This window comes from Amycolatopsis sp. NPDC051371, from assembly GCF_040682155.1.
GTDB lineage: Bacteria > Actinomycetota > Actinomycetes > Mycobacteriales > Pseudonocardiaceae > Amycolatopsis.
Genome location: NZ_JBFBAG010000010.1, coordinates 111,019 through 219,072 on the forward strand (window position 1 = coordinate 111,019; position 108,054 = coordinate 219,072).

111 protein-coding genes and 1 pseudogene (1 of these 112 only partly in view) are annotated in these 108,054 nt (G+C 70.3%); 70 read left to right on the forward strand and 42 right to left on the reverse strand.

The genetic code is table 11. The features are described 5' to 3' along the window. On the reverse strand, window positions 1-506 hold the 5' portion of the coding sequence (locus tag AB0M59_RS15230) for a LysR family transcriptional regulator (protein ID WP_364614527.1). The gene continues 427 nt to the left of window position 1, outside the view; 506 of the gene's 933 nt are visible here — the first part of the coding sequence; its start codon is at window positions 504-506; its stop codon lies off the left edge, out of view. Window positions 507-625: 119 nt separating this feature from the next. Here AB0M59_RS15230 and AB0M59_RS15235 point away from each other — a divergent pair, with 119 nt between their 5' ends. Genes AB0M59_RS15235 through AB0M59_RS15250 form a run of 4 tightly spaced genes read left to right on the forward strand, consistent with a single transcriptional unit; the run spans window position 626 to window position 3,978 of the window. Continuing rightward, the gene (locus tag AB0M59_RS15235) at window positions 626-1,348 is read left to right on the forward strand and encodes an SDR family oxidoreductase (RefSeq protein WP_364614530.1); all 723 of its coding nucleotides are present in this window, start codon (window positions 626-628) and stop codon (window positions 1,346-1,348) included. Between the two features lie 43 nt (window positions 1,349-1,391). After that, window positions 1,392-2,348 (forward strand): NAD-dependent epimerase/dehydratase family protein, encoded by a 957-nt coding sequence (locus AB0M59_RS15240; RefSeq protein ID WP_364614533.1) that lies wholly within the window; start codon window positions 1,392-1,394, stop codon window positions 2,346-2,348. Further along, window positions 2,345-2,980: an NAD(P)-binding domain-containing protein gene (locus tag AB0M59_RS15245; RefSeq protein ID WP_364614536.1), complete on the forward strand. Its 636-nt coding sequence runs from the start codon at window positions 2,345-2,347 to the stop codon at window positions 2,978-2,980. Before AB0M59_RS15240 ends, AB0M59_RS15245 begins: the two co-directional genes overlap by 4 nt. A gap of 23 nt (window positions 2,981-3,003) precedes the next feature. Next, window positions 3,004-3,978 (forward strand): LLM class F420-dependent oxidoreductase, encoded by a 975-nt coding sequence (locus AB0M59_RS15250; protein ID WP_364614539.1) that lies wholly within the window; start codon window positions 3,004-3,006, stop codon window positions 3,976-3,978. 27 nt (window positions 3,979-4,005) lie between these two features. On the opposite strand, the gene AB0M59_RS15255 is transcribed toward AB0M59_RS15250, so the two are convergent. Continuing rightward, entirely contained in the window at window positions 4,006-4,527 is a 522-nt protein-coding gene (locus AB0M59_RS15255) for a DinB family protein (RefSeq protein WP_364614541.1), read from the reverse strand. A 169-nt stretch (window positions 4,528-4,696) separates the two neighbouring features. Between AB0M59_RS15255 and AB0M59_RS15260 the strand changes: the two genes are divergently transcribed. Further along, on the forward strand, window positions 4,697-5,998 hold the full coding sequence (locus tag AB0M59_RS15260; protein ID WP_364614544.1) for a DUF3592 domain-containing protein: 1,302 nt from the start codon (window positions 4,697-4,699) through the stop codon (window positions 5,996-5,998). A gap of 184 nt (window positions 5,999-6,182) precedes the next feature. On the opposite strand, the gene AB0M59_RS15265 is transcribed toward AB0M59_RS15260, so the two are convergent. After that, the gene (locus tag AB0M59_RS15265) at window positions 6,183-6,593 is read right to left on the reverse strand and encodes an Lsr2 family protein (RefSeq protein WP_364614547.1); all 411 of its coding nucleotides are present in this window, start codon (window positions 6,591-6,593) and stop codon (window positions 6,183-6,185) included. A gap of 284 nt (window positions 6,594-6,877) precedes the next feature. Here AB0M59_RS15265 and AB0M59_RS15270 point away from each other — a divergent pair, with 284 nt between their 5' ends. Continuing rightward, window positions 6,878-7,060, forward strand: coding sequence for a hypothetical protein (locus tag AB0M59_RS15270; RefSeq protein WP_364614550.1), 183 nt, complete (start codon window positions 6,878-6,880; stop codon window positions 7,058-7,060). 96 nt (window positions 7,061-7,156) lie between these two features. Here the strand turns inward: AB0M59_RS15270 and AB0M59_RS15275 are convergent. The 6 genes and pseudogenes from AB0M59_RS15275 to AB0M59_RS15300 all read right to left on the reverse strand — a co-directional run. Next, a pseudogene (locus AB0M59_RS15275) lies at window positions 7,157-7,566 on the reverse strand (LuxR C-terminal-related transcriptional regulator); the annotation flags it as partial. Between the two features lie 41 nt (window positions 7,567-7,607). Then, window positions 7,608-8,441 carry a class II fructose-bisphosphate aldolase gene (locus AB0M59_RS15280; RefSeq protein ID WP_364614553.1) on the reverse strand — a complete coding sequence of 278 codons (834 nt, stop codon included), beginning with the start codon at window positions 8,439-8,441 and terminating at the stop codon, window positions 7,608-7,610. Continuing rightward, window positions 8,438-9,391, reverse strand: a complete 954-nt coding sequence (locus tag AB0M59_RS15285) for a hexose kinase (RefSeq protein ID WP_364614556.1) — start codon at window positions 9,389-9,391, stop codon at window positions 8,438-8,440. Before AB0M59_RS15285 ends, AB0M59_RS15280 begins: the two co-directional genes overlap by 4 nt. Further along, window positions 9,388-10,347: a DMT family transporter gene (locus AB0M59_RS15290; RefSeq protein ID WP_364614559.1), complete on the reverse strand. Its 960-nt coding sequence runs from the start codon at window positions 10,345-10,347 to the stop codon at window positions 9,388-9,390. The genes AB0M59_RS15285 and AB0M59_RS15290 overlap by 4 nt, the downstream gene beginning before the upstream one ends. 16 nt (window positions 10,348-10,363) lie before the next feature. Continuing rightward, window positions 10,364-11,320 (reverse strand): BadF/BadG/BcrA/BcrD ATPase family protein, encoded by a 957-nt coding sequence (locus AB0M59_RS15295; protein WP_364614562.1) that lies wholly within the window; start codon window positions 11,318-11,320, stop codon window positions 10,364-10,366. Continuing rightward, the gene (locus tag AB0M59_RS15300; protein ID WP_364614565.1) at window positions 11,317-12,456 is read right to left on the reverse strand and encodes an SIS domain-containing protein; all 1,140 of its coding nucleotides are present in this window, start codon (window positions 12,454-12,456) and stop codon (window positions 11,317-11,319) included. The genes AB0M59_RS15295 and AB0M59_RS15300 overlap by 4 nt, the downstream gene beginning before the upstream one ends. Window positions 12,457-12,839: 383 nt before the next feature. Here AB0M59_RS15300 and AB0M59_RS15305 point away from each other — a divergent pair, with 383 nt between their 5' ends. Further along, on the forward strand, window positions 12,840-13,691 hold the full coding sequence (locus tag AB0M59_RS15305; RefSeq protein WP_364614568.1) for a DeoR/GlpR family DNA-binding transcription regulator: 852 nt from the start codon (window positions 12,840-12,842) through the stop codon (window positions 13,689-13,691). 273 nt (window positions 13,692-13,964) lie between these two features. Further along, window positions 13,965-14,747, forward strand: coding sequence for an endo alpha-1,4 polygalactosaminidase (locus AB0M59_RS15310; RefSeq protein ID WP_364614571.1), 783 nt, complete (start codon window positions 13,965-13,967; stop codon window positions 14,745-14,747). A gap of 63 nt (window positions 14,748-14,810) precedes the next feature. Here AB0M59_RS15310 and AB0M59_RS15315 read toward each other — a convergent pair whose 3' ends face one another. Together AB0M59_RS15315 and AB0M59_RS15320 are read right to left on the reverse strand one after the other, a co-directional pair. Continuing rightward, window positions 14,811-15,722: an NADP-dependent oxidoreductase gene (locus AB0M59_RS15315; RefSeq protein WP_364614574.1), complete on the reverse strand. Its 912-nt coding sequence runs from the start codon at window positions 15,720-15,722 to the stop codon at window positions 14,811-14,813. A gap of 12 nt (window positions 15,723-15,734) precedes the next feature. Next, window positions 15,735-17,192 (reverse strand): DHA2 family efflux MFS transporter permease subunit, encoded by a 1,458-nt coding sequence (locus AB0M59_RS15320; RefSeq protein WP_364614577.1) that lies wholly within the window; start codon window positions 17,190-17,192, stop codon window positions 15,735-15,737. A gap of 92 nt (window positions 17,193-17,284) precedes the next feature. On the opposite strand from AB0M59_RS15320, the gene AB0M59_RS15325 reads away from it, so the two are divergent. Further along, complete coding sequence (locus AB0M59_RS15325) at window positions 17,285-17,995, forward strand: TetR family transcriptional regulator (RefSeq protein WP_364614580.1); 711 nt, start codon at window positions 17,285-17,287, stop codon at window positions 17,993-17,995. 411 nt (window positions 17,996-18,406) lie between these two features. Further along, window positions 18,407-19,195, forward strand: coding sequence for a transporter substrate-binding domain-containing protein (locus AB0M59_RS15330; RefSeq protein ID WP_364614583.1), 789 nt, complete (start codon window positions 18,407-18,409; stop codon window positions 19,193-19,195). Window positions 19,196-19,233: 38 nt separating this feature from the next. Here the strand turns inward: AB0M59_RS15330 and AB0M59_RS15335 are convergent, their stop codons facing one another. Then, window positions 19,234-20,913 (reverse strand): AMP-binding protein, encoded by a 1,680-nt coding sequence (locus AB0M59_RS15335; RefSeq protein ID WP_364614585.1) that lies wholly within the window; start codon window positions 20,911-20,913, stop codon window positions 19,234-19,236. A 71-nt stretch (window positions 20,914-20,984) separates the two neighbouring features. After that, a complete protein-coding gene (locus AB0M59_RS15340) occupies window positions 20,985-21,605 on the reverse strand; it encodes a TetR/AcrR family transcriptional regulator (protein ID WP_364614588.1) in 621 nt (206 codons plus the stop codon). Window positions 21,606-21,674: 69 nt separating this feature from the next. Here AB0M59_RS15340 and AB0M59_RS15345 point away from each other — a divergent pair, with 69 nt between their 5' ends. From AB0M59_RS15345 to AB0M59_RS15375, 7 genes are read left to right on the forward strand one after another with little or no spacing between them, the layout of a single operon-like run. Continuing rightward, the gene (locus tag AB0M59_RS15345) at window positions 21,675-22,826 is read left to right on the forward strand and encodes an acyl-CoA dehydrogenase family protein (protein WP_364614591.1); all 1,152 of its coding nucleotides are present in this window, start codon (window positions 21,675-21,677) and stop codon (window positions 22,824-22,826) included. An 8-nt stretch (window positions 22,827-22,834) separates the two neighbouring features. Beyond that, window positions 22,835-24,391, forward strand: coding sequence for an AMP-binding protein (locus AB0M59_RS15350; RefSeq protein ID WP_364614594.1), 1,557 nt, complete (start codon window positions 22,835-22,837; stop codon window positions 24,389-24,391). After that, a complete protein-coding gene (locus AB0M59_RS15355; protein ID WP_364614597.1) occupies window positions 24,388-25,986 on the forward strand; it encodes a carboxyl transferase domain-containing protein in 1,599 nt (532 codons plus the stop codon). The genes AB0M59_RS15350 and AB0M59_RS15355 overlap by 4 nt, the downstream gene beginning before the upstream one ends. Window positions 25,987-25,991: 5 nt before the next feature. Beyond that, complete coding sequence (locus AB0M59_RS15360; protein ID WP_364614600.1) at window positions 25,992-27,947, forward strand: biotin carboxylase N-terminal domain-containing protein; 1,956 nt, start codon at window positions 25,992-25,994, stop codon at window positions 27,945-27,947. Then, window positions 27,944-28,690 (forward strand): enoyl-CoA hydratase-related protein, encoded by a 747-nt coding sequence (locus tag AB0M59_RS15365; protein WP_364614602.1) that lies wholly within the window; start codon window positions 27,944-27,946, stop codon window positions 28,688-28,690. The genes AB0M59_RS15360 and AB0M59_RS15365 overlap by 4 nt, the downstream gene beginning before the upstream one ends. Window position 28,691: 1 nt before the next feature. Next, window positions 28,692-29,483 carry a TIGR03084 family metal-binding protein gene (locus tag AB0M59_RS15370; protein ID WP_364614604.1) on the forward strand — a complete coding sequence of 264 codons (792 nt, stop codon included), beginning with the start codon at window positions 28,692-28,694 and terminating at the stop codon, window positions 29,481-29,483. Then, window positions 29,480-31,225 carry an acyclic terpene utilization AtuA family protein gene (locus AB0M59_RS15375; RefSeq protein ID WP_364614606.1) on the forward strand — a complete coding sequence of 582 codons (1,746 nt, stop codon included), beginning with the start codon at window positions 29,480-29,482 and terminating at the stop codon, window positions 31,223-31,225. The genes AB0M59_RS15370 and AB0M59_RS15375 overlap by 4 nt, the downstream gene beginning before the upstream one ends. Window positions 31,226-31,229: 4 nt before the next feature. Here AB0M59_RS15375 and AB0M59_RS15380 read toward each other — a convergent pair whose 3' ends face one another. Continuing rightward, on the reverse strand, window positions 31,230-33,023 hold the full coding sequence (locus AB0M59_RS15380; protein WP_364614608.1) for a helix-turn-helix domain-containing protein: 1,794 nt from the start codon (window positions 33,021-33,023) through the stop codon (window positions 31,230-31,232). A 186-nt stretch (window positions 33,024-33,209) separates the two neighbouring features. Here AB0M59_RS15380 and AB0M59_RS15385 point away from each other — a divergent pair, with 186 nt between their 5' ends. The 8 genes from AB0M59_RS15385 (at window position 33,210) to groL (ending at window position 41,993) form a co-directional block, all read left to right on the forward strand. Next, window positions 33,210-34,847 carry a methane monooxygenase gene (locus AB0M59_RS15385; protein ID WP_364614610.1) on the forward strand — a complete coding sequence of 546 codons (1,638 nt, stop codon included), beginning with the start codon at window positions 33,210-33,212 and terminating at the stop codon, window positions 34,845-34,847. Between the two features lie 69 nt (window positions 34,848-34,916). Then, window positions 34,917-35,966 (forward strand): FAD-binding oxidoreductase, encoded by a 1,050-nt coding sequence (locus tag AB0M59_RS15390; RefSeq protein ID WP_364614612.1) that lies wholly within the window; start codon window positions 34,917-34,919, stop codon window positions 35,964-35,966. Between the two features lie 13 nt (window positions 35,967-35,979). Continuing rightward, the gene (locus AB0M59_RS15395; protein WP_364614615.1) at window positions 35,980-37,083 is read left to right on the forward strand and encodes an aromatic/alkene monooxygenase hydroxylase subunit beta; all 1,104 of its coding nucleotides are present in this window, start codon (window positions 35,980-35,982) and stop codon (window positions 37,081-37,083) included. Next, the gene (mimD, locus tag AB0M59_RS15400; protein ID WP_364614618.1) at window positions 37,080-37,430 is read left to right on the forward strand and encodes a propane 2-monooxygenase effector subunit MimD; all 351 of its coding nucleotides are present in this window, start codon (window positions 37,080-37,082) and stop codon (window positions 37,428-37,430) included. The genes AB0M59_RS15395 and mimD overlap by 4 nt, the downstream gene beginning before the upstream one ends. Before the next feature lie 98 nt (window positions 37,431-37,528). Further along, a complete protein-coding gene (locus tag AB0M59_RS15405) occupies window positions 37,529-38,563 on the forward strand; it encodes an amidohydrolase family protein (RefSeq protein WP_364614621.1) in 1,035 nt (344 codons plus the stop codon). Next, window positions 38,560-39,285 carry an iron-sulfur cluster assembly protein gene (locus AB0M59_RS15410; protein WP_364614624.1) on the forward strand — a complete coding sequence of 242 codons (726 nt, stop codon included), beginning with the start codon at window positions 38,560-38,562 and terminating at the stop codon, window positions 39,283-39,285. Before AB0M59_RS15405 ends, AB0M59_RS15410 begins: the two co-directional genes overlap by 4 nt. Continuing rightward, window positions 39,282-40,307, forward strand: a complete 1,026-nt coding sequence (locus AB0M59_RS15415) for an NAD(P)-dependent alcohol dehydrogenase (RefSeq protein WP_364614627.1) — start codon at window positions 39,282-39,284, stop codon at window positions 40,305-40,307. Before AB0M59_RS15410 ends, AB0M59_RS15415 begins: the two co-directional genes overlap by 4 nt. Window positions 40,308-40,343: 36 nt before the next feature. Next, window positions 40,344-41,993 carry a chaperonin GroEL gene (groL, locus tag AB0M59_RS15420; RefSeq protein WP_364614630.1) on the forward strand — a complete coding sequence of 550 codons (1,650 nt, stop codon included), beginning with the start codon at window positions 40,344-40,346 and terminating at the stop codon, window positions 41,991-41,993. Window positions 41,994-42,107: 114 nt separating this feature from the next. Here the strand turns inward: groL and AB0M59_RS15425 are convergent, their stop codons facing one another. The 6 genes from AB0M59_RS15425 to AB0M59_RS15450 form a co-directional block, all read right to left on the reverse strand. Continuing rightward, window positions 42,108-42,602 carry an enoyl-CoA hydratase-related protein gene (locus AB0M59_RS15425; RefSeq protein WP_364614633.1) on the reverse strand — a complete coding sequence of 165 codons (495 nt, stop codon included), beginning with the start codon at window positions 42,600-42,602 and terminating at the stop codon, window positions 42,108-42,110. Between the two features lie 79 nt (window positions 42,603-42,681). Next, window positions 42,682-43,200, reverse strand: coding sequence for a hypothetical protein (locus tag AB0M59_RS15430; RefSeq protein ID WP_364614635.1), 519 nt, complete (start codon window positions 43,198-43,200; stop codon window positions 42,682-42,684). A 112-nt stretch (window positions 43,201-43,312) separates the two neighbouring features. Beyond that, window positions 43,313-43,735 (reverse strand): FMN-binding protein, encoded by a 423-nt coding sequence (locus AB0M59_RS15435; RefSeq protein ID WP_364614638.1) that lies wholly within the window; start codon window positions 43,733-43,735, stop codon window positions 43,313-43,315. A 13-nt stretch (window positions 43,736-43,748) separates the two neighbouring features. Then, window positions 43,749-45,131 carry a ferredoxin reductase family protein gene (locus AB0M59_RS15440; RefSeq protein ID WP_364614641.1) on the reverse strand — a complete coding sequence of 461 codons (1,383 nt, stop codon included), beginning with the start codon at window positions 45,129-45,131 and terminating at the stop codon, window positions 43,749-43,751. A 49-nt stretch (window positions 45,132-45,180) separates the two neighbouring features. Next, complete coding sequence (locus tag AB0M59_RS15445; protein WP_364614644.1) at window positions 45,181-46,560, reverse strand: HAMP domain-containing sensor histidine kinase; 1,380 nt, start codon at window positions 46,558-46,560, stop codon at window positions 45,181-45,183. Next, the gene (locus AB0M59_RS15450) at window positions 46,557-47,249 is read right to left on the reverse strand and encodes a response regulator transcription factor (RefSeq protein ID WP_364614647.1); all 693 of its coding nucleotides are present in this window, start codon (window positions 47,247-47,249) and stop codon (window positions 46,557-46,559) included. Before AB0M59_RS15450 ends, AB0M59_RS15445 begins: the two co-directional genes overlap by 4 nt. 184 nt (window positions 47,250-47,433) lie before the next feature. On the opposite strand from AB0M59_RS15450, the gene AB0M59_RS15455 reads away from it, so the two are divergent. Next, window positions 47,434-47,793 (forward strand): group 1 truncated hemoglobin, encoded by a 360-nt coding sequence (locus tag AB0M59_RS15455; protein ID WP_364614650.1) that lies wholly within the window; start codon window positions 47,434-47,436, stop codon window positions 47,791-47,793. A 112-nt stretch (window positions 47,794-47,905) separates the two neighbouring features. Here the strand turns inward: AB0M59_RS15455 and AB0M59_RS15460 are convergent, their stop codons facing one another. After that, the gene (locus AB0M59_RS15460) at window positions 47,906-48,043 is read right to left on the reverse strand and encodes a hypothetical protein (protein ID WP_364614851.1); all 138 of its coding nucleotides are present in this window, start codon (window positions 48,041-48,043) and stop codon (window positions 47,906-47,908) included. Between the two features lie 21 nt (window positions 48,044-48,064). Here AB0M59_RS15460 and AB0M59_RS15465 point away from each other — a divergent pair, with 21 nt between their 5' ends. The 3 genes from AB0M59_RS15465 to AB0M59_RS15475 all read left to right on the forward strand — a co-directional run bounded on the left by AB0M59_RS15465 (window position 48,065) and on the right by AB0M59_RS15475 (window position 51,611). Further along, window positions 48,065-48,553, forward strand: a complete 489-nt coding sequence (locus AB0M59_RS15465; RefSeq protein ID WP_364614653.1) for a helix-turn-helix domain-containing protein — start codon at window positions 48,065-48,067, stop codon at window positions 48,551-48,553. Between the two features lie 282 nt (window positions 48,554-48,835). Then, complete coding sequence (locus AB0M59_RS15470) at window positions 48,836-50,110, forward strand: MFS transporter (RefSeq protein ID WP_364614656.1); 1,275 nt, start codon at window positions 48,836-48,838, stop codon at window positions 50,108-50,110. Between the two features lie 271 nt (window positions 50,111-50,381). Continuing rightward, a complete protein-coding gene (locus AB0M59_RS15475) occupies window positions 50,382-51,611 on the forward strand; it encodes an FAD-dependent monooxygenase (protein ID WP_364614659.1) in 1,230 nt (409 codons plus the stop codon). Between the two features lie 44 nt (window positions 51,612-51,655). Here AB0M59_RS15475 and AB0M59_RS15480 read toward each other — a convergent pair whose 3' ends face one another. The 3 genes from AB0M59_RS15480 to AB0M59_RS15490 all read right to left on the reverse strand — a co-directional run bounded on the left by AB0M59_RS15480 (window position 51,656) and on the right by AB0M59_RS15490 (window position 54,357). Then, window positions 51,656-52,021, reverse strand: coding sequence for a hypothetical protein (locus AB0M59_RS15480; RefSeq protein ID WP_364614662.1), 366 nt, complete (start codon window positions 52,019-52,021; stop codon window positions 51,656-51,658). A gap of 117 nt (window positions 52,022-52,138) precedes the next feature. Continuing rightward, on the reverse strand, window positions 52,139-53,680 hold the full coding sequence (locus AB0M59_RS15485; protein WP_364614665.1) for an MFS transporter: 1,542 nt from the start codon (window positions 53,678-53,680) through the stop codon (window positions 52,139-52,141). After that, window positions 53,677-54,357 (reverse strand): LppX_LprAFG lipoprotein, encoded by a 681-nt coding sequence (locus AB0M59_RS15490; protein ID WP_364614668.1) that lies wholly within the window; start codon window positions 54,355-54,357, stop codon window positions 53,677-53,679. Before AB0M59_RS15490 ends, AB0M59_RS15485 begins: the two co-directional genes overlap by 4 nt. A 70-nt stretch (window positions 54,358-54,427) precedes the next feature. Between AB0M59_RS15490 and AB0M59_RS15495 the strand changes: the two genes are divergently transcribed. The 4 genes from AB0M59_RS15495 to AB0M59_RS15510 all read left to right on the forward strand — a co-directional run bounded on the left by AB0M59_RS15495 (window position 54,428) and on the right by AB0M59_RS15510 (window position 56,984). Then, window positions 54,428-54,622, forward strand: coding sequence for an Imm7 family immunity protein (locus tag AB0M59_RS15495; RefSeq protein ID WP_364614671.1), 195 nt, complete (start codon window positions 54,428-54,430; stop codon window positions 54,620-54,622). A 145-nt stretch (window positions 54,623-54,767) separates the two neighbouring features. Next, a complete protein-coding gene (locus AB0M59_RS15500) occupies window positions 54,768-55,283 on the forward strand; it encodes a hypothetical protein (protein ID WP_364614674.1) in 516 nt (171 codons plus the stop codon). A gap of 279 nt (window positions 55,284-55,562) precedes the next feature. Next, a complete protein-coding gene (locus AB0M59_RS15505; protein ID WP_364614677.1) occupies window positions 55,563-56,099 on the forward strand; it encodes a GNAT family N-acetyltransferase in 537 nt (178 codons plus the stop codon). Between the two features lie 411 nt (window positions 56,100-56,510). Next, window positions 56,511-56,984 (forward strand): GNAT family N-acetyltransferase, encoded by a 474-nt coding sequence (locus AB0M59_RS15510; protein WP_364614680.1) that lies wholly within the window; start codon window positions 56,511-56,513, stop codon window positions 56,982-56,984. On the opposite strand, the gene AB0M59_RS15515 is transcribed toward AB0M59_RS15510, so the two are convergent. Next, window positions 56,981-57,883 carry a hypothetical protein gene (locus AB0M59_RS15515; protein WP_364614683.1) on the reverse strand — a complete coding sequence of 301 codons (903 nt, stop codon included), beginning with the start codon at window positions 57,881-57,883 and terminating at the stop codon, window positions 56,981-56,983. The genes AB0M59_RS15510 and AB0M59_RS15515 overlap by 4 nt on opposite strands. Window positions 57,884-57,901: 18 nt before the next feature. Here AB0M59_RS15515 and AB0M59_RS15520 point away from each other — a divergent pair, with 18 nt between their 5' ends. Next, window positions 57,902-58,444: a hypothetical protein gene (locus AB0M59_RS15520; protein WP_364614685.1), complete on the forward strand. Its 543-nt coding sequence runs from the start codon at window positions 57,902-57,904 to the stop codon at window positions 58,442-58,444. 118 nt (window positions 58,445-58,562) lie between these two features. Here AB0M59_RS15520 and AB0M59_RS15525 read toward each other — a convergent pair whose 3' ends face one another. Beyond that, on the reverse strand, window positions 58,563-59,015 hold the full coding sequence (locus tag AB0M59_RS15525; protein WP_364614688.1) for a nuclear transport factor 2 family protein: 453 nt from the start codon (window positions 59,013-59,015) through the stop codon (window positions 58,563-58,565). 110 nt (window positions 59,016-59,125) lie between these two features. Here AB0M59_RS15525 and AB0M59_RS15530 point away from each other — a divergent pair, with 110 nt between their 5' ends. Both AB0M59_RS15530 and AB0M59_RS15535 read left to right on the forward strand, forming a co-directional pair. Further along, window positions 59,126-59,776, forward strand: coding sequence for a TetR/AcrR family transcriptional regulator (locus AB0M59_RS15530; RefSeq protein WP_364614691.1), 651 nt, complete (start codon window positions 59,126-59,128; stop codon window positions 59,774-59,776). A gap of 172 nt (window positions 59,777-59,948) precedes the next feature. Beyond that, window positions 59,949-60,908 carry an alpha/beta hydrolase gene (locus tag AB0M59_RS15535; RefSeq protein ID WP_364614694.1) on the forward strand — a complete coding sequence of 320 codons (960 nt, stop codon included), beginning with the start codon at window positions 59,949-59,951 and terminating at the stop codon, window positions 60,906-60,908. A 276-nt stretch (window positions 60,909-61,184) separates the two neighbouring features. Here the strand turns inward: AB0M59_RS15535 and AB0M59_RS15540 are convergent, their stop codons facing one another. The 3 genes from AB0M59_RS15540 to AB0M59_RS15550 form a co-directional block, all read right to left on the reverse strand. Beyond that, window positions 61,185-62,357: a CU044_5270 family protein gene (locus AB0M59_RS15540; RefSeq protein WP_364614697.1), complete on the reverse strand. Its 1,173-nt coding sequence runs from the start codon at window positions 62,355-62,357 to the stop codon at window positions 61,185-61,187. After that, window positions 62,350-62,958, reverse strand: coding sequence for a sigma-70 family RNA polymerase sigma factor (locus AB0M59_RS15545; RefSeq protein ID WP_364614700.1), 609 nt, complete (start codon window positions 62,956-62,958; stop codon window positions 62,350-62,352). The genes AB0M59_RS15540 and AB0M59_RS15545 overlap by 8 nt, the downstream gene beginning before the upstream one ends. Before the next feature lie 765 nt (window positions 62,959-63,723). Continuing rightward, a complete protein-coding gene (locus AB0M59_RS15550; RefSeq protein ID WP_364614703.1) occupies window positions 63,724-64,554 on the reverse strand; it encodes a helix-turn-helix domain-containing protein in 831 nt (276 codons plus the stop codon). A gap of 265 nt (window positions 64,555-64,819) precedes the next feature. Here AB0M59_RS15550 and AB0M59_RS15555 point away from each other — a divergent pair, with 265 nt between their 5' ends. The 10 genes from AB0M59_RS15555 to AB0M59_RS15600 all read left to right on the forward strand — a co-directional run bounded on the left by AB0M59_RS15555 (window position 64,820) and on the right by AB0M59_RS15600 (window position 74,450). Further along, window positions 64,820-65,566 carry a methyltransferase domain-containing protein gene (locus tag AB0M59_RS15555; RefSeq protein ID WP_364614706.1) on the forward strand — a complete coding sequence of 249 codons (747 nt, stop codon included), beginning with the start codon at window positions 64,820-64,822 and terminating at the stop codon, window positions 65,564-65,566. 127 nt (window positions 65,567-65,693) lie between these two features. Then, window positions 65,694-66,278, forward strand: a complete 585-nt coding sequence (locus tag AB0M59_RS15560; RefSeq protein WP_364614709.1) for an isoprenylcysteine carboxylmethyltransferase family protein — start codon at window positions 65,694-65,696, stop codon at window positions 66,276-66,278. Between the two features lie 328 nt (window positions 66,279-66,606). Next, window positions 66,607-67,230 carry a hypothetical protein gene (locus AB0M59_RS15565; protein ID WP_364614712.1) on the forward strand — a complete coding sequence of 208 codons (624 nt, stop codon included), beginning with the start codon at window positions 66,607-66,609 and terminating at the stop codon, window positions 67,228-67,230. Window positions 67,231-67,443: 213 nt separating this feature from the next. Then, on the forward strand, window positions 67,444-68,292 hold the full coding sequence (locus tag AB0M59_RS15570; protein ID WP_364614715.1) for a hypothetical protein: 849 nt from the start codon (window positions 67,444-67,446) through the stop codon (window positions 68,290-68,292). Between the two features lie 88 nt (window positions 68,293-68,380). After that, window positions 68,381-68,683 carry a hypothetical protein gene (locus AB0M59_RS15575; protein ID WP_364614718.1) on the forward strand — a complete coding sequence of 101 codons (303 nt, stop codon included), beginning with the start codon at window positions 68,381-68,383 and terminating at the stop codon, window positions 68,681-68,683. A 264-nt stretch (window positions 68,684-68,947) separates the two neighbouring features. Beyond that, window positions 68,948-70,087 (forward strand): zinc-dependent alcohol dehydrogenase, encoded by a 1,140-nt coding sequence (locus AB0M59_RS15580; RefSeq protein ID WP_364614845.1) that lies wholly within the window; start codon window positions 68,948-68,950, stop codon window positions 70,085-70,087. Window positions 70,088-70,101: 14 nt separating this feature from the next. Further along, the gene (locus AB0M59_RS15585; RefSeq protein ID WP_364614721.1) at window positions 70,102-70,701 is read left to right on the forward strand and encodes a hypothetical protein; all 600 of its coding nucleotides are present in this window, start codon (window positions 70,102-70,104) and stop codon (window positions 70,699-70,701) included. Further along, entirely contained in the window at window positions 70,698-72,341 is a 1,644-nt protein-coding gene (locus AB0M59_RS15590; protein WP_364614724.1) for a RecQ family ATP-dependent DNA helicase, read from the forward strand. Before AB0M59_RS15585 ends, AB0M59_RS15590 begins: the two co-directional genes overlap by 4 nt. A 156-nt stretch (window positions 72,342-72,497) precedes the next feature. Then, a complete protein-coding gene (locus AB0M59_RS15595; RefSeq protein WP_364614726.1) occupies window positions 72,498-73,223 on the forward strand; it encodes an alpha/beta hydrolase in 726 nt (241 codons plus the stop codon). 21 nt (window positions 73,224-73,244) lie between these two features. Beyond that, a complete protein-coding gene (locus AB0M59_RS15600; protein WP_364614729.1) occupies window positions 73,245-74,450 on the forward strand; it encodes a helix-turn-helix domain-containing protein in 1,206 nt (401 codons plus the stop codon). A gap of 37 nt (window positions 74,451-74,487) precedes the next feature. On the opposite strand, the gene AB0M59_RS15605 is transcribed toward AB0M59_RS15600, so the two are convergent. The 3 genes from AB0M59_RS15605 to AB0M59_RS15615 are packed head-to-tail and all read right to left on the reverse strand — an operon-like array spanning window position 74,488 to window position 77,333. After that, window positions 74,488-75,255: an ATP-binding cassette domain-containing protein gene (locus tag AB0M59_RS15605; RefSeq protein WP_364614732.1), complete on the reverse strand. Its 768-nt coding sequence runs from the start codon at window positions 75,253-75,255 to the stop codon at window positions 74,488-74,490. Beyond that, window positions 75,252-76,226 carry an ABC transporter permease gene (locus AB0M59_RS15610; protein ID WP_364614735.1) on the reverse strand — a complete coding sequence of 325 codons (975 nt, stop codon included), beginning with the start codon at window positions 76,224-76,226 and terminating at the stop codon, window positions 75,252-75,254. The genes AB0M59_RS15605 and AB0M59_RS15610 overlap by 4 nt, the downstream gene beginning before the upstream one ends. 9 nt (window positions 76,227-76,235) lie before the next feature. Then, window positions 76,236-77,333 carry a sugar ABC transporter substrate-binding protein gene (locus AB0M59_RS15615; RefSeq protein WP_364614738.1) on the reverse strand — a complete coding sequence of 366 codons (1,098 nt, stop codon included), beginning with the start codon at window positions 77,331-77,333 and terminating at the stop codon, window positions 76,236-76,238. Window positions 77,334-77,491: 158 nt separating this feature from the next. Between AB0M59_RS15615 and AB0M59_RS15620 the strand changes: the two genes are divergently transcribed. From AB0M59_RS15620 to AB0M59_RS15635, 4 genes are read left to right on the forward strand one after another with little or no spacing between them, the layout of a single operon-like run. Continuing rightward, window positions 77,492-78,844: an enolase C-terminal domain-like protein gene (locus AB0M59_RS15620; RefSeq protein WP_364614741.1), complete on the forward strand. Its 1,353-nt coding sequence runs from the start codon at window positions 77,492-77,494 to the stop codon at window positions 78,842-78,844. 39 nt (window positions 78,845-78,883) lie between these two features. After that, window positions 78,884-79,939 (forward strand): sugar ABC transporter substrate-binding protein, encoded by a 1,056-nt coding sequence (locus AB0M59_RS15625; protein WP_364614744.1) that lies wholly within the window; start codon window positions 78,884-78,886, stop codon window positions 79,937-79,939. 29 nt (window positions 79,940-79,968) lie between these two features. After that, window positions 79,969-81,471, forward strand: coding sequence for a sugar ABC transporter ATP-binding protein (locus AB0M59_RS15630; RefSeq protein WP_364614747.1), 1,503 nt, complete (start codon window positions 79,969-79,971; stop codon window positions 81,469-81,471). Further along, on the forward strand, window positions 81,461-82,486 hold the full coding sequence (locus AB0M59_RS15635) for an ABC transporter permease (RefSeq protein ID WP_364614750.1): 1,026 nt from the start codon (window positions 81,461-81,463) through the stop codon (window positions 82,484-82,486). Before AB0M59_RS15630 ends, AB0M59_RS15635 begins: the two co-directional genes overlap by 11 nt. A gap of 11 nt (window positions 82,487-82,497) precedes the next feature. Here AB0M59_RS15635 and AB0M59_RS15640 read toward each other — a convergent pair whose 3' ends face one another. After that, window positions 82,498-83,205, reverse strand: coding sequence for a FadR/GntR family transcriptional regulator (locus tag AB0M59_RS15640; RefSeq protein ID WP_364614753.1), 708 nt, complete (start codon window positions 83,203-83,205; stop codon window positions 82,498-82,500). Between the two features lie 265 nt (window positions 83,206-83,470). Here AB0M59_RS15640 and AB0M59_RS15645 point away from each other — a divergent pair, with 265 nt between their 5' ends. The 11 genes from AB0M59_RS15645 (at window position 83,471) to AB0M59_RS15695 (ending at window position 93,479) form a co-directional block, all read left to right on the forward strand. Beyond that, the gene (locus AB0M59_RS15645; RefSeq protein ID WP_364614756.1) at window positions 83,471-84,406 is read left to right on the forward strand and encodes a hypothetical protein; all 936 of its coding nucleotides are present in this window, start codon (window positions 83,471-83,473) and stop codon (window positions 84,404-84,406) included. Continuing rightward, the gene (locus AB0M59_RS15650) at window positions 84,391-85,179 is read left to right on the forward strand and encodes an ABC transporter ATP-binding protein (protein ID WP_364614759.1); all 789 of its coding nucleotides are present in this window, start codon (window positions 84,391-84,393) and stop codon (window positions 85,177-85,179) included. Before AB0M59_RS15645 ends, AB0M59_RS15650 begins: the two co-directional genes overlap by 16 nt. Beyond that, on the forward strand, window positions 85,154-86,023 hold the full coding sequence (locus AB0M59_RS15655; RefSeq protein ID WP_364614762.1) for an ABC transporter permease: 870 nt from the start codon (window positions 85,154-85,156) through the stop codon (window positions 86,021-86,023). Before AB0M59_RS15650 ends, AB0M59_RS15655 begins: the two co-directional genes overlap by 26 nt. A gap of 22 nt (window positions 86,024-86,045) precedes the next feature. Further along, window positions 86,046-87,149 (forward strand): ABC transporter substrate-binding protein, encoded by a 1,104-nt coding sequence (locus AB0M59_RS15660; RefSeq protein WP_364614765.1) that lies wholly within the window; start codon window positions 86,046-86,048, stop codon window positions 87,147-87,149. Then, entirely contained in the window at window positions 87,146-88,324 is a 1,179-nt protein-coding gene (locus tag AB0M59_RS15665) for a CoA transferase (protein WP_364614768.1), read from the forward strand. Before AB0M59_RS15660 ends, AB0M59_RS15665 begins: the two co-directional genes overlap by 4 nt. Before the next feature lie 51 nt (window positions 88,325-88,375). Continuing rightward, window positions 88,376-89,002 (forward strand): TetR/AcrR family transcriptional regulator, encoded by a 627-nt coding sequence (locus AB0M59_RS15670; protein ID WP_364614771.1) that lies wholly within the window; start codon window positions 88,376-88,378, stop codon window positions 89,000-89,002. Between the two features lie 352 nt (window positions 89,003-89,354). Beyond that, window positions 89,355-90,782, forward strand: a complete 1,428-nt coding sequence (locus AB0M59_RS15675; RefSeq protein WP_364614774.1) for an ATP-binding protein — start codon at window positions 89,355-89,357, stop codon at window positions 90,780-90,782. A 76-nt stretch (window positions 90,783-90,858) separates the two neighbouring features. Then, window positions 90,859-91,278 (forward strand): roadblock/LC7 domain-containing protein, encoded by a 420-nt coding sequence (locus tag AB0M59_RS15680; protein WP_285479241.1) that lies wholly within the window; start codon window positions 90,859-90,861, stop codon window positions 91,276-91,278. Then, the gene (locus tag AB0M59_RS15685; protein ID WP_364614777.1) at window positions 91,275-91,634 is read left to right on the forward strand and encodes a DUF742 domain-containing protein; all 360 of its coding nucleotides are present in this window, start codon (window positions 91,275-91,277) and stop codon (window positions 91,632-91,634) included. The genes AB0M59_RS15680 and AB0M59_RS15685 overlap by 4 nt, the downstream gene beginning before the upstream one ends. Further along, the gene (locus tag AB0M59_RS15690; protein ID WP_364614848.1) at window positions 91,627-92,223 is read left to right on the forward strand and encodes an ATP/GTP-binding protein; all 597 of its coding nucleotides are present in this window, start codon (window positions 91,627-91,629) and stop codon (window positions 92,221-92,223) included. The genes AB0M59_RS15685 and AB0M59_RS15690 overlap by 8 nt, the downstream gene beginning before the upstream one ends. Beyond that, complete coding sequence (locus AB0M59_RS15695; RefSeq protein ID WP_364614780.1) at window positions 92,220-93,479, forward strand: cytochrome P450; 1,260 nt, start codon at window positions 92,220-92,222, stop codon at window positions 93,477-93,479. Before AB0M59_RS15690 ends, AB0M59_RS15695 begins: the two co-directional genes overlap by 4 nt. 79 nt (window positions 93,480-93,558) lie before the next feature. Here the strand turns inward: AB0M59_RS15695 and AB0M59_RS15700 are convergent, their stop codons facing one another. From AB0M59_RS15700 to AB0M59_RS15720, 5 genes are all read right to left on the reverse strand, one after another. Further along, on the reverse strand, window positions 93,559-94,773 hold the full coding sequence (locus AB0M59_RS15700) for a cytochrome P450 (RefSeq protein WP_364614783.1): 1,215 nt from the start codon (window positions 94,771-94,773) through the stop codon (window positions 93,559-93,561). Next, the gene (locus AB0M59_RS15705) at window positions 94,770-95,162 is read right to left on the reverse strand and encodes a hypothetical protein (protein ID WP_364614786.1); all 393 of its coding nucleotides are present in this window, start codon (window positions 95,160-95,162) and stop codon (window positions 94,770-94,772) included. The genes AB0M59_RS15700 and AB0M59_RS15705 overlap by 4 nt, the downstream gene beginning before the upstream one ends. Next, the gene (locus AB0M59_RS15710; protein WP_364614789.1) at window positions 95,159-96,487 is read right to left on the reverse strand and encodes an erythromycin esterase family protein; all 1,329 of its coding nucleotides are present in this window, start codon (window positions 96,485-96,487) and stop codon (window positions 95,159-95,161) included. The genes AB0M59_RS15705 and AB0M59_RS15710 overlap by 4 nt, the downstream gene beginning before the upstream one ends. After that, window positions 96,488-97,282 carry a MerR family transcriptional regulator gene (locus tag AB0M59_RS15715; protein ID WP_364614792.1) on the reverse strand — a complete coding sequence of 265 codons (795 nt, stop codon included), beginning with the start codon at window positions 97,280-97,282 and terminating at the stop codon, window positions 96,488-96,490. Between the two features lie 74 nt (window positions 97,283-97,356). Beyond that, a complete protein-coding gene (locus tag AB0M59_RS15720) occupies window positions 97,357-98,214 on the reverse strand; it encodes a TIGR03620 family F420-dependent LLM class oxidoreductase (RefSeq protein ID WP_364614795.1) in 858 nt (285 codons plus the stop codon). Between the two features lie 90 nt (window positions 98,215-98,304). On the opposite strand from AB0M59_RS15720, the gene AB0M59_RS15725 reads away from it, so the two are divergent. Next, entirely contained in the window at window positions 98,305-99,141 is an 837-nt protein-coding gene (locus AB0M59_RS15725; RefSeq protein ID WP_364614798.1) for a LysR family transcriptional regulator, read from the forward strand. Window positions 99,142-99,180: 39 nt separating this feature from the next. On the opposite strand, the gene AB0M59_RS15730 is transcribed toward AB0M59_RS15725, so the two are convergent. Continuing rightward, window positions 99,181-100,146, reverse strand: a complete 966-nt coding sequence (locus tag AB0M59_RS15730; protein WP_364614801.1) for an NAD(P)-dependent alcohol dehydrogenase — start codon at window positions 100,144-100,146, stop codon at window positions 99,181-99,183. An 85-nt stretch (window positions 100,147-100,231) separates the two neighbouring features. Here AB0M59_RS15730 and AB0M59_RS15735 point away from each other — a divergent pair, with 85 nt between their 5' ends. Then, a complete protein-coding gene (locus AB0M59_RS15735) occupies window positions 100,232-100,885 on the forward strand; it encodes a helix-turn-helix domain-containing protein (protein WP_364614804.1) in 654 nt (217 codons plus the stop codon). Window positions 100,886-100,910: 25 nt separating this feature from the next. On the opposite strand, the gene AB0M59_RS15740 is transcribed toward AB0M59_RS15735, so the two are convergent. Continuing rightward, window positions 100,911-101,660 carry an SDR family oxidoreductase gene (locus AB0M59_RS15740; RefSeq protein ID WP_364614807.1) on the reverse strand — a complete coding sequence of 250 codons (750 nt, stop codon included), beginning with the start codon at window positions 101,658-101,660 and terminating at the stop codon, window positions 100,911-100,913. Window positions 101,661-101,751: 91 nt separating this feature from the next. Between AB0M59_RS15740 and AB0M59_RS15745 the strand changes: the two genes are divergently transcribed. From AB0M59_RS15745 to AB0M59_RS15760, 4 genes are read left to right on the forward strand one after another with little or no spacing between them, the layout of a single operon-like run. Then, the gene (locus AB0M59_RS15745; protein ID WP_364614810.1) at window positions 101,752-102,357 is read left to right on the forward strand and encodes a TetR/AcrR family transcriptional regulator; all 606 of its coding nucleotides are present in this window, start codon (window positions 101,752-101,754) and stop codon (window positions 102,355-102,357) included. 46 nt (window positions 102,358-102,403) lie between these two features. Continuing rightward, entirely contained in the window at window positions 102,404-102,757 is a 354-nt protein-coding gene (locus AB0M59_RS15750; RefSeq protein ID WP_364614812.1) for a Rid family hydrolase, read from the forward strand. Next, window positions 102,750-103,394, forward strand: coding sequence for a PAS domain-containing protein (locus AB0M59_RS15755; protein ID WP_364614815.1), 645 nt, complete (start codon window positions 102,750-102,752; stop codon window positions 103,392-103,394). Before AB0M59_RS15750 ends, AB0M59_RS15755 begins: the two co-directional genes overlap by 8 nt. Continuing rightward, the gene (locus AB0M59_RS15760; RefSeq protein ID WP_364614818.1) at window positions 103,391-104,350 is read left to right on the forward strand and encodes a pyridoxal-phosphate dependent enzyme; all 960 of its coding nucleotides are present in this window, start codon (window positions 103,391-103,393) and stop codon (window positions 104,348-104,350) included. Before AB0M59_RS15755 ends, AB0M59_RS15760 begins: the two co-directional genes overlap by 4 nt. A gap of 7 nt (window positions 104,351-104,357) precedes the next feature. Here AB0M59_RS15760 and AB0M59_RS15765 read toward each other — a convergent pair whose 3' ends face one another. After that, window positions 104,358-104,894, reverse strand: coding sequence for a TetR family transcriptional regulator (locus AB0M59_RS15765; protein WP_364614821.1), 537 nt, complete (start codon window positions 104,892-104,894; stop codon window positions 104,358-104,360). 72 nt (window positions 104,895-104,966) lie between these two features. Here AB0M59_RS15765 and AB0M59_RS15770 point away from each other — a divergent pair, with 72 nt between their 5' ends. Beyond that, window positions 104,967-106,001 carry an aldo/keto reductase gene (locus tag AB0M59_RS15770; RefSeq protein WP_364614824.1) on the forward strand — a complete coding sequence of 345 codons (1,035 nt, stop codon included), beginning with the start codon at window positions 104,967-104,969 and terminating at the stop codon, window positions 105,999-106,001. A gap of 33 nt (window positions 106,002-106,034) precedes the next feature. Next, window positions 106,035-106,385 (forward strand): VOC family protein, encoded by a 351-nt coding sequence (locus tag AB0M59_RS15775; protein ID WP_364614827.1) that lies wholly within the window; start codon window positions 106,035-106,037, stop codon window positions 106,383-106,385. A gap of 179 nt (window positions 106,386-106,564) precedes the next feature. Here the strand turns inward: AB0M59_RS15775 and AB0M59_RS15780 are convergent, their stop codons facing one another. Beyond that, window positions 106,565-107,530, reverse strand: a complete 966-nt coding sequence (locus AB0M59_RS15780) for an oxidoreductase (RefSeq protein WP_364614830.1) — start codon at window positions 107,528-107,530, stop codon at window positions 106,565-106,567. 82 nt (window positions 107,531-107,612) lie between these two features. Between AB0M59_RS15780 and AB0M59_RS15785 the strand changes: the two genes are divergently transcribed. Further along, window positions 107,613-107,927: an Ohr family peroxiredoxin gene (locus AB0M59_RS15785; protein WP_364614833.1), complete on the forward strand. Its 315-nt coding sequence runs from the start codon at window positions 107,613-107,615 to the stop codon at window positions 107,925-107,927. Window positions 107,928-108,054 lie beyond the last annotated feature (127 nt).

Consider the following 108,054-nt stretch of genomic DNA (forward strand, 5'->3'; position numbering starts at 1 on the left):
GCCACGACGATCTCCTCCTCGGCGACCGTGGTCGTCTCGAACCCGGCGTCGCCGGGGTCGGAGAACAGCAGGAGATCGGCCTCGCCCGCCTCCAGCATGGCGAAGCTCCGTTCCAGGTCCGCGCTCTCGTGGAGGGAGAGCGTGACGTCGGGGCGGTCGAGGCTCCAGCGGGCCAGCACCGGTGCCAGCAAAGGCACCGTGAGGCTCTGCGCGTACACCACCCGGATGGTGCCGCCGACGCCCTGCCCGACGGCGCGGGCCAGCCGGATGGCGTCGTCCGCGGCCGCCACGGCCCGGTGCGCTTCGGGCAGCGCCGCACGCCCGGCCGCGGTGAGGCGGACCCCGCGGCGGTCGCGGATCAGAAGTGCGGTCCCGGCTTCCCGTTCGAGAGCGGCCAGCTGATGGGAGATCGCGGGCTGCGAAAGATGGAGGTGCCGGGCGGCGCGGGTCACCGACCCCAGATCGGCGGCGACGATCAGGCACTCGAGCGCTCTCAAGCTGGGCATAAGAAAAAGTTATCATAACTCGAATTTATATCGATCCTAAGACGGGAATCGCTGTTCCGCGACCGAGGTTGGACACGCAGACACACCGCGCGTCCCGCGCCCCACCGGAGGAGCATCCGATGACGTATTCGTTGAAGGACAAGGCTGTCCTGCTCGTGGGAGGCGGTTCGGACATCGCCGCCGCCTTGGCCGCCGACCTGCTCGAGGAGGGGGCGCGGGTCACGCTCGCGGGCCGGGACCTCGAAAAGACCGCCATCGCGGCGAAGGCCGTCGGGGACACCGTCGAGGCCACCGCCCTCGACCTCGCGGACGAGGGCTCGATCCAGGCGGCCGCGGGTCGGTTCGCGGACGGGATCGACCACCTCGTCAGTGTCGCCGCGGCGCGGGCCAACGGGCCGATCGGCTCGTTGGAACGCGGTGCGCTGCTCGCGGCCTTCGACGCCAAGGTCGTCGGCCCGATCCTGCTGGCCGAACACTTCGCCCCCTTGATCGCGGAGAGCGGCTCGCTGCTGTTCTTCTCCGGCCTGGCCGCTTGGCGGCCGGCTCCGGGAGGCGTCGTGATGGCGACCACCAACGGCAGCGTGAGCACGCTCGCGGCCGCCCTCGCGGTGGAGCTGGCACCCACTCGTGTCAACGTCATCGCGCCCGGCGTGATCACCACGAGTGCCTGGGACACCACGGTTCCCGACAAGCAACAGCTGTTCCGGCGCGTCGCCGCCTCCGTACCGGCACGCCGGGTCGGGGAGCCGTCCGACGTCTCGGCCGCCGCCCTCGCCGTGCTGGCCAACCCGTTCATCACCGGCGAGACCCTCCACGTCGACGGCGGCGGGCGCTGGGCCTGACCCCGGCGACCGGTACCGCCCCCCGACAGGAAAGAGAACCACCATGGCAACCGCGTTCGTCACCGGCGGCTCGGGTTTCATCGGCAACGCCCTGATCCGCCGTCTCGTCGCCGACGGCCACACGGTCTCGGCACTGGCACGCAGCGACGTCTCGGCGCGTGCCGTCGAAGACGCCGGCGCCCGGGCAGTCCGCGGCGAGCTGCTCGAACCGGAAAGCTGGACCGCTTCCGTCGACGCCTGCGACGTGGTCTTCCACCTCGCCGCGGAAACCGATGTCGCGGCGGACCCGGAGCAGCACCAGCGCGTGACGGTGGATGGCACCCGGGCCGCCCTCGAAGGCGCACGCCGCCTCGGGGCCGCGCATTTCGTCCACTGTGGATCAGAGGCGGCGCTGCTGGCCGGCCCGCCGCTGATCGACGTCGACGAGACCGCGCCGCTGCGGCCGGACTCACCGGCGGCCTACAGCGCGGCGAAGGCCCAGTCCGAACAGCTCGTGGCCGCCGCCTCCGACGAGCAGCTCGCGACCGTGGTCATCCGGCCCAGGTTCGTGTGGGGCCCGGGAAGCAACTTGATCGACGCGATCGTGCGAGCCGCGCGGAACGGCACGTTCGCCTGGATCGAAGGCAGCCGGTTCCCCACCGACGTGACCTACATCGACAACGTCGTCGAAGGCCTGGTCCTCGGCTGGCAGCGCGGGCGGCCTGGCGAGGCCTACTTCATCACTGATCGCGAGCCGGTCGAGATGCGCTCGTTCCTCGAAAAGCAGTTCCAGCTCTACAAAGTCGATCTCCGGATCCCGGACTTGGATCTCGAAACGGCCCGCGCGAACGTGCCGCCGCCGCTGTTCTGGTTCTTCTCCCAGCAGTGCACCCTGAAAACCGGCAAAGCGGTGGAAGAACTCGGCTACCGCCCGGTGATCACCCGCGACCAGGCGCTCGCCACCGTCGCCGCGGCCTGGCTCACCTTCAACCCCGACTGCGGAAAGCAGGAAACACCATGAGCAGCATCAGCATCATCGGTCTCGGAAGCATGGCCCGCGCACTGGGGGGCCTCGCGCTCAAGGGCGGCAACACCGTGGAAGTCATCGGCCGCGACGTGGCCAAAGCCGCCGAACTGGCCCGGGAACTCGGCAGCGGCGCCACGACGGGGACGCTCGGTGCCGTCCCGGCCGGGGACATCGTCATCCTCGCCGTGTCCTACAGCGGCTCCGCGCAGATCGTCAGCCAGTACGGGAATGCCTTGGCGGGCAAGGTGATCGTCGACATCACCAACCCCTTCGCGCCCGGCTTCACCGGACTCGTCAGCCCGGACGGCAGCTCCGCCACCCAGGAGATCGCCGAGGTCGCCCCCGCGGACGCGCCCGTCGTCAAGGCGTTCAACACTCTCTTCGCCACTGTCCTGACCGCCGGTCCGGCGGACGGGCGACCGCTGGACGTGTTCATCGCGGGCGACGACGCGCGGGCCAAGGCGGCCGTGTCGGCGTTCGCCGAGAGCATCGGGCTGCGCCCGTTCGACGCCGGCCCGCTGGACATGGCGCGCCGGCTGGAGGAAGCGGGCCTGCTGATGATGGGCCTGGGCAGGCACGGTGTGCAGCACTACGACTTCTCCCTCGGCGTCACCATCCTTCACTGAAACGCGGCAACGGAACGGAAACCATGAAGATCGGACTGGCTCTTCCGCACCTGGGAGAGCAGGCAACCACTGAGAACATCCGGGAATTCGCGCTGTCCGCCGAGCGGAACGGCTGGGATTCCCTCTGGACCCTCGACCGGACGCTCTACCCCGTCAACCCGAAAACGCCGTACCCGGGCAGGCCCGACGGCAAGCTCGCGCCGGAGACGAAACGGATCTTCGAGCATCTGACCGTCCTGACCTACGTGGCCGCCGTCACCGACCGGATCCGGCTCGGGCTCAGCGTGCTCATCCTGCCCTTCCACAACCCCGTGCTGCTGGGGCGCCGGGTCGCGACCCTGGACCAGTTGTCCCACGGGCGGGTGATGCTGGGTGTCGGGCTCGGCTGGTCGGTCGACGAGTTCGTAGCCGCCGGGGCGCCGTTTCACGAACGCGGCAAGGTGACCGAAGAAACCGTCCGGGCGCTGCGGGCGGTCTGGGGTCCCGATCCGGTCGAGTTCTCCGGGAAATACCACACCATCCCGGCGTCGATCATCGGTCCCAAACCCGTCCAGGACCCACTGCCGATCGTGATGGGCGGGTTCACGCCGAAGGCGCTGGACCGCGTGGGCCGGCTGGCCGACGGATTCACCGCCGCCGCCGTCCCGCTCGACAACCTCCTCGAGATGATCGGTCTCGTCGGGCTCGCGGCCGAAAGCAACGGCCGAACCGGCTTGCCCACCGTCGTCCGCGCCAACGTCGAACTCGCCCCGGGCGACGCGGACCTGCCGGACGGTGGACGCCAATTCGCCACCGGCAGCTGGAACCAGATCTCATCGGATATCCACCGGCTCGCGGCGGCGGGCGTCGAAGAGGTCTTCTTCGACCTGAATTCCGTACCGGGAGCCGAAAACCTGCGGACCCAGCTGGATCTCGCGAGCCGGCTGTACGAAATCTGCCAAGACGCGATCGCCGAAGCGAAATCCTGGTCGCCATCGCGTCACCCGGTCGGCGATTGAGTCACTTTCGCGGCCACGTGGCGGTGTTCAGTCGCAGCCGGGAAGGGTCAGCTGGCGGCGGTGGAAGTCGTAGTGCCGGGTGGGGAAGCGGTAGACGTCAGCCAGGGTCATGTGGTCCTGGAAGAACGGGTCCCAGCGGGTCGGGTAGTGCATTCCGCGGGCCAGGCTGGTGTCGGTTTCCCCGTCGAGGCGGCGGTGCAGGGCCGCGGTGGTGCGGTCGAACAGGGTCAGCATCCAGCGCCGCGGGAGGACGCTGCCGCCGAGCCAGGAGCCGGCGAAGTTCACCACGTCGAACGGCTTGGTTCCGGCGTTGAGCAGTTTCGCGTAGCGGCGGCTGGCCGCGTCCGGGAGCCGTCCGAACAGGCGGACGAGGTTCAGCAGTGCGCGGATGATCAGGTAGCCGAGCAGCATGTGGAACAGCAGTTGCCGGTTGGTCCAGCGGGTCCCGTCACTGGGCCGGCGGAGGGCGTCCGCGTCCGCCCGGGCGAGGAGTTCGTGGAAGTCCTGGCGCGCTCGCTCGAGTTCGTCGTGAACGGCTTGCTTGTCCACCCGTCCAGTGTGCGCCCCGCGGTGAACGGGCGTGTCGAATGCCGCGGATTCGATACCTCACCCGGTGGGCATTGCCCCCTTGCACGCTTGGCGAGCCCGGTCGGTTGCCTCCTTCCGGTGTCTGCTTGATCGCAGGTCACGGCGGGTTTTCCGGGTCTACGCTGAGGCGATGACGCTGGGGATGGACCGGGATGCGACGAAGCACCGCCGGTGGCAGAACACCTTTCTGGCCGGAGCGATCGTCTTCGGCTTGGCCGCGCTCGGTGACGCGGCGGGGACGGCCTACGCGCTGACCGCGCCCGGATATGTCTTCGAGGGCGGCGAGCTCGCGGGCGAGATCATGGTCTTCGTTCTGGCCGCCGCACTGATGCTCGGCTGCGTCGCCCTCGGGCGGCGGCACGACCGGCGGCGCGCCGCGCTGGTCGCCGAGCACGAGCACTGGCTGCCGGCGCTGACCGAACGCAACGGCGAGGGACAGGTCGACCTCGACGCCGAGACCGCCCGGTTGCGGCCGTTGTGGCTGCGCTCCGTGGGCTTCGTGCTCGTGTGGATGGCCGTGCTCGCGGGGGTCGTCGCGGGATTCGCCGTGATGAGCGCGTCGGCCGACCGCCTGCTGAAGACCGGTGCGCGCGTGACCGGCGAGGTGCTCGGCGTCCACAAGCACAGCCGGGGCGAGGACACGATCCACGTCGCGTATCCGGTGGGCTACGGCGATCTCCGGTTCGCCGACATCGTCTGGGATTCCGGCCGGCCGTACACCAAGGGGCAGCAGATCACGGTCATCTACGACAAGGCCGACCCCGATCGGGTGCGCACGCCGGACGAAACCAACGACGACCAGACCTGGACGTGGGTTCTGGTGGCCGGGACGATCGCCGGGGTGAGCGGGCTCGTGCTTTCGGTCATCGCCGCGGTGAACTGGCGGCGCCGCCACCGCGCGGTCTTCGGCACCGGCTGGCGGATCGCGTCGGTGACCGTCGTGCCGGACTACCCGGTCCGAAAGGGCAGGCACCTGCCGGACATCGAGGTCGACTACCGCGACGGCACCCGGATCACGCTGCGCGCGGCCACGTCGTCACACGGCTCGGTGCCGATGAAGCACCAGCCGAACCGGCGGGCCTGGATCGGCGGCACCGACCGGGACATGGTGGTCCTCTTCCCGCACGGACGTTGGCGCAAGCCGCCCTACGCGGTCCCGGCCTACGCGCTGACCACGCGGACCGGCGCGAAGGCGGCGGCGGCGCCCATCCCGGAAGATCCGGAGCAGACGGCGTTCGTGAAACGCAAGTTGCGCCGATTCCTGATCGCGATGGCGGCCTGGTACGCCGTGCTGATCGCGGCCGTGGTCGTGCTGGTGGAGCTGGACCTGGTGTGGCCCTTGTTCTTCGTCGGGCTGGTGGGCTCGCTCGCGCCCGTCCCGCTCGCGCAGATCTACTTCACCCGGATACGGGCGGCGCTGGAGGAGAAATGACCACCCGGGCGGCAGTCGCGAGGGTGGGAGGGCCATTCTCGGTCCACAGTGGACCACGGTGGCGTCCCCGGACGTCGAGATCCGGTGTGTGCGGGGAGAAGTGGCCGTCGGCGACGAGGGTGACGTTTCCTCGTCGCCGACGGAATGACCGCGGTGATCTCTCCCCGGTGATCAGCCGTCGTCGTCACTTGCCGGCGGCGGCGACCTTCTTGCGCGGGGCGCGCTTGCGCGGCGCCTTCACGGGTGCTTCCGCTTCGGCGACCTGGGCCTGCTCGTAGGCGGTGATCACCTCGGAGGAGAGCCGTCCTCGCTCCGACACGTCATAGCCGTTGGCGTTGGCCCACGCCCGGATCTGCTGGTTGCGTTCGCGGTCGGACGCAGTGGTGGTCGACTGGCCGGTCGCGACGCGGACCTTGCGGCCGCCGGTGCGGCGGCCGGCGCTGATGAAGCGGGCGAGTTCGTCGCGCAGGGCGGCGGCGTTGTCGTCGGAAAGGTCGATCTCGTAGGTGACGCCGTCGAGGGAAAACGGGATCGTGTGGGCGGCGGGGCTGCCGTCGATGTCGTCGAGCATCTCGACGAGGACCTTCTGGGCCATTCCTGCTCCTTGGCGCGGTATATACCAGTACGTGAGCGCACCGATTCCGCGCTCCTCTGTGGAGTGTATACACAACCCTCGCGGGACGGAAATTTCTCCTCGTTGTCGGCAGCTCGAATCAAATAGGTCGCCGCCGCGCGTGCCTGAGATGAATCGGGATCCGCGGGAGGAGAAGCCACCGCGAAGCCGGAAAAGACGCCAGGCGGCAACGCGGATCTGCAAGTTGCAGGTCCCGCCGGCCGTTTTGCCTGTCTGTCGGGACGATCCGTTGCATTGACTGGCCCATGCGCTCGGCGACGCAGATCGATCGAGCACCTGGTACCGGTTTCGGTTCTGGGCTGTTCGGAGCAGTACCGGAGTTCGCGACCGGCCTGTTCGGTGAATTCCTGTCGATCGCGCGTACCGCCGGCTCAGCGGACGGTGACGAAATCGGTGCCGCCGGTGATGAACAACTTCGCGACGGATGAACCGGTTTTCGCTGTTCAGGTGCTGATTCGTGGTGTGCCGGAAATTCCGGGGCGGGCGCGGGCACACTTGCGGAGTGTGATCTGGTGCGGGCGGGACTATCGGGATGTCGCCCCACCGGTCTCGACCGGCCTCTCCAAGTACGCGAGGACAGCGAGGCCGCGGCGATGGTGGTTTTCGGAAAGCCCCAGCCCGAGCTTGGTGAAGACGGCGGCGATGTGTTTGCTGACGGCCTTCTCCGTGACGAACAGCCGGGCGGGGATCGCGGCGTTGGAGCGGCCCTCGGCCATCAGCGCGAGGACCTCGTGCTCGCGCCCGCGCAGCTCCAGGAGCACGGGGTCGGTGGCGCGATGAGCAGGTAGCCCACCGCTCCCGCGTGGTCCGACAGCGGTTCCCGGGCGTAGAGCTGCTCGACGTACTGCGAGAGCACCACGACGGGCAGGCCCGGAATCCGCTTCCGGACGGCGATCGCGGCCCGCAGGCCCTCGTCGGTGAAGGTCGGGGGCACTCCCGTCATCTCCCCGCCCCCGGCCGGCTGATCCCGGATCGTCACGTACCCCGGAGGAGGCACAAGAGCCGGGCCACCTCGTCACGGACCTGGTCGCGCCCGGGGGCCAGGTAGCGGCGGGGATCGGTGAGGTCGGCCCGTTCGGCCAGCGTCGCGCGGACCGACCCGGTGAGCACCTGGTTCAGCCGGGTGCCGATGTTCACCTTCGCGATGCCGTTGGCCACCGCTCGCCGGATGCCGTCGTCGGGGACTCCCGAGGAACCGTGCAGGACCAGCGGAACGGGGACCGCCTCCGCCAGGGCGCCGATGAGCTCGTCGTCGAGCACGGCGTCGCGGCCGGCCATGGCGTGCGAGGAGCCGACGGCGACGGCGAGCGAGTCGACGCCGGTCGCGGCGACGAACCCGGCGGCCTCGTCCGGATCGGTGCGCACGCCCGGTGCGTGCGCACCGTCCTTGCCGCCGATCTCCCCGAGTTCGGCCTCCACCCAGCAGCCGGCGGCGTGACACTGCTCGGTCACTTCCCGTGTGCCGGCGACGTTGGCTTCGTAGCTCAGGGTCGCGGCGTCGAACATGATCGACCGGATCCCGAGGGCGAGCCCCTCGTCGACCAGGCGCCGGTCTTCGATGTGGTCGAGGTGGACCAGGACCGGCACCGACGCGCCGGCCGCGAGGCGCAGGCACGCGACGGCGAACGGTTCGAGCGAGCCGTGGTACCGGATCGCGTTCTGGGAGATCTGCAGGATGACGGGAAGGGCCGCCTTCTCCGCGCCGGCCACGATGGCCTCCGCGTGTTCCAGCAGGATCGCGTTGAACGCGCCGACGGCTCGCGGTTCGTCTCGCGTCCGGGCGAAGACGGTCGGGGCGTCCGCGTTCATTCGGTCTCCTTCACGGTGACTGCGCCGAGCCAGCCGGCTCTGGCTTCGACGTCGATTTCGCCGGCGACCGGTTCCCGCACGCCGGCCGACGAGGTCGCGACCACGTCCGCGAGGGCGGCCGGCCAGTCCACTTCGGACACCGAGCCGGCGGCCGCGAGGTGCCGGGCCAGTGCCGCGGCGGCGGCGTCCCCGGCGCCGGTGGGGTTTCCCGTGACCACTTCCACCGGCCGTGCGCTCCAGGCACCCGCCGGCGTCACGGCGAGCACGCCGTCCTCGCCCACGGTGGCCACGACCGCCGCGGCACCGCCGGCGACCAGCCGGCGACCGGCGGCCGCGACGTCCCGACCGGACCGGGGGAGTGTTCCGAGCAACTGGGCGAGTTCGTCGCGGTTGGGCATGAGCACGGCGCCGGCCGTCGCGACCGCGCGCAGCGCCGCGCCGGAGACGTCGGCGATGACCGGGACGCCGTACCCGGCGCACACCGCGACCAGCCGGGCGGGGACCTCGGCGGCGAGCCCGGGCGGGACGCTGCCCGAGATGACGACCGCGCCGGCACCGGCGTCCAGTTCGCCGCGGAGGACGGCCGTGATCTCGGCCTCGGCACCGGTCGCCACCTCGGTGCCCGCTTCCTGGAGGTTCGTCGTCGTGCCGTCGTCGGTGACCACGGCGACGGTCCGGCGGACCGCTGCGCACGCGGGCACCAGCCGGTGGGGGAGACCGAGTTCTTCCAGGCCGGCCCGGAACTCGTCCGGTTGCGCGAGTCCGGCCAACGCGAGCACCAGGCTGTCGCCGCCGAGCCGCCGCACGACCGAGGCGACGTTCACCCCCTTCCCGCCGGCGCGCGTCCGCACATCCGTGACGGGAATCGTCGTACCCGATTCGAGGGCGGGGATCCGGTAGGTGACGTCGATGGCCGGGTTCAGCGTGACCGTCAGGATGCGCGCGGTCACGACACCGAACCCGGCGGATCGGCGGTGACCGGGGTGACGGCGGGGGCCTCGCCGGTCTTCTCCGAGCTGTAGACCATGAGCGAGGACCCCACGAGCGCCAGGACGATCCCGCCGATCTGGAAGCCGGTCGGCAGGGTCTGGAAGACGATCAGCGACAGCACGATGGTCAGGACCGGCGCCAGCGCGTTCGTGACCGGGGCGACGATCGAGGCCTTGCCCCGGCTCATGGCCATCACGAGGAAGAGCGCGCCGACCGCGTTGAGCAGCTGGGTGATCGCGGTCAGCGCGGGCGCCTGCCAGGGGAACGACAGCGGCAGGCCGCCCATCATGACGAGCGCGACCGGGATCAGCAGCAGGCCGCTGACGGTCATCCAGCCGAACGTCGTCGCGTCGTTGACCCCGACGACCGCGGCCTTGCGCATGAAGTACGCCTGCACGCCCCACGCGACGCACACCAGGATCGCCAGCAGCAGGTACGGGCCGGTGGCTTCTTCGGTGTCCCCGGAGGAGATCGAGAACAGGACGATGGACACGAGGGCGAGGCCGACGCCGATCCAGCTCAGCGCGCTGAGCCGTTCGCGCAGGGCACCGAACGCCATCAGGACCGTGATCGCCGGCGACAGCGCGACGATGGGGAAGATGATGTAGGCCGGGCCGATGGTCAGCGCCTTGAACAGCACCAGCTGCCCGCCGGCCCCGGTCAGCCCGATCAGCAGCCCGTACACCGCGGCGATCGGGCGGCGGTCGATCTTCCGCCCGCGCAGCGAGAAGTAGGCGGGGATGAGCATCGTGACCGACCAGATCACGTAGACCATCGGGTCGGGGTACTTGTAGAGCGACGTCGGGAGGCTGGAGAAAGCGCCCCAGACACCCCAGAACAGCACCAGCAGGCCGGCGTAGGGGATCCAGGCGGAGCGACGGTGGACGGGGCCGGCGGGCGGATTCGGTGTCGTCATGGCAAACCTCTCGAGGTCAGCGGCCGGGAACCCGGTCGGGGGCGAAGGTGTGGCCGGAGAGCCGGGCGGCGTAGACGGCCGCGCCGACGTGCGGGGGCAGCAGCGGCTCGCGGAGGTCGTAGTCGCGCGGGCCGCGCGCGAGCGCCTCGCGGAAGGCGTCCAGCACGTGCGGGATGCCGAACATGCCGCCGGAGTAGGAGACGGGCACGGTCTCGGCAGCCCCGAAACCGAGCGCACCGGCCCCGACGTCGACGTGCAGCGCGAGTTCCCGGCCGGCCTCGCGCAGGATCTCCATGGCCAGGGGGTCGCCCGCGTCGGCGGCGCGGGTGACGACCTTGCTCAGGCCGGCGATCTTCCCGCGGTCCCCGTGCCACTGGTTGACGACGACGTCGATGGCGTCGAGATCGGTGGCCAGGCCGAGCTCGGCGCGCATCTCGTCGGCGAGGACACCGGCCGGCTCGCGCCCATCGCTCATCCGGCTGAACGCGGCGAGTCCCTTGACCGCCACCCAGTACCCCGAGCCCTCGTCGCCGAAGAGCTCGCTCCAGCCACCGGCCCGCCACCGGCGTCCCCGGTTCTCGCCGTAGGCGATCGAGCCGGTCCCGGCCACGACGTTGATCCCGTCGGCACCGCCGAGTGACGCGGCCCAGCCGCAGATCATGTCGTTGCCGCACGCGTAGCCGACCGCCCCCAGGATCCGGCCGGGCAGCTCGTCGAGCACGGGGACGTCGGCGCTGATCTCGCCGTAGCAAGGGATTCCGAAGAAGGCGTACGACAGCCGGGTGGGCGAAACGCCCGCGGTGGCGCAGACTTCGTCGATTCCCTGGCGCAGCAACGGCTCGACGATGTCGATACCCTGCATGAGGTAGTAGATGCTGGCCGTGCGCGCTTCGGCGAGCACGGCTCCGTGCGCGTCGATGAGGCAGAACGCCGTCTTGGTGCCGCCGCCGTCCACTCCGAGGAACATGGTCATACCTCCGCCGATGGTGCGAAATCGTGGATGACGACGCCCTGCACGACGCGGTTCACCTCGCCGCCGGGGAAGGGGTTGTCGGGTTCGAGTCCCCTGGCGACCGAACACGCGAGGGCGATCGCCTGCGCCGGGATGACGGCGACCACCGCCCGCAGGGCGTCCGGCCAGCCGGCCGTGCCGGGCATCGGCCAGCCGCGGGCACCGCCCGGCGCCTCGTCCGCGACGCCGACGGCGATCACCCGGTCCGGGCCGAGGGACCGCACGAGCTCGCGGGTGATGTCCTCGTCGTAGCTCTTGGTGTAGGGGTCTGCCGAGTGGAAGACGACGGCGGTGGTCCGCGCGTCCAGAATGGATTTGGGGCCGTGGCGGAACCCCAGTGACGAATCGCTCACCGCGACGACCGCGCCCGCGGTCAGCTCGAGGCACTTGAGCGCGGCCTCCATCGCCAGTCCCTTCAAGGCACCGGAGCCCAGGTAGACCAGGCGGGCCGGCTCGGCCGCGGCGACCTCGGCGGCCCGGCTCGCCGCGGTGTCCAGCACGACCGACGCCGCGCGCGCCGCGGCCTCGACGTCGACCTCGGGGCCCAGGCTCAGCAGGGCGGCCAGGACCATGCCCGTGAAGGACGAGGTCATGGCGAAACCCCGGTCGTTGAGTTCCGAGGGAAGCGTCAGCACGACCGCGTTCTTGGCGTCCGACCAGCGGCGGGCGAGTTCGCCCGACGCGTTGCACGTGATGACGAGGTGGTGCGCGGCCGGCGCCAGCCGGTCCACGAGGTCGGCCGCCGCGACCGACTCGGGGCTGTTGCCGCTGCGGGCGAACGACACCAGGAGCTGGGGCCGGTCGCCGGCGACCACCGAGCGCGGATCGGCGACGATGTCGGTCGTCGCGATCGCCTCGACCTGCCGGCCGAGGTGCCGGCTGAGGTCCGGCGCCACGACCTGACCGACGAACGCCGAGGTGCCCGCGCCGGTCAGGACGATCCTGGTCCGCGGGTCCGCCAGTGCTTCACCGAGAAGCCGGTCGACGTCGGAACGGGCGTGCGCCACAACCCGGGCCACCCGGCGCCAGGCTTCGGGCTGCTGCCGGATTTCGACTGCGGTGCGGCTGGTGCCCCACTGCTTCTCTTCCACTGCCACGAACTTCACCTTTTCGGTCTCCGACGACTCCCACGGCTCGAGGTGCCGGGGGACGGGCGGTACTGGGTCATCGATGCGCAGAGAGCGCTTTCGCCGGCTGAGTTCCTGCGGCGCCAGGTTGTCCGGGGTCCCGCTGACCGGCGGATATCCCTTTCCTACGCGTCCGCGCGATCGCCAGGCAAGAGCTGCCGCGCAAACGAGCATCGCGGATGTTCGTTTCCCGATCGAGCGCGTCAGGAGGGGACGCCGGCGCGTTACGCCGCACCGATCGCATCATCGCGGACCATGATCGTCCTGTGTGGACGTGGAGACGTCACCATGCGTGACGAGAACGAACATGGGCGATGCGCGCATTTGCGCGAAATGCCAGTACCGTGAGAACCATGAGCACTCCCACCGCTGCCGCCGCGGAGAAGCGCCGTCCCGGCCGTCTCGCCCGTCCCGAGCGCATGGCGCAGATCCTGCACGAGCTCAGCCAGTCGGGTTCGCTGCACGTCGGCGACCTGTCCCGCCGGTTCGGGGTGTCCGAGGCGACGCTGCGCCGGGACCTCACCTCGCTGGAGGAGCAGCGGCTGCTCACCCGGACCCACGGCGGTGCCCTGGCCCAGGACGTGGACTACGAACTGCCGGTCCGTTACCGGGAATCCCGGTCGCGAGAGGCGAAACGGGCGATCGCGCGCGAGGCGGTCCGCCGGCTTCCGGCGGAGCCGCACGTGATCGGGCTGACCGGTGGCTCGACCACGGCGGCGCTGGCGAAAGAACTGCCCCAGCGCGCGGACCTCACCGTCGTCACCAACGCGTTGAACACGGCCATGGACCTCGTGCTGCGCCCGCGGGTCAAGCTGGTGGTGGTCGGTGGCGTCTCACGGCCGCGCTCCTACGAGCTGGTCGGGCCGTGGGCGGAGCAGGTCCTGGCGTCCATCAACATCGGCACGGCGTTCATCGGGGTCGACGGCATCGACGCGGCGGGTGGGCTCACCACGCACGACGAGAACGAGGCGCGGACCAACCGGGCGATGCTCTGCCGGGCGCAGCGGGTGGTCGTCGTGGCCGACGGCAGCAAGCCGGGCCGGCGCACCCTGGCGCGGATCGCGGACGTCGGCGAAATCCACGAGCTCATCACGGATTCGACGGCCGACCAGGAAGCGGTCGCCGCGATCCGCGCGGCCGGGGTGCGGGTGACGGTGGTCGACGGCCTTTCGGGGAGAACGGCCGGGCCGGGAAGCCGGTCGTGAGTGGGAAACCGGGTTAGAACCCGGTTTCCCACTCACGACCGGTTGCGGCAGACCGCCCTCCCGAAAACGAACATCGCGCGTGCGCGATTGTTTGACGGTTTCCGACCGGCCGCTTATGTTGCACGGGTCACAGTCCAGCCGGACGCCGAGCCCGCGTCGATCGGGCGGCAGTCGCCGGTGGTCCGTTCCCGCATGCCGTTCCGCTGGGGAATCGGTGTGCCTGATCCTGTGGAGTCCTGAGTGAAGAAACTCTCGCACGATCGTAAATCCCGGATGGCGACCGCTCTCACGGCCGCGGCCCTGGCGGCGTCCGGGTTGGTGGCGGTGGCGGGTACGGCTTCGGCGGCGGTGACGCTGCCACCGCCCGCCGCGGCGTGGGACTACCAGATCGGCGGGGCGTACCCGCCGCCCTCCGGCGTCAAGATCGTGAGCCGCGACAACTCGGCCTCGGCGGCGAGCGGGCTGTACAACATCTGTTACATCAACGCCTTCCAGATCAACCCGGGTCTCGACGGCGAGTGGAGCAGCGATCTGCTCCTGCGGGACGCCAACGGCAACAAGGTCATCGACCCGGACTGGAAGGAGACCCTGCTCGACATCCGCACCGCGGACAAGCGCACCCGGGTCGCCGCGAAGATCGACGGGATCATCGACAGCTGTGCGGCCAAGGGGTTCCAGGCCATCGAGCCGGACAACTACGACAGCTATTCGCGGTCGAAGAACCTGATCACCACGACTCAGGCCCAGGACTACATCAAGCTGCTGTCGAGTCACGCCCACACGAAGGGGCTGGCCATCGCCCAGAAGAACACCCCGGAGCTGGCCGGCAACCGCGGCGCGAACGGACTGGACTTCGCGGTGGCGGAAGAGTGCGGCCAGTACACCGAGTGCGACGCGTACACCGGTCCGTTCGGGAACCGGGTCATCGACGTCGAGTACACGAACTCCGGTCTGAGCAAGGCGTGTGCCTCGTGGAAGGGCACGATCAGCATCGTCCGGCGTGACGTGGACGTGGTCCCCGCCGGGGAAAGCGGCTACGTCCGCCGCACCTGCTGATCGCCGGTGCCGCTGCTCCGTCTCGAGCGAGGCGGAGCAGTGGCACCCGCCAGGAGTCCCAGTTCACCGGACGACCAGGACCAGCCGCCCGCGCACGTGACCGGTTTCGCTGACGCGGTGGGCTTCGGCGATGTCGGCCAGGGGGAAGGTCCGCTCGACCGGCAGCCAGAACCTGCCGGCTTCGATCAGCTCGCCGATCCCGGCCAGCGCGTGGAAGGCGTGGCCGTCGGCGAACCCGTTGCTGAAGTGCACGCCGTGCTGCTCGGCGCCGGCGAAGTCGGCGAGGGTGATCACGTTCTTCGCATCACCTGTGAGGCCGATGAGCTCGGGCAGGATTCCGTTGCCGGCCACGTCGAGCGCGACGTCGACACCGCCGGGGGACAGGGCGCGCACCCGGTCGGCCATGCCGTCCCCGTAGGTCACCGGTTCCGCGCCCAGCAGGGTCAGGTAACCGCTGTTGCGGGCACTGGCGGCGCCGATCACCCGCGCGCCGCGGGCGACGGCGAGCTGGACGGCGGTGCTGCCGATCCCGCCGGAGGCACCGTTGAGGAACAGGGTGGTTCCGGTGGTGACGTGGAGCTGGTCGAGGCCGCGGGTGGCGGTTTCGAGGGCGACGGGGAGGCCGGCGGCGTCGACGAACCCGAGCGACGGCGGGATGGTCGCCCGGAAACTCAGCAGCGCGTATTCGGCGGCGGCGGCTTGGTCGTCGGAGATGCCGAACACGCGGTCGCCGACCACGACGTCGGTGACGCCTTCGCCGATCTCGTCGACGATGCCGGCGACGTCGGCACCCGTCGTTTGGGGCAGGGCGGCGCCGAAGCTGAGTTCGCCTCGGCGCATTTTCGGGTCGCTGGCGCTGATCCCGGCCGCCCGGACCTGGATCCGGACCTGGCCGGGGGCGGGGTGCGGGTCGGGCAGGGCGGTGATTTCGAGGACCTCGGGGCCGCCGTACCGCTTGAACTGCACTGCTTTCATGGCGGTCGTCTCCTAATGGGTGAGAACGGGTTCGGGGTTGACGGGAAGTGCGCCGCTGCGGAAGAGGCCGGCGGACAGCACGGCGCCGGCGAGGAACAGCGCGGCCGCGATCCAGAACACGAAGTGGTAGCCCGCGAAGGTCTCTTGCGCGACGGTGGCGGGGTCGTTCGCCGTCGCGGCGTGGGCGGTGAGGTAGTGCGCCGTCGCGGTGGCGCCGAGGGAGCTGAACACGGCCAGCCCGATCGAACCGCCGACCTGCTGGGTGATGGTGGCCATCGCGGACGCCACCCCGGTCTCGTGCGGTAGCACGCCGCTGGTCGCGGCGTTCTGGCCCGGTCCGAAGACCATCCCCAGGCCCAGGCCAATGACGAGCAGGGCCGGCAGCACGCCCCCGGCGTAGGTCGAGTCCGCGTCGATGCCGGTCAGCAGGACCATGCCGGCCGCGGCGAGGAGACTGCCGGCCGGGACGATCGGGCGTGGCCCGATGCGCGGCAGCAGCACCGCGCCGGAGAACACCGCGCCCACCATCACCAGGACGACCATGGGAAGGAACGCCAAGCCGCTCTCAACCGGCGTGAAGTGCAGGGTTTCGGCCAGGTAGAACGTGACGAACAGGAATACCGCGAAGCCGCCGGTGCCCGAGATCCCGATCGTCAGGTAGGACGCACCCCGGTCCCGGTCCAGGACCACCGACAACGGCAGCAGCGGGTCACGGACACGACGTTCGACCAGGACGAACGCGACGACGAGAAGCACGCCGGACACCGCCGGGCCCAGTGCCCGGAAGTCCGCCCAGCCGACGGACGCGGCGTTGCCGAGGCCGTAGACGATCCCGAACAGGCCGAGCAGGGCGAGGACGGTGCCCGCGAAGTCCGGCCGGGTCCGCTCCGGGCGGGGCCGGTCGACCAGGAAGACCAGCGCGCCCGCGATCGCGATCACCGCGATGACGACGTTGACGTACAGGCACCACCGCCACGACAGGTTTTGCGTGAGCACGCCACCCAGCAGGAGCCCCAGCGCGCCGCCGGCGCCGGAGATCGCCCCGAACACGCCGAACGCGCGGCCGCGCTCGGCCGCGTCGTCGGCGAACGTCACCGACACCATCGACAGCGCGGCCGGGGCGAGCACGGCGGCGAACGCGCCTTGCGCGATCCGGGCGATCAGCAGCAGCCCGAACCCTCCCGCGGCTCCGCCGAGGGCCGAGGCGGCCGCGAACCCGATCATGCCGATGACGAACAGGCGTTTCCGGCCGTAGAGGTCACAAAGCCGGCCGCCGAGGAGCAGGAGGCTGCCGAAGGCGAGTGCGTAGCCCGTCACCACCCATTGGCGGCTGTCGTCGGAGAACGCCAGATCGCGTTGCGCGGTGGGCAGGGCGATGTTGACGATCGTCGAGTCCAGGATGACCGTCAGCTGGGCCAGGCTGAGGACGACGAGCGCGAGCCACCGGTTCGGGCCGGCTTCGGAGTGCATGGGGGACCTTCGATCGTTCGCGAGCTTGACTTATCGCTGTTATATTAACTTATCACCGGTAAGTCAAGTGTTGACGGGTAAGGTGCTCGACCATGAACGACGAAGAGCCGCGGACCGGAGCGGGACCGGCCGGCAGTTCCGACGTCCTCTGGCTTCGCGACGCGGCACCGCGACCGCCGAGGCGGAACACACCGCTCACCCTGGAGCGGATCATCACCGCCGCGATCGCCGAACTCGACGCGGTCGGGGTGGAACGGCTGACGATGCGCAAGCTCGCCGAACGGCTCGAGGTGACCTCCACCGCGCTCTACTGGCACGTCGCGACCAAGGAAGACCTGCTCGACCTCGCGCTCGACCACGTCGTCGGGGAGGTGCCGGTGCCCGCGCCCGGACCGGAACCCCGGGTGGGGCTCCGGACGTTGCTCGTCGGCTGGCGCGCCGCGATGCTCGCTCATCCGTGGTCACCCGCTCTGCTCGGCCGCCCGCTGCTGGGGCCCAACGTGCTGGCGCGTACCGAGTTCATCCAGGCGATGCTCGTCCGGTCCGGGCTGTCCGGGCTGGAGCTCGCGGCCGCCACCCGGACGCTCGCGGGCTTCGTCCTCGGGGCGGCGATGGCGGACGCGACCTGGCGCCGGCTGGACGACCCGGCCGCGATCGCCAAGGTCCGCGCGCACATCCTCGACTCCGCGGAGCGCTACCCCACGCTCAGCACGTCGGGGTTCGTCGATGCCGGGTGGCCGGACGACGAACTGTTCGTCTTCGGCCTCGACCGGGTGCTCGACCGGTTCCTCCCCGCGAGCTGACGTCGGCTGGCACCGCGTCAGACTTCAAATTGTGCAGTTTCTCCTACGGTCGACTGTCAAGTAGTTGACTTTCCGGCTGCAGGTCGGGCGCCATCAGCAGTCCCCTGGGGAATGCGTTGCTCAGCTCGACGACGATGCCGCGCCGGCAACGGGACGAGCGGGTTGAACAAGGCGACATGTTGTGCAACGATCGCCGACGCATTCGCAACCTATCGTGCGCGGAGTCCCGCACTCTTGCCGCGGTCCCGGGTTGAAAGCCGACCTCAGGCAAGGAATACGTCTATGCGATCCCCCCTTCGTCGACGAAGCCGAAGCATGTTCCTCGCGGCCGCTGCCATCGGCCTGTCAGCCACCGGATGCACGGTGGGAAGCCGCTCGCCGAGTCTGGCGACCGAGACGAACCTCGCGGTGGTGCAGTCCTTGCACGACGCGCTGCCGCAAGCGATCAAGGACGCCGGGGTGATCAAGTTCGCCGGTGACTCCCATCCGCCTTACCGCACGGTCGCCCAAGACGGGGTCACGGTCACCGGGATCGACGCCGACTTCCAGGCCGCGATCGGCCAGGTGCTCGGCGTCCGGACCGAGACCGTCGTCGTGGCCGGTCTCCCGGCCGCGCTGCAGGGCATGCTGAGCAACCGGTACGACGCGTTCAACGGCCCGGTCAAGGCCACCGCCGAGCGCGAGAAGCAGTTCGACACGATCACCTGGATGACGACCCGCACCGCGTACGTGGTCCCCGTCGAGTCGACAGCCGGGATCACCAAACCCGAAGATCTCTGCGGCAAGCGCATCGCGGTGGTGACCGCCAGCGTCGTGGAGGACCAGCTGAACAAACTGTCCCGCTTCTGCACGGAGAACAAGCACCCGGCAACGAAGACCGTCGGCCTCGACGACACCAACGGCACGTTGCTGGCAACCCGTTCCGGGCGCGCGGACGCCGCGGGGATGACCGAGGCCGCGGCGATCGACGTGACGCAGCGGCAAGGCGCGTACAAGTACGTCACCCAGACCGAAGCGCAAGGGGCCACGAAGGACGATCTGGCGTTGTACGTCCCCAAATCCTCGAAGCTGGGCCCGGTGCTGCACGAGGTGTTCCAAGAGCTTTTCCGCGACGGCGAGTACGTCGGGATCATGTCGAGATGGGGGCTCAACCAAGTCTCGGTGCCCGAGCCGATCCTGAACGCGGCCACGCGGGGATGAGGCACGTGACCGGCCGGGCCTGACGAGTGCGGTCCCGGCTAGCGGTACAAGTCCGCGTGCCGGGCGCGCAACTTGTACTTGAGGATCTTGCCGCCGACGGTTTCGGGGAGCGCGTCGGCGAAGACGACCGCCTTCGGGGTCTCGTAGCCGGCCAGGTGCTCGCGGCAGAACGCGATCAGCTCCGCCGCCGTCGTCTCGATGCCGGGGCGACGGACGACGACGGCGGTGACCGCTTCGCCCCAGTGTTCGTGCGACAGCCCGATCACGGCCGCGCGCAGCACCGCGGAATGCTGCTGCAGCACCGCTTCCACCCGCATGCTGGAGACGTTCTCCCCGCCCGTCTTCACGATGTCCTTGTAGCGGTCGACCATCACGCGCAGGCCGTCGTCGTCGACCACCGCCGAGTCGCCGGAGTGGAACCACCCGTCGCGGAACGCTTCCCGGGTCGCGGCGGCGTCGCGGTAGTAGCCCGCGGTCATGACCGGTGACCGGTAGACGGCTTCGCCCGGCGTGCCGCGGACCGGCTCGCCGAGTTCGTCGACGACGTCGGAGGCGAGCAGCCCGCTCGGCACGCCGACGTAGTTCATCGCGGGCGCCGTGCGGGCGTGGACCTCGGGCCACGCGCTCGGCCAGAACCGGTGGCAGGCGATGGCTTCGGTCTGGCCGAAGATCCCGATCGCGACGAACCCCGGCGCCGTCCGGGCTTCCAGACGCCCCATGAGTGCGGGGGACAGGGCGCCCCAGCCGTAGACGAGCGCCGTCAGCGAGGTCAGGTCCAGGTCCGGGTTCGCGTCGAACTCGTCGGCCAGCGCGGCCACGAACTGGGGCGAGCCGGCCCAGACCGCGGTGGCGCCGGACCGGGCGAGCGCGGCGGCGACCGGGCCGGGAACGGGACGGCGGCCGAGGGTGAGCGTGCCGCCGGCGAAGAACGTCGAATACGTGAACAGCGCGTCGCCGACGTGGTAGATCATCGGCAGGAACGTGCAGACCCGCAGGTCGGCCTCGTGGCGCAGGCCGCGGGTGAGCGACAGCGCGAAGTTCAGCCCCGCCAGGTGGACGTAGCTGTGCGACAGCATCACGCCCTTCGGCAGCGCGGTGGTGCCGGAGGTGAACAGCAGCTGGAAGATGTCGTCGCCGTGGATCTCGACGTCCGGCTCGGTGGCCGGGTGCCCGTCGAGGAACTCGCCGAAGGACGGGCTGCCCGCGACCGGGCCGCCGCCGACCGTGATGGTGGCGCCGACGCGCAGGCCTGCGACGCCGTCCAGTCGCGGCCACAGCTCGGCGTCGACGATCGCGAGCGACGGCTCGGTGAGCCGGACGAGGTGCGCGAGGACGTCGGGGGCGAGGCCGGGGTTCAGCGGGACGGCGACCATGCCCGCCTTGGCGATCCCGATCTTGGCGAGGAACGCCTCGACGGTGTTCTCGCAGAAGAGCAGCACGCGGTCGCCGGGTGCCAGGCCGGCCGCGGCGAGTGCGTGGGCGAGCTGGTTGGCGGCTTCGTCGGCTTGGCGGTAGGTGACCGTCGCGAACCGGTCTTCACCGTGGGCGCCGTCGGCCGAGGCGATGGCGACCTGGTCCGGGCGGCTCCAGGTGAGGCGTTCGAAGACGTCGCCGATCGACGTCCGTTCCCAGCGGTGCACGGCGCGGCGGCCGCGCAGCGTCTCGACGTCGATCAGGGCAGTGGTGTGCTCGGTCGCGGTGTGGTCGGTCGCGGTCATGCCGGTGCTCCTTCGCCGTCGCTGCCGTCGACCAGCATGCCGTGACCCAGGTCACCGACGCAAGAAGATAGTTATTCGGAATTCACTGACGTCGCCGGTGTCCGCGGCACCCCCAGGCACGCGTGCGCCATCTCGTCGAGCAGTTCGGCGAGCCGCTCGGGCGCGAGCCCGCTGCGGAAGAAGAGCGTGGACTGCACGGCGCCGATCGCGGCGTGCACGGCGAGCCGGAGCTCGCCGTCGGCGAGGTCGGGCCGCAGTGGCGCGAGCACGTGGACCCAGTCCTCGAGGTAGTGGCGCTGCAGCCGTCGCAGCCGCCGTCGCGCGTCTTCGGGGAGGTTGTGGATCTCGCGGTGGTAGACCGCGAGCACGGTGCGGTCCTCGATGGCCACCCGGACGTGGTCCCTGATCAGGCCGGACAAGGTGGCCCGGTCGTCCGGGCCGGCGGCGAGGATCGCCGCGGCGCCGTCCTGCAGGCGGGCCATCACGCGGTCGAGCAGGGCGACCAGGATGGCGTCCTTGTTCTCGAAGTGCCGGTAGACGCCGGAGCCGACGATGCCCGCCTCCGCGCCGATGTCGGACATGCCGATCGCGTGGAACCCGCGCCGCGCGGTGAGCTCGGCGGCCGCGGTCAGGATCCGCTCCCGGCGGTCGGGATCGCGCCTGCGGCGGGTGGCCGGAGAGGGTGCCGTCATCTTGTCATCCTCGCAGACGAGGGCTACGGTGCGCTATTAGTGAATAGAAAATCACTAAGGAGCGTCGGAGTGGACGTGCTCGAAAGCGATGAGACCCGTGATCTCCGGGCTGCGGTGGGCGCCATCGCCGCTCCCTTCGGCGGCCGCTACTACGTCGAGCACGCCCGCGAAGGCCGGGAATGCACCGAGCTGTGGCACGCGCTGGGCGACGCGGGGTTCATCGGCGTCAACATCCCCGAGGAGTACGGCGGGGGCGGCCGCGGCCTGGCCGAGCTGACCATCGTGATCGAGGAGAGCGCGGCGAAGGGTGCGCCGATCCTGCTCCTGCTGGTCACCGAGGCCATCTCGGCGGAGGTGATCACCGAGTTCGGTACGCCGGAGCAGCGCAAGGAGTGGCTGCCGGGCCTGGCGAGCGGCCGCGCGAAGGTCGTCTTCGCCATCACCGAGCCCGACGCCGGCTCCAACACCCACAGGCTGGCCACCACCGCCCGCCGCGACGGCGACGAGTGGGTGCTCGACGGCGAGAAGTACTACATCTCCGGCGTCGACACCGCCGACGCGCTGCTGCTGGTCGCGCGCACCGGCCGCGATCCCGACGGCAGCGCCCGGCTGTCGCTGTTCCTGATGCCCACCGACGCGCCCGGGCTCACGGTCACCCCGCTGCCGGTGGACGTCATGCTGCCGGAGAAGCAGTTCACCCTGCACCTCGACGGCGTCCGGCTGCCCGCCACGGCACTCGTCGGAGAAGAGGGCGAAGGCTTCCGGCAGGTCTTCCACGGCCTCAACCCCGAACGCATCACCGGCGCCGCGCTCTGCGTCGGCATCGCGCGCTACGCCCTCGACGTCGCGGCGCGCTACGCCCGGGAGCGGGTGGTCTGGGACCGCCCGATCGGGGCGCACCAAGGGGTTTCGCACGCGCTGGCCAAGGCGAAGATCGAAACCGAGCTGGCCGCCCTGATGACGCACCGCGCGGCCGCCCTGCACGACCGCGGGCTCCCTGCGGGCGAGGCGTCGAACATGGCCAAGTACGCCGCCGCCGAAGCCGCGCTGGCCGCGGTCGACGCCGCGATCCAGACCCACGGCGGCAACGGCGTCTCGGCGGACTTCGGGCTGCTGCCGTACTGGGGGCTGGCCCGGTTGCTGCGGATCGCCCCGGTGAACCGCGAAATGATCCTCAACTTCGTCGCCCAGCACAGCCTCGGGCTGCCCCGGTCCTACTAGGAGGACTGATGACGGACCACAACCTCGTCCACCGGGTCAACGTCGGCGATGCCCTCACGCGCGTCGCGTTCTCCCGCCCGGAGGCCCTCGCCGTGGTCGACGGCGACCGCCGCTGGACCTACGGCGAGTTCGACCGGTGGGTCAACCGGTTCGCGCACGGCCTGACCGCACGCGGCTACTCGACCGGTGACGTCCTCGCGCTGGCCTCGGCCAACAGCGCCGAATTCCTCGCCGTCTACTACGCCTGCGCGAAACTCGGGCTCGTGTGCGTGCCGATCAACCTGGGCTGGCGCGCCGACGAAGTCGCTTACGTGCTCGGGCATTCGCAAGCTCGCGGCATCGTCGTGGAACGCCAGCTCTTCGGGGTCATCGCACCCGCGGTGCCCGAGGCGGCCGACGTGATCCTCGCGCCCGGCACCGGCGGTGACGCTGCCGGGCTCGACTTCGACGACGTGCTGTCCGACAACACGACGTCACCCGAGGTGGTCGTCGAGGACCGCGCCCCACTGTCCTACCTGTACACCTCCGGGACCACGGCGTCGCCGAAGGGCGTGGTCGGCACGCACCTGGCGATCCACCTGGAGTCGATGTCGGCCGCGCTGGACTCCGGCTGGCGCGCCGACGACCGGTTCATCGCCATGATGCCGATGTTCCACACCGCGCAGCTGAACGCCTTCTGCACCCCCGCGGTCGTCGTCGGTGCCACGATCTTCGTGCACCGCGGCTTCGACCCGGGGCGATTTCTCGCCACGATCGAACGCGAGCGGATCACCCAGGTCTTCGGCCTGCCGATGATGTACCGCGCCGCGCTGGAGCACCCGTCGTTCGGCGACCGCGACCTGTCGTCGTTGCGACGCGCGGTCTACGCGATGGCGCCGATGCCCGAAGCGCAGATCAAAGCCTGCCTCGACGGCTTCCGCTGCGACTTCGCGCTGCTGTTCGGCCAGACCGAGATGAGCCCGATCACGACGCTGTTCCGGCCCGAGCACCAGCTCTCGCACATCGGCGCGGTCGGCACGCCGCTCACCGGCGTCCAGGTCGGGATCATGGACCCGGACGGGAATCTGCTGCCGCGCGGTGACCAGGGTGAGATCGTCTATCGGGCGCCGTCGGCCATGCAGGAGTACCTGCACAACCCCGAGGCGACGGCCGAGGCGTTCCGGCACGGCTGGTTCCACTCCGGCGACGTCGGCCGGTTCGGGCCGGACGGCGTGCTGTGGTTCGCCGACCGCTCCAAGGACGTCATCAAGACCGGCGGCGAAAACGTCGCCTCGATCGAGGTCGAGCGGGCGGTCTACGACACCGAGCCGAACGTCGCCGAGGTCGTGGTCGTCGGGCTGCCGCACGAACGGTGGACCGAAGCCATCACGGCGGTGGTCGTGCCGAAACCGGGGGAGCGGATCGACGCCGACGACCTGCGCCTGCGGCTCAAGGACCGCCTGGATGGTTACAAGGTCCCGAAGGCGGTGATCGTCACTGACGAGCTGCCTCGGACGTCCACCGGGAAGATCCAGAAGAACGTGGTCCGGGAGAAGCATTCCGGGCATTACGGGGGAGCGGAATGACGGTCTTGAAGTCCCTGCTCGACGTCTCCGGCGAGAGCTACGCGACCAACCGCAAGGCGCAGCTGGAAGCCCTGGAACGGCTGGAAGAGCAGCTGGAGCTGGCCGTCGCCGGCGGCGGTGAGCGCTACGTCCAGCGGCACCGCGACCGGGGGAAGCTCCCGGTCCGCGAACGCCTGGAACTGCTGCTCGACCCGGACAGCCCGTTCCTGGAACTGTCCGCGCTCGCCGCGTGGGGCACCGACTTCACGGTCGGCGCGTCGGTGCTCACCGGCATCGGCGTGGTGTCCGATGTGGAGTGTGTCGTCATCGGCCACGACCCGACCGTGCGCGGCGGGGCGATGAACCCGTACTCACTGCGGAAGACGTTGCGAGCGCTGGAGATCGCCCGCGTCAACCGGCTGCCGGTGATCAACCTCGTCGAGTCCGGCGGGGCCGACCTGCCGACCCAGGCCGACCTGTTCGTCCCCGCCGGGCGGATCTTCCACGAGCTGACCGAGCTGTCGTCGATGGGCGTCCCGACCCTCGCGATCGTGTTCGGCAACTCCACCGCGGGCGGCGCGTACGTGCCCGGCATGTGCGACTACGCGGTGCTCGTCGACCGGCAGGCCAAGGTCTTCCTCGGCGGCCCGCCGCTGGTCAAGATGGCCACCGGGGAAGAGGCCGACGACGAGTCGCTCGGCGGCGCGGACATGCACTCCCGCGTCTCCGGCCTCTCCGACTACTTCGCGGTCGACGAGTACGACGCCATCCGGCTGGGCCGGCGGGTCATCTCCCGGATCAACTGGCGCAAGCTCGGCCCGGCCCCCAGCCGGAACCCCGAGCCGCCGCGCTACGACCCCGAGGAGATCCTCGGGATCGTGCCGCCGGACACCAAGGTGCCCTTCGACCCGCGCGAGATCCTCGCCCGCACCGTCGACGGCTCCGACTTCGACGAGTACAAGCCGCTCTACGGCACCTCGCTCGTCACGGGCTGGGCGAGCATCCACGGTTATCCGGTCGGTGTGCTCGCGAACCACCGCGGCGTGCTGTTCAGCGAGGAGGCCAAGAAGGCCAGTGAGTTCATCCTGCTCGCCAACCAGACCGACGTGCCCCTGGTGTTCCTGCAGAACACCACCGGCTACATGGTCGGCACGCAGTACGAGCAGGGCGGGATCATCAAGGACGGCGCCAAGATGATCAACGCCGTCACCAACAGCACGGTGCCGCACCTGACGGTCAACATGGCCTCGTCGTTCGGCGCCGGCAACTACGGCATGTCCGGCCGCGCCTACGACCCGCGGCTGATGTTCGCCTGGCCGGGCGCGAAGCTCGCGGTGATGGGCGCGCCCCAGCTCGCCGGGGTGATGTCGATCGTCGGGCGTGCGTCAGCGACCTCGCAGGGGCGCGAGTTCGACGAAGAAGCCGACCGGAAGCGCACCGCGGCGATCGAGAGCCAGATCGAAAGCGAGTCGCACGCGTTCGCCGTCACCGCGCGGCTCTACGACGACGGCATCGTCGACCCCCGCGACACCCGCGACGTGCTGGGGATGTCGCTGTCCGCCGTCCACTCCAACCGCGTCGAGGGCCGGCGCGGCTTCGGCGTCTTCCGGATGTGAGGACGATGATCACGAAACTCCTGGTCGCCAACCGCGGGGAGATCGCCGCGCGGGTCATGCGCACCGCGCACGACCTCGGCATCGCGACCGTCGCCGTGTACTCCGACCCGGACGCCGGCGCGCCCTTCACCCGGCTCGCCGACGAAGCCGTCCGGCTGCCCGGCGCCGCACCGTCCGAGACGTACCTGCGCGGCGACCTCGTCATCGCCGCGGCCCGGGCCACCGGCGCCGACGCGGTCCACCCCGGGTACGGGTTCCTGTCGGAGAACGCCGGGTTCGCCCGCGACTGCGCCGCGGCCGGGCTGACGTTCGTCGGGCCGTCCCCGGCGGCCATCGCCTCGATGGGCTCGAAGATCGAAGCCAAGGCGCTGATGGACGAAGCCGGGGTCCCGGTGCTGCCGGGAGCGACCGTCACCGACGACACCGACCTCGCCGCAGTGGCCGCGTCCATCGGCTTCCCGGTGCTGGTCAAGGCCGCTTTCGGCGGCGGCGGCCGGGGCATGCGCGTGGTCCACGACTCCGCCGGGCTCGAGGAGGCCGTCACGGGTGCCCGCCGTGAAGCCGCGTCGGCGTTCGGCGACGGAACGGTGTTCCTCGAACGGTTCGTCGTCGACCCGCGGCACGTCGAGGTCCAGATCCTCGGTGACTCCCGTGGCGAGGTGGTGCACCTCTTCGAGCGGGAGTGCTCGATCCAGCGGCGCTACCAGAAGATCGTCGAAGAGAGCCCGTCTCCGGCGGTCGACGGTGCCCTGCGCGCCGAACTCGGTGCCGCTGCTGTCGCCGCCGGGAAGGCCATCGGCTACACCGGCGCCGGCACCGTCGAGTTCGTCCTGGACCGCGACAACCGGTTCTTCTTCCTGGAGGTCAACACGCGCCTGCAGGTGGAGCACCCGGTGACCGAGCTGGTCACCGGCCTGGACCTGGTCGAACTGCAGCTGCGGGTCGCGGAGGGGGAGCCGCTGCCGCCCGAGGTCGCCGGCGCCCGGATCGACGGGCACGCGATCGAGGTCCGGCTCTACGCCGAGGACGTCCCGGCCGGTTTCCTGCCCGCCACCGGGACGCTGCACCGGTTCCGCGTCCCCGAACTGCGTGGCGTCCGCGTCGACTCCGGCGTCGTCGACGGCTCGGTGGTCGGCCCGCACTACGACCCGATGCTCGCCAAGGTCATCGCCCACGGCCGCACCCGCCGCGATGCGGCGCGCACCCTGGCCCGCGCGTTGCGGCACGCCGAGCTGCACGGCGTCACGACGAACCGCGACCTCCTCGTCGGCATCCTGGGCGAGGCCGAGTTCCTGGCCGGCCGCACCGACACGGGATACCTGACCCGGCACGACCCCGTCGCGCTGGGCGCTTCCGAAGGGGGTGGCGCCCGGCAGGCCGCCGCTGCGGCGCTGGCCCGGCAGGCCCGCCACCGCCGGGACGCCCGGGTCGTGCCCGAGATGCCGTCGGGCTGGCGCAACGTCGGCGGGGTGCCCCAGCGGGTCGGCTACCTCAGTGGCGGCGAGACCCTGGACGTCGCCTATTCGGTCCGCCGGTCCGGTCTCCGGCTCACCGTCAACGGCACCCCGCTCGGCGGCTCGGTCCGGCTGGTCTCCGCGGCACCCGAGCTCGTGGAGCTGGAGATCGACGGCGTCCACCGTGCCTACCGGGTGCACACCCGGGCCGGTAGCTCCTATGTGGACGGTCCGGACGGGTCGGCGGCGCTGACCGAAGTCCCGCGTTTCGCGGATCCTGACGCCGCCGCGGCCGCTGGGTCACTGCTGGCCGCGATGCCCGGCGCGGTGGTTCGGGTCCTCGTCGACGCCGGGGACAGCGTCGTGGCCGGGCAGGCGCTCGTGGTCCTGGAGGCGATGAAGATGGAGCACACCGTCCTCGCTCCGATCGATGGGTCGGTCGCCGAACTGCGGGTGCGCGAGGGCGACCAGGTCGACGCCGGGCACGTCCTGGCGGTGGTGTCGTGAGCGTTTCCTACGCGGTGGGCAACGGCGTCGCCTGGCTGACGATCGACCGCCCCGAAGCGCGCAACGCACTGTCCGAAGAGGTCCGAGACGGCTTGTGGGCGGGTACCCGGCGGTTCGTCGCCGACGACTCGGCCGCGGTGCTCGTGCTGACCGGGGCCGGGGACAAGGCGTTCTGCGCCGGCGGTGACCTCAAGGAGATGGCCGAGACGGCCCTCGAAGTCCCGCCGCCGGACTTCCTGCCGCAGTTCGGCCGGAACATCGACGTGCCCAAACCCACGATCGCCGCCGTCAACGGGGTCGCGTACGCCGGCGGGTTCCTGCTGGCACAGCAGTGCGACCTCGTCGTCGCGGCCGAGCACGCCCGGTTCGCGGTGAGCGAGGTGAAGGTGGGCCGGGGCGCGCCTTGGGCGGCGCCGCTGTCCTGGCTGGTGCCGCCGCGGATCGCCCTGGAGATCCTGCTCACCGGCGACCCGCTGGACGCGCACCGGGCCCGCGAGGTCGGGCTGGTCAACGACGTCGTGCCCCTGGCCGAGCTGCGGTCCCGCACCCAGGCGCTGGCCGAGCGGATCGCGGCCAACGCGCCGCTTTCGGTGCGCGCGGCCAAGGAGACCGCCTACCTGTCCCGCGCCGATGCCTACGAGCGGGCCGAGGAGATCTGGGCGCCGGTGTACCGCTCGCGCGACGCGCAGGAAGGCCCGGCGGCCTTCCGCGAGAAGCGCACGCCCGTGTGGGAAGGACGCTGACATGGCCGTCTCCCCGGACGCGCTCCTCGACGACCTGCTCGCCGAGGCCGCCGACATCGAAGCGATGATCGGCCCGCTGGACGACACCGGGATCGCCCGGCCCACGCCCGCCGCCGGGTGGACGATCCGCGACCAGGTCACGCATCTCGCCTTCTTCGACGAAGCCGCGACGCGGGCCGCGGTCGACCCCGACGGCTTCCGGCAGGCGGCCGCGGCGCTGGTGGCCGGCGGCATGGACTTCCCCGACCGCGTCGCCGCGCAGCACGCGGGACTGGGCGCGGACGAAGTCCGGGCGTGGTTCGCGCGGGCCCGCACCGCGTTCGTCACGGCGTTCCGCGGGCGCGACCCGCGCGCCCGGCTGCCCTGGTACGGGCCCGACATGAGCGTGGCTTCCTCGGTCACCGCGCGGATCATGGAGACCTGGGCGCACGGCCAGGACATCGCCGACACCCTCGGGGTGACGCGTCCGGCCACGGACCGGTTGCGGCACATCGCCCACCTCGGCGTCTCGACGACCGCGTTCAGCTTCCGGCTCAACGGCCGCGAAGCGCCGGTCGCCCCGATCCGCGTGGAGCTGCGCGCACCCTCCGGTCCACTGTGGACCTGGGGTCCCGCCGACGCCACCGACCGCGTCGAAGGCGCCGCGCTCGACTTCTGCCTGACGGTGACCCAGCGCCGTCACGTCGACGACACCGGGTTGGTCGTGACCGGACCGGTGGCCCACGAGTGGATCGGCCTCGCGCAGGCCTTCGCCGGAGCACCCGGACCCGGCCGCGAACGGACGCGCGCGTGAGCCGCCCGGTCCGGATCGCGAACTGCTCCGGTTTCTACGGCGACCGCCTCGCCGCGGCGCGGGAGGTGGTCGAGGGCGGCCCGATCGACGTCCTCACCGGCGACTACCTCGCCGAGCTGACCATGCTGATCCTGTGGAAGGCGCGCCGGAAGGATCCGGCGGCCGGCTACGCGAAGACGTTCCTCACCCAGCTCGAACAGGTGCTGGGCACGTGCCTGGACCGCGGCATCCGGATCGTGTCCAACGCCGGGGGCCTGAACCCGCCGGGGCTGGCCGCCGAGATCACCGCGCTCGCCGAGCGGCTGGGCCTGCACCCGAAGATCGCCCACGTCGATGGCGACGACCTCGTCGACCGGCTCGGCGAGCTGCCGGAACTGGTCCACCTCGACACCGGCCGCAAGCTCGCCGACGCCGGCGTGGAACCGTTGACCGCCAACGCCTACCTCGGCGGCTGGGGCATCGCCGCGGCGCTGGAGGCCGGCGCCGACGTCGTCGTGACGGGTCGCGTCACCGACGCGTCCCTGGTGGCCGGTCCTGCCGCTTGGTGGCACGGCTGGGCGCCCACGGACTTCGACGCGGTCGCGGGGGCGATGGCCGCGGGGCACGTGATCGAGTGCGGCCCGCAGGCCACCGGCGGCAACTACGCGTTCTTCGAAGAGGTCACCGACCGCCGCTACCCGGGCTTCCCGATCGCCGAGGTCGAGGCCGACGGCTCGAGCGTGATCACCAAGCACGACGGCACCGGCGGTCTGGTCTCGGCTGGCACGGTTACCGCGCAGCTGCTGTACGAGATCGCCGAACCGCCCTACGCCGGGCCGGACGCGGTGGCGCACTTCGACACCGTGCGACTCGACCAGGTCGGACCCGACCGCGTGCGGATCAGCGGCACCCGCGGCAGCCCACCCGGCGACCGGCTGAAGGTGGCCCTCAACCACGACGGCGGCTACCGGAACACGATGACCCTGGTGCTCACCGGCACCCGGATCGAGGAAAAGGCCGCGTGGGCCGAGCAGCAGCTGTTCGAGCTGCTGGGCGGCAAGGAGCAGTTCGCCGAGGTCGACGTGACCCTGCTGCGGTTCGACCACCCGGACGCGCCCGTGAACGCCGAAGCCACCGCCCACCTGCGCGTCACGGTCAAGGACCCGGACCGGGCCAAGGTGGGCCGGCGCTTCTCGAACACGACGATGGAGCTGGCGCTCGGCGGCTACCCGGGTTTCCACACGACGACTCCGCCGTCCGCGGAGAGCGGCTTCGGCGTCTACTGGCCCACGCTCGTCCCGGCGGCCGAGGTCCAGCACCGCGTCACCCTGCCCGACGGCACCCGGCGCGTCATCCCGCATCCGCCGACCGGGCCGTGGACGACCGCGCGGCCCGCCCCGGTCGAACCCCGGGTGTTCGACGGGCCGACCCGTCGGGTGCAGTTGGGCGAGGTGGCCGGTGCCCGCTCGGGCGACAAGGGCGGCAACGCCAACATCGGTCTCTGGACCCGGACCGACGCGGAGTACGACTGGCTGCGTCACTTCCTCGACGAAGCTCGGTTCCGGTCCCTGCTGCCCGAAGCGGCCGCTCTCGAGGTCCGGCGCTTCGAACTGCCGAACCTGCGTGCGGTCAACTTCGTGGTGGTCGGGCTCCTCGGAGAAGGCGTGGCCGCGTCGGTCCGTCCGGATCCGCAGGCCAAGGGCCTCGGCGAATACCTGCGCAGCCGCGCCGTCGACGTGCCGGAGACCCTTCTCCTCCGATGAACCGCTAGGTGTGGTCCGGCACGATGCCGAACGCGCGGATCTTGCGGTAGATCGTCGCTCGCGACATGCCGAGGTCGGCCGCCGCGCGCTCCTTGTTGCCGCGGTTGGCCCCCAGGCTGCGCACGATGGCGTCGCGCTCGATCGCCTCGAGCTTGGTCAGCTGACGGCGGGTGAAGGTCCGGCATTCCGCGGGCAGGTCCGAGACCTCGATCGTCCCGCTCCGGCGCCGGCGGGCGGCGTCGGCGAGGACCTGGTCGAGCCGGCGGACGTTGCCGGTCCACGGCAGCCGCATGAGCTGGCGCAGGCAGGCGTCCGACAGTGTCAGCGGCCGGTTGGTCGCGTGGCGCGCGAGCAGGTGGGGGACCAGGCGCTGCAGGTCGTCGAGCCGGTGACGCAGCGGCGGCACCTCGACGGTGTGCGCGAAGAAGGGCATCAAGCAGCCTTGGACGTCCGAGCTGGTCGGCTCGTCGCCGAGCGTGATGACGACCCAGGCCGGCGCGTGGTCCGGGGGAGCGCCCTGCCAGGTGGTCAGCAGGCCGGTCAGCCGCTGCAAGCCGTCGCCGGTGAGGGCCTCGGCGTGCCGGATGATCACGACCGGCGGCTCGCCGCGGGACACGTCGTCGGCCAGGTCTTCGGTCCACTCTTCGTAGTCGTCGGCGACGGCCGCGCAGTCGACCTGCACCGGGCGGCGGTCGTTCCGGATCGCCACGGCCTGCGCCATGGCCGCCTTGCCGACGCCGCCCTCGCCGCTCAGTGCCAGCCAGTTCCGCTCGGCGAAGCTGGTGTTCGCGATGGCGCACGCCTGCCGCCACTGCGAGTTGGCGCCGACGACGCCGGGAAGCTGCACGTCGCTGTGCCTCGCCCGCCGACGGGTGTGGGCCTGGTTCTTCACCCGGAACACCCCGCCTGCGAGCGCTGATCCGCTGTAGACGGGCCGGTATTCCAATCGGGCCACCACGCCAGACGGGAGATCGGCGACGACGGTCACCGGCTTCGTCGAACCGACCAGGTCGGCCGTGTGGGTGATCAGGGCGGCGCGGTCTGTCACGTCGTAGAGCTCTTCGGCATGGCTGTTGACCATGACGACGTCCTGGTTGACGGCCAAGATCGCGCCGGAGCCGCGTTGGCAGGACGCGAGGTACTCGCGGAAGAGGCTCAGTTCGCGAGCGCCGGTGCTCGCGAGCATCGCCTCTTCGATGCGCTTCGCCGTCGTCCTCGCCAGCGTGAGGAGCAAGGGACCGGAGGTGTCGGCCCAGGACGTCAGATCAAGTACACCGGCCAGGTGACCCCTGATCGGGTGAATGATCGGCGCGCCGGCGCATTCGAACTCCGTGAGACTGCTGTTGAAGTGCTCGAAACCTGAAACGAGTACGGATTTTTGGCACTCCAGTGCCGTGCCGATCCCGTTGGTGCCGACCGACTCCTCGGCGTAGCTGTATCCGGGGGCGAGCGAGATCTCGTCCAGCCCGGTGGTGAGGGCCCGATCCGTGGTCACCCGGCTGACCACGAGCCCGTTCGCGTCCGTCAGCAGGATCGCCACCGGGTGGTTGGCCATTTCCTCCGACAGGTTCGCCAGCACGGGTGTCGCGCTGTGGGCAAGGAGGCTTTCCTCGTCGCGGTCGGTGACGAAGACCGGGTCGGACGCTTCGGCGTCGACCCGGTGCTCGAGCGCGCGGCGCCAGGACGCGCTGATGACGTCCCGGACCCCGTGCACCTCGGGCAGAGGAGTGGAGGACAGGAACTTCTCCCGCAGGTCGCGCATGAGCTGCGCGCCCAACCGGTCTCCGTGCGTCGTCACCAGCGTCTCCTTTGACGGTCGGTGTCCCGGACAGTGTGGTGGCTCTGCCCGTGCACCACATCGTCGCCCAGACCCGCGCCTCGCTTCATCTCACATTGAGACAGAACCCCGGTGCGATCCGCAACACACTCCTCCCGTCAGACGTACCGGCCGGGCTGAGAGACCCCGGTTTCGAGGAGGCCGATTTTGAGCAGGCAGAGTCTCACCAAGGCGCACAACAAGATCACGGAACTGTCATGGGAACCGACGTTCGCCACTCCGGCGACCCGGTTCGGAACGGACTACACGTTCGAGAAAGCGCCCAAAAAGGACCCGCTGAAGCAGATCATGCGCTCCTACTTCCCGATGGAGGAGGAGAAGGACAACCGGGTCTTCGGGGCCATGGACGGCGCGATCCGCGGCAACATGTTCCGGCAGGTGCAGCAGCGCTGGCTCGAGTGGCAGAAGCTGTTCCTCTCGATCATCCCGTTCCCGGAGATCTCCGCCGCCCGCGCGATGCCGATGGCCATCGACGCGGTGCCGAACCCGGAGATCCACAACGGACTCGCGGTGCAGATGATCGACGAGGTCCGCCACTCGACGATCCAGATGAACCTCAAAAAGCTGTACATGAACAACTACATCGACCCGGCCGGCTTCGACATCACGGAGAAGGCGTTCGCGAACAACTACGCCGGCACCATCGGCCGTCAGTTCGGCGAGGGGTTCATCACCGGTGACGCGATCACCGCGGCGAACATCTACCTGACGGTGGTCGCCGAAACCGCGTTCACCAACACGCTCTTCGTGGCGATGCCGGACGAGGCCGCGGCCAACGGCGACTACCTGCTGCCGACGGTGTTCCACTCGGTGCAGTCCGACGAGTCCCGCCACATCAGCAACGGCTACTCGATCCTGCTGATGGCCCTGGCCGACGAGCGCAACCGCCCGCTGCTCGAGCGCGACCTGCGCTACGCCTGGTGGAACAACCACTGCGTGGTGGACGCCGCGATCGGCACGTTCATCGAGTACGGCACCAAGGACCGCCGCAAGGACCGCGAGTCCTACGCGGAGATGTGGCGGCGCTGGATCTACGACGACTACTACCGCAGCTACCTGCTGCCGCTGGAGAAGTACGGGCTCGTCATCCCGCACGACCTCGTCGAGGAGGCGTGGAACCGCATCACCAACAAGTTCTACGTCCACCGTGTCGCGCAGTTCTTCGCGACCGGCTGGCCGGTGAACTACTGGCGGATCGACGGCATGACCGACACCGACTTCGAGTGGTTCGAGGACAAGTACCCGGGCTGGTACAACCAGTTCGGCAAGTGGTGGGAGGCCTACAACCGGCTGAGCCGCCCGGGCCGGAACAAGCCGATCGCGTTCGAGGACGTCGGCTACGAGTACCCGCACCGCTGCTGGACGTGCATGGTGCCCTGCCTCGTCCGCGAGGACCTGGTGGTGGACAAGGTCGACGACCAGTGGCGGACCTACTGCTCGGAGACCTGCGCCTGGACCGACAAGGTCGCGTTCCGGCCGGAGTACGAGGGCCGGGCGACGCCGAACATGGGCCGGCTCACCGGGCAGCGCGAGTGGGAAACGCTGCACCACGACCGGGATCTCGCCGACATCGTCAAGGACCTCGGCTACGTCCGCGACGACGGCAGGACGCTGATCCCGCAGCCGCACCTGGACCTCGACGACCCGAAGAAGCTGTGGACGCTCGACGACCTGCGCGGCATCCAGTTCGCCAGCCCGAACGTCACCCTCAACCAGATGTCCGACAAGGAACGTGAGCAGTGGGCCGCGGCGTACCGCGCCAACCCCAACGTCACGGTCGCCTGACGGCCTGAGGACCCGCGGACGACGGCGGTGACCGCCGCCGTCGTCCGTTCCCGAGAATCGAGACTCCCCATGGCCGACAAGCACCGCATCTCCTTCGAACCGGTCGACATCGAAATGGAAGTCGGCGAAGACGAGAAGATCCTCGACGCCGCTTTCCGCCAGGGCATCCACCTCATGCACGGCTGCCGTGAGGGCCAGTGCTCGGCGTGCAAGTCCTACGTCCTCGACGGCGAAATCCAGATGGAGCGCTACTCGACGTTCGCCTGCAACGACGCCGAGGTCGCGGAAGGTTACGTGCTGCTCTGCCGGGCGCACGCCTTCAGCGACTGCACCATCGAGCTGCTGAACTTCGACGAGGAGGAACTGCTCAACTCGGCGCCCCTGCAGGAAGTCCGGACCGAGGTCCTCGAGATCGTCGAGCACACGCACGACATCGTCGGCCTCAAGCTCAAGCTGGTCGAACCCGCGGCGCTGGAGTTCAAGCCGGGGCAGTACGCCGAGCTCACCATTCCGGGCACGGAGGAAAACCGGTCGTTCTCCATGGCGACGACGCCGTCCACGGCCGGCCACGTCGAGTTCCTCATCAAGAAGTACCCGGGCGGGAAGTTCTCGTCGCTGCTCGAAACCGGCATCGAGGTCGGCCACCCGATCGCCCTGCGCGGCCCCTACGGCAACTTCACCCTCAAAAAGGGCCACGTGCTGCCGCTGGTCCTGATGGCCGGGGGTGCCGGGATGGCCCCCGTGCTCGGTCTGCTCCGGCACCTGAGCGAAACCGGCGACACCCGCCGGGTCCGCTTCTACTACGGGGCACGCACCACCGCCGACCTGTTCTACCTCGAGGAAATCCGCGCTCTCGGGCAGCGGCTGCCCGACTTCGGGTTCGTCGTCGCCCTGTCCGGATCCGCCGACGGCAGCGACTCGCTCGACGTGACGACGGCCCAGGGCATGGTCACCGACGTCGTCGAAGCCCGGGAGCCCGAACTGCACCGCAGCGAGGTCTACCTGTGCGGGCCGCCGCCGATGGTCGACGCCGCGCTCGACCTGGCCGCACGCCAGGGAGTTCCCGACGACCAGGTGTTCTACGACAAGTTCACGACCTCGGTCCAAGACGATGAGTGAGAGGACACAGCAGATGGCAACACCCGCGCCGAAGGTGCGCAGCTTCCCGAAGGTGGAGTTCACCGACTCCGAAGCCGGCGCTCTGGAGTTCCCCAGTTCCAAGAGCCGGGCGTACTCGTACTTCAAGCCGGCCAAGCTGCGGGCGACGGTGTACGAGGACGTGACCGTCGACGTGCAGCCCGACCCCGAGCGGCACCTGTCCCAGGGCTGGATCTACGGCTTCGGCGACGGGCCCGGCGGCTACCCGCAGGAGTGGACGCAGGCGAAGTCCTCGAACTGGCACGCTTTCCTCGACCCGAACGAGGAGTGGGAGCAGACCATCTTCCGGAACAACTCCGCGGTGGTCCGGCAGGTGGCTCTCGGGCTGGAGAACGCCAAGCGCGCCAACGCCTACGGCGGGTGGAACCCCGCCTGGCAGAAGTTCATCGCGCGCAACCTGGGTGCCTGGATGCACGCCGAGAACGGGATGGCGCTGCACGTGTTCACGTCGATCCAGCGCTCGGGACCGACGAACATGATCAACACCGCGGTCGCCGTGAACGCCGCGCACAAGATGCGGTTCGCCCAGGACCTCGCGCTGTTCAACCTCGACCTGGCCGAGTCCCTCGACACCTTCGACGGCTCCGTCCACAAGGAGGTCTGGCAGTCGGCCCCCGAGTGGCAGCCCATCCGGCGCGTCGTCGAAGAGCTGACCGCCGTCGGCGACTGGGCGGAACTGCTGTTCGCCACCAACGTCGTCTTCGAGCAGCTCGTCGGCCAGCTCTTCCGGTCCGAGCTCGTGATGCAGATCTCCGCCAAGAACGGCGACTACATCACGCCGACCATCGTCGGCACCGGCGAGTACGACTACAGCCGCGACCTCGCCTACACCCGGTCGCTGTTCCGGCTGCTCACCCGCGACGAGCAGTGCGGCGCCGGCAACAAGGAAACGTTCGGCCAGTGGCTCTCGACCTGGGTGCCGCGGTGCCTGGACGCGGTGCACGCGCTGCAGCCGATCTGGTCGCAGCCGGCCGAGAAGACGCGGACCTTCGCCGACTCGCTCGCCGCGACCAAGGAGAAGTTCGCCCAGTTGCTCGAGGAGATCGGGCTCGACGTTCCGAAGGAGCTGGACAAGTGAGCAGTCCCCTGCAGTTCGGTTCCCAGGCGGGGTCGTCGAACATGTGCGGCGTCACGCTGATGAACACGCCGATCGGGCGCGTCGTCGCGGACGTCATGGGCGCCAAGGACGGCGTCGACCTCGTCGAGTACCCGTCGATGATCCGGGTCGACGGCACGAAGCTGCTCGAGTTCGACTACGACGAGCTGACCGACGCACTCGGCCAGCCGTTCGACGGCTCGATCTTCGAGGAGATCAGCTCGACCCACTACGGGCGCATGGTGCACCTGGACGACCGCACCCTGCTGTTCGCGAACCCCGAGGACGCCGCCGAGTACATCGGCTTCGACCTCTCGGCCCACGGCTGACGCGAACCGCGTCCGACCGGTGGTGGCGGGGCACCCGGGGGAGCCCCGTCACCACGACCGACCCCCACCACACCCAGAGCGAAGGTCGAGGATCTCCGATGTACGAGAAGGATGGCGAGAAGTACTTCGTCGTCGACGGGCACGTCCACATCTGGGACGCCCGCGAGTCGAACCAGAAGAACATCCACGGCAAGCAGTTCATCGACTGCTTCTACGACTACCACAAGAACCTCAGCCCCGAAGAGGTCCTCTGGGACTACGACACCTACACCTACTACGGCGCCGAGCGCTTCATGAAGGACATCTTCCAGGAAGGCCACGTCGACCACGCGATCTTCCAGGCCACGCTGCTCAGCGAGTTCTACAAGACCGGGTTCGGGCAGACCGAGGAGGCGTTCGGGCTCACCCGGCAGCACCCGGACAAGCTGACCTACAACCACGCCTACGACCCGCGCAACGGCGAGGCCGGCCTCGACCAGCTGCGCCGCGACGCCGAGCGGATGAACCTCAAGGGCGTCAAGCTCTACACCGCGGAGTGGCACGGCGACTCGCGCGGGTACAAGCTCGACGACCCGTGGTCGCGCCGTTACCTCGAAGAGTGCCTCGCCCTCGGCATCAAGAACATCCACGTCCACAAGGGACCGACGATCCGCCCGCTCGACCGCGACGCCTTCGACGTCGCCGACGTCGACAAGGTCGCCACCGACTACCTCGACCTCAACTTCATCGTCGAGCACGTCGGCCTGCCGCGTCTGGAGGACTTCTGCTGGATCGCGACGCAGGAGTCCAATGTGTACGGCGGGCTCGCGGTCGCGATCCCGTTCATGCACACCCGGCCGCGGTACTTCGCCCAGATCATCGGCGAACTGCTGTACTGGCTCGGCGAGGACAAGATCCTCTTCGGCAGCGACTACGCCCTGTGGACGCCGAAGTGGCTCATCGAGCGGTTCGTGGACTTCCGGATCCCGGAGGACATGCCGGAGTACCCGGCGATCACCACCGCCCAGAAGAAGAAGATCCTCGGCCTGAACGCGGCCGCGCTCTACGACATCGAGGTGCCGCGGGAGCTTCGGCTGCCGACCGAGGCCGGTGACACCGGCGAAGAGGTCGCCGCCGGAGCGGTGGCGCGATGACCACGGCCGTGTCGGTGGAAGCCGAGGTCTTCGCGGCGCTCGCCACCGTGCTCGACCCCGAGCTGGACCAGCCGGTGACCGAGCTCGGCTTCGTGCGGTCGGTGGCCATCGACGACCAGGGCGTCGAGGTCCACCTGCGCCTGCCCACCTCGTTCTGCGCGCCGAACTTCGCCTACTTGATGGTCTCCGACGCCCACGACGCCCTGTCGACCGTGCCGGGGCTGGGCCGGATCCGCGTGCTCCTGGACGATCACCACGACTCGGACAAGATCAACCGTGGGATCGCCGCCGGAGCCGGCTACACCGGAACTTTCGGGGTCGAGGCGGAAGACAGCCTGGACGAGCTGCGCCGGACCTTCCGGCGCAAAGCCCACCTGGCCGCCGTCGAACGGTGCTGCCGCACCGTGCTCGCCGGTGGCGCCTGGACGCTCGAAGAGCTGCCGCTGCTGGAGCTGTTCGACCTGCCCGAGGGCTCGCTGAAGTCGGCACTGCTGCGCCGGCGTGAAGCGGTCGGTCTGCCCACCGGTGCGCACGCCCGCGTGCTGGTCGACCACGACGGCACCGCGGTCGCCAAGGCGGACAGCGCGTTGTGGCTGCGCCTGGCCGCGGCCACCCGGGTCTCCATCGAGGGCAACGCCCACTTCTGCCGGGGGCTGCTCGCCACCCGGTACGGCGACGCGGACGCCGCCCCGCTCATCACGAACACCAGGAGCCGTCCATGAAAGCCGTCCAAGTCACCGGCTACCACCGGAACCTCGAAGCCCGCGACGTCGAGGAACCCGAGATCACCGGCCCGCTGGACGTCTTGGTCCGGGTCGGTGCCGCCGGCGTCTGCCGGACCGACCTCCACATCCTCGAGGGCCAGTGGGCCGAGAAGAGCGGCGTCACGCTGCCGTACACGATCGGCCACGAGAACGCCGGCTGGGTGCACGCCGTCGGCGACGCGGTCTCGAACGTCGCGGTGGGCGACAAGGTCATCCTCCACCCGCTGATGACCTGCGGCCTGTGCCGTGCCTGCCGCCTCGGCGACGACGTGCACTGCGAGAACTCGAAGTTCCCGGGCATCGACACCGCCGGCGGGTACGCCGAGTACCTGCTCACGTCGGCACGGTCCTGCGTCAAGCTCGACGACAGCCTCGAGCCGGCCGACGTCGCCGCCCTCGCCGACGCCGGGCTGACCGCCCAGCACGCGGTGGCCAAAGCCGCCGCCGTGCTGCGCCCGGGCGACGTCTGCGTCATCATCGGCGCCGGCGGGCTCGGCCACATCGGCGTCCAGTGCATGAAGGCGATGAGCGCGGCGACCCTCGTCGTCGTCGACCGGAACCCCGCGGCGCTGAAGCTGGCCGAGCAGATCGGGGCCGACGTCACCGTCCTCGCCGACGGCTCGCACGTCGACGCGGTGCTCGACCTGACCGGTGGCCACGGCGCGGAGGCCGTCATCGACTTCGTCGGCGAGGGCGGATCGACCGCCGAAGGCGTGCAAATGCTGCGCCGTGCCGGAAACTACTACGTCGTCGGCTACGGCGAGAACATCGACATCCCGACCATCGACGTCATCTCGACCGAGATCAACTTCGTCGGCAACCTCGTCGGTTCCTACACCGACCTGCAGGACCTGATGATGCTCGCGGCCCAGGGCAAGGTGAAGCTGCACACCGCCCAGTACCGGCTCGAGCAGTTCCAGCAGGCCCTCGACGATCTGAGCGCGGGCAAAGTCCGCGGCCGGGCCATTCTCATCCCCTGAACCACTGCGTCTTCGGACGGAAAGGAAGTAGGCATCATGGCGAAGGAGCTGCGGTTCAGCGTCGATGCGCGGCGCCAGCTCGAGCTGGGGGTCAACGCCCTGGCCGATGCGGTGAAGGTGACACTCGGCCCCAAGGGCCGCAACGCGGTGCTGGAGAAGCTGACCGGCCCGCCGACCATCACCAACGACGGCGTGACCATCGCGAGGGAGGTCCAGCTCGAGGAGCCCTTCGCCAACATGGGCGCCCAGCTGGTCAAGGAAGTCGCGATGAAGACCAACGGCGCGGTCGGGGACGGCACCACGACCGCGACCGTCCTCGCCCAGGCGATGGTGCGGGAAGGGCTGGCCGCGCTGAGCGAAGGCGCGAACCCCATGCGGGTCCGCCGCGGCATCGAAGAGACGGTCGAGGCCGTCGTCGAGCGGCTGCGCAAGTCCGCGGTCGAGGTCGCCGGCGAAACCGAGCTCGAGCGGATCGCGACGCTGGCCGCCAGCGACGACGAACGCATCGGCCGGGTGATCGCCCAGGCGCTGTCCGCGGTCGGCCGCCAGGGCGTCGTCGAGGTCGAGGAGTCCGATTCCCCGGGGCTCGGCCTCGATGTGGTCGACGGGATCGAGTTCGACCACGGCTACACCTCGCCGTACATGGTCACCGACCGGGAACGGATGGAGGTGAGCTTCGACGAACCGGTCATCCTGCTCACCAACAAGAAGATCAGCCAGGTCCAGGAGCTGATGCCGACCGTGGAGGCGGCCCGGCGCGCCGACCGCCCGCTGGTGATCCTCGCCGAGAACGTCGACGGCCCGGCCCTGCAGATGATCGTCAGCGGCAACGTGCACGGCACGTTCGCCGCGGCCGTGGTGCGCGCGCCCGGCTTCGGCCACCGGCGGATCGCCGAGCTGGAGGACCTGGCCGCCGCGCTCGGCGGACGGGTCGTCAGCGAGGACTCCGGCGTGACGCTGGCCGAGGTCACCGAGCGGGACCTCGGCCGCTGCGAGCACATCACGATCACCGAGGACACCACGACGATCATCGGTGGCGCGGGTGCCGAGGCCACCGTGCGGGCCCGCATCGGACAGCTCGAGAAGCAGCTCGAGCGGGCGCGGATCGAGCACGACCAGGACAGCCTCAAGCTCCGGATCGCCCGGCTGTCCGGCAGCGTCGCCGTCGTGCACGTCGGCGCCGCGACGAGCGTGGAGCTCAAGGAACGGATGCTGCGCGTCGAGGACTCCCTGGCGGCGGCCAGGGCGGCGCTGGAAGAGGGCGTGGTCGCCGGCGGCGGCGCCGCGCTGGCGCAGGCGGCGACCAACGTCGAGCTTCCCGGCCTCGAAGGCGACGCGGCCCAGGGCCGTGAGATCGTGCGGCGCGCTTTGGGCGAGCCGTTGCACTGGATCGCCGAGAACGCCGGCTACGAGGGTGCCGCGGTGCTGGAGCGCGTTGCGGGCATGGACAACGGGCACGGCTTCGACGCGTTGACCGGCGAGTACTGCGACCTCTTCGCCGTGGGCGTCATCGACCCGCTGAAGGTGACCCGGTCGGCGCTGGAGAGCGCGGCGTCGATCGCCGCTCTGCTGATCACGACTGAGACCGCGGTTGTCGAGAAGGTCTTGGTCAACCCCGGCGCGATCATCGCTCCGGGCGTCGGCGACCTGGCCGAAGGCATGGTCCGGCCGTCGAACATCTACTAGCCGGAAGGATGGCGCGCCGGGTGCGCTCGTGATGCGCACCCGGCGCGCCGGCAGAGCGTCCGTGTACCCCCGGCGGATTCGATCCGCCGGGGGTACTCCGTGCGTGGCGGCGGCCTACCCGGCCGCGACGGCCCGCGGCTCGAGCCGGCCAGCCAGGGTCAACGCGTCGTCGAGCAGGCGCGCGGGGGTGCTGGAGTACTCGACGAGCCCGGCGGCCACGGCCGCCGTCACCGGGTATCCCGCGGATCGTGCCCGAGAGGGGCGGACAAGCCCGCCGGACATGACGCGGACGTCGGCGGCCTCGGCGAGTGCCCACCCCGCGCCGTCGGCGTCCCCGTTGACGGCGGCGACGACGGCTCGGGGGTGCGCGAGCAACCCAGTGCGAACTTCCGTCAGCCGCCTCACGGCAGCTGATCGAGCAAGTGTGTCTTCAGCGGGAAAATCCGGCGCGAACACGTCGCCGGTGCCGGTCAGCACGATCGAGCGATCCGGGCCGATGTAGGCGAGCGCCGCGCCCAGCCGATCCGGCAGTTCGTGATCCATGAGGCGCTGTGGCGTCGGCCGGAGGCGGATCACGACGATTCCGTGGAGGTACTGGAGGTCGAGCACGGTGTCCTCCTCGACACGGGGCGCGGCGGCCGGAGACGCGAGTACCGCAGCCTAAAGGCGAAACGTCTCCGGCTTCGTCTCACCTTGAGACCGCGCCTTGCCAGCTGGCCTGGGCCCCCGAGTCGCCGATGCGGTAGATGTCGTAGATCGCCGCACCGGCGGCCACGACCGCCAGGATCGCGATCACCACGGTCACCGTGGTCGAAGCCGGGGCGAGGAACGTACGGCCGCGAGGGGCGACCGCCGTCGAGCCGGTGTCGGCGGCCTGGGTTTTGAGGTGTTCGCGACGTCGCCACCACACCACGACGGCGAGGACGGCGACGGGAATGGCGACGTAGAGCGCAGTGTCGCCGAGTTCGGTGTGGGTGCGCACCAGCGGAGTCGAGGCGACGCGGCGTTCGAGCCATTCGCCGGCGTCGGTGGTGATCGGGACCAGGATCACGACGAGGACGGACAGGATGGCGTTCGGGCCGGCGAGTTTGCCGCGAGCGGCCGGCCAGAGCGCGCTCAGCACCAGCAACAGCGCGGCCAAGGGGAGCAGGACGACGATGGCGTGCACGAGCAGGACGTGGGCGGGCAGGCCGTTGACGGTGGTCATGGTGTCCTTTGTGGAGTGTGGTCGGGAAGGGCTTGCGGGCCGTGCAGGTGGAGGCTGACCTCGGTGCCGATGATCGGCTGAGTACAAAACTGGCGGTGCCGGTGGGTGGCGGTCACCGGTGGGCCGCGTCGATCGCCGACTGCAGGGACTGCTGGTAGCCCTCGGAGGTGTAGGTGGCGCCGCTGACGGTGTCGATCTGCGCGTTCTGGGCTTGCAGCGCCTCCTGGTTCAACTCGGGTACGGCGGAGGAGTTGATCCGGACGTCGCGCCCGCTCTCCTGCGGGTACTGGACGGCTTGGGCGTCGGTGATGCGGCCGCCGGCGACGGTGATCCGCACCTGGACCGGGCCGTAGCGGGTGTCGGCGGCGTCGCCGGTGAAGGTCCCGTCGCTCCCGGAGGTGGCGCCGGCCGCGGGCGGGCTCGTGGTGCGCGCCGGCTGCGTGGCGACGGGGGCCTGGTCGCTGCTGGTGCGGTAACTGAACAGCAGCACGACGATCGAAACGGTCGCCGCGGCGGCGATGGCGATCCTGCGCATCGGAGATCCTTTCCTACCAGGCGAACCGCTCGGCGTGGACGCGGTCGGCAGGGACCCCGGCGCGGCGTGCGCTGTCGAGCACGGCGCCGGTCCAGGCGTCGGGGCCGCAGACGTAGACGTCGTGCTCGGCGATGTCGGGGACCAGGTGGCGCAGTACCTGCTCGTCGGGCACGGGGGCGTAGCCGGCCGGCAGCCAGGACCGGCGGTCGCGGGCGCGGCGGCCGAGCAGGTAGTGGATCGTGAGGCCGCGGCCGGCGGCGAGTTCGTCGAGCTCGTGGCGGAACAGCAGGTCCGCCGGACGGCGGGCTCGGTGGAACAGCACGGCGTCGCCGGGCTGGTAGGGCAGTTCCCCCAGCAGCGCCCGCAGGGGCGTGATGCCGATGCCGGAGGCGAACATCGCCAATTTTGGTCCTTTTCGGACGGTGGAAGTGAGCTTGCCGTAGGGACCTTCGAACAGGGCGCGGGTCCCGGGCGGGAGGGTCGCGAGCCGGCGGCTGCCCGGGCCGAGGTCCTTCGCGGTGATCCGCAACCGGTGTCCGTCCGGCGCGGCCGAGAGCGAAAACGGCTTGCCACGCGTCCACCCCGGGCCGGACGCGAACCGCCAGACGAAGAACTGGCCCGCCGCCACGGGGAGCCGGTCGAGGTGCCGGCCGCGCAGGTACACCGACACGACGCCGGGGCCCTCGCGCACGACCTGCTCGACGACAAGCCGGTGCCGGGCGTTGAGCCACACCGGCACCCCGAGCCGGAACACCAGTACCGCGCCCGCGGCCGCGGCGTACGCAGTCCACCAGAAGACGGTCGCCACCGGCGAGGCGGTGAAGTCGGCGCCGGTCCACAGCTGGTGCGGCAGCGCGAGCCCGGCGCCGAGGTAGGCGTAGAGGTGCAGCAGGTGCCACGACTCGTACCGCAGGCGCCGCCGGGCCGCGCGCACCGACGTCACGGCCACCAGCACGAGCGCGACCGTCCCCGCGGTCGCCAGGAGCATGCCCGCGTAGGTGGTCACCAGCAGCCAGACCTCGGCGACGAGACCCGAGCGGTCGGTCGCGGCGTACCCGAGGCTGATCAGCACGATGTGCGCGGCCAGCAGCGTGAGCGAGGCGAATCCGGTGAGCCGGTGGCGCCGGGCCAGCTCATCCTGGCCGTAGCTGCGTTCGACCCAGGGGATCCGCGCCATCAGCAGCAGTTGCAGCAGGAGCAGGTCCGCGGACAGCAATCCGGTGAGCCGGCCGGTCGAGGTCAGGAAGTCGGTACCGAGGTCTTGCAGGCCGCGACCCGACACCCAGAGCGCGACCACGAACAGCACGCTCAGCCAGGCCGTCAGGCCTGCGGCGTCCCGCCACCACGCGCGGACCGGGCGCGCTCGCACGACGCGGTGCACTGCGAGAGTGGACATCGGGCGCTCCTGAAGGGTGATCGTCTCGATCCACCCTTCCGGAGACCGGTTAACCCTCGACGTGACCAGGGTGAGAACTCGGTAAGAGAAGATCGGCTCCGACGGTGAACCCGACCACGGCACCACCGCCGGGGCGTGGCTCGGCGAACACGGAACCGCCGTGGGCGAGGGCGATCTCCCGCACGATGGCCAGCCCGAGGCCGGAGCCGGGCAGGCCCCGGGCGGCGTCCGCTCGGTGGAACCGGTCGAACACCCGGGCCGCGTCGTCGTCGCCGATGCCGGGGCCGCGGTCGAGCACCTGGACCCGGCCGTCGCGTACGACGACTTCGACCGGTCCGGTGGCGTCGAACTTGACGGCGTTCTCCAGCAGGTTCGCCACGGCGCGCTCCAGCGCCTTCGCCTGCCCGGTGACCGCGGAGGCGTCGGTGTCGACGACGATCGTGCGTCCCGTCCGCCGGCGCACCCGGTCGGCGGCGCGCTCGACGACCTCGTCCAGGCCGATCGCCGAGGGCTCTTCGGCTTCGTAGCGGTGGGTGGCGAGTTCGACGAGTTCGTCGATCAGGTGGGTCAGCTCGCGGGTTTCGCCGTCGACGTCGTCGAGCAGGCGGGCGCGGGCATCGGGGGTGAGCTCGGCGAACCGGCGCAGGACGCTGGCGTTGGTGCGCAGGCTGGTCAGCGGGGTCCGCAGTTCGTGGGCGGCGTCCTGGACCAGGCGTTCCTGGTCGGCGCGGGCGTCGGCGAGCCGGCCGAGCATCCGGTCGAACGACGTCGCGAGCCGCCCGACCTCGTCGCGGCCCCCGGCCGGGACCGTGATGCCGGCGAGGCCGCCGTCGCTGACCTGCTCGGTCGCCTGCGTCAGCCGGACCAGCCGCCGGGTGATCTGCCGGGCCAGCAGCCAGCCGGCCAGGGCCGCGACGGCCAGGACCAGCGCGCTGACGCCGGTGATGCGGGTGGCCAGCTCGCCCAGCACGTGCCGTGACTCGTCCACGTCGATGCCGAGCTGGACGGCGCCGCGGCCGGGGCCGAGCGCCACGGTGATCACGCGGTAGTCGTCGCGGCCGGCGGTGAAGTCCCAGTAGCGGTGGTCGCCGAGGGAGCCGGTCGCGGCCAACGTCCGGTCGGCGTCGCCGACGTCGAGGTGCACCGGGCGGCCGCCGATCGGGCGGGTGGTCCCGTCGGGGGCGATCGACTGGGCGACCATCGGCTGGGCTTCGTCGTGGTCGTCGTCATCGGGGCCGCGGGTGACCGGGCTCGGCGCCAGGACCTGCGTCGCGCCGGCCGCGACCTCCGCCGACGTCGTGAGCAGGGAGCGGTCGAGCTCGGCGTCGATCCGCTGCGAGGCGGCCTGGTAGCTGAACACGCCGACGAGGATCGCCGCGGCCGCGCCGACGCCGGCGAACGCGATGGCGAGCTTGCTGCGCAGGTTCATGCCGGCCGCACCGAGTAGCCGATCCCGCGGACGGTGTGGATCAGCTCCGTCGCGCCGGCTTGCTCGAGCTTGCGCCGCAGGTATCCGATGTAGACGGCGAGGTTCTTGGAGTCCGCGCCGAATTCGTAGCCCCAGATGCGCTGGTAGATCGTGGTGCGGTCGAGCACGATCCCGGCGTTGCGCACGAGCAGTTCGAGCAGGTCGAACTCGGTCTTGGAGAGGGTGATGTCGGTGCCCTGCCACCACACCCGCCGGGCGGCCGGGTCGACCGCGAGCTCACCCAGCCGCAGCGTGCGCCGTGCGTCCGGCTCGGGTGAGGTGCGGCGCAGCAGGGCGCGCAGCCGGGCGAGGAGTTCGTCGAGCTCGAAGGGCTTGGGCAGGTAGTCGTCGGCCCCGGCGTCCAGGCCGGCCACCCGATCGGGGGTTTCGACGCGTGCGGTCAGCATGAGGATGGGCGTCTGGTCGCCTTCGGCGCGCAGCACGCGGCAGACGCCGAGGCCGTCGACGCCGGGCATCATCACGTCGAGAATCAGCACGTCGAAGTCGTCGCGCCGGGCGGTGGCCAGGGCGCTGACGCCGTCGGTGACCTCGGTGACGTGGTAGCCCTCGAGGTCGAGGGCCCGGACGAGGGACTCCCGGATCGCGCGGTCGTCGTCGGCGAGCAGGACGTGGTGCGGCATGGCCGCCATGATGCCCGCGTGCGGGCTTGCCGTCCTGCCGGGTTTTCGGGACGCCGGCGGAGGGTTGGCGCTCGGCAAAACTACGCACTCGTGGTGAGAGTGATCTAACCGGCGAGTGATCGTGGTCTTACGTGTGCGAAATGTTCCCGAGGTTGGCTGATCACCACGGTGACCACCACGACCGGGAGGCGACATGACGAGCATCTACGAACAGATCGGCGGCCAGGAGGCATTGGCGGTCGTGGTCGACGACTTCTACGAGCGCGTCCTGGCGGACGCGGAGCTGGCAGTCTTCTTCAAGGGAACGAACATGTCCCGGCTGAAAGGCATGCAGATCGAGTTCTTCACCGCGGCGCTCGGCGGGCCCGACGAGTACCGGGGCCGGTCGATGAAGGACGTGCACCGGGGGAGGGGGATCGCGCAGCACCACTTCGATCTGGTGGCGAAGTACTTGACGGACTCGCTGCTCGCCGCGGGGGTCCCGGAGGAGACGACGCAGACGATCATCGGGGCGATCGCGCCGCTGTCTTCGGACATCGTTTCCGCCGGGTAGGAGCGCCGCTCAACAACCATCGCGCCGGCGGCTATCAGCGTTGCGGCGTGACCGTGAGCGGCCCGAGCCAGGCGCAGGCCGCCCACGGTCACGCCGGCTTCAGAAGTCCAGATCACCGCCGGGGGATGGCGGGAGCGGCAGGGGTCTTCTCCGGCTTGTCCGCGACCACAGCCTCGGTGGTCAGGAACAGCGCGGAGCGGGTGACCTTGGTCGGGTCCGGCACGCCGGCGGCGAGCAGGTCCTCGTACACGCCGGTGGCGGCGTTCAGACCGTGGCCGATGGGCAGCCCCTTGACCTGGCGGGCAGGGAACTGGACCACGACGCGCCGGAACCCCGCCCGAGGCTGCGCGAGCGGAAGAAGCTGGCCACTCGCGAGGCCCTCAGCGTCGCCGCGCTGCGCCTGGCGCTGGAACGCGGCCCGGGCAACGTGCGGGTCGACGACATCGCCGACGCCGCGGGCGTGTCACCCCGGACCTACAACAACTACTTCTCCAGCCGGGAACAGGCGATCGTGGCCGCGATGACGGCGGAACGCGTGCTGCGGATCGCGGCCGCGCTGCGCGCCCGTCCCGCCACCGAACCGCTGGCCATCCGGGTCGCCCTGCAGCGCTGGGTGAGCCCGCCGGCCGAGAACGCGCTGGCGGACAAGGGGTTCCTGGTCGTCACGGACCGGCCCCTGCCCGAACTGTTGCGCGAAGCACTGGACTGGCTCGCCCCCGCCCGGCGGGCGACAGGCTCGCGGGGAGATCACCAGCCCTGACCGCCCGCCTCGACCGACCAGCCACCCCGCCAAGCGCCGCCGGTTCATCGGCCTGCGACGACATCGCAACATGCGCACAGCGCATGAGCGGACGAAGTCGACAAGTCGCTCTTGCGTGATCAGTGGAGTGCACCGTTCCAGGGAAACGGCGGTAAGATTCCCGTGTCGAAGACTTGGCGTTGGGGGTGGATGATTGTTGTTTGCCGCTTGCAACGTGGAATCTGCTAATCTTGCTGTCGAGAGTAATCGCTTTCCAGTGCCTGGCCGGAGGAACTCTTGAAGGTGCGCAAAAAGGAGCCCGGTAACGCCAAGGTGAAACTGGGTGGCCGCTTTCACCGGCTCTTTGCTGCCACGCTGGTGTCGGCTACCGGCACCGGGATGCACGCGGCCGCGTTACCTCTGCTGGTCCTCCAAATCACCAGTAGTCCAGTGGCCTTGAGCCTTGTTGTCGTGGCTGTCGAGATTCCCTGGGTGTTGGTTTCGCTGCACGCCGGTGTCGTGGTCGACCGGCTGGACCGCGGGCGGGTCATGGTGTGGGCGGACGTCGCCCGTTTCGCGGTCCTGGTTGCTCTCGTGGTATTGATCCTGACTTCGCGAGTAAACCTGACCTGGCTGGTGCTCGCGGCCTTCATGTTGGGCGTTGGCCAGGTCTTCTTCGATCTGGCGGCTCAGTCGGCTGTTCCCGATTTCGTGTCACGGGATCAACGGCGCCTCTCGATCGCGAACGGGCGGATCGCCGCGGCGGAAATCAACGGTGAGGACTTCGTGGGGCCACCGCTGGGCTCCGCGTTGTTCGGCGTGTGGCACGTCCTGCCGTTCGTGGGCAACGCACTCTCCTTCGCGGCCAGTGGTGTGCTGATCCGGTCGATCCGGTCGGACGTCACGGCCGAGGTGACATCCGATGCTCCACGCAAAAGTGCGAGGACGGAAATCGTCGAGGGTATCCGGTGGCTGCTCGGAAACCGCACCCTCCGGGCACTGGCCGCGATCACCTGCCTGAGCAACATTGTCGCCTCGGCTCAGTTTGCGATGCTGGCCCTGCTGGCCAAGCAAGTTCTCGGACTTCCGGACTTCGGTTTCGGCTTGTTGCTGACTGCCACGGCAGTGGGAGCAACGGCTGGGGGGCTGGCGTCCTCGGTCGTCAGCAAGCGATTCGGCCCCGGCACGGTAGTGCTCGCGGGGAAGGCCGGCGTAGGTGTGGCCGTTCTGGTGCTGGGACTTGTCGCCAATGCCTGGGTTGCGGCTCTCATGATGATGGCGACCGGTGCGTTGACGACTGCGCAGAATGTCGTAGTCAGCACACTCCGTCAGCAGATCGTGCCCCGTCGCCTCTTGGGAAGAGTGCTCTCGTCGAGCAGGATGGTAGTAATGATCGGGGGCCCGGTCGGTGCGGCACTCGGCGGCGTCCTCGCCAATGAATTTGGTGTCCAGATCCCGTACGTGGCGGGAGGAGTTTTCCTCTTCTTGGTGACGCTGGTCGCCTATCCCAGGCTGAATAACCGCGCGCTGGCAAGCGCCACGGAAGAATCAGTCGTGCGGGCGGGAGAATCTGCATAGGAAGATGTCGGCGGCTGGGCGAACGCGGAATGCGGCAGCAGGCAGGACGGCAGGATCGTGCCCGCGGCAACGGGTCATCGACTCCGCCTGCCGCATCGCGGCATGAGCGCGTGTTCGCCATGGGTCGGACTGTCACGACCACCGGCATACTGGACCGCCGTTGCAGCACGAGCCCCGCCGAGGTGCCGGACTGCGGGCCGGAACCGCCGGTCGGGGCCGCAGACCACTGTACGATCCGGACCGTCATGCGGACGGGCGAGCAGGGGGCGCTGTGAGCGGTACCAGGGTGTTGGTGGCGGGGGCGAGCATCGCGGGGCCCGCGCTGGCCCACTGGTTGCGTCGGCGGGGGGCCGAGGTGACCGTGGTGGAGCGGGCCCCCGAGCTGCGTCCCGGTGGGCAGGCGGTGGACGCGCGCGGGGTGGCCAAGGAGGTCATCGGGCGCATGGGGCTGGACTCGGCGGTGCGCGCGGCGTGCACCGACACCGCCGGCGCGCACACCGTAGACGCGGACGGGCAGGTGCTGGAGACCTTCCGTGCCGACGACGACGGTGGCGACGGGTTCATCGCGGACATCGAGATCCTGCGCGGGGACCTGTCCCGGGTGCTCTACGACGACACCCGCGACGGCGTCGAGTACATCTTCGGTGACCGGATCGCCGAACTCACCCAGGACGCGGACGGGGTCGACGTGGCCTTCGCGGGCGGCGACCGGCGGCGCTTCGACCTGGTGGTCGGGGCCGACGGGCTGCACTCGGCGCTGCGGGCGATGGTCTTCGGGCCGCATGAGCGGTTCCTCCGCCACCTCGGGCACGTGCTGGCCTTCTACAGCGTGCCCAACGAGTTCGGGCTGGACCGCTGGCTGCTCGAGTACCAGGATCAGGAGTCCGGGCGCTCAGCCCTCCTGCGACCCATCCAGGACGCTACCCGGGCGATGGCGATGTTCTACTTCGCCTCGGCCGACTTCGACGTCGACTACCGTGACGTCGCGGCCCAGAAGGTTCTGCTGCGTGAGCGGATGGCCGGCCTGGGCTGGTTGACCCCGGACATCCTCGCGTACCTGGACGACACCCCGGACTTCTACCTCGACCAGGTCGCCCAGGTGGTGATGGACCGCTGGTCGAGCGGACGGGTAGGGCTGCTCGGGGACGCGGCGTTCAGCTCGTCGCCGATGTCCGGGCAGGGCACCGGACTGGCTCTGGTCGGCGCCTACCTGCTGGCCGGTGAACTGGCCGCCGCCGGGTGGGACCCCGACGCCGGGTTCGCCCGCTACGAGGCGCGGATGCGCTCGTTCGTCGAGGCCAACCAGGAGATCGGCCGGCTGAACGCCCGCAGCCGCGACATCGCCGGGCCAGACGCCGAGCCGAGCCCTGATTTCGCCGGCGAATGGTTCACGGAGCTGGCCGGGCGCGCGATCAACGGCGTCGAACTGCCCGACTACGCAAGGGTGCTGGACTCCGGGGCCCCGGCCGGATCACCGATCACCTCCTCGGCCAAGCCGTAGGCCACCGCCTCGGCGGCACTGCTTTTCGTCGAGGTCGCGGGACGTCACCGCCAGCGAGACAGCCACAACAAGCACACATCGAACCGCGCCGACCACTTCTGCACCTTCACGTCCAGCCTCACGCCGTGATGCCACAGGAACAGCAGGACGGTGCCGCCCGCGCCGAGCAGAGTCAGCAGGCTGCCGACCACGATGACCGGGGTGTGCTTGTCCCCGTCGTCGAGTTCGGCGCGTCGTTCGTCCGGCCACACCCGGATCTGCACGCGGCGCCCCGGGAAGAGCCCCGCCGACCGGTTCACATCCGCGGCCATGGAGACGCCGGTCCACACCACCGCGAGCCCGCCGACCAGCACCACCAGGGGAAGCCACAGCAAGGCCGCCTCGGGCAGCCAGGACCTCGACGACGTCATGCCCCCAGCACGCCGGCAAGGCCGCCGCGGTTGCCCGCCGGCCCGGAAACGCTTGCGCTCATCTTGCCCGGGCCGTTCGAGGATCTCAGCGCGTCCCGGCGAATGAGCGGGCACCGGTCAAGGTGCTGTGGATGACCGGCCCGGCTCACCACTCATGACGGCCCGGGGCGTCCGGCTGCCGATGGACACGGCGACGGCCGCGCCGGCCAGGCAAACCACGGACGTGATCAGGAAGATCGCGTGGTATTCCGTCAGCAGCGCCTCGCGGACCGCGCCGAGGTAGCCGGCGAGTGCTCGGTCGTAGGCCGGCGCGGACGGGAACAGGATTCGGAGCGGCGGGTTCAGCGACGCGGTCAACGTGTGGAAGTAGTGCAGGCCGAAGGCGGACACGGCGGCGACGCCGGCCAGCATGCCGGTCATCCGCGCGACCACGACCGCAGCCGACGCGACGCCGTGCTGGGCGCGCGGCACGGCACGCAGCGCGACGGCCGACAGCGGGGCGATGACCAGGCCGAGCCCCAGTCCGGCCAGTGCCAGGTCGACGTCGAGGCGCGGAAGCCCCAGGACAGACCTGGCCGCGAGAACGTCGGCGGGCCAGCGGGACATCAGCAGGTAGCCGCCGGCGGCGATCAGCATTCCGGCGCCGGCGATCCAGCGTTCGCCGATCCGCGTGGCGAGCAGGCCGCCGAGCAGCGCACCGACCGGCAGCGCGACCAGGAACCTCAGGAGTAGCTCGACACTGCCGCCGTCGTCGCGGCCGAGCAGTGTCTGCGCGAACAAGTCGACGTCGACCAGCGTGATCATCAACGCCGCCCCCGCGGCGACGCTCGTCCCGAGCGCGGTGAGGAAGGGCCGCAGTGACACGGTCGCCGTGTCGATGAGCCGGACCTCGGCGCGCGACTCCCACCAGAGGAACGCGACCAGGCTGAGCCCGGCGCCGATCAGGAACGGCACTCCCCACGGGGGCAGCACCTGCTCGCGCGGGTTCGGGTTGTCCAGGCCGATGACGAGCAACGCCAGCGTGAGCGCCAGCAGCAGGACACCACCGAGGTCCACACGCGGCCGCTCGGCGGGTTTCCCGCCACGCACGGAAACCTGCACCGCGACGGCGGCCAGCACGGTCAGCGGGACGTTCACCCAGAACACGCCGCGCCAGCCGGTCGCGGCGGCCAGCCCGATGCCGTAGAGCGGCCCGAGCACACTGCCGAGCTCCTGCGCGGCGCCGACGGCCCCTAGCACGGCGGAGCGGCGATTCCCCGGCCACAGATCCGCGGCCAGCGCGAGAGTCACCGGGAGCAGCGCCCCCCCGGCGGTCCCCTGGATCACCCGACCCGCGACCAGTACCGGCACCGTGTCGGCCAGCGCGGTGACGACCGACCCGGCGAGGAAACCGCCGAGGCAGGCCTGCAGCAGCAGCTTGCGGCCGAACCGGTCGGAGAACTGGCCGAGCAGCGGCATCGCGGCCACGTAGCCGAGCAGGTAGCCGGTGATGACCGGCGTGACGATCTCCAGCCGGTTCACCGGAATGCTCAGGTCGTCGATGATCTGCCGCAGCAGGCCGACCACGACATAGGTGTCCAGCGCGCCGAGCAGCACTGCGAGACCGCCGGCGCCGACCGCGAGCGCGCGGCCGCCCCGCAAGCCGGTCAGCCCGGTCACGCCGGCGCGGTGACGGTGACCGGCTTGTCCACGTCGGACAGCGTGACGTCCACGCTCGCGCCGCCCGGGTACCCCAGCGAAGCCTTGACCGGCAGGTGACCGCCGTCCTGGCGGAGCCAGAAGGTGGCGTTCGCGTCCGAGGACGCCCCCGGCACCAGGGCGGCCAGCGCGTCCTTCGGCACCGTCCCGGTGACGCGGTACGTCGGCGTGCCGTCGATGTCTTCCTTCCCGTCCGTTTTCGGGCCCTGGACCGAGGACAGCACCTTGGGGATGCCGCGCTGCGGGTCGAGGATCGCGGACGGGTCGTAGATCGAGGAGCTCAGCGCCGCGGGGATCCGCTGGAACCCACCGGTGGGCCCCTTGATGTACAGCGACCCGTTCACCAGGACGAACTGGGCGTCGACGACCTGGCCCATCAGCTCCAACGTGCCGGTGCCCTTCGCGCCACCGCCGTTGGCCTTGGTCAGGTCACCGTCGAGGCTGTGCACGCTCAGGCCCGGCACGGTGCCGTTGACCTTCAGCGTGAAATGCGTGCTGGTGACGCCGCCCGCCGCCGACGCGCTGTCCTTGAGCAAGGCAGCGGCCTCGGGCAGCGACGCCTCGCCGCTCGAGGAGCAGCCGGAGACGATCGCCGCGCTCAGGGCCACCAACGCGAGCAGGGTGCGCCGCAGAATCATGTGTCCACCCTAGATCAGGAGCCACACCTCAGCACGAACCGTCTCGCGACCGGGGACCGGACAGAGCCGGATGGTCGACTTGTTCGCCAAGGTCGGTCAGCTCGCCCCCGGGTCATACGGGTTGCTGCACGTCCACGACGACGAGCACCCCGAGCACATGCTGAGCTTCCGTGTCTTCCGGCTGGCCCGGGGCATGGTCACCGAGCACGCCGACCACCTCTTGTCACCGGTGATCCCCACATTGGAAGACCCCGAGGCGAACTGACCTCGAGGAGGCTCTGCTGTGGCCGATCAGCTGCGCTGTCGTTCCAGCGGCCGGCATCGGCGGAGGCGCCGGGCAGTTCGGCCGCCTGGGGCAACCCGGAAGGCCCTCCCGGCGTCAGCCCGGCAAAGAACGCCGGGAGGTCGCCGTGGATGTGCCGACGAATGTCCTGCTGCCGGGTGAGCGGCTGCTGTGGTCGGGACGGCCACAGCGTCTCATCTTTGCTCGGTTCGACTGGTACCAGTTCGCATTCGGCCTGCTCTGGGGGATCGTGACCATCGTGGTCCCGGTGGCCAGGCACGAACCGCTGTCGTTCTTCGCATGGGCCGTCGGGGTGGGCGGTGTCGCGTTCGTCTGGGTGCCGGTCGTCGCCAGGTTGCGAGGGCGGCGCGGTGTCGAGTACGTCGTGACCGACCGGCGGATCGTGCTGGCCGATCGCTTCTCGGGAAGGACGCGCGCATCGGCGTATCTCGGCACGCTGCCGCCGCCGGTAGCCCGGATCCGGCAGGACGGCAGCGGAACCATCGTCTTCGGCAGGTTCACGCGTGCCCCTTTGCTGCCCCCTCCTTCGTCGGGACCCCTGATGCTGACGGGACTGGTCGCCGTGCCGGAGGCCGGGCGTGTCCGTGACCTGATCGCTTGGGCACAGGCCGGGCAGGCCTGACCTCGGCCGTCACCTCGAGGGACAGGGTGACGTCGGCACGGCCAGTGGCTACCGCACCCGCTCCTGCGACACCTACCAACGCCTCAACGGCCCCTACCGCCCGAACACGCTGAGCTTGCGGAACAACCTGGCTGCTGCCTACCAGTTGGCGGGTGATCCCGCTGTTCGAGGCGAACCTTGCCGACAGCCAGCGGGTGTTGGGACCCGACCACCCCACGACCAGGACCATCTGCTCGAACCTCGACACGAGCGGACGTGCGTGCGTGGGAGATTGCTTTCATGACAGCTGAGGTGATCCCGGGACGTGAGGTCGTGCTCGAGACCGATCGGCTGTTGCTCCGACCGTGGCGGGTGGCCGAGGCCGTCGTGCAGCGCGAGCTGTGGGCCGAACGTGATCCGCGAGTGCCGCCGCATCGGCGGATCGATGCTGCTGGGCATCCCACCGTCGCCGAGCTCGAGGAGGCGATTCGCGCCGGCCGGTCGTCGTCGGGCGGGTTACTGGCGGTCGAGCGGAAAGCCGCCCGCGACGTCATCGGCTACTGCGGGCTGATCCACGGCGGACGGGGGTTCGAGGGCGAACCGGAACTGGCGTTCGAGCTGCTGCGCCGGGCCTGGGGGCGCGGCTACGCGACCGAAGCCGCGACGGCCGTTCTGGACTGGGCCAGGTCGTCCGGGTTCGTGCGTCTGTGGGCCACGGTGTGGGAGTGGAACACCGCCTCCCGCCGTGTGCTGGACAAGCTCGGATTCACCGAGGCCGGGCGCAAGGAGGAGGACGCGGTCCACGGAACCACCCTGGTCACCACCAAACGCCTGTAGAACGTTCGGTGACTCGCCGGGCGTAGGCCCGACCAGCGGCATGAGCGTGCATTCCGCGCGAATCCCCGCGATCGAAACTCGGTCGCTGTGGCCGGCGCTTGAGACCTACCATCGCAGCGAGCCTGCCCAAGGCGCATCTACCCGGTAAGGGTGCGTCCTGCCCGTCGCACGGTGGGGTGGCAGCCCGTTCGAGCCGGGCCGGGTCCGGGGAACCCACGCTTCGACGGGAGGTGTCGGGGTTCCCTCCTCGACTGCGCGTCCGGAGCGTCAGGCAGGTCCGCGTCGCGGTCTTGAGACCGGACCTCCGTGGCCGGGTCGTGGTGTAGGCCGGGATCACCGGCGCGAACTCGGCTGCGGCCGGCCTGTACCGATACGTTGTCCGCGGCCTGCAGCGCGAGAAGAAGGGTGGCCATGGCAGAGGTCCGGCTCGATCCGATGACCAGCGAGGAATACGCGACGTATCACCGCGACGCGGTACTGGCTTATGCCGAGGCTCATGTTTCAGCGAAGAGCTGGCCGGCGGATGGGGCACGGCAGCGCGCCATCGACGAGTACGCGGAGCTCTTGCCCGAGGGCGTGGCCACACCCGGCCACCACCTCTACACCGCGTGGAACGGCGACCGGAAGATCGGCATGATCTGGTTCGCCGAACGTCCCCACGGCGCCGACCGGGTCGCCTACCTCTACGACATCAGCGTCGACGCAGACCTGCGTGGCCAGAGGCATGGTGAAGCACTCATGCGGGCGATGGAACACGAGGTCCGCTCCGCCGGCCTGAAAGCCGTGCGGCTCCAGGTTTTCGGCAACAACTCGGTCGCGCGGTCGCTTTACCGGAAACTCGGCTACATCGAGACCAACGTCGTCATGGCCAAGAACCTCGACTAGCAAAATAGGCGCGCACCCGCCAGAGCGGAGCCCACGACGCCGTCGGCATCGATCATGCCCGGCGCCCGCTCATCGGCATGAGCGCGCGTTCCGACGATCGACTGGTCGGCGGCAAGCGCCGCTGTTACGGGCAGGCCCGGGAGGATGCAGCGCCGAGCGTCGAGGTCGGTCACCGCGACGAAGCGGCGCAGGGCGGTGTGGCGGTACCGCTCGCGCAGATCGCTGAACGCTTCGTACTCGGCGAGGCTTTCCGCGGTGGGGGTGTCGGAACCGGCCGGGTACGTCACGGGTACGTGCGTCCAGTACCAGGCGCGCGCGGCGCCGGCGATGTCGGCAGCGTCGTCGGAGTCGAGGTAGGCAAGGACGGTGAGCTTCACGCGTCGGCGCCCGAACGCCTGGACGGCGGGTTTGACGAACTGCCGGTTGTAGCTCGGGTTCGGTTCGAGGATCGCGGCACGCATCAAGGGCTCGTACCACTGCTCGGGCACGGGATCGCCTTCACTCGCGTCTTCCGCGCATCGCGTGACGATGTCGCCGACCGCCTTGCGGGCCCGGTGGTGCCACAGCGAGTCGACGCCGCTCTCGTCCTCGATCGGGAGTTCGGCGCCGACCAGGTCGAGTAGCTCCCGCAGCAGGGAGGCGTAAGTGGCCGAGCGGTCGGTCGTGCGTTCCGGGAGCGGCTGGAGCAGGATCGGTTCTCCGCTGTTCGACGTCACAACCGGCAAGGATATCGGTCGACAAGGCTTCCGGTCGTCGGTTCCCGCGCGATCAGCGCTGAAAGCGCTGGGCAGATGTCGTTGTGTGCTGGCGTGTCGTCCATGGACACTGGCGGCCATGCTCGTCTTGGAACCGGTGATCGACGCGGCTGACGCGGCCGATTTCACTCTCTGGCCGATCACAGCCGGAACGGGCGCTCCTTGATCCGCGTGTCGGCGGGCATGTCCTCGCACGACGTCGGCGCGGCGATGGCGGCTCTGCTCCCGGGCGGTTCCGATGTCTCGGCCGCACGTGCTTGTGAGGTTTCCGCCGCGCTCCGGGCAGTCATCGAGTCCGATCGCTTGATCGCCGCCGGCGGTGTGTTGGCCCGCGACACGCTGACAGGCGTCGTTATCCCGCCGAGCTGCTGCTGCGGCATCGAGGGCTGGCGCGAATGGACCACCGTGCCGCAGGGCGGCCAGCCGTGGCTCGGCCACAGCCCGTCGCCCTGGGTGGAGCACCTCGACAATGCCGTGCGCATCCGGCCTGACGGCGGCCTCGGCGAGGACCCACCTCCGATCGAACACGCGATCACGGCACCGCTGGACGAAGTCGCTGCTCAGCTGCACAGCGCGCACCAAGATCTTCTCGGCTTCTTGGACGCCGCCACCCGATGGGTCCATGACCTCGCCCCCGGTATGGCCGAAGACCTGGCGGGCAAGCTGGACGGCAGCTTCGCGATCACCGAACGCGCCGTCTCGTAGCGCCGGGAGCACCAATCCCGCCGACGCAGCGTCGTCCACTCATCGGCATGAGCGTGCGTCGCGACAGTTCAGGTCTGCAGTAGAGGCGAACGCTGATCACGCTCGTCGGCGCGGATGGTCAGCTCGTGCGTTCCCAGAGGGGCAGGCGGAAGGTCGCGTAGGTGAACTTGCCGGTGATCTTCCCGGCGGAGTCGAAGTGGAAGACGTCCAGGCCGTGCCATTGGACGCGGCCGCCGTAGCGGAGCCGGGCGAACCACCGCAGCGGCGGGATCGCGTGTTTGCCGTGCGCGCCGGTCAGGTCCAACCGGCACGCCCACCGGATTGTCGCCCGGGCGCGGGGCTCGTCGATCACCCGGTCGTAGACGTCGAAGGTCATCGCGCCGTAGCGGCCGGCGAATTGCGGCGCGAACGCCGCCCGGATCGCGGGAAGGCCGCGCAGCTCGGGCCCACGGCCGGGCAGGTAGCGAGCGTCTTCGGCGAAGAAGGACATGACCCGGTCGAGGTCGGGGTCGTTGAAGGAGGCCACGAAGGCGTCGATGGTCTGGCCGAGATCGGTGCTGCCGACGGTCATGTGCTTGCCGTTTCGGGGTGGGGGACGGTTCGGGCCGAGGTTATAAGAACGGCGTAACTTTAACAAGAGAACGTTGTTCCGCTAAGTGTGGGGCTAGGGTGGTGACCGCCATGGAAGCGTCGTTCCAGCGGGCCAGGCGCCCGGAGCAGAAGAACCAGCGGCGGGAGACGATCCTCGCCGCCGCCGGTGACCTCGCCCGGGCGTCGGGTGTGGCCTGGGTCAGCCTGGGCGACATCGCCGCGGCGGTGGGGCTGGCCAAGTCCAACGTCCTGCGCTACTTCGGCACGCGCGAGGAGATCTATCTGCAGCTGACGATGCGGGAGGGGGCGGACTGGGCGGTCGCCGCCGGCGCCGCGCTGCATGGGGCGAGCGGGTTTTCCGCGGCGGCGGCGGCTTTGGCCGACGCTTACGCCGACCGGCCGTTGTACTGCGACCTCACCACGCATGCCGAGACGATGCTGGAGCACAACGTGTCGGTCGCGGTCTTGGAGGTCTACAAGCGGTGGGCCATCGACACTTACTTCACTGTAGGTCGGCAGCTCACCGCCGCCTGCCCCGAGCTGACCGGTACGGATGGGGCGTCCTTGGTCATGGCGGCCAGCGCGTTCGTCGCGAAGCTGTTCCCGTTGACCCGTCCCTCGGCCGCGCTGCGGGAGCTGTATGACCGCGAGCCGGAGATCGCTCGGGTGTTCCCGCCGTTCCGGCCGACGCTGCGGCACATGATCGCCGCGACCGCGGCCGGGCTGCCGACCACCCACTGACGCGGCGGGTCTTCGCCGCATCGTCGTCTCGTGCGCCGGAAACGGAGGGCGCTGAATCCGGGGAGTCGGCGCCGGAGACCACTTGCCGCCGGTATGGCCGAGCACGGTGCCGGGCGTAGGCCCGACCAGCGGCATGAGAGCGCGTTGTGCCGGGCATCCGGATACTGGGTTGATGATGATCGAGGAGCTCATGCACGAGGTGACGTTCTCGAGTGCCGAGGTGGTGCTGGCGGGGTCGCTGGTCGTTCCCGATCGCCGTGCCCCGGTTCCAGGGGTGGTCATGGTCGGCGGGTCCGGACCGTCGGACCGGAACAATGACACCTTCTTCCCGCCGATCCGGCGAGGACTCGTGGAAGCCGGGTTCGCCGTGCTCTCCTACGACAAGCGCGGTGTCGGCGCGTCTTCCGGCGACTGGCTCGCGGGAACAATCGGCGACTTCGCAGTCGACGCCGTCGCAGCGCTGGATTTCCTCCGCTGCCAGCCTGGTGTCCAGGCCGAGACCACCGGCCTGTTCGGGCACAGCGAAGGCGGTTGGGTCGTTCTGCACGCTGCGGCCCGCCAGGATGTGCCCTGGGTCGTCACCAACGGTTGCCCCGGTATGACACCCGCCGTTCAAGACCGTTACGCGCTGGCCACCGCACTCCAGGCGATCGCCGGTGTCACGCTCCACGACGCCGAGGTGACACTGGCCCTGTACGACCGTCTCGTCGAGGCCGGTCGGCGTGGCGCCGACTTCGCCGAAGCGGCGCGATTGGTCCAGTCTTGCCCGATTCCTTCCTCCGTCGAGGGGTTGTTCGGCGAGTACTGGTCCGAGACGAATGAGAGCGTCTGGGAGTTCACCAAGCGCAAACAAGACCATGATCCGATCCCGGACGTGCTGCGCTTGCGTTGTCCGCACTTGGCGACCTTCGGCGGCGCCGATGAACTGGTTCCGGTCGCGGACAGCATCGGCCTGTTCGCCACGGCCGCCTGCGATGCCGAACGCCATCCGCAAGCCACTCTGACCGTCGAGGTGTTCCCCCACGCTGACCACCGTGTTCAAGTACAGGGTGGAACCGCTCTGGTTACCGGCTACGTCGAAACCTTGGTCGGGTGGATGACCGAGCGGCACGACACCGGTTTGCGGAGCTGACGCACGCTCCTCGGCATTACCGGACGTGAGCGCGGTCAGCGGCAGAGTCGGACGCCTGCGACCGCTCGACCACCAGCATGGATCTGCCTACCGGCGAAATCAGAGTGTGGGCGGCTGATCGCCACGCCACTGGGGTGGTGGGTGTGCGCGATCAGGGACTCGAACCTCAAACCCGCTGGTCAAGTGGGCCTTTTTGGCTGGTCGGCGCGGCTTTGGTGGGCCCGGCGCCCGCCCCGGAGCGAGTGCCGGGTCCACTCTGGTCGGCCTGTGGGCCGGTCAGTTTCCCGCTGGAACGGTCCCCGCCTGGTCGGTGATGGCGGTGTGGACCGAACTGTAGGAGGTCACGGTGTCGGCTTTGATGCCTTCGATCCCCGCGTCGCCTCCTGGCGTGAGCTGGGTCGTCCGTTCCCCGATGAACTCGCCGGTGTCGCAATCGACGATGATCTCGTAGAGATGAGTACCGTCCGGGGGTGTGACACCCAGGGCGACGCCCTTGCGGCCGTCGAGGTTCGCCACCTGCGCGGTGATCTTCAGCCCGGGGATCTTGGCCACCGCGCGGTACACCGCTTCCTTGAGATCGGCGGGTACGACACCGGTCTTCAGCAGAGTGGCCGCGACTGCCAGCACACCTCCGCCGCGGGGCTTGTTCGCCAGAAAGGGATCTTTGAGCATGAGGTCGTAGAGCTGTTGCGGGTCGCGGGGCAAGTCGGCCAACTGCTGTTTGGTGGGTGCGCTCCATTTGCCGGCGCCCCGGCCGGCGAAGATCAACGCTTTCTCGGGGAACTGGCCACCCCGCGCGCGCCACTCACCGGACTGACGGATTTCGTTTTTGCTCTGGCCCTCGGTGGTGGGGGTTTGCTCGTTGCCCACCAGCCACTGCTTGTTCCCCGTCTGCCCGATCTTGAGCAGCCATTCACTGTCGAAGTCGCTCGGCTGCCAGGTCTGCCTCAGCTCTTCGGCGAGGAAAGCGAACTGGCGCTCTTTGCTGGCGACCAGGTACCAGCCGCGGGTCTCGGTGTACCGGAATTTCCCCGCGGGAATGGGTGCCTCGCCCGTGACATGGATCTTGTCGGCCGCTTTGTCCAGCGCCTGCTGCACCGACGCGAATTTCACCGCCGGCACCGATGACGTCGGCTGGGCCGAGGGGTCACCGTGGTCTCCGCCGGTGATCGCCACGGTGGCGCCGACGGCAACGACCACTACCGCGGCGGCCGCGCTGAGCCACCAGCGCCGTCCTGCGGGAAGCACTGGCTTTCGTGTCAGCTCGGTCACCGGGTTGGTGTCGGCCACCAGGGTGTCCCTTCCTTCGAGTGAGCGCACTGCGTTCAACAGTGTGTTTCGTGCCTCGACCAGGGGCTGCCGGTTGGCGAGTTCGTCGGGGAGCATCAAGGTCAGCCCTTCGTCCAGCTCTTCGTCGGTCCACAAGCGGTGGACGTTGTCTTCAGTCATCGGCCTGTTCTCCTTCCTCATCGCGCGCGGAGCTGGATGCCGCGGAAGCCCTCAGCAAGCGCCGGATCCGGTGCAAGCGGGAGCGCACGGTGCCGGCGGGAACACCGAGCGTCTCGCCGATCTCGGTCGGCGCCAGTTCCGCCCAACTGGTCAGCAGCAGAACGTCCAGATCGTTCGGCGAGAGTTCCGCCAACGCCCCAGCCAGGTGCTGCACCCGGGTGTGCGCGTCGATCCGTTCGGCCACCCGATCGGCATGCCCGTGCACAACCCGCCTGCTGTGTTCGTGCGCGGCCAGGCGCAACTGCTTGCGTTGGGCAGCGACCTCGTTGCGGACCTCCGTGCGCAGTAGGTTCGTCGCGATACCGAACAGCCAGGACCGGGCGCTTCCTCGCTCGGCGTCGTAGCGGTCGCGCTGCTGCAATGCGATCAGGAACGTCTCGCTGAGCAGGTCACCGGCAATGTCGACACCGATCCTCCCGACCAGATAGCGGTGTAGGACCGCGGCGTGCTCGTCGAACAGACGCCGGAAAGTCTCCTCGAGATCACCGCGGCGCAGGTCAGGCCGATCATCACCGCTTGCCGGAGTTGATTGCCGCGTCATAGTCACAGCAAGTATTGGGTTTGCGCGGCGAAAGCGTTCACGCGGAGCACGCGAACGGGTCTCCGAAGTGGGCCACTCACGTATCCGGCTTCTGGTGGTCGGCGTTCGATCGAGGAGCCATCCGGTCGCCGACTCGGGCTGCAGAGAAGATGGAGGTGGCGAACCAGATCGGCCACGGTTCTGGTGCTGGCCTGGCACATCGCGTGCCAGGATGCGGCCAAGGAGCGGCTCGGCGGTGACTGGGTCGACACCGGTCTGGGGTGCCGCTGGTGACTTTTCATGGCCTGCGTCACGGCGCGGCCACGCTGGCGGCGGGCGCGGACATGGAGGTGGCGTAGCGCATGCCACGGCACTCGTCGATCGCAGTGACGATGGACGGTCCGCTCATCGGCATGAGCGGACGTAAGCACCCGATCGGTGTGTTCGAACCTTTCGGAGAACTGCCGGACGTGGCCCGTGTCATCTTCATCGTCGGCATCGGCGCCTTCGCTCGGGACCGTGATCGGGTGGCTTGGCCTGCTCCTGCGCTGGTGGTCTTTTGCCGGCCGGGGAAAGTACTTCACCGTGGCGGCGCAGACCGCCGAAGATCAGCTCGTCGTTATGTTTGCTCGCCGTCCTGATCTACCGCCTCCGCATCGAGGAGCCCGTACGTGTGGTGATCTCGAAGGACCGAGCCGGGCCGTCGCCCGGGAAGCCACCGGCTCACCTGGGTCGTGAATGAAGAGTCGCGCGCCGTTGCCCGTCACGCGGCGAGGCTTGGCCCGCTCAGCTCAGCGATAGGGCGGATTCGACGTACGGCCCGGTCCCCTGGATACTGGGGACGGGGACCAGTACGCCGCGCACGCCTCCGGACGGATGGCGTTTCTGCTCGGCGGCCCAGGCGAAGAGGGCACCCACCGCGACCTCGACCTGAGATCCGGCGGCCCACCGGCCGGGCGTCTCCTGGCGGACGAACGCTTCCTGGTGGGCGGGCTCTGTGCGCAGGGTCAGATCGGGGAATCCGGCCGCGATCTCGGCGGCTCGGTCCCCGGGGACGGGCCAGCACCATTCCACCGGGCCGTCGCTGTCGCCGCTCACCTCCCCGTGATAGATCGCGAACGGCGCGCCGGCTATCCCCTCGATGCGCGGCACACCGCCGCGGCGCAACCGGTGGATGAACAGCTCCCGCGTCAGGGATTCCAGTTCGTCCTGATGCACCCGGCTGATCCGGCTGAGCAGGCTGCGTTCGGGGATATCGCGGACAGTGACCTCGTACATACCGGACTTCTTTCCTCGAAGGTGATCAACGAGGCGGCCCACCAGAACGCGCCGGGCGGCGTGCTCGGCTTCGGCGTCGGCCCAGTGACCCCTGATCGCCTCGGCGGCCGATGCCGGATCCAGGGCCAGGACGTCCCTGATTCGGGTGAGCGGGACTTCGGCCCGGCGCAGCGAGGCCACCAGGCGTGCGTGGTCCAGCTGCGTGACCGCGTACCAGCGATATCCGGTTTCCGCGTCGACGTGGGCCGGCACCACGAGTCCGAGTTCGTCGTACAGCCGCAGTGCCTTGGCCGACAGCCGTGACAGCCGCGAGAACTCGCCGATGCTGACCATGTTCATGGAGGGCTCCTCGTTCCGGGCGTGGCGCCCGGTCACGACCACTCTGGGGCTTCCCCGAGGGTGAAGGTCAACCTTCGGCGAGCCGGCATGAGCGCGCGTTCGGGGTCGACGCGATAACCGGTGGACCGGCACGTGCGCCCCACCTAGCCTTCCGTCGAACCGTATGACCTTCCGTCCGAAGAGGTGCACTTCATGAATGTCCGGGTAGCCCGGCCGTCGGCGCTGACCACTGTGAACTACCCCTTGGACGTAAGGAATCCCCGAAGTGGATTTACCCCGTAGCTTCACCATCCGCGAGAGCAGCCACCGCATCCACAACCCGCTCACCAGCCGGAAACTGGCCGCCCTGGGCGAGGCGCTCAACCCACCACCCGGCACTCGGATGCTCGACCTGGCCTGTGGCTCGGGCGAGCTGCTGTGCACCTGGGCCCGCGATCACCGCATCACCGGAACCGGCGTCGACATCAGCACCGTGTTCCTGGCCGCGGCTCGGGCACGAGCGATCGAACTGGAGGTCGCCGAACAGGTCGCTTTCACCCATGGTGACGCGTCGAACCACGTCGCCGTCGACCCGGTCGACATCGGGTCGTGTGTCGGTGCGACCTGGATCGGAGGTGGCGTTGCCGGCACCGTGGACCTGCTCCGACGCAGCCTGCGCCCCGGCGGCATGATGCTGATCGGCGAACCGTACTGGCGCAGGCAACCCCCGGACCAGGCCACCGTCGAAGGCTGTCACGCCACCAGTGAAGACGACTTCCGCGTCCTCCCGGAACTGCTGGAACAGTTCGGGGAGCTGGGTTGTGACGTCGTGGAGATGGTCCTGGCCGACCAGGACAGCTGGGACCGCTACGTCGCGGCTCAATGGCTCAACACCCGCCGCTGGCTGGACGCCCATCCCGACGACGAGCTGGCCGAGCAGCTGCGCGCGGAACTCACCGCCGCTCCGGTACGCCACGCCCGATATCAACGCGAATACCTCGGCTGGGGCGTCTTCGCTCTGATGAACCGCTGACACCAGCGGCCGAGTGAGTCCCGGTGATCCGACACCGGGACTCACTCACATCGGCATGAGCGCGCGGCCGGGACGGCAGCGCGGCGCCCGATGGTGAGGTGGGGTGTTTCGGTGTGACAATGCCGCTGTGCTCGCACCATTCGGAGAGCTGTCGGACGTGGCCCGGGTCGTCCTGGTCATCAGCGCCGGCGCCTTCGCGATGGGTGAACTGGTGCAGGCGTTCCGCACCCGTCGCGGCGCGAAACTCGTTGATGTTCGCGCGGAGGTCGTCTTCAGGGCGGTGTTCTTCGTCGCGATCCTGCTGTGGCCGATCGGCCGTGCGGTTTGTCCGGCTGCCGGCATCGGCGGAGCGTGGGTGTTCCCGCTCGGGACGGTGATCGTGTGGCTTGGCCTGCTCCTGCGCTGGTGGTCCTTCGTCAGTCTGGGAAAGTATTTCACCGTGACGGTGAGGACGAGCGAAGATCAGCTCGTCGTGGACCGTGGTCCCTACCGAGTCCTGCGCCATCCGAGCTACACCGGCCTGCTGCTCGTCTTCTCCGGCGGCGGTCTGATCACGGGCAACTGGGTCAGCGCTGCGGGCGCCGGGGCTGTGTTGCTGGTCGCCCTGATCTACCGCCTCCGCATCGAGGAACGCGCCCTCGAAGAAGCTCTGGGCGGTCGCTACCGGCAGTTCGCCGAGGACCGGGCTCGGCTCGTTCCCTTCGTGTGGTGACCCGAAGTACCGAGCCGGGTCGGCGTCGCCTGGGAAAGCCGGTCGTAGCGCATGGTTGTCCGTAGGTCGACGCCGGCGTCGAGCATCGTCGTGACGAATGTGTGGCGGAGCATTCGCGGCAGCCGCGAAGCTGCCGGCCACCTCCCGATTCGCGACCGCGCGCCCCAGCGCTGTCGACGGACTGTCGACCGGTTGAAAGCGGTGGCTGGCACCGTGACCGGCGAGCGGCGCATCCGGCGTGGGGAGCCACCGTGCACGAATCCCTTCCTCAGTGCCGTTTTCGTATCACGACATCGCCGGGCCGCAACCCACAATCCGGAGGATCACCGTGAAAATCCGAAAACTTCCCATCGCAGCCGCTGCGGCGTCCGCCTGGGTGACCGTGCTCGGCGCCGGCGCCTTGGCCGCCACCCAGGCGGACGCCGCGGACAGCAGCATCACCTTCGCCATGGTCCGGTCAGGCGTGGCCGCCAACGCCGACTGCCTCGCGGCGGCCAGTGCGAAAGTGCGGGTGGTGACGCACGGGCAGAACGAGACCATGACCTTGCGGGCGACCGGCCTGCCGGCTGACACCGAGTTCGACCTGTTCATCACCCAGGTGCCGAACGCGCCGTTCGGAGTGTCGTGGTACCAGAGTGACCTGGAGTCCGGCGACGACGGCACCGCGTCGGTCACCGTGATCGGCCGGTTCAACGTCGAAACCTTCGCGGTGGCGCCGAACACCGCACCGGCGCCGGTGGTCCACCCTCAGGACGCGGCCGGCAATCCGGCGTTCGCCCCGATCCACACCTTCCACGTCGGCTTCTGGTTCAACTCGCCCGCCGACGCCGTCAAGGCAGGCTGCCCCGGCACGGTCACGCCGTTCAACGGAGACCACACCGCCGGAGTCCAGGCCATGAGCACTCGCAACTTCGCCGACGCCAACGGGCCGTTGCGCCAGCTCGTGTCGTGAGAAGCAGGGGCCCGACCCGTGAAGGCGCGGTCGCCGCGGCCGGGTCGGGGCCCCGTGGGTGATTCGATCCCGCGGCTTCGGCACGGCCGGACGACGGCGCGAACGGCCCGGCCGACGTCTCGGCTACGACCGGACACTCGTCGCGGTCGCGGTATCCGGCGTGCCATCGGACAACGCCGCCGCGCCGTACCGACCGGATGGTATGTTGACCCGGTGATCGAAGCGGCGCGCCGGACCTGGCGATTCCTCGAGCCCTACCACGGAATGATCTACTTCGCCCCGGAAGCCGCTGCCGCGTACGAGCAGCTCGGACTCACCGGCCGCGCCGGCTACTTCGCGTCGAGGTCGGCGGCGCTCGGCGCGGTCCCGGCACCGGTCGTGGTCGCGACCTTCTACAACTTCAACCCGGTCCTCGTCGGGGAGTCGATCACCGCCGCCTGGTCCACGACCGACCCGGCCGCCGTCCTCGCCGCCCGCCACACCGCGGGCGACCAGGCCCTGCGCGGCGTCCTGGGCGACGCGATCAGCTCGCCCGAGATGCGCCGAGCCGCCGCTCTCCTCCGTGAAGCCGCCGAGACGGTCACCGGCGACGTCACCGGCCGCCCCCTCTTCGCCGCCCACGCGGCGCTGCCGTGGCCCGCCGAGCCCCACCTGGTGCTGTGGCACGCGCAGACCCTGCTCCGGGAGTACCGCGGTGACGCCCACGTCGCCGCCCTTCTGACGGCCGGCCTGCGCGGCATCGAAGCCCTCATCACCCACGCCGCCTCCGGTGCCGTCCCCGCCGAGACCCTGCGCACCTCCCGGGCGTGGTCCGAGGACGACTGGAACGGGGCCGTCGCCGACCTCCGCGAACGAGACTGGCTCACCGAAGACGCCACCCCGACGTTCACCCCCGCCGGCGCGGCCCGCCGGGCGGAAATCGAGAAGGCGACCGACGAGAACAGCGTCACTCCTTACGCTCACATCGGCGAGTCCGCCTGCGCCGAACTGCAAGAACTGGTGCGGCCGTACAGCCGGGCGCTGGCCGGGAAACTCATGCCGTGGGCGGTCGCGAGGCTGTAGCGGTTCCTCGTGACGCGGGGCCGCGCGATTCGCACGGTGGAGCCGGGACGCCCTGTACACGCCGCAGGCCGGGTATGACCATGTGGTGATGACAGGTCCCGACACCAGGCGGCTGCTGGGTTCGGCCGCGGCGGTCCGGCATCAGTCCGCGCGCCAGCGCGGCCGGCTCGCGGCGGAGTTCGACCAGCGCCTGGTCGATGCCGAGGTCCGCGACACCCGGAGCCGGTTGGCGCTCGAAGCCCGCCGCCGGGCGGGCACTGCCGCCGCCGTGCTGTTCGATGCCGAATTCCTCGCCATCGCCGACGCGGCGGCCGTGGCGCACGCCATCCTGGACGCGGCTCTCACCAGCGCGGACGCGTGTGACCTGCAGATCCTCCACCGGGTGTGCTGAGCATCGGCGCCCAGCACGGGTTCAGCCGGGAGTTCCTGGACTTCTTCGCCACCGTCGACGCCGGCAGCCCGACGGCGTGCGGTCGCGCGCTGGCCACCGGCGCACCGGTGGCCGTCGACGACATCGCCGGCAGCTCGGTCTTCGGCGAGCGCACCGTCCGGGAAGCGGTGCTCGACGCCGGCTCCAACACCGTGCGGAGCGCGGTTAGGCCACCAGGGCCCGGGTACACCGGACGACCCGTCGGAAGGAGGCGCCGTGCGCGCGATGGTGTACCGCGGCCCGTACAAGGTACGCGTCGAGGAGAAGGACGTTCCCCCGATCGAGCACCCCGGTGATGCGATCGTGCGGGTCACGACGGCCGCGATCTGCGGCTCGGACCTGCACCTCTACCACGGGATGATGCCGGACACCCGGGTCGGCATGACCTTCGGCCACGAGTTCATCGGGGTGGTCGAGGACGTCGGTTCCGGCGTGCGGAACCTCCAGCGCGGCGACCGGGTCATGGTGCCGTTCAACGTCTACTGCGGGACGTGCTGGTTCTGCGCGCGCGGCCTGTTCTCGAACTGCCACAACGTCAACCCGAACGCCACGGCCGTCGGCGGGATCTACGGCTACTCGCACACCTGCGGCGGGTACGACGGGGGACAGGCGGAGTTCGTGCGGGTCCCGTTCGCCGACGTCGGCCCGACGGTGATCCCGGACTGGCTGGACGACGAGGACGCCGTTCTGCTCACCGACGCGCTGGCCACCGGTTACTTCGGCGCCCAGCTGGGGGAGATCGTCGAGGGTGACGTCGTCGTGGTCTTCGGTGCCGGTCCGGTAGGGCTCTTCGCGGCGAAGTCGGCCTGGCTGATGGGCGCGGGCCGGGTGGTCGTCATCGACCACCTCGAGTACCGGCTGGAGAAGGCGCGGACCTTCGCCCACGCGGAGACGTACAACTTCACCGAGTACGACGACATCGTGGTGCACCTGAAGAAGATCACCGACCACCTCGGCGCGGACGTCGCGATCGACGCGGTCGGCGCCGAGGCCGACGGCAACTTCATCCAGCACGTCACCTCGGCGAAGCTGAAGCTGCAGGGCGGGTCGCCGGTGGCGCTCAACTGGGCCATCGACGGCGTCCGCAAGGGCGGCACGGTGTCGGTGATGGGCGCCTACGGCCCCATGTTCAGCGCCGTCAAGTTCGGCGACGCGCTCAACAAGGGCCTGACGCTGCGGATGAACCAGTGCCCGGTCAAGCGCCAGTGGCCGCGGCTGTTCGAACACATCCGCAACGGCTACCTGAAGCCGAGCGACATCGTCACCCACCGGATCCCGCTCGAGCACATCGCCGAGGGCTACCACATCTTCTCCGCGAAGCTGGACGGCTGCATCAAGCCGCTCATCGTCGCGAACGCCGGCTGAGGAAAGGACCGACCATGGCTTACACCTCCGAACGGCCCCCGCTCGCCGAGTCCAGCGAACAACTGCGCGCCCGGATCCCGGGCTGGGGCGCCGACCTGGACCCGAAGAACCGGCCGTCGGTACCGAAGCTGCAGTGGCAGGAGGACCGCTCCGGCGCCCACTGGGACTTCCCGGAACGGCAGCCGGAGAAGTGGCCTCGCGAGCGGTCGATCGAGCACGCGTTCCTGACCCCGGTCTTCGGGACCTCGTGTCCGCCGAAGGGGATCTCCGGCGCCATACGCAAGTTCTCGTACCGCAAGTACAGCGAGGGCCGCGCGGCGCACTGGCTGCTCTTGCTGGCGGCCGACCGGGTCGACGCGTGGGAGCACCACCTGCGTTCGTTCGCCACCACCCGCCCGGACAACCCCATCACCGAAACCGGGGTGCTGAGCGAGTTCTCCCGGCACGGGTTCTCGTCCCGCATCGGTAAAAAGCGCGCGGACGTCAAGCACCAGGCCTTGGACCCGCTGCTCGTCGCAGGGCCGTGGGTGCTGGTGGCGGGCGCCGTCTTCTCGGCCGTCCGCGGCGTCGCTCGTGGTTTCCGCCGGCGAAGCCCGGGTAACTCCGCCGGATGACAGGAAGACGGGACGAACTCCGCCGTGTCGCGGCGGAAAACTTCGGCTGGAAGCGGCTCACCGACGAGCAGCTGGAGGCGATGGAGCAGGTGATGGCCGGCCACGACGTGCTCGCGGTGCTGCCCACCGGAGCGGGCAAGTCGGCGATCTACCAGGTGCCCGCGCTGCTGCTGGACGGCCCGACGCTGGTGGTGTCGCCGCTGATCGCCCTGCAGCACGACCAGATCGAGGGCATCGAGGACAGCCGGGCCCCGGAGGCGGTCGCCGTGAACTCCGCGCAACGCGCCGCCGAGCGCAAGCACGCGTGGGAGGCGGTGCGCCGGGGCGATGCCGAGTACCTGTTCCTGTCCCCGGAGCAGCTGGCCTCCGACGAGGTGCTCGACGCGGTCGCCGAGCTGGGCGTCTCGTTGTTCGTGGTGGACGAAGCCCACTGCGTCTCGGCGTGGGGCCACGACTTCCGGCCGGACTACCTGCGCCTCGCGCCGGTGATCGAGCGGCTCGGGCGCCCCCGCGTGATCGCCCTGACGGCGACCGCGGCGCTGCCCGTCCGCACCGACATCGCGGACCGGCTGGGGCTGCGCGAGCACCGGGAGGTGCTCGCGAGCTTCGACCGGCCCAACCTGCGTCTCGGGGTCGATCCGCTGCCGAACGACGAGGACCGGCGCCAGGCCGTCATCACCCGGACGCGCGCACTGACCGCGGACCCGGCCACGCGGCCCGGGCTGGTGTACGTCACCAGCCGCAAGGACGCCGAGACCTACGCCGAGGAGCTCGCCGAAGAGGGCGTCCGCGTGGCGGCTTACCACGCCGGGATGAAGGCGGCCGACCGCGAACGGGTGCACGAGGAGTTCCTGAACGGCGCCCTCGACGCGGTGGTGGCGACCTCGGCGTTCGGCATGGGGATCGACAAGGCCGACCTGCGGTTCGTGCTGCACGCGTCGGCGCCGGAGTCGCTCGACACCTACTACCAGCAGATCGGCCGCGCCGGCCGCGACGGCGAACCGGCGGAAATCACGCTGTACCACCGGCCGCGGGACCTCGGCCGGCAGAAGTTCCTCACCGCGGCGAAGGCGCCCGAGCAGGCGCTGGCGGAGGTGGCCACCACCCTCGCCGAGCACGACGCGCCCCTGAAACCGGCCGAGCTCGGCAAGGCGGTGACGGTTTCGGCGGCCCAGCGCACCAGAGCGGTCAACCTGCTGGAGCAGACGGGCTCGGTCGGCGTCACCACCGAAGGCCGCCTCGAATACCGGGATTCCGATGTGGATCCCGGCCAGGCCGTCGAACAGGGCGTCGAGGCCGCCGAGGCGCACGGGCGGCTGATCCGGTCCCGGATCGACATGATGCGCGGCTACGCCGAGACCACCGGGTGCCGCCGCCAGTTCCTCCTCGGTTACTTCGGCGAGCAGCTCGAACAGCCCTGCGGCAACTGCGACACCTGCATCGCCGGTACCGCCGAAGCGAAGTCGTCCGAGGGCGGGGCTTTTCCCGTCAACAGCGCGGTCGAGCACGCGGAGTGGGGCCGCGGCGTCGTGATGTCCGCGGACGACGACACGGTGGTCGTCGTGTTCGACGACCACGGTTACAAGACGCTGTCCGCCCTCGCGGTACGGGAGCGGAAATTGCTCACCGCCGTCGAATGAGCCGATTGACCGCACAGGAGTGCTGTCGGGTGGCGGTTGTCCGGACGGACAACGAGCGGCCTCGTTCCGGGTGATCGGGGACATCGCGCGAATGCCTACCCTGCTGCACCGTGAAGGGCGGCAACCCTTTCACCCCGCACCGGAACGAGGCTCGTCATGACCGCTCCCGCACTACCCACCGTTGTCCTGGTCCACGGCGCGTTCGCCGACGCTTCAGGCTGGCAGGCGGTCGCCGACGGCCTGCGTGAGCGCGGGTACCAGGTCCTCGCGCCGGCCAACCCGCTGCGCGGAGTCGCCGCCGACGCCGATTACCTGAGGGACTTCGTGTCGACGATCGAAGGCGATGTCGTGCTCGCCGGCCACTCGTACGGCGGCTGCGTGATCACCAACGCGAGCACGGGCAACCCGAACGTGCGGGCGTTGGTCTACATCGCCGCGTTCGCGCCGGACGAGGGCGAGACGTTGCTCGAGTCCATCGCCCTGGGCGACGGGAAGACCGAGCTCGGGCAGCGGCTGGTTCAGCGCCCCTACCCGGGTGCGCCCGACGGCGACGCCGACGGCTACCTGGACCCGGCGTACTTCCACCAGCTGTTCTGCGCCGACCTGGACGCGGAGCTCGCCGCCTTCATGGCCGTCGCCCAGCGCGGGTTCGCGCTCTCCTGCCTGTCCACCCCGTCCGGGGTGCCCGGCTGGCGGGCCATCCCGAGCTGGTACCTCGTGGCCGCCGACGACGCCACGATCCCGCCGGAAGCCGAGCGGGCCATGGCGAAGCGCGCCGGAGCGCAGACGGTGGAGGTCGCCGGCTCGCACGTCGCGATGATCAGCAAGCCGGCCGAGACGATCGAGCTGATCGTCGCCGCGGCGAGCGGAGGAAACGGGTGAGGACAAGCCTAAGCTGACCGGGTGACGCGACGCGAGGCCACGAGCGGGCCGGATCCGGAGCTCGTGGCCCTCGCCGGGCGGCTGCTGGACACCATCGACGAGTTCGCGGACGAGATCGCGTCCGCGATCGAGGCCCGCGTCGAGTTCTACGCCACCCGCGGCGTCGTGTCGGCCGACGACCTGAGGCGATCGGTGCGGGGCAACCTCGAGTACGTCCTCCGGTCGTTGCGCGAGGACCGGTTCGCCGACGTTTCGGCGGCCCGGACGACCGGTGCGCTCCGAGCCGAGCAAGGGGTGCCGCTGTCGATGGTCATGGCGGCCTTCCGCGTCCTGTTCGGCCAGATCTGGCACGGCCTCGTGCAGCATTCCCGTGCGCGGGAACGGGTGTCCGACCAGGCGCTGGTGGACGCGGCCTCCGACCTCTGGTCCGCGCACGACACCTTCGCCGAGGAGATGGCCGCCGCGCACCGCGAGGCGACGATGGCACTGGTGCTGCGGAACGAGGGCGAGCGATCGGCCCTGGTCGGCGCCCTCCTGGAAGGACGTCCGCTGCACGAGACGTCCGTCTGGGAGGTCGCGGACGTGCTTCGCCTGCCCAAACGCGGGCCCTTCGTCGTGGTCGCGGCCGAATCGGTGCACCTGGCCCAGGAGGCGCTGCCCGGCATCGAGAACCGCCTGCGGGCACACCGCATCGGATCGGCCTGGCGGCTGATGCCGGACGCCCAGATCGGGATCGTGCGCTTCGAGAACGACGCCGACCTGAACCCGCTCAAGACGACTCTGACGGCGTCGGCGCGCAGCCGGATCGGCATCAGCCCGCCTTACCCGGCACTGACGGAGACGGCGGCCGCGCTGCGCTTCGCGCGCATCGCGCTGGCGAGCACCGTCGCCGGCGCCCCGCACGTGACGATGTTCGACGACTTTCCCCTCGCCGTCGCGGCGGTCAGCGCGCCCGATGCGATGCGGCGGGTCCGCCACGCCGTGCTCGGGCCGATCCTCGACCTGCCCGCCGAGCAAAGCAAGGTACTTCTCGACACCCTGGCGGCGTGGCGGGACAACGGGGGATCGGCGTCGGACGCCGCGGGAGTCCTGTTCTGTCACCCCAACACGGTCCGGCACCGGCTGCGCCGGATCGAGTCGGCCACCGGTCGCTCCCTCGGCGACCCGAAAGCGACCGCGGAAATCCTGATAGCGCTCGAAGCCGCGCTGCTGGGCATCGCGGAATGACGAAAGATCGTCCGAGCAGTGCGGGACCAGCTGGGGGTCAGTGCTTGCCGTCGAGGCGGTACTCCGCGTTCACCAGTTCGAGGAGTTCGGCCACGGAGGTGTCCGCGGACCGCCGGTCGAACGTGATTTCGCCGTGCTGCAACAGGTTCACCCGGTCGCAGACGTCGGTCACCTGCCCGTAGTTGTGGGCGATCAGGATGATCGCGATGTCGCCGCGCTGCTTCAGCTCCCGCAGCAGGCGCAGGATCACCGCGCTCTCCTTGGCGCCCATGGCGGCGAGCGGCTCGTCGAGGAGCAGCAGCTTCGCCTGCGAGTACACCGACCGGGCCACCGCGATCGCCTGCCGCTGGCCCCCGGACAGCATGCCCACCTCGGCGGTCACCGACGGGATGTCGATCCCGATCGAGTCCAGTGCTTCACGGGCACGGCGCTTCATCTCGCGGCGCCGCAGGAACGGCAGCGGGCGGTGGGTCAGCTCGCGGTTGAGGTGCAGGTTCAGGTACACGGGCAGGTCATTGACCATCGCGAGGTCCTGGAACACCGTCTCGATGCCCAGCGATCTCGCGTGCACCACGGACTTCAGCGTGGTCGGCTCGCCCTCGAACAGGATGCGCCCGCCGTCGGGCTGGTGGTAGCCGGTGAGGATCTTGATCAGCGTGGACTTGCCGGCGCCGTTGTCCCCGATGAGCCCGAGGATTTCGCCGCGCCGCACGTGCAGGTTGACGTCGGCGAGCGCGGTCACCGGGCCGAACTTCTTGCTGACGCCCTCGACCCGGATGACCTCGGTGCTCGGTTCGCCGGTCATGTCAGCTCCCGGGATCCGACGCGCTTGCGCACCACGATCAGCGTCACGTTCAGCACCATGGCGAGCAGGATGGCGGCGCCGAGCACGACGTTGAAGGCGTTCGCGCTGACCCCGGTCAGGTTGAACCCGTCGAACACGATGCCGAGCAGCAGCGCGCCGAGGAACGCGCCAGCGACCGTGCCGGCCCCGCCGAGCAGGGCCGTGCCGCCGATCACCGCCGACGCCACCGCGAAGAACATCGTCGTGAACCCGCCGTTGGTCGGGTCGTAGGAGCCGACCCGGGTGCCCTGCAGGATGCCGGCGAGCCCGGCCAGGGTGCTGGTGATCGCGAAGTTGACCACCTTCACCCGGTTGATCGCGATGCCCGACTCCGCGGCGCCGACCGGGTTCCCTCCGGTGGCTTGCGTGTGGATGCCGAACCGGGTCGCCGAAAGCACCACCTGCATGACGACGACCAGACCGACGGCCCACAGGAACTCCGTCCAGGGCGCCCCGCCGAAGACGTCGACCACCCAGCTGTCCTTCGGCGCGGCGACCGGACGGGCGTTCGAGATGATCAGGACCAGGCCCTGCAACAGGAACGCCATGCCCAGTGTCGTGATGAACGACGGGATCGCCAGCACCGTCCGGATCAGCCCGTTCACCACCCCGACGAGCGTGCTCACCGCGACCGCGCCGAGCAGCGCGAGCCACAACGGCCAGCCGTTGACGAAGAACTGCATCACCATGAACGGGGCGAGGGTGAACACGAAGCCGGCGGACAGGTCGATCTCCCCGCAGATCAGCAGCATCACCTGCCCCGCGGCGATGATCGACCACGGCGCGACGTACTGCGCGATCGTCATGTAGTTGTCCACGGAGTTGAACGCTCCGCTGGCCACCGTGAAGTAGATTCCCGCGGCGATCGTGACCAGCAGGATGCTCAGCTCCTTGACGTGCATCACGCCGAGCAGCATCGGTCTCAACGACATCGCCGGCGCCTACCGGCTCGACGTCGACGCCGGCGGCAACGGGATCGAGCTCGGCATCGCGATGACGTCCTTCTTGGCGCCGCCCTCGAACCTGCTGCCGGCCGACGCGTACGGGCCGACGTTCTCCTTGGTGACGAACGTCAGGCCGGTGTCGGTGACCGGCGGTGCGACCAGCGTGCCGGACAGCCGGAAGAGGTACAGGTACAGCACCGAAAGGAAACCCTGGAGGTAGGGGGACTGGTCGATGGTGAAGTCGAGCGCACCGTCCTTCACCCCGGTGACCGTGTCGTCGAGCAGGTCGAACCCGCCGCTGCCGATCTTGCCGGTCAGCTTGCGGTCGGCGATCAGCTTCGCGCACGCGGCGGTGCTGCCGGCGTCGACCGCGTAGATCCCTTTCACCGCGGTGTTTCCCGTGTACGCGGCGGTCATGGCGTTCAGTTCGCCGGCCTGCTCGGCGCCGGTGTTCACCGACTGGACGCGCACGCCGGGCGCGGCCTGCTTCAGCGCGTCGGTGATGCCGTCGAGCCGCGGCTGGACGTTGTTGCCGCCCGGCTGGGCGATGCCGACCAGGATGTCGCCGGAGGTGACCTTCTGCGCGATGCGCTGCCCCATCCGGAACCCGGACAGGTACAGGTCCTGCCCGACGTAGGTGAGCGGGTAGTTGCCCGCCGCACTGGCGTTGTAGGCGATCACCGGGATGCCCGCGCCCAGCGCGCGCTTGGTGAGGTCGACGAACGCGTTGTCGTCGGTCAGGGCGATGGCGATCCCGTCGGCCTTGCTGTTGATCGCGGTGTCCATGGCGCTCGCCATCTGGGCGACGTTGCCGTTCTCCGAGCCGGTCCACTGCGGCTCGGGTACGCCGAGCAACGCCGCGGCGTCGGCCAGTCCGGACCGGGTGGGGACGAAGAAGGAGTTCGTGGTGACGTGGTTGACGAACACGAACCGCCACCCCGGCGTGCTCGGGAACGGGCCCGCTTTGCCACCGTTCTGGGCTTCCTGGACGCCGGTGCACGCCGCCAGCAGCGTGCCCGCGGCCATCGTCGCGCTGCCCGCACCCAGGTACTTCAGTGCTGTTCTTCGGGAAGTGGCGCTTGGTCCAGCAGTCATCGTGACCCCGCAATCGTCTCAGCGGCAGTGCTCCGGCTACGACGGGTTCTTTCACGGTCCAGCGTCGCCGACATTAGCAGACGTATGATGTCTCAACCAGACTTTCGCTAAATTATCGGAGTTCTGGACTTTTACTCGGGTAGAGCGTAGCCATACGTATGTTGTCTGATTCGCTGTCGAGTGAAGAGGTGGCGACCGTGCCCGAGGTGATCAGTGCGATCGAAGCCGTCGACGTGCGCTTCCCGACTTCGCTGAGCCTGGACGGATCGGATGCGATGAACCCGGAACCGGACTATTCCGCCGCGTACGTCACGATCCGCACGAGCGCCGGTCAGGAGGGGTACGGCCTCGCGTTCACCGTCGGACGCGGCAACGACGTGCAGGTCGCCGCGGTCCGGGCCCTGGTGCCGCTGATCGCGGGAATGCCGGTGGACGACGCGCTCGCCGACCTCGGGGGTTTCTCGCGCCGCCTGACCGGCGACAGCCAGCTTCGCTGGCTGGGCCCCGACAAGGGCGCGATCCACATGGCCGCGGCGGCGATCGTCAACGCCGTGTGGGACTTGCGGGCGCGCCGCGAAGGCAAGCCGGTCTGGCGGCTGCTCGCCGAGCTGCCGCCGGCGGAGCTGGTCGACCTGATCGACTTCCGGTACCTCCAGGAAGCGCTTACCCGCGACGAAGCCCTGGACATCCTCCGCCGCGCCGAGCCGGGCCGGGCGGCTCGCCAGGCCGAACTGCTCGCGTCGGGCTACCCCGCCTACGCCACCACTCCCGGCTGGCTCGGCTATTCGCCGGAGAAGCTGGCGGCGCTCGCGGCGGAGGCGGTCGAGGACGGCTTCACCCAGATCAAGCTGAAGGTCGGCGCCGACCTCGACGAAGACGTCCGGCGGCTGCGGCTGGCGCGCGAGGTCGTCGGGCCGGACGTGCGGATCGCCATCGACGCCAACCAGGCGTGGGGCGTCGGCCAGGCCATCGCCTGGCTGCGGCCGCTGGCGGAGTTCGACCCGTACTGGATCGAGGAGCCGACTTCGCCCGACGACGTGCTCGGCCACGCCGCGATCCGCCGCGCGGTGGCGCCGATCAAAGTGGCCACCGGCGAGCACACGCACAACGCGGTGATGTTCAAGCAACTGCTGCAGGCGGAGGCGATCGACATCCTCCAGCTCGACGCGAGCCGGGTCGCCGGGGTCACCGAAAACATCGCGATCCTGGTGCTGGCCGCGAAGTTCGGCGTTCCGGTGTGCCCGCACGCCGGCGGTGTCGGGCTCTGCGAGATGGTGCAGCACCTGGCGATGTTCGACTTCGTCGCGGTGAGCGGCACCCGGCAGGACCGGGTCATCGAATACGTCGACCACCTGCACGAGCACTTCGTCGACCCGGTGCGGGTCGAGCGGGGGAGGTACCTGGCGCCGGACCGGCCCGGGCTCGGGGCCCGGTTGCACGCCGAATCCGTGGCGCGCTACCGGTTCCCCGACGGCCCGGCCTGGCACGAAGAAACCGTGGTGGTCGCGTGACCGCTGCGGTCGTCCCCACCCTTTCAGCGAGGAGAGGTCATGAAGATCCGGTCCCTGTGCGCCGTTGTCGCCGGCGCGCTCACCGCGGCGGTGCTCGCCGGCTGTAGTGGCGGCGGGGGCACCTCCGCGGCCGGCGGAACCGTCGTCGGTGTCGACTATCCCCGTTCGGACACCGACTTCTGGAACGCCTACATCAAGTACGTGCCGCAGTTCGCCGGCCAGGACGGCTTCGAGCTCAAGACGACGAACTCGCAGAACGACGTCGCCAACCTGACCGCCAACGTGCAGACGATGATCAGCCAGGGCGTCAAGGGCGTCGTCATGGCGCCGCAGGACACCGCGGCGATCATCCCGACCCTGCAGCAGCTGGCCGGGAAGAAGATCCCGGTGGTGTCCGTCGACACCCGTCCCGACCAGGGCAACGTCTACATGGTCGTGCGGGCCGACAACCGCGCCTACGGGGAAAAGGCGTGCCGGTTCCTCGGCACGAAGCTCGGCGGCCAGGGGAAGGTCGTGATGCTGCAGGGCGACCTCGCGTCGATCAACGGGCGAGACCGCACCGAGGCCTTCAACGACTGCATGAAGCAGAACTTCCCCGGGATCACGGTCTTCGGGGAAGCCACCAACTGGGACGCCGGCACCGCGGCCCAGAAACTCCAGACGCGGCTGACCGCGAACCCGGACATCAAGGGTGTCTACATGCAGTCCAGCTTCGCGCTGTCGGGGACGCTGCAGCTGTTGAAGCAGCGGAACCTGCTCGTGCCGGCGGCCGACCCGAAGCACGTGTTCATCGTGTCCAACGACGGTATCCCCGAGGAGCTCGAGAAGATCCGTGCGGGCGAAATGGATGCGACGGTCTCCCAGCCCGCGGACCTGTTCGCCAAGTACGCGCTGCAGTACCTCAAGGACGCGATCGCGGGCAAGACGCCGGTGCCGGGCAAGACCGACCACGGCAGCACCATCGTGCAGATCCGCGACGGCCTGATGGAGGACCAGCTGGCCGCGCCCCTGGTCACCGCGGACGGTGCCGCCTTCGGGCCGGTCTCCAGCGTCAAGGTCGACGACCAGTCCCTGTGGGGCAACAGCAAGAGCTGACCGCTCGAGCTCTCGTGGAGGAGGCGAACATGAGTACCGTGCCGGTCGTCGAAGCACGGCAGGTGGTCAAGCGCTACGGCGCCACCGTCGCGCTGGACCACGCCGACCTCACCGTCCTGCCGGGACAGACGCACGCGCTCGTCGGCCGCAACGGCGCCGGAAAGTCGACGCTCGTCTCCATCCTCACCGGCCTGACCGAGCCGGACTCCGGCTCCCTGCTGGTGAACGGCGAGCGCGCCCCGGGACCGTCCGATCGGGACAGGTGGCGTTCGCTGGTCGCCTGCGTGTACCAGCGTTCGACGATCATCCCCGACCTTTCGGTGGCGGAGAACCTGTTCCTGAACCGGCAGGAGACCCGGGGCGGGTTCGTCCGCTGGTCTGCGGTGCGCCGGAAGGCCGCCGAGCTGCTCGAACGCTGGTCGGTGGACGTCGACGTCCGCCGGCCCGCGGGCGAGCTCGGCGTCGAGCAGCGGCAGTTCGTCGAGATCGCGCGATCGCTGTCCTTCGGCGCGCGGTTCGTCATCCTCGACGAACCGACCGCGCAGCTGGACGGCGGCGCCATCACCCGGCTGTTCGGCCACATCGCCGACCTGCAGCGGCAAGGCGTGACTTTCCTGTTCATCAGTCACCACCTGCAGGAGGTCTACGAGATCTGCGACACGGTCACGGTCTACCGCGACGCCCGGCACGTCCTGTCCGCGCCGGTCGCCGAGCTGCCGAAGACCGACCTCGTCGCGGCGATGACCGGGGAGAACGCCGTCGTGGCCGAAGAACGCGCCTCCTCCGTCCGGCTCGGCGCGTCACCGGTGCTCCGGGTGCGCGAGCTGAGCCTCGCCCCCAGCTACGACGGCGTTTCCTTCGACGTCGCGCCGGGGGAGATCGTCGGCCTGGCCGGGGCCGGCGGAAGCGGCAAGACCGAGGTCGCCGAGACGCTGACCGGGCTGCGGGCGGCCGGCTCGGGAACCATCCTCGTCGGGGAGCACCGCCCTCGCCCCGGCGACGTCCCGGCGGCACTCGCCGCCGGGATCGGCTTCGTCCCGGAGGACCGCCACCACCAGGGGCTCGTGCCGGACATGTCGATCGCGGACAACACCACCATGTCCGTCATGGACCGGCTCGGCCCGGGCATCTTCGTCCGGTCCGGCCTCCGTGACCGGCTGGCCGGGACGATGATCGAGCGGCTGGAGGTGAAGACACCCGGCCCGAAGCTCGCGGTGTCGGCGCTCTCCGGTGGCAACCAGCAGAAGGTCGTCATGGCCCGGGCGTTCGCGGGTGACCCCCGGCTGCTCGTGCTGATCACTCCCACCGCGGGGGTGGACGTGCGGTCGAAGGAGTTCCTCCTCGGCAAGGTGGCCGAAGCCGCCGCCGGGGGCACCGCCGTGCTGATCGCCTCGGACGAGCTGGACGACCTGCGCCTCTGCGACCGCGTGCTCGTCATGGTCCACGGACGGCTCACCACCGAAATACCCGCCGGCTGGCAGGACCGCGAGGTCGTGGCCGCCATGGAAGGAGTCGACCTCGATGCCGGATAGCCCCACCGCCTTGCGCACCGAGGCGCAGACCGAGCCCGCCGCCGCCCGACCGCCGCGGCGCATCGCCTTCGCCCGCGTGCGCGACTTCGCCCTGGTTCCCGGCATCATCGCGATCGCCGTGGTGGGCCAGCTGGTGAACCCCGTGTTCCTCCAGTACGACAACGTGATCAACATCCTGCAGACCATGTCGGAGATCGCCCTGCTGGTGCTCGCGCAGACGCTGGTCCTGGTCGTCGGCAAGATGGACCTCTCGCTGGAGTCCACGTTCGGCCTGGCTCCCGGCGTCGCGGCCTGGTTGACGATCGACGGCGGCCATTCGCTCGGGGTCCTGCCCCCGTGGACGGCGGTCCCCGTGGTGCTCGTGGTCGGGGTGCTGGTCGGTGCGCTCAACGCCCTGCTGATCGTCCGGTTCGGGCTGAGCGGGTTCGTGGTCACCCTCGGCATGCTGATCGTGCTGCGCGGCCTGCTGACCGGGATCTCCGGCGGCCAGACGTTCTTCGGCATGTCCGATTCGATGCTTTACCTCGGCACCACGCTGTGGGCCGGGGTCCCGGCCTCCATCTGGATCTGCGTGCTCCTGTTCGCCGGTGGCGTCGTCCTGCTCGGCTACATCCGGTTCGGCCGCAGCCTCTACGCGATCGGCGGCAACGAGGACGCGGCGAAGGCCGCCGGTATCCGGACCGATCGGATCGTGTGGATCGTCCTGATCGGGGCGAGCGTGCTGGCAGCGGTCGGCGGGCTGCTGCTCTCGGGCAGGCTCGCCTCCGTGGCCGCGGCCCAGGGCAACGGCTACATCTTCACCGTCTTCGCCGCGGCGGTGATCGGTGGGGTCAGCCTGAACGGCGGTCGTGGCACGCTTTTCGGGGCCTTCACCGGCATCCTGCTGCTGTACATGATCCAGAACGTGCTCACGCTGGCCGGGGTGCCCGCGCAGTGGATCGGGGCGCTCAACGGCACGATCATCCTGGTCGCGCTGGTGATGTCCCGGATCACCAGCGGCAAACGGCAGAACTGAGGGTGGACCGGCTACCCGTCTTCGAGGTTCGGGAAGTCGGCGAGGTGGGCGCGCAGCCAGCGTTCGGACGTGTCCACGTGCATCAGCGCGGCCGCGGTCGCCACGGCGGGGTCGTGGCCGGCCAGCGCGTCGTAGATCGCCTTGTGCTGGGACAACGTTTCGTGCGTCGCACCCCGTTCGACGGTGCCGCGCCAGATCCTCGCCCGCAGCGTCCGCGAGGAAATGCCGTCCAGTAGCGCCGTCAAGGTTTCGTTCCCCGCCGCCGTGACGACCTCGCGGTGGAACGCGGCGTCGAGCACGGTGAGGCGTTCGACGTCCTCGACCGCCTCCTGCATCGCGTCGAGCAGTTCGGCCACGGTGCGGAGCTGAGCGTCGTCGATCCGGGTCGCGGCGAGCCCGGTGGCGGCGGGTTCCAGGAGCCGGCGCACTTCGGTCAGCTCGAGCACGGTGCCGTCCCGCATGAGCGACACCGCGCTGCCCAGGCCTTCCAGCAACAGGCTCGGTGCGAGACTCGTGACGTAGGTGCCGTCACCGCGGCGGACTTCGAGGACCCGGGCCACCGCCAGTGCCTTCACGGCCTCGCGGGTGGGACTGCGGGAAATCCCCAGTTCGGTGGCGAGTTCGTGCTCGGGAGGCAGTTTGGACCCGGCGGGGAACCGCCCGGATCGGACGAACTCCCGGATCCGGTCGATCGCTTCGTCGGTCAGGGACCTCGTCATGGCGCTCCTTGGGCTGCGGCTGCAGAGCAGCGTATCAATCATATGATCAATTCTCGGATTTCGGGGGAGCATTCGCTGAATTCGACAATCTCAAGGCGCTGAACTCATGATCAGTTGCCGAGACATATGATGTCCTGGAGTAAGGCTCAGCCGTGGCGGACGGTCGGCCACGGAGGGTGCCCGCGTCACCCCACTTCCGCGACAGTCCTTGCCGCGGTTCTTAACTAGCATTACGTTACTAACAACTTGCTAGTTAGGAGCCGACGTGGGCTGCAACGAGGACCGGGGTCCCCGGTGGACCCGGCCGGGACCGCACCGGGTCCGCACGGGCGAAACCGACGAGTGGACGACGGTGGACGGGCAGCCGGTCGCCGTTTTCACGCAGGAGCCCGAAACCGCCGGGCCGCGGCCGGTCGTCGTCCTGTGCCACGGGCTGGGCGGGAGTCACCGCGGGTACGCCGGCCTCGGCCGGCACCTCGCTTCTCACGGGTACCCGGTGCTGCACCCGCAGTTCCTCGACGCCTTCGAACTCGCGGGGCCGCGGTTCGGATTGTCCGATGTGGACGAACACACGTGGGCCGCGGATCCCGTGTCCAGGCAGAAGATGCACGCCTTGCTGTTCGACCCGCAGCACTGGCTGTCGCGGGTCAGGCGGGTCCACGCGGTGCTCGATTCGCTCGGGCCACGGCGAACCGGCGTCCTCGTCGCCGGGCATTCGTTCGGCGCCTACACCGCGCAGCTCCTGCTCGGCACCCGGCTCGCCGGGTTCGGGCTCGACGACACGGACTTCGGTCACCCGGCCGTCACCGGCGGGATCCTCCTGTCGCCGCAGGGAAGTGGTGACCGCGGGCTGACCGAACAGTCCTGGGCCGGCGTCGAGCGGCCGCTGCTCGTCGTCACCGGCACGCGTGACTTCGGCGCCCGCGGCGAGGGCGTCGAGTGGCGCCGCGAGCCGTTCGACCGGGCTCGGTCCGCGGTCAAGCACCTCGCCGTGGTCCGCGACGGTGACCACCAGCTCGGCGGGATCCCCCAGCACGACAAGGGGATCGGGCCGGTCGCGGCCGCGATCTCCGCCGTCGCGACGGCTTTCGCCGACCACGTCCACGGCGACCGCGACGCGGGTGAGTGGCTCGCCACCGGGCCGTTCCCGACGATCTTCGAGCACACCCACCAGGAGGAGACCGCATGTCCGACGTCGTGATCAGCGCGACGGGCGTCGAGCGGACGTTCGTCGCGCGGGGCCACGCGGTCCACGCGCTCGGGCCCGTCGACCTCAGCGTCGAAAGAGGACAGTTCGTCGCGATCGTGGGCCCGTCCGGGTGCGGCAAGTCGACCTTGTTGCGCATCGTCGCCGGGCTCGCCGCGCCGTCGGCGGGGGAGCTGGTGATCGACCGCGTCGACACCGGATCGCCGCTGTGCTCCATGGTCTTCCAGGACTACGGCATCTTCCCGTGGAAGACCGTGCTCGCGAACGTCCGCCTGCCGCTCGACATCGCGGGTGTCGCCCGGGCGCGGGCCGACGAGGTCGCCCGCGACTGGATCGAACGCGCCGGCGTCGCGGGCTTCGAATCGGCTTACCCCGCCACGCTCTCCGGCGGCATGCGGCAACGCGTCGCGCTGGCGAGGGCGTTCGTGGCCAACCCCGAGGTCCTGCTGATGGACGAGCCGTTCGCCGCGCTCGACGCGCAGCTGCGCCTGGTCCTGCAGCAGGAGCTGCTGCGGGTGTGGGAGGCGCACCGGCGCACGATCCTGTTCGTCACCCACGCCATCGACGAGGCGCTGCTGCTGGCCGACCGCGTGGTCGTCATGTCCTCGCGACCGGGTCGCATCCTCGCCGACATCGAGGTCCCGTTCGCCCGGCCGCGCACCCGGGCCGCGCGTGCCACGGCCGAGTTCGGTGCCCTCGAAGACCAGATCTGGCGGCTCCTGAAAGGTGAGGTGGAAGAACGTGAGCACGCTCATGACGTCGCATGACCGGCTGGGTGGTCGCGAGCTCGTGCGGCGCACCCCCGGTGCCGCCGAGCTCTCGCCCCAGCGCCACGCCCGGCGCCGCCGCGCGATCACGCTCACCCTCGCCTGGGCCACGCCGATCGTGCTCATCGCCGCGTGGGAGCTGTCCGCTCGGTTCGGCTTGCTCGACACGCGGTTCTTCCCGGCGCCGAGCGCGATCTGGCAGGCCGGCGTCCAGTCCTTCCAGGACGGCGTGATGACGGACGCGACGCTCGACACCCTCCGCAAGCTGTTGATCGGCTACGGCGCCGGCGTCGTCGCGGGGGTCGCGCTGGGTGTCCTGCTCGGGCTGTCGTGGATCGCCCGTGCCGCGCTCGAGCACACGCTGGTCGCGCTCTACACGTTGCCGAAGCTCGCGCTGTTCCCGGTGTTCCTGCTCGTGTTCGGCCTCGGCGGCCTGCCGCAGATCGTGCTCGTCGCGGTGTCGGTGTTCTTCATCGTGGTGCTCGCCTCGACGACGGCGGTGATCTCGGTCGAACAGGGCTACCGCGACGCCGCGGAAGTCCTCGGCGCGAAGCGCACCCAGCTGCTGCGCCACGTCATCCTCCCCGCCGCGCTGCCCGCCATCGCGACCTCGATCCGGCTCACCGCGGGCATCGCGATCCTGGTGATCGTCGGCATCGAGATGGTGTCCGGCGACAGCGGCCTCGGGTACCTGATCTTCCAGCGGTCGCAGGTCTTCGACCCCGGCACGATGTACGCCGGCGTGATCGTCGCCGGGATCATCGGGGTGGTCTTCACCGGCCTCGTGACCCTCGCGCTCAAGTTCGCCGTCCCGCAGCAGCGGCCGCGTCTGCGCCGCTCCTGACCCTTTCGTCGGCAGGAGAACCATGTCCGGAAACCCCACCGCTCGCGTGCTGTGCGCCGCCGTCGCCACGGCCGCGCTCGTCGTCACCAGCGCATGCGCCCCGTCGACCCAGCAGGATCAGGCGAGCGCGGCCAAGCAGGTGTCCGCGCTGCCCGCGGGCGTAAGCCTGTCCGGCAAGCCGGGCACACCGGCGCCGAAGCCGCTGGGGCAGCGCGCGTCGCTCAAGGTCGGCATCCCGTCCAAGCTGGAGCTCGAAGCGCCCGCGCTGCTCGCGCAGACCTACGGCGAGTTCGCGAAGGAGAACCTCGACGTCACGTTCGTCACCGACACGGTCCCGAACCTGCTGACCTTGCTGGGCCAGAACAAGATCGACCTCGTCTACGCCGGTGCTCAGGCGCTGGTCTTCAACGCGCTGCGCCACGGCGTGCCGATCCGCTGGGTCTCGGGCGTCGCCTCGGCCGCTCCGGACAGCGGCGTCTACATGAGCACCAAGTACGGCAGCAAGGCCGCGGACTTCGACCCGGCCGTGCTGAAGGGCAAGAACATCGGCGTCAACCCCGGCGCGCTGGCGGCGCCGTCGGAGTACGGGCTCTACGACCTCATCACCAAGGGCGGTCTCAAGCCCAGTGACGTGCGGATGACGCCGTTCAGCGACATCGCCGCGATGGTGCAGGCGCTCAACAACGGCTCGCTCGACGGCGCGACCGTCGGCCCGCCCTTCACCGCGAGCATCAAGCCGGGCGTCGCGTTCCAGGCCGAAGGCGGCTATCCCGCCACCATGCAGATCGCCGGCTACTTCGCGACCACCCGGTTGCTCGGCTCGAACCGGGACGCGGGCGTCGCGTTCTTCCGCGCGGTGGAGCGGACGGTGAACACGCACCTCTCCGGCGACTACCACCAGGACACCGAGGTGATGACCAAGATGGCGCAGCAGCTGGGCACGAAGGTCGAGACGCTGCGGATCGCGCCGTCCGTGCCGTTCGACTTCGACGTGCCCGCCCAGTCGGTCGCGAGCCTGCAGAAGATGTACCAGTCCGTGCCGGGCACGCTGCAGGTCGACAGCCCGGTGAAGCCCGAAGAGCTGATCGACCTCTCGCTCGTGATCGATGCGGCCCAAGGCAAATGAGCGACGCGCTGGCCGGCGTCCGGGTGCTCGACGCCGCGACCGTGCTCGCGGGCCCGGTCTCGGCGACCATCCTCGGCGACTTCGGCGCCGACGTGGTCAAGATCGAAGACCCGAAGGTCGGCGACTTCACCCGCGGCGGTGGACGGTCACCGGGCTGGCTGCAGGAGGGGCGGAACAAGAAGTCCGTCGCGCTCGACCTGCGCACGCGAGAAGGCCAGGACCTGCTGCACCGGCTCGTGCCGCACTTCGACGTCGTGGTCACGAACTTCCGCCCGCCGACGCTCGAGCGGTACCGCATGCTGCCCGAGCACCTGCGGCCGCTCAACCCGCGTGCGGTGCTGCTCTACCTGACCGGGTTCGGCCTGACCGGGCCGTACCGCGACCGCGGCGCGTTCGACCGGATCGCCAGCGCGTACAGCGGATTGACGTACGTGACCGGCGAACCGGAGCGGCCGCCGGTGCGCAGCGGGTACAGCGTGATCGACTACATGAGCGCCTACCTCGCGGCGTTCTCGGTCGTGTCCGCGCTGTACCACCGCGATCTCGGCTCCGGTTCGGGCCAAGTCATCGACCTGGCGCTGTACGAAGCGGCGCTGCGCTCGAGCGAGGACTCGGTGACCGCCTACGGGCTCGACCGCCAGGTGCGGGAACGGCTGGGCAACAAGAACCCGGCCATCGTGCCGGCGTCGGACTTCGTGACCTCCGACGAGCGGCGGGTGTCGCTGCACGCCGGCACCGACTCGTTGTTCCGCCGCCTGGCCGCGGTGATGAACCGGCCCGGGCTGGCCGAGGACCGGCGGTTCGCCGATCGCGCCGCGCGGATCCGCCACCAGGACGAGCTGTACCCGATGATCGGCGAGTGGGTCTCCGGGTTGACGGCCGACGAGGTGGTGAAGCTGCTCAGCGACGCGGACATCCCGGCGTCGCCGATCATGAGCGTCGCGGACCTTATGAACGACCCGCACTGCCGCGCCCGCGGCTCGGTCGTCACGGTGCCCGACGACGAGTTCGGCGAGATCCCGATGGTCGCGCCGCTGCCGCACCTGAGTGCCACGCCGGGCACCGTGCGCTGGGCAGGTACCGCGCTCGGCGCGCACACCGACGAGGTCCTCGGCGGGCTGCTGGGCTTGTCCGGCGGGGAGCTCGCGTCGCTGCGCGACCGGGGTGTGGTCTGAGCGATCACTAGGATGGAACCATGGCCACCGGCCACGTACAGGGGAGATGACGTGAACGACACCGCCGGGCAAGCGGCGCAGGGCCGGCGCTCGCGCGACCGGGCCCGCACCGAGGCCGACTTGCTGCAGGCGACCTTCGACCTGCTCCAGCGCGACGGCATCTTCGCGGGGTTGAACCTGCAGGAAGTCGCCGAACGCTCAGGGGTGAACCGCGGCCAGATCTACCAGTACTTCGGGGATCGCCGGTCGTTGCTGCGGGCCGCCGTGGCGCACCGCGCGAAGGAATGGGCGGCGGGAGCGAAGCGGCACTGGGAAGCGTCGTTCCTCAACCGGCGCAAGGCGATGTTCCGCAGCGCTCTGGCGAACCCCGCCCCGACCCTCGTCGAGGCGCTGCTGGCGATCGACGGCGATCCCGACTACCACGCTTTGCCGGAGATCGAGAAGACGAGGGCCGCGCTCGACCGCGACCAGCGGGACGGCGACCTGCCCGCCGAGGGTGACGCGATCGCGATGCACGTGTTCATGGTCGCGGCCTACAAGGGTTACCTGATCTTCCGCGAGGCGCTGGCGCGCGACGTCGGACTGCCGGTCGCCGAGCTGGACGCCCGCGTGCTGGCCGTGCACGACCAGGTGGCGGCGGCGCTGGCGAACCCGCCCGAATCGAGTGGTCCCCAGTAGCTCGCCGTCACGAACGCGACGGAATGATCATCCGCACCGCCGACGCCGCTTGACGTGGTGCGGGTGATCGTCGCCGGGCCCACCAGACGTCCTGAATGAGTCATTCAGGTCTTCGGAGGTCCTGAATGAGTCATTCAAGACACGCTGCTGCGGGGCCCCGGTCGCCGACGCGCGATGAATCGCGAGTTCCGGCGGCCGGGGACATGAGTGGTAATCCGGATTTTATCGGGCGGACAACCGGACTCCGGACTCGTCCTCGACGGCTTTTCGCGGCACTACGAAACCGAGTCGTGATCTCTGTGGGCAAACCGAGTACTGTTCGGGCACCAATCGGACTCGAGGAAGTGGAGCGATGTCGGAACGACCGCCCGCACAACATCGGGAAGAACGCGAGTCAGTCGGCCGGGCGGTAACCGGGGTACTGGTCACAGCCGTCGCCGTCGCCGCGATCTGGACCGGCGTGTCTTTGTCGATTTCCGGTGGTCAGGCGATTCTCGTCGCCATTGCCGGCGCGTTCACCGGGATCGTCGCGTGTGCCGCCGTGTTCTTCGCGCTGCGCCGCGGCGACCATGCCGCGAACGCGACCGCGCAGACGCAAGCCGCACTGGACGAAGCTCAGCGCGCCCGCGAATCCGTCCACGTCAGCGGCGGTGAACTGGCGCTGCTGCTCGACCGGACGGTCCCCGACGCGGTCCGGCGGCTGCGCGGTGGCACGCCCGCGGACAGCGTGCTCGCCGAAGTCCCGCGCCCCGCCGACGAACTGCACCAGCGCGTCCTGCGGCTCCTGGTCGACGAGATCGCCGTCGGCGAACGTCGCCGCGCCGCCACGACGGCCGCCTGCGCGAGCGCGGCGGGCCGGTTGCAGGCCCTGGCGACCAGCACCCTGGGAGACCTGCGGGAAATGGAAAACCGGACGTCCGACGCGATGCTCGGGGATCTGCTGAAGGTGGACCACCACACGGCGCAGGCGGGGCGGCTGGCCGACAGCATCGCCGTGCTCACCGGTGCGCGGTCGGGCCGCCGGTGGACGAAACCGATCCGGATGGAAAGCATCCTGCGCGGCGCGCTCGGCCGCATCGGCGCTTATCAGCGGATGCGGGTGCACTCCGCGAGCGGGGTCGCGGTCGTCGGCTACGCCGCGGAAGACGTCATGCACGCGCTCGCCGAACTCATGGACAACGCGACGAAATTCTCCGCGCCTTCGGAAGAGGTGCACGTTTATGTCGAAGATCTGCACAACGGCGCGGTGATCACCATCGAGGACGGCGGCCTCGGGATGAAGGCGCAGGCCCTCGTCCGCGCCGAGCGCGCGGTGTCCCTCGACCAGCCGCTCGACCTGACCTCGATGTCGGGGACGCGGCTCGGGCTCGCGGTCGTGGGCAGCCTGGCGCGCAAGCACCAGCTGCACATCTTCTTCCGTCCTTCTTCGCGCGGTGGGATCGGCGTGGTCATGCGCATCCCGACGCAGCTGATCACGCAGCCCCGGCCCGAGGCCCTGCCGGAGCCGGACGAGCCGGCCGCGACCGTCGTGTGGCCCGGTCCCGGCGACACGAGCCACGAACTCGCCGGCGACCTGTCCGAGCCGTCCGAACTGCCGAAACGCTCGCGCGGGCAGACGCTGACCGCCGCGTCGCGCCGGCCACCGTCGCCCACGCCGAGCCCGGCCCGGGCCGATCGTGACACCGGTTCCCGGTTCGGTGCTTTCCAGCAGCGGCGCAGCGGTGGTGCCACGCCGTCCCGCCACGCCGCCTCCCCGTCGGACACCGGCGAAGACGCGTGACCCGTCGCTCTGCCCGTACACCCGCACACCGCCAGATGGGAGCAAGGGGATCCGCCACGGCCGGTCCCCGGATTCGATGACTGATTCGGACAAGAGCCTCGAATGGCTCCTCGAGAACCTCGTGGGCAACACCGCCGGCGCCTGTCACGCCCTAGTGCTGTCCCGCGACGGCTTGAAGCTCTGCCACACCCAGGGCCTCACCGTCGACCGCGCCGACCAGCTGGCCGCGATCGCCGCCGGTGTCCAGGCGCTGGCGCACGGCGCGTCGGTCGAGTTCGGCGACGGCACCGGCGGGGTGCGGAACTCGATGACCGAGTTCCACGGCGGGATCCTCTTCATCGTGGAGGCCGGGGTCGGCTCGCACCTGGCCGTGATCGCCACGGAGGACGCCGATGTCGGCCTGATCGGGCACAACATGGACGAGCTGGTGGAGCAGATCGGCTCGGTCTTCACCGCCCCGCCGCGCTTCGCGGCGGCCGACAACCCGGCTTCGTGACGCGCTCGGCGCTCGACGGGGAAGACCCGGACCGGCTCTACACGGTCACGGGCGGGCGCAGCAGCGCGGACGACATCGACCTCGATCTCGTCACCCTGATCGTCAGGGAGTCGGAGCCGTCGGCGGGCATGCAGTCCGAGCACGTCCGGATTCTCGGGATCACCGCGAAGCCGACGTCCGTCGTGGAGCTGTCGGCCGACCTGGCGCTCCCGGTGAGTGTGACCAAGATTCTGCTCGCGGACCTGCTGGCCATGGGCAAGGTGTCCGCCCGACATCCGTCGTCGGCCCAGGCCGCGGGACGGACCTCCGACTCGGAATTCCTCAAGAAGGTGCTCGTTGGACTCCGCAATCTCTGAACAAGACGCACGGCTGCCCCTGGCCGACACCGCGACCGACGGCTTGAAGATCGTCATCGTCGGCGGTTTCGGCGTCGGGAAGACGACGATGGTCCGGTCGGTCAGCGAAATCCGGCCGCTGAGCACCGAAGAGACGATGACCCAGGCCGGGATCGGCGTCGACCACACCCGGGGTGTGCAGGCGAAGACGACCACCACGGTGGCGTTCGACTTCGGCCGGATCAGCCTCGACGAACAGATGGTGCTCTACCTGTTCGGCGCCCCGGGGCAGGAACGGTTCTGGTTCCTCTGGGACAGCCTGTTCGCCGGCACCCTCGGCGCCGTCGTCCTGGTGGACGCCCGGCGGCTGGCCGACTCCTGGTACGCGATCGACCGGCTCGAACACCACGGGACGCCGTTCATCGTGGCGCGCAACAACTTCGGCCCGCCGAAACACAGCCTCGACGACGTCCGCGCCGCGCTCGACCTGTCCGACGAGGTTCCTCTCGTCGACTGCGACGCCCGCGACCGGGACTCGTCGAAGCAGGTGCTGATCTCGCTCGTCGACCACCTCTACACCCTGTCCAAAGTCCGGGAGGGCGCATCGTGACCGGTTTCCAGACCAGCACGCCGGCGGAGACGATCCCCGCCGCGGACCGGGTCCGGTTGTACGGACCCGAATTCGAGCGGGATCCCGCCGCGTTGTACGCCCGGATCCGGCGGCAGTACGGCGGGGTCGTCCCGGTCCTGCTCGACGGCGACATCCCCGCCTGGCTGCTGACCGGCTACCGCGAAATCCACCAGGTGTGCCAGGACTCGCAGCTGTTCGCCCGCGACAGCCGCCGGTGGAACCAGTGGGACAACGTCCCCGGCGACTGGCCGCTGCTGCCCTACGTCATGCACAACCCGTCGGTGATGTTCACCGAGGCCGGGGAACACCGGCGCCGGGCGGGCGCGATCGGCGACGCGCTGTCCGCGGTCGATCAGTTCGACCTCAGCGCGCACTGCGAGCGCATCGCGGACCGGCTGATCGACGAATTCGCGGGCACCGGCGCAGCCGACCTGATCGCCCGCTTCGCCCAGCAGGCGCCGCTGCTCGCGGTCGCCAAGATGTACGGCATGCCCGACTCGGAGGCGCCCGCGCTGGTGCGCGACGTCGCGCTGTCCCTGGACGTCGGCCCCGAAGCCCTGCCCGCGTACGGGCGGGTGCAGGAGGCGATGGCGCGGCTGGTGGCGGTGAAGCGCGAGCGGCCGGGCGCGGACGTGCCCACGGCCATGATGCAGCACCCGGCGAACCTGACCGACGACGAGGTCGTCCAGGACCTGCTCGTGGTGACCGCCGCGGCGCAGCAGCCGACGGCGAACTGGATCGGCAACACCATCCGGCTGATGCTGACCGACAGCCGGTTCGCGATGACGCTCTCCGGCGGCCGTGGCAGTGTCGGCCAAGCCCTCAACGAGGTGCTGTGGCACGACACGCCCACGCAGAACTTCATCGGGCGCTTCGCGAGCCGTGACACCGTGCTCAGCGGTGTTCGCGTGCGGCAGGGGGACCTGGTGGTGCTCGGGCTGGCGGCCGGCAACGCCGACCCGCACGCCCGGCCCGACGCCGCGTCGGGCGCCCTGGGCAACCACGCGCACATGTCGTTCGGCCACGGCGAGCACGGTTGTCCCTACCCGGCACCGGAAGTGGCCGAGGTCATCGCCCGCACCACCGTCGAAGTCCTGCTGGACCGACTGCCGGACCTCGAGCTCGCGGTCCCGGTCGAGGAGCTGGTGTGGCGCCCGTCGGTGTGGATGCGGGGTCTGGAAACCCTGCCGGTGCACTTCACCCCGGTCCACGTGGCCGGACCGGCGGGGTGGTGACCGCTTCCCGCGCGGCTGTCCGAGCCTGAGTCGTCGAGCCCCGGCCGCACAGCCGGCCGGGGCTGAGCCGGATCCGGGGCTACGCCGGGGTGAACGTCACCGGCAGTGACGCCGGTCCCCGGGTGAACACGCCGCGTTCGGCGGGGGCCGCGCCCTCGGCCAGCCGCAGGTCCGGCATCGCGTCGAGCAACTGGTTGACGCCGACCTCGATCTCGGTCTTCGCCAGGAGCGCGCCGACGCAGAAGTGGCGGCCCAGCGCGAACGACAGGTGGCTCGCCGCCGCCGAGAACGCGGTCTCGGTCGGGAGGTCCGTGCGGAAGATGTCGAACGCGCCGGGGTTCGCGAACCGGCGCGGGTCGCGGTTCGCCGCGCCGATCAGGCAGGTCACCGTGCTGCCGGCGGGGATCGTCTCGCCGGCGATCTCGATGGCCTCCGCCGGCTGCCGCATGATCATGTGCACCGGCGGGGTGTGGCGCAGGGTTTCGGCGAACGCCTTCGGAACCAGGGCGCGGTCGGCGCGCACGGCGTCGAGCTGGTCGGGGTGCTCCAGCAGGTTCCGGAAGAGGCTGGCGATCGCCTTGTCCGTGGTCTCGCCACCGGCGGCCAGGAGCAGGCTGCAGAAGGCTTTGATGTCCTCGTCGCTCATGCTGGTGCCGTCCACCTCGGCGGCGCAGAGGGCCGAAAGGAGGTCGTCGCCGGGGTTTTCGCGCCGGTCCCGGATGATCGGGATCATGTACGCGGCGAGTTCGTCGTGGGTCCGCAGCCCGGCCGCGGCGACGTCCTCGTCCTGGCTGAGGTTGCCGAGGAAGGCGATGATCGCGCTGTACCAGCGCTGGAACCGGGCGTGGTCGTTCTGGTCCAACCCCAGCATGTCGACGATGACGTTGATCGGGAAGTGGCGGGCGTAGTCGGTGACGATGTCGGCCGAGCCGCGGCCGCGGAAGACGTCGATGAGCTGCGCGGAGTTCCGTTCGATCACCGGGCGGAACTTCTGCTCCAGCTCGTTGCCCCGGAACGCCGGTGCCACCAGCGCGCGGCGGACCGCGTGTTCCCGGCCGCTCATCTGCAGGATCGTCCGGCCGTGGACGGGTTCCAGCTGCCAGCCGTAGTTGTCGGTGGTGAATGCGCTCTCCTTGAAGGCGCGAGACACGTCGTCGTACCGCGAAATGACGTAGCTCTGCATTCCTTCGTGCCAGATCACCGGCGAATGTTCGAGCATGACGTCGTAAGCGGCGTACGGATCGGCGGCGAACTCCGGTGACAGAATGTCCGGCGCGTGCCCTGCTGAAGTCACGAGACTCCTTTGCTCGGCGGTGGAACCGCCAGGCTATCCGGGATGGTTGCCACTGCGAAAGAGTTCGCGTCCGCCGACGATCGGCGTGCGAACCGTTTCCACGCTGCTTGCCGGCTGACGCCGAGCGCTCCGGCGATGGTGTCCCAGGTGATCCCGAAGCCGCGGGCGAGGCCGATCTCCAGGGCGAGCAGGCGCTCGGCGGCCGCCGCCAGCTCGCCGGTCCGGAATATCCACTCGCCGAATTCGCTCGCGGCGGTGACCGGCTCGTTCTCCCGGCACACCACGTCCGCCACGGCACGATGCCGTTCGGCGAGACCCGCGTAGGCGCTGCCCAGCGAAGCGACGGACTCGGCGTGAACGTGCAGTGCTTTCCGATGCGTCCCGCTCATTTCCGGCCGCGTACCTCCGGAGAATCGACGAAGGTCTGCCAGGGCGTGATCTTGTCGATGTGGACGACGGCATCGAACGCGACGAGGGGATTCGCCAGCTGCTTGTACGGCCCCTGCCGGGTCCCGTCGATCTCGGCGAAGCGGCGGGCCACCAGCCCGTCTTCGGGGACATCGCGCAGGTCGAGCAGGGCGAGCGGCTCACCGCTGCTCGCGAGCAGTCCGTCGAGGCTGCCCGGCTCGGTGAAGGGGGCGACGTCTTCGTAGAACACCTCGGTGTGGCCGGGTGGCCCGTCGGGCAGCGGCCGGTGGCTGAACACGCGACCGCCGTTGTAAGTGGTCGCGATGACCACCATCCGGTTTCCGAGCGTGCGGGCCAGGTGCTGGCCGAGCATGACCTGCTCCTCGTTGATGATCGGGGGCACGCGGTACGGCCAGCGTTGCAGGTGCCCGTTGGCCGCCCCGACGACGAGGCGCTCCTCCCGGCCGAGGATCCATTCGACGTTCTCGGCCATCGCCGCGTCCCGGACGTTGGCGCCCCGGTAGGTGCGATCCGGCGCGGACGCCATGGTGGCCAGGAACGCGTCCGCGTGCCGCGCGGTGACCGCGCACTGCAGCGCGATGCCGGCCCGGTTCGCGTCCACAGTGGAGTAAGGGACGCGCAGGGCCTGAAGGCGCTCGGCCAGCTCGCTGATCCGGGACGTCAGCTCGTGGCGATGAGCGGCGCCGAGCGCCAGGTAGGCGTGGATCGCGGGCGCGGCCCACGCCAGCCCGGTCCGATCGGAGGGCAGGTAGTCGAACAGCGGCAGCAAGTTCCGGCGAGCCGCCGACGCGTAGGCCGGATCCGCGTCGTCCAGGAGTGCCAAGGCGGCCACGACGCCGGGCAAGGCGGACGCGCTGGAGTCCGGCACGTCCATGCCGTAGAAGCGGACCTTGCGGTCATGGGTGCGGTTGTGCTCGCGCATCCACACCAGCTGGTCTCGCATCTCCGCGCACTTTCCCATGTGGTAAGTGATTCCGGTGCGCAACAGCTCGTCCAGGTCACCGTCACCGCCGAGCACCCAGTCGTGGACCGCCCAGCCCTCCGGGAAGCCGGACTCCATCGCGAACCCGGTGAACCCCAGCTCCGTCACCAGGAACCGGGTCACCAGGTGGCGAAGCTGGTAGAACTCGTGCACCCGGTGCGTGCTCTCGCCGATGGCGACGACCCGAGCGTCCCCGACGATGTCGCGCAACGGCTCGAGCTCGCGGTGGTCGGCGTCGTCCGGCTCGATCGTCCGCAGCCGGACGAGGTTCTCCTGAAGCCATCCGGTGATGTCGAGGTCCATTCAGCTGTCCTTCTCGTCGCAGATGCTTTCGCCCGCGGCACGGGCCTTGCGCAGGTAGTCGACGACCTCGGCGGTGCCGCCCGGCCCGGACCAGCCGATGCGCCGGTCGAGCTCCTGGCCCATCCCGGCCCGGTTGTCGTCCCACAGCGCCGTGGTCGCGGCTTCGAACCGGGGGTCGCCGGGGCGGAACGCGTCCGCGATCTCCCGCCAGCGGGCGACCAGCTCCTGCACCGCCGGATCGTCGACGGGTGTCCCGTCGAGCAGGTGCTGCCGAAGCAGGGCGAACACTTCGAGCCACTCGGTCTTCGCCCGCTCGACCGCCCCGCTGCCCAGCTTCGCGGCCTGTTCGGTGATCGTCGTGAGTTGCGCGTCGGACAGGTACCGGCGGACGTCCACGGACAGCGGCTCCAGCGTGGCGAGGAACTGCTCCGGTTCCGGCATCGCCGGCTCGGCCAGCCGGGCGAGCAGGCCCCGGAGCCGCTGGGCCGACTCCTCGATGCGGGCGGCCCGGATCTCGAGGTCGGCGAGCTGAGCGGTCAGCAGGCCGCGCAGCGAGTCGAGGTCGTCGCCCGCGTTCCGGAGCACGACGGCCACTTCGTCCAGGGAAAGACCCATCCCGCACAAGGTCCGCACCCGGTAGAGCCGGCGCACGTCCGCCTCGGCGTACCGGCGGTGCCCGGCCGGAGTCCGTTCGCCCGGTGACACCAGGCAGATCCGGTCGTAGTGGTGCAACGCGCGCACCGTGACGCCACTGGCCCGGGCCAGCTCACCGATGCTCCACCTGCGCTCGCTCACCCCTCGACCGTAGAACCTGACGCCACGTCAGGTGCAACCCCGCGGACCCCTGGCCGGCCCGAGCCGGACCGCGGTCAGCGCCATGAGCCGGTCACCGGACCTCCGATCGGTCCCACCGCTTGGGCGACCGCGCGGAGCGTGGCGATCGGGTCGTCGCCGAGGGGATGGACGCCGACGTGGTCCGCGCCCGCCGCCCGGTGGGCCAGCAGCCGCGTCGCGACGGTGGCCGGGTCGCCGTGGGCGACGAGCGCGTCGATGAGGCGGTCGCTGCCGGTGCCGGACAGGTCGTCGTCGGTGAAGCCCAGCCGACGGAGGTTGGCGGCGTAGTTGGTGACGCCGAGCGCGGTCCCGGGCGGCGCCGACCGGGCGATCGCGCGCGCCCGCCCGGCATCGGGCTCGACCAGGGCGAAATGGCCGGGCAGCACCAGTTTGCCCGCGCCGAGGACCGACCGCGCCCGGCGGGTGTGCTCCGGGGTGACCAGGCACGGGACGGTTCCGGCCGTGCGGTCGCGGGCCAGGCGCAGCATCCTCGGCCCGAGCGCGGCTGTCACGACCCGATCGGCCGGCACACCCGCGCCGGCGAGCCGGTCCAAATAGGACACGAGCGTGTCGTACGGCGAGGCGTACTCGTCGTGGACTTCGCGGTGTCCGATCCCGACACCCAGCAACAAGCGGCCGGGGTGCCTGCCTTCGATCCGGTGGTAGGACGCGGCGACGGTCTCCGCGTCAGCCGTCCACACGTTCACCACGCTCGTGCCGACGACCAGCCGCGCGGTCGCGTCGAGCAGCTCTTCGGCGAAGGCGAGGTCGGCGGGCGGCGAGGCGTCCAGCCAGAGCGTTCCGTAGCCGGCCCGCTCTACTTCCGCGGCGCTTTCCGGGGTCACTTCATGCTCGCGCAGGTGGGCGCCGAGCAGACCGGGATCGAGGTTCATGCCTCGACTCCAGCACCGCTGCCCGCCGTGAACCAGGGCCAGTGCCGACGCGCAGCGATAACCTGGAGGCATCGTCGCAGGGGAGGGCCGGTGGAACTACGGGCTTTGCGGTACTTCGTCACGGTCGCCGACGAGCTGCACTTCGGCCGGGCCGCGGACCGGCTGCACATCGCCCAGCCCGCGGTCAGCAGGCAGATCGCCCGGCTGGAGCGCGAGCTGGGGGAGCGGCTGTTCGACCGCTCGCCGCGCCGGGTCCGGCTGACCGCGGCCGGGCACCGGGTGCTCGCCGCGGCCCGGGACGCGCTCGCGGCCGCCGACCGGGTCCGCAGCGCGGCCTCCGGTCCCGCCGGGGTGATGCGCATCGGCACGGCTTCCGGGGTCACCGCCCGGCTGGAGCGCGGGATCGACGCGTTGCGGGCGCAGTCCCCGGGGTTCGAAGTCGTGCTCGTCGACCTGCCGCAGGCCGATCGCCTGAACGCGTTGCGCCAGGGGGAGATCGACCTGGCGCTGGCCCGGGGAGTGGACGCGGCTCCCGGCGTGCGGGTGCTGCCGGCTTGGACGGAACCGCTGTACGCGGTCGTTTCCGCCCGGCACCCCGCCGCCGGTCGTGAGGTCGTGAGCGTCGCCGAGCTGGCCGCCGGCGACCTGCGCGTCCCCGACCCGTCCGTGGTCGCCGTGCTGCGGGAAGCGGGTGTCCCGGTGCGCCCGGGCCGTCCGATGGGGACGGTCCAGGACACGATCGTCGAGGTCGGCTCGGATCCGCGCGCCTGGACGATGCTGCCGGCCGACCAGGTGGCGGAGATCAGGTCCACCCGGGTGCGGGCGATCCCGCTCGCACCGCGCACGACGATCACGGGCAGCGTCGTCGTCCCGGACGACCTCTCGCACCCCTGCGCGGCGGCCACCCGGGCGGCCTTCGGCGACTGACGCCGGGCCCGGGGGCGGAGATCGCAGCACGCGCGCGCCTCAGTCGACCCGGACGACGTACTTGCCCCGCACACCACCGGCTTCCAGAGCCCGGTGCGCTGCCGCCGTCTCCTCCAGGGAGAACACCTTGTCGACCGCCGGGCGCAGTTTGCCTTCGGTGACGTGCCGGGCGAGGTCGTCCAGCTGCGCCCGCTGGGGATTGCCGCTGAAGAAGCGCACCCGGCCGCGCCCGTGCGCCGCGCTCGCGGCGATGACGCCCAGCGAGGTGAGGGGCCGGGTCAGGTCGAAGGCGATGGTGACCATGCGGCCACCCGGCGCCAGCAACCGCCGGAAGCTCGGCAGGTCGGTGCCCGCGGTGTCCAGGACCACGTCGAACCGGCCCAGCGTCGAGGGCGGGGCGGTCCGGTGGTCGAGCGCCCGGCCGGCGCCGAGCTCGCGGACGAAGTCGAGGTTGGCGGCTCGCGCCAAGGCCGTGACTTCGGCTCCGTACGCGTGGCCGAGCTGGACGGCGGCGTTCCCGACGCCGCCCGCCGCCCCCCGGACGAGCAGCCGTTCGCCGGGGCGAAGCGCGGCCTTGTCCCGCAGCGCGGTCACCGCCGTGGTGGCGACCGGCAAGGCCGCGGCGTCCACCAGGTCCAGCCCGTCGGGGACCGGGCCGAGCCGATCGGCCGGCACGGTGACGTACTCGGCGGCGCTGCCGAAGCCCGAGGTGCGCCCCAGGACACCCCACACGCGGTCGCCGGCCGCGAACGCCGTCGTCCCGGCACCGAGTGCGGAGACTTCGCCGGTGAAGTCCAGCCCGATGCGCCGGGGAAACCGCCGGCCGGTGAGGAGGCGGAGCTTTCCGGCGCGGGCGGCCAGTTCACCGCCGTTGACGCTGAACGCGCGCACCCGTACCAATACCTCGCCCGGTGCCGGCGCGGGCCGCGGCACCCGGGCGACGTAGAGCACGCCGGGGTCGCCGTAGCGGTCGAAAAGCACTGCCTTCATCGTGCGGTCGGTCACCGTTCTCACCTTCGTCGTGGGCTCTGGAGGCGACGGTAGGCTCGCAAGTGGACGAGATCATCCGGTTCGGTCGAGGTGAGAGACAATGCCCCAGGCAGCTTCTCGGATAGTGGCCCAGCACGCGCTGCGGGCGGACGCGCGGCGCAACCAGGAACGCATCCTCGTCGCCGCCCGCGCGGTCTTCGCCGAGCGCGGGATCGACGCGCCGATGGCGACCGTGGCCCGCCGCGCCGGCGTCGGGGTCGCGACCCTGTACCGGCGCTTCCCGGCTCGTGACGCCCTGGTGCGGGCCGCGTTCACGCGGCAGATGGAGACCTGCACGCGAGCCTTCACCGAAGCACTCGCCGATCCGGACCCGTGGCGGGGATTCCGGCGGCTGATCGAGACGGTCTGCGAGCTGCAGTGGGAGGAGCGGGGGTTTCCGGACGCGTTCCTCGCGGCCTTCCCGGACGACGCCGCGGCCCACGCGGAGTCGCGGGGCCGGGCGGACCAGGGCCTCGCGATCCTGGTCCGCCGAGCACAGGCGGCGGGGAAGCTGCGGACCGACTTCCGGCCCTCCGACCTCGTGGTGGTCTTCCTGGCGCACGGTGGTCTCGTGACCGCGCGGCCGGCCGACGGCGCGGCGTCCCGGCGCCTGGTCGCCTATCTGCTCCAGGCCTTCCGCGCCGACGCGGCGAACGAGACGCTGCCCGCGCCCTCCTCGCTGTCCCTACGCGGTTTCTCGGCTCCCGCCGACTGATCGTGCCGAGCCCTTCCGGCGGCGGTCAGATCTGGTTCTCGCCACCGTCGACGTACACGTTGGCGCCGAGCATGAAGCTGCTGTCGGCGGAGGCGAGGAAGGCCACCGCGGCTGCGACCTCGTCCACCTGCCCGATGCGCCCGATGGCGATCCGGGCGCCTTCGTTCGCCTTGAACGCCGCCGAGTTCTCCTCGCCCACGAGTTCGGTGATCCCGGAGGTGTCGGTCGGGCCGGGGGAGATGGCGTTCACCCGGATACCGCGGTCCTTGAGCTCGTTCGCCCAGGCGCGCACGAACGTCCGCAGGGCCGCCTTGGACGCCGCGTAGGCGCCGAACCCCGCGGTGCCGCGGTCAGCCGCGGTGGAAGCGTTGACGATCACCGAGGCGCCCTCGTTCAGCACCGGAAGTGCTTTCTGGACCGTGAAAACGGTGCCCTTGACGTTGACGCCGAAGACCTGGTCGAGGTCCTGGCCGGTGATCGTCTCGATGGTCGCGAACGAGGCGGTGGCCGCGTTGGCGAACAGCACGTCCAGCCCCTGGCCGCGGGCCGCGACCACGTCGTAGAGGCGGTCCAGGTCGGCCGGGTCCGTGATGTCGCCCGGTACCGCGGTCACGTTCCGGCCGATCGCCTGCACCGCCTCGTCCAGCTCGGCCGTGCGCCGCCCGGTGATGAACACGTGCGCTCCCTCGGCCGCCAGCCGGGCGGCGGTGGCCCGGCCGATCCCTCGGGTGCCGCCGCCGGTGACCACGGCGGTCTTGCCTTCGAGCCTGAGCATCTCCGACCTCCACGCTATTCGGCACCGATCGGTGTCGAATGCGACCGTAGCACTTGTGCACCGATCGGTGCACAAGCGGTACGATCCGTTGGTGACGAAGGCGCAGGCGGGCCGGCCGAGGGCGTTCGACGCCGAGGCGGCGCTCCAGAAGGCCATGGTGGTCTTCTGGGAGCAGGGCTACGACGGGGCCAGCCTCGCCGACCTGACCGAGGCGATGGGCATCTCCCGCAAGAGCATGTACGCAGCCTTCGGCAATAAGGAAGATCTCTTCCGGAAGGCGTTGCAGCGCTATACGGAAGGCCCTGGCGCCTACATCGTCGAAGCGCTGCAGGCGCCCACCGCCCGCGAGGTGGCCACCGGGTTCCTCGCCGGCTCGGTCCGGGCCAACACCCGGCCCGGGTTTCCGGCCGGCTGCCTGGGAGTGCAGGGTGCGCTGGCCGTCGGCGCGACCGGGCAGGTCGCGCGCGACACCCTGGCCGCGTGGCGCGCGCTGGGTCAGGCGTACCTGCGCGACCGGTTCCAGCAGGCCGTCGAAGGCGGAGACCTGCCCGCCGACGCCGATCCGGAGCTGATCGCCCGCTACGTCATGACGATCGCGAACGGCTTGGCCGTGCAGGCGGCGGGTGGCGCGGCGCGGGAGGACCTCCAGCGCGTAGCCGATGCCGCGCTGCGGAACTGGCCGCCCGCCGCCACGTGACGGGCATCATCTGGACGTTTCGTCCAGCCCCTATACAGTCAGTCTGGTGAGCAACGAACACCCCTATCCCGCGGCGTTCCGAAGCGGCGACCTCGTCACCGTGTCCGGGCGGCTCGGCGTGACCGGAACCGGCGACCTGGTGCCCGGCGGGTTCGAGGCCGAGTGCGCGCAGGCGTTCGCCAACCTCGACGACGCCCTGCGATCGGTGGGGGCGACCCGGACCGACGTGGTGAAGGTCGTCGCCTACCTGACCGACATCTCCGACCGCGCCGGCCTCAACCGCGTCTACGAACGGTTCTTCGCCGAGCCCCGGCCGGCCCGCAGCTGTGTCGGCGCCGCGTCCCTGCCCTACGGCGGGGTCGTCGAAGTCGAAGCCCTCGCCCGGGTGCGCGATGTCTGAGCGGGACGCGATCCTCGCGGCGCTCGCCCCGGTGGCCGACGGCATCGCGGCCACCCTGGGCTCGTTCTGCGAAGTCGTCGTCCACGACTTCCGCCGCCCGGAGACGTCGGTGGTCGCGATCGCCGGGTCGGTCACCGACCGCAGCGTCGGCGGGGCGATGAGCGAAATCGGCATGGGCCTGCTGGCGCAGGGGGACGACGCGGAGGACCAGCTGAACTACGTCACCCGCACCGCGTCCGGGAAGCTCGTGAAGTCCTCGACCATGCTGGTGCGCGACAGCGGCGGCTCGGTGTTCGGCGCGCTGTGCGTCAACCTCGACGTGACGGCCCTGGGGCAGCTGCGGACCCTGGTGGGCGAGCTCGCCGACGTCGGGACCACCGCGGAAGCGCCGACCACGACGTTCGGGGACGACGTCGACGCGGTGGTGGACGCGATCGTCGACGAACACCAGCTGCGCCTGAACAAGCCCTGGGCCGCGCTCAGCCGCGACGAACGCCTCGACCTGTTCCGCAGCCTGCACCAGCGGGGAGTTTTCGCGGTCCGGCGGGCGGTGCCGCAGGTCGCCGCCCGGATCGGCATTTCGCGGGCCTCCGCCTACAACTACCTCGCCGACATCCGCGAGCAAGGAGCGCCATGACCCCGCCCGTGACCCTCGACGACATCCGCGACGCCGCCGCCCGCCTGGCCGGTGTCGCCCACCGGACGCCGGTCGTGCGCTCCCGCACCCTCGACGACCTCGTCGGCGCCGAAGTCCTGCTGAAGTGCGAGAACCTCCAGCGCATCGGGGCCTTCAAGTTCCGCGGCGCGTACAACGCCGCCTCCCGGCTCTCGCCGGAGCAGCTGGCCAAGGGCATTGCCGCGTACTCGTCGGGCAACCACGCCCAGGCCGTCGCGCTGGCCGCCCGGGAACTCGGGAGCAGCGCGGTCATCCTGGTGCCCGAGGACACCCCGAAGTCCAAAGTGGACGCCACCAGGGGGTACGGCGCCGAGATCGTCACCTACGACCGGTACACCGGCGACCGGGTCGCGCTCGGCGAGGCGCTGGCGGCCGAGCGGGGTCTGGCGCTGATCCCGCCGTACGAGCACCCGCACGTGATCGCCGGCCAGGGCACCGCGGCGCTGGAGCTGCTCGAAGACGCCGGTCCGCTGGACACCCTGGTCGTCCCGGTCGGCGGTGGCGGGCTCATCGCGGGCAGCTCGACGGCCGCGAAAGCCTTGCGGCCCGGCATCCGCGTCGTCGGCGTCGAACCGGCGGCGGGCGACGACACCAAGCGCTCGCTCGAGGCGGGCGAACGCGTGTCGATCCCCGTCCCCCGGACCATCGCCGACGGTCAGGCCGCCTCGATCCCCGGCGAGCTGACCTTCTCGATCAACCGGGACCTCGTCGACGACATCGCCCTGGTCTCCGACGACGCCGTCCGGGAGGCGATGCGGTTCGCCTTCGAACGCCTGAAGCTCGTCCTCGAACCCAGCGGCGCGACCGGCCTGGCCGCGCTGCTCAGCGGGCAGGTGGCCGCGCCCGGACGGGTCGGGGTGATCATCAGCGGCGGGAACGTCAGCCCGGAGCGCTTCGCGGAGCTGATCGCCTCGTAGCGCACCGTCAGGATTCGATGATCGCCACGAGCGCCGCGGCGAAGGGGGCTGGATCGACGTCGCCGCGGACGGCGAGCTGCTGGTTGTAGCCGTCGCACAGGGCCACGAAGGCTTCGGCGATCCGGTTCGCGTCGGCGGGTTCGTGTTCGGGCAGGAGCGCGGCGACCGCGGTGCGCAGGTCGTCGAGCTGCCGGCGGACGAGAGCGGCGAGCGAAGGCGAGACGGCGGCCTCGGCGTAGATCTGGGCGACCAGCCGGGCGTGGTCCTCCTCGCGCGCCAGGGTGCGGACGTGCTCGAGGAAGTCGTGCGCGGACCGGGCCGTCAGCTCGGTGGGGAGCGCCTGGCTCGCCTGCTCGCAGATGGCGGCGACGATCTGGTCCTTGCCCTTGAAGTACCGGTAGATCGCCCCGGTGGACAGGCCCGAGGCCGCGACGAGGTCGGTCATGGACGTCCGCGCGAAGCCGTGGGTGGCGAAGCGGGCGCGGGCCGCGTCGATGATCTGCTGACGGCGCGCGTCGAGGTGGGCCTGGGTGACTCTCGGCATAAAGAACGACCATTCGTTTTTGTGGTAACGTCCGAACCATACCCCACCACCCGTGCCTTCGAGGAGTTTTTCGTGCGCTATCAGACATTCGGCCGGCAGAGCGGCTTGCGGGTCTCGGAGTACGTGCTGGGCACGGCCAACTTCGGCTCGGCGCCCACCGCCGCGGGCCTGGCGGGCGCCAAGGCGATCTTCGAGGCGTTCGTCGCGGCCGGCGGCACCACGTTCGACGTCTCGAACGTCTACCAGAACGGCGAAGCCGAGACGGTCCTCGGCGAGCTCCTCGGGCGTGAGCGCGACGACTTCGTGGTGATCACCAAGTACAGCGGGACCAGGCAAGCCCAGGTCCGGCCGGGGACCACCGGCAACAGCCGCAAGATCATGATCCGCTCCCTGGAGGAGAGCCTGCGGCGGTTGAAGACCGACTACGTGGACGTCTTCATGCCGCACTTCCCCGACGGCGTGACCCCGGTGCCGGAGATCCTCGCCGGGTTCGAGGACCTGGCCCGCGCGGGCAAGATCCGCTACGGCGGGCTGTCGAACTTCCCGGCCTGGCGGGTCGCGGGCGCCGCGGTCCGGTCGGAGGCGAGCGGGCGGCTGGTGGGCATCCAGACCGAGTACAGCCTGGCCGAACGCTCCGCGGAGCGGGAGCTCCTCCCGATGGCCGAGGCGCACGGGCTGGGCGTCGTCCTGTACTCCCCGCTGGCCGGCGGCCTGCTGACCGGGAAGTACCGCAGCGGCGAGCAGGGGCGGCTCAGTGCCCGGCTCGCGTCCTCGGCAACCGAAGGATCCGCCGTGCTCGACGCGGTCCTCGCCGTCGCCGAAGAGACGGGAACGGGGCCGATCCAGGTCGCGCTGGCCTGGCTGCGTCATCGCGCCGCGCGGGCCGGGACGTCGATGATCCCCATCGTGGGCCCTCGCACCCCGGCCCACCTGCAGGGCTACCTCGACGCGCTGGACGTCGAGCTGAGCCCGGCGCACCACCGGCGGCTGGACGAGGTCAGCGCCGTCCGGCCGGGCACGCCGCACGAAGACGTGTCGGCTGCGTTGGCCCACGGCACCGACGGGGACCGGAGCCTCCTCGACGGCCCGCTCGTCCCCGTGCAGTGACCTCCGCCGCGACTTCCTGAAACGAGTGCACCCTTGGCCCACATCGCGGCGATCAACCTCGAATGCGCCGATCCCCTTGCCCTGGCCCGTTTCCGGGCCGGCTTGCTCGACGGAGACATAGTGGCCGAGACACCGGGTTTCTGCGCGGTCAAGGCCGGCCCGGTGCACCTCGGTGCGGTCCGGGTCGACGACCACCGGCCCCCGACCTGGCCGTCCGCAGAGCGCTCGCAGCAGCTTCACCTCGACATCGCCGTCGAAGACTTGGACACCACCGAACGCGAAGCGATCCGGCTCGGCGCCACCAAAGAGGCGCGACAGCCCGGGCCGGAACGCTTTCGCGTGTTCCGCGACCCGGCCGGGCACCCTTTCTGCCTGCGGGCCTGACGGAGGAGGGACTACTCGGCGCACGCGGAGTGCACCGCGGTGCAGGGCGTCCAGTCGCTCCAGGACGACCGCCGAGCCGGCGGCCAGGGGAGCGGGCACGAGGCGGAGCCGGCGCGTACGTCCACTGTGGTCTCGAGCAGCAGATCCGCGTCAGCCGTTCGAGTACCTGCTGCTCCCGCTCAACTGCTTGCCTCGCTCTTCGGGATTCGAAGAGGCAGGTAACGGACGTTCGTCAGCCGCTCGGACTCCTCCCACAGCCGCCGCCGCAGGGCAGCGTCGTGGGACGGCTCGATGGCGGCGACCGGTTCGGGGTGGCCGGTGCGCTGGGCACGCCCGGGTGGCCCGTAGTAGTCGCCGCCGCGGGCGTGCGGATCGGTGGCGGCCCGCAGCGGTCCCAGTGCTCCCATCGCCGCGGTCTGGGTCAGCTTGAGCACGAGGGGATTCAGCTTGGGGTCGAGCGCGGCCCGGACCACCCAGGGCATGTCGCGACCGCCGTCGGTCCGGGCGAGGCCGGGGTGCCCGGCCACCGCGATGGTCGGGGCGCCGGTCGCTCGCAGCCGGTGGTCCAGTTCGTGGGCGAACAGCAGGTTGGCGAGCTTCGCCCGGTAGTAGGCGTACAGGTACCGGTAGCCCGCGCCGGGCTCGGGATCGAGGTCGGCCGGCTCGATCGTGCCCTGCCGGTGCCCGGTGCTGCCGACGGTCACCACCCGCGAGCCGGGGGTGCCGGTCAGCAGGTCCAGTACCAGCCCGGTGAACGCGAACGGGCCGAGGTGGTTGACGCCGATGGTCGACTCGAAACCGTCCTCGGTGACCGAGTACCGCACGCGGAAGCCGCCGGCGTTGTTCACGAGCAGGTCGAGGTGGTCGTGCTCGTCGTGCAACCGCCGGGCCGAGGCGCGGACCGAGGCGAGCGAGGCCAGGTCCAGCGGCAGGGTGCGCGCGACGGCGCCGGGCGAGCCGGCCCGGATCCGCTCCGCCGCCGCGGCCGCCTTTTCCTCGTTGCGGCAGGCCAGCACGACCTCGGCGCCACGCCGCGCGAGCGCGTCGGCGATCGCGAAGCCCAGCCCGGTGTTGGCGCCGGTGACGACAGCTGTGCGGCCGTGCTGCTCGGGGATGTCGTCGAAGGACCAGCGATGCCGGGGCACGGGTGCACCTTTCAGTCCGGAGTTGTGTATGTATCGATCACTCTACAGATGGACGCACTCGGCTGCGCCAGGTTTGGTCGAGATGGGTGGCCCCGGCGGCGCGACCAACCCGGAGCAGCTGTTCGCGGCGGGCTGGGCCTCGCGCCTCCACTCTGCGCTCAAGACTGTCGCGGCACGGCGGAAGACTGGGGTCGGTGACTCCACGGTGGTCGCCGAGGTGCAGGTGCACGCGACGCCGGAGGGCGGGTTCACGCTTAGTTCCGCGCTGCACGTCGAACTGTCCGGTGTGGACCAGGCGGCGGCGGACGGGCTCGTCGAAGCCGCCCACGCGATCTGCCCATACTTCACCGCGACCGGTGACACCATCCCGGTGACCGTCGACGCGACCGTCGCCTGACGTCTCCGGCCGGTGGGGGAGTGGCGCCGCGACGGACCTATCATGACGCCATGGTGAGGGACTCCGGCTCCGCGCCGGCCGCAACCGGACTGAGCAGTCGGGAGAACATCCTGAACGCGGCTCGCGC

Bases quoted from the DNA above. Each gene is read 5' to 3' on its own strand.
- AB0M59_RS15235 (WP_364614530.1), top strand. From the start codon at position 626: ATGACGTATTCGTTGAAGGACAAGGCTGTCCTGCTCGTGGGAGGCGGT.
- AB0M59_RS15240 (WP_364614533.1), top strand. From the start codon at position 1,392: ATGGCAACCGCGTTCGTCACCGGCGGCTCGGGTTTCATCGGCAACGCC.
- AB0M59_RS15245 (WP_364614536.1), top strand. From the start codon at position 2,345: ATGAGCAGCATCAGCATCATCGGTCTCGGAAGCATGGCCCGCGCACTG.
- AB0M59_RS15250 (WP_364614539.1), top strand. From the start codon at position 3,004: ATGAAGATCGGACTGGCTCTTCCGCACCTGGGAGAGCAGGCAACCACT.
- AB0M59_RS15260 (WP_364614544.1), top strand. From the start codon at position 4,697: ATGACGCTGGGGATGGACCGGGATGCGACGAAGCACCGCCGGTGGCAG.
- AB0M59_RS15265 (WP_364614547.1), bottom strand. From the start codon at position 6,593: ATGGCCCAGAAGGTCCTCGTCGAGATGCTCGACGACATCGACGGCAGC.
- AB0M59_RS15270 (WP_364614550.1), top strand. From the start codon at position 6,878: ATGCGCTCGGCGACGCAGATCGATCGAGCACCTGGTACCGGTTTCGGT.
- AB0M59_RS15280 (WP_364614553.1), bottom strand. From the start codon at position 8,441: ATGAACGCGGACGCCCCGACCGTCTTCGCCCGGACGCGAGACGAACCG.
- AB0M59_RS15290 (WP_364614559.1), bottom strand. From the start codon at position 10,347: ATGACGACACCGAATCCGCCCGCCGGCCCCGTCCACCGTCGCTCCGCC.
- AB0M59_RS15295 (WP_364614562.1), bottom strand. From the start codon at position 11,320: ATGACCATGTTCCTCGGAGTGGACGGCGGCGGCACCAAGACGGCGTTC.
- AB0M59_RS15305 (WP_364614568.1), top strand. From the start codon at position 12,840: ATGAGCACTCCCACCGCTGCCGCCGCGGAGAAGCGCCGTCCCGGCCGT.
- AB0M59_RS15310 (WP_364614571.1), top strand. From the start codon at position 13,965: ATGGCGACCGCTCTCACGGCCGCGGCCCTGGCGGCGTCCGGGTTGGTG.
- AB0M59_RS15315 (WP_364614574.1), bottom strand. From the start codon at position 15,722: ATGAAAGCAGTGCAGTTCAAGCGGTACGGCGGCCCCGAGGTCCTCGAA.
- AB0M59_RS15320 (WP_364614577.1), bottom strand. From the start codon at position 17,192: ATGCACTCCGAAGCCGGCCCGAACCGGTGGCTCGCGCTCGTCGTCCTC.
- AB0M59_RS15325 (WP_364614580.1), top strand. From the start codon at position 17,285: ATGAACGACGAAGAGCCGCGGACCGGAGCGGGACCGGCCGGCAGTTCC.
- AB0M59_RS15335 (WP_364614585.1), bottom strand. From the start codon at position 20,913: ATGACCGCGACCGACCACACCGCGACCGAGCACACCACTGCCCTGATC.
- AB0M59_RS15340 (WP_364614588.1), bottom strand. From the start codon at position 21,605: ATGACGGCACCCTCTCCGGCCACCCGCCGCAGGCGCGATCCCGACCGC.
- AB0M59_RS15350 (WP_364614594.1), top strand. From the start codon at position 22,835: ATGACGGACCACAACCTCGTCCACCGGGTCAACGTCGGCGATGCCCTC.
- AB0M59_RS15355 (WP_364614597.1), top strand. From the start codon at position 24,388: ATGACGGTCTTGAAGTCCCTGCTCGACGTCTCCGGCGAGAGCTACGCG.
- AB0M59_RS15360 (WP_364614600.1), top strand. From the start codon at position 25,992: ATGATCACGAAACTCCTGGTCGCCAACCGCGGGGAGATCGCCGCGCGG.
- AB0M59_RS15370 (WP_364614604.1), top strand. From the start codon at position 28,692: ATGGCCGTCTCCCCGGACGCGCTCCTCGACGACCTGCTCGCCGAGGCC.
- AB0M59_RS15390 (WP_364614612.1), top strand. From the start codon at position 34,917: ATGGCCGACAAGCACCGCATCTCCTTCGAACCGGTCGACATCGAAATG.
- AB0M59_RS15395 (WP_364614615.1), top strand. From the start codon at position 35,980: ATGGCAACACCCGCGCCGAAGGTGCGCAGCTTCCCGAAGGTGGAGTTC.
- AB0M59_RS15405 (WP_364614621.1), top strand. From the start codon at position 37,529: ATGTACGAGAAGGATGGCGAGAAGTACTTCGTCGTCGACGGGCACGTC.
- AB0M59_RS15410 (WP_364614624.1), top strand. From the start codon at position 38,560: ATGACCACGGCCGTGTCGGTGGAAGCCGAGGTCTTCGCGGCGCTCGCC.
- AB0M59_RS15415 (WP_364614627.1), top strand. From the start codon at position 39,282: ATGAAAGCCGTCCAAGTCACCGGCTACCACCGGAACCTCGAAGCCCGC.
- groL (WP_364614630.1), top strand. From the start codon at position 40,344: ATGGCGAAGGAGCTGCGGTTCAGCGTCGATGCGCGGCGCCAGCTCGAG.
- AB0M59_RS15430 (WP_364614635.1), bottom strand. From the start codon at position 43,200: ATGACCACCGTCAACGGCCTGCCCGCCCACGTCCTGCTCGTGCACGCC.
- AB0M59_RS15435 (WP_364614638.1), bottom strand. From the start codon at position 43,735: ATGCGCAGGATCGCCATCGCCGCCGCGGCGACCGTTTCGATCGTCGTG.
- AB0M59_RS15440 (WP_364614641.1), bottom strand. From the start codon at position 45,131: ATGTCCACTCTCGCAGTGCACCGCGTCGTGCGAGCGCGCCCGGTCCGC.
- AB0M59_RS15445 (WP_364614644.1), bottom strand. From the start codon at position 46,560: ATGAACCTGCGCAGCAAGCTCGCCATCGCGTTCGCCGGCGTCGGCGCG.
- AB0M59_RS15450 (WP_364614647.1), bottom strand. From the start codon at position 47,249: ATGGCGGCCATGCCGCACCACGTCCTGCTCGCCGACGACGACCGCGCG.
- AB0M59_RS15455 (WP_364614650.1), top strand. From the start codon at position 47,434: ATGACGAGCATCTACGAACAGATCGGCGGCCAGGAGGCATTGGCGGTC.
- AB0M59_RS15480 (WP_364614662.1), bottom strand. From the start codon at position 52,021: ATGACGTCGTCGAGGTCCTGGCTGCCCGAGGCGGCCTTGCTGTGGCTT.
- AB0M59_RS15490 (WP_364614668.1), bottom strand. From the start codon at position 54,357: ATGATTCTGCGGCGCACCCTGCTCGCGTTGGTGGCCCTGAGCGCGGCG.
- AB0M59_RS15495 (WP_364614671.1), top strand. From the start codon at position 54,428: ATGGTCGACTTGTTCGCCAAGGTCGGTCAGCTCGCCCCCGGGTCATAC.
- AB0M59_RS15505 (WP_364614677.1), top strand. From the start codon at position 55,563: ATGACAGCTGAGGTGATCCCGGGACGTGAGGTCGTGCTCGAGACCGAT.
- AB0M59_RS15510 (WP_364614680.1), top strand. From the start codon at position 56,511: ATGGCAGAGGTCCGGCTCGATCCGATGACCAGCGAGGAATACGCGACG.
- AB0M59_RS15525 (WP_364614688.1), bottom strand. From the start codon at position 59,015: ATGACCGTCGGCAGCACCGATCTCGGCCAGACCATCGACGCCTTCGTG.
- AB0M59_RS15530 (WP_364614691.1), top strand. From the start codon at position 59,126: ATGGAAGCGTCGTTCCAGCGGGCCAGGCGCCCGGAGCAGAAGAACCAG.
- AB0M59_RS15535 (WP_364614694.1), top strand. From the start codon at position 59,949: ATGATGATCGAGGAGCTCATGCACGAGGTGACGTTCTCGAGTGCCGAG.
- AB0M59_RS15540 (WP_364614697.1), bottom strand. From the start codon at position 62,357: ATGACTGAAGACAACGTCCACCGCTTGTGGACCGACGAAGAGCTGGAC.
- AB0M59_RS15545 (WP_364614700.1), bottom strand. From the start codon at position 62,958: ATGACGCGGCAATCAACTCCGGCAAGCGGTGATGATCGGCCTGACCTG.
- AB0M59_RS15550 (WP_364614703.1), bottom strand. From the start codon at position 64,554: ATGAACATGGTCAGCATCGGCGAGTTCTCGCGGCTGTCACGGCTGTCG.
- AB0M59_RS15575 (WP_364614718.1), top strand. From the start codon at position 68,381: ATGACAGGTCCCGACACCAGGCGGCTGCTGGGTTCGGCCGCGGCGGTC.
- AB0M59_RS15580 (WP_364614845.1), top strand. From the start codon at position 68,948: ATGGTGTACCGCGGCCCGTACAAGGTACGCGTCGAGGAGAAGGACGTT.
- AB0M59_RS15585 (WP_364614721.1), top strand. From the start codon at position 70,102: ATGGCTTACACCTCCGAACGGCCCCCGCTCGCCGAGTCCAGCGAACAA.
- AB0M59_RS15590 (WP_364614724.1), top strand. From the start codon at position 70,698: ATGACAGGAAGACGGGACGAACTCCGCCGTGTCGCGGCGGAAAACTTC.
- AB0M59_RS15595 (WP_364614726.1), top strand. From the start codon at position 72,498: ATGACCGCTCCCGCACTACCCACCGTTGTCCTGGTCCACGGCGCGTTC.
- AB0M59_RS15605 (WP_364614732.1), bottom strand. From the start codon at position 75,255: ATGACCGGCGAACCGAGCACCGAGGTCATCCGGGTCGAGGGCGTCAGC.
- AB0M59_RS15610 (WP_364614735.1), bottom strand. From the start codon at position 76,226: ATGTCGTTGAGACCGATGCTGCTCGGCGTGATGCACGTCAAGGAGCTG.
- AB0M59_RS15615 (WP_364614738.1), bottom strand. From the start codon at position 77,333: ATGACTGCTGGACCAAGCGCCACTTCCCGAAGAACAGCACTGAAGTAC.
- AB0M59_RS15620 (WP_364614741.1), top strand. From the start codon at position 77,492: ATGTTGTCTGATTCGCTGTCGAGTGAAGAGGTGGCGACCGTGCCCGAG.
- AB0M59_RS15625 (WP_364614744.1), top strand. From the start codon at position 78,884: ATGAAGATCCGGTCCCTGTGCGCCGTTGTCGCCGGCGCGCTCACCGCG.
- AB0M59_RS15630 (WP_364614747.1), top strand. From the start codon at position 79,969: ATGAGTACCGTGCCGGTCGTCGAAGCACGGCAGGTGGTCAAGCGCTAC.
- AB0M59_RS15635 (WP_364614750.1), top strand. From the start codon at position 81,461: ATGCCGGATAGCCCCACCGCCTTGCGCACCGAGGCGCAGACCGAGCCC.
- AB0M59_RS15640 (WP_364614753.1), bottom strand. From the start codon at position 83,205: ATGACGAGGTCCCTGACCGACGAAGCGATCGACCGGATCCGGGAGTTC.
- AB0M59_RS15650 (WP_364614759.1), top strand. From the start codon at position 84,391: ATGTCCGACGTCGTGATCAGCGCGACGGGCGTCGAGCGGACGTTCGTC.
- AB0M59_RS15660 (WP_364614765.1), top strand. From the start codon at position 86,046: ATGTCCGGAAACCCCACCGCTCGCGTGCTGTGCGCCGCCGTCGCCACG.
- AB0M59_RS15665 (WP_364614768.1), top strand. From the start codon at position 87,146: ATGAGCGACGCGCTGGCCGGCGTCCGGGTGCTCGACGCCGCGACCGTG.
- AB0M59_RS15675 (WP_364614774.1), top strand. From the start codon at position 89,355: ATGTCGGAACGACCGCCCGCACAACATCGGGAAGAACGCGAGTCAGTC.
- AB0M59_RS15680 (WP_285479241.1), top strand. From the start codon at position 90,859: ATGACTGATTCGGACAAGAGCCTCGAATGGCTCCTCGAGAACCTCGTG.
- AB0M59_RS15705 (WP_364614786.1), bottom strand. From the start codon at position 95,162: ATGAGCGGGACGCATCGGAAAGCACTGCACGTTCACGCCGAGTCCGTC.
- AB0M59_RS15710 (WP_364614789.1), bottom strand. From the start codon at position 96,487: ATGGACCTCGACATCACCGGATGGCTTCAGGAGAACCTCGTCCGGCTG.
- AB0M59_RS15720 (WP_364614795.1), bottom strand. From the start codon at position 98,214: ATGAACCTCGATCCCGGTCTGCTCGGCGCCCACCTGCGCGAGCATGAA.
- AB0M59_RS15735 (WP_364614804.1), top strand. From the start codon at position 100,232: ATGCCCCAGGCAGCTTCTCGGATAGTGGCCCAGCACGCGCTGCGGGCG.
- AB0M59_RS15740 (WP_364614807.1), bottom strand. From the start codon at position 101,660: ATGCTCAGGCTCGAAGGCAAGACCGCCGTGGTCACCGGCGGCGGCACC.
- AB0M59_RS15755 (WP_364614815.1), top strand. From the start codon at position 102,750: ATGTCTGAGCGGGACGCGATCCTCGCGGCGCTCGCCCCGGTGGCCGAC.
- AB0M59_RS15760 (WP_364614818.1), top strand. From the start codon at position 103,391: ATGACCCCGCCCGTGACCCTCGACGACATCCGCGACGCCGCCGCCCGC.
- AB0M59_RS15765 (WP_364614821.1), bottom strand. From the start codon at position 104,894: ATGCCGAGAGTCACCCAGGCCCACCTCGACGCGCGCCGTCAGCAGATC.
- AB0M59_RS15785 (WP_364614833.1), top strand. From the start codon at position 107,613: ATGGGTGGCCCCGGCGGCGCGACCAACCCGGAGCAGCTGTTCGCGGCG.